The organism is Flavobacterium sp., from assembly GCF_035299005.1.
Taxonomy (GTDB): domain Bacteria; phylum Bacteroidota; class Bacteroidia; order Flavobacteriales; family Flavobacteriaceae; genus Flavobacterium.
Genome location: NZ_DATGXL010000004.1, coordinates 114148 through 229490 on the forward strand (window position 1 = coordinate 114148; position 115343 = coordinate 229490).

General features: G+C 31.4%; 122 protein-coding genes, 1 tRNA gene and 2 pseudogenes (1 of these 125 running past the window's edge). 93 read left to right on the forward strand and 32 right to left on the reverse strand.

Annotated elements, in window-relative coordinates; all coding sequences use genetic code 11:
* Both VK164_RS01855 and VK164_RS01860 read right to left on the reverse strand, forming a co-directional pair.
* Positions 1–135, reverse strand: the 5' end (the start) of a protein-coding gene (locus tag VK164_RS01855; protein WP_324207735.1) for a hypothetical protein. Its footprint begins 1389 nt before the window's first position; 135 of the gene's 1524 nt are visible here — the first part of the coding sequence; the start codon lies at positions 133–135; its stop codon lies beyond the left edge, outside the window.
* Between the two features lie 32 nt (positions 136–167).
* On the reverse strand, positions 168–644 hold the full coding sequence (locus VK164_RS01860) for a T9SS type A sorting domain-containing protein (protein WP_324207736.1): 477 nt from the start codon (positions 642–644) through the stop codon (positions 168–170).
* A gap of 653 nt (positions 645–1297) precedes the next feature.
* Here VK164_RS01860 and VK164_RS01865 point away from each other — a divergent pair.
* From VK164_RS01865 to VK164_RS01875, 3 genes are all read left to right on the forward strand, one after another.
* Positions 1298–4018 (forward strand): T9SS type A sorting domain-containing protein, encoded by a 2721-nt coding sequence (locus VK164_RS01865; RefSeq protein ID WP_324207737.1) that lies wholly within the window; start codon positions 1298–1300, stop codon positions 4016–4018.
* Positions 4019–4126: 108 nt separating this feature from the next.
* Positions 4127–4702: a Crp/Fnr family transcriptional regulator gene (locus VK164_RS01870; RefSeq protein WP_324207738.1), complete on the forward strand. Its 576-nt coding sequence runs from the start codon at positions 4127–4129 to the stop codon at positions 4700–4702.
* Between the two features lie 71 nt (positions 4703–4773).
* Entirely contained in the window at positions 4774–5496 is a 723-nt protein-coding gene (locus tag VK164_RS01875; protein WP_324207739.1) for a sterol desaturase family protein, read from the forward strand.
* 60 nt (positions 5497–5556) lie between these two features.
* Here the strand turns inward: VK164_RS01875 and VK164_RS01880 are convergent, their stop codons facing one another.
* The 16 genes from VK164_RS01880 to VK164_RS01955 form a co-directional block, all read right to left on the reverse strand.
* Positions 5557–6246, reverse strand: a complete 690-nt coding sequence (locus VK164_RS01880) for a Bax inhibitor-1 family protein (protein ID WP_324207740.1) — start codon at positions 6244–6246, stop codon at positions 5557–5559.
* Positions 6247–6610: 364 nt separating this feature from the next.
* Positions 6611–7063, reverse strand: coding sequence for an OmpA family protein (locus VK164_RS01885; RefSeq protein ID WP_324207741.1), 453 nt, complete (start codon positions 7061–7063; stop codon positions 6611–6613).
* 191 nt (positions 7064–7254) lie between these two features.
* Complete coding sequence (locus VK164_RS01890; protein WP_324207742.1) at positions 7255–7842, reverse strand: hypothetical protein; 588 nt, start codon at positions 7840–7842, stop codon at positions 7255–7257.
* Between the two features lie 181 nt (positions 7843–8023).
* A complete protein-coding gene (locus VK164_RS01895; RefSeq protein WP_324207743.1) occupies positions 8024–8605 on the reverse strand; it encodes a hypothetical protein in 582 nt (193 codons plus the stop codon).
* A 181-nt stretch (positions 8606–8786) separates the two neighbouring features.
* The gene (locus VK164_RS01900) at positions 8787–9263 is read right to left on the reverse strand and encodes a hypothetical protein (protein WP_324207744.1); all 477 of its coding nucleotides are present in this window, start codon (positions 9261–9263) and stop codon (positions 8787–8789) included.
* A 191-nt stretch (positions 9264–9454) separates the two neighbouring features.
* Positions 9455–9910, reverse strand: coding sequence for a hypothetical protein (locus VK164_RS01905; protein ID WP_324207745.1), 456 nt, complete (start codon positions 9908–9910; stop codon positions 9455–9457).
* A gap of 169 nt (positions 9911–10079) precedes the next feature.
* Positions 10080–10850, reverse strand: a complete 771-nt coding sequence (locus VK164_RS01910) for a hypothetical protein (protein WP_324207746.1) — start codon at positions 10848–10850, stop codon at positions 10080–10082.
* A gap of 178 nt (positions 10851–11028) precedes the next feature.
* Positions 11029–11388, reverse strand: coding sequence for a hypothetical protein (locus VK164_RS01915; protein ID WP_324207747.1), 360 nt, complete (start codon positions 11386–11388; stop codon positions 11029–11031).
* A 165-nt stretch (positions 11389–11553) separates the two neighbouring features.
* Positions 11554–12009: a DUF4265 domain-containing protein gene (locus VK164_RS01920; protein WP_324207748.1), complete on the reverse strand. Its 456-nt coding sequence runs from the start codon at positions 12007–12009 to the stop codon at positions 11554–11556.
* A 175-nt stretch (positions 12010–12184) separates the two neighbouring features.
* Entirely contained in the window at positions 12185–12676 is a 492-nt protein-coding gene (locus VK164_RS01925) for a hypothetical protein (RefSeq protein WP_324207749.1), read from the reverse strand.
* A 185-nt stretch (positions 12677–12861) separates the two neighbouring features.
* On the reverse strand, positions 12862–13413 hold the full coding sequence (locus VK164_RS01930) for a hypothetical protein (RefSeq protein ID WP_324207750.1): 552 nt from the start codon (positions 13411–13413) through the stop codon (positions 12862–12864).
* A gap of 155 nt (positions 13414–13568) precedes the next feature.
* Complete coding sequence (locus tag VK164_RS01935) at positions 13569–14093, reverse strand: hypothetical protein (RefSeq protein WP_324207751.1); 525 nt, start codon at positions 14091–14093, stop codon at positions 13569–13571.
* A 164-nt stretch (positions 14094–14257) separates the two neighbouring features.
* Complete coding sequence (locus VK164_RS01940; protein WP_324207752.1) at positions 14258–14638, reverse strand: hypothetical protein; 381 nt, start codon at positions 14636–14638, stop codon at positions 14258–14260.
* 144 nt (positions 14639–14782) lie between these two features.
* Positions 14783–15409 carry a tyrosine-type recombinase/integrase gene (locus VK164_RS01945; RefSeq protein WP_324207753.1) on the reverse strand — a complete coding sequence of 209 codons (627 nt, stop codon included), beginning with the start codon at positions 15407–15409 and terminating at the stop codon, positions 14783–14785.
* Positions 15381–15827: a site-specific integrase gene (locus VK164_RS01950; protein WP_324207754.1), complete on the reverse strand. Its 447-nt coding sequence runs from the start codon at positions 15825–15827 to the stop codon at positions 15381–15383. Before VK164_RS01950 ends, VK164_RS01945 begins: the two co-directional genes overlap by 29 nt.
* 1167 nt (positions 15828–16994) lie before the next feature.
* Positions 16995–18971 carry a dehydrogenase E1 component subunit alpha/beta gene (locus tag VK164_RS01955; RefSeq protein ID WP_324207755.1) on the reverse strand — a complete coding sequence of 659 codons (1977 nt, stop codon included), beginning with the start codon at positions 18969–18971 and terminating at the stop codon, positions 16995–16997.
* Between the two features lie 351 nt (positions 18972–19322).
* On the opposite strand from VK164_RS01955, the gene VK164_RS01960 reads away from it, so the two are divergent.
* The 18 genes from VK164_RS01960 to VK164_RS02045 all read left to right on the forward strand — a co-directional run bounded on the left by VK164_RS01960 (position 19323) and on the right by VK164_RS02045 (position 32869).
* Positions 19323–20276 (forward strand): isopenicillin N synthase family dioxygenase, encoded by a 954-nt coding sequence (locus VK164_RS01960; RefSeq protein WP_324207756.1) that lies wholly within the window; start codon positions 19323–19325, stop codon positions 20274–20276.
* A 232-nt stretch (positions 20277–20508) separates the two neighbouring features.
* Positions 20509–20904: a GxxExxY protein gene (locus tag VK164_RS01965; protein WP_324207757.1), complete on the forward strand. Its 396-nt coding sequence runs from the start codon at positions 20509–20511 to the stop codon at positions 20902–20904.
* 151 nt (positions 20905–21055) lie between these two features.
* Positions 21056–21385, forward strand: coding sequence for a translation initiation factor (locus VK164_RS01970; protein ID WP_324207758.1), 330 nt, complete (start codon positions 21056–21058; stop codon positions 21383–21385).
* A gap of 143 nt (positions 21386–21528) precedes the next feature.
* A complete protein-coding gene (locus tag VK164_RS01975; RefSeq protein WP_324207759.1) occupies positions 21529–22395 on the forward strand; it encodes a nucleoside phosphorylase in 867 nt (288 codons plus the stop codon).
* 146 nt (positions 22396–22541) lie between these two features.
* A complete protein-coding gene (locus VK164_RS01980; protein WP_324207760.1) occupies positions 22542–23078 on the forward strand; it encodes a GNAT family N-acetyltransferase in 537 nt (178 codons plus the stop codon).
* 29 nt (positions 23079–23107) lie between these two features.
* Positions 23108–24232, forward strand: a complete 1125-nt coding sequence (locus VK164_RS01985) for an SDR family oxidoreductase (RefSeq protein ID WP_324207761.1) — start codon at positions 23108–23110, stop codon at positions 24230–24232.
* Positions 24233–24284: 52 nt separating this feature from the next.
* On the forward strand, positions 24285–25133 hold the full coding sequence (locus tag VK164_RS01990; RefSeq protein ID WP_324207762.1) for a substrate-binding domain-containing protein: 849 nt from the start codon (positions 24285–24287) through the stop codon (positions 25131–25133).
* A gap of 19 nt (positions 25134–25152) precedes the next feature.
* Positions 25153–26085, forward strand: a complete 933-nt coding sequence (locus tag VK164_RS01995; RefSeq protein ID WP_324207763.1) for a transglutaminase — start codon at positions 25153–25155, stop codon at positions 26083–26085.
* A 40-nt stretch (positions 26086–26125) separates the two neighbouring features.
* On the forward strand, positions 26126–26707 hold the full coding sequence (locus VK164_RS02000; protein WP_324207764.1) for a hypothetical protein: 582 nt from the start codon (positions 26126–26128) through the stop codon (positions 26705–26707).
* A gap of 39 nt (positions 26708–26746) precedes the next feature.
* Positions 26747–27292: a hypothetical protein gene (locus VK164_RS02005; RefSeq protein WP_324207765.1), complete on the forward strand. Its 546-nt coding sequence runs from the start codon at positions 26747–26749 to the stop codon at positions 27290–27292.
* Between the two features lie 92 nt (positions 27293–27384).
* Positions 27385–28005: a hypothetical protein gene (locus tag VK164_RS02010; RefSeq protein WP_324207766.1), complete on the forward strand. Its 621-nt coding sequence runs from the start codon at positions 27385–27387 to the stop codon at positions 28003–28005.
* Positions 28006–28155: 150 nt separating this feature from the next.
* Positions 28156–28788, forward strand: coding sequence for a hypothetical protein (locus VK164_RS02015; RefSeq protein ID WP_324207767.1), 633 nt, complete (start codon positions 28156–28158; stop codon positions 28786–28788).
* Entirely contained in the window at positions 28789–29310 is a 522-nt protein-coding gene (locus VK164_RS02020; protein ID WP_324207768.1) for a hypothetical protein, read from the forward strand.
* Between the two features lie 182 nt (positions 29311–29492).
* A complete protein-coding gene (locus VK164_RS02025) occupies positions 29493–29807 on the forward strand; it encodes a hypothetical protein (RefSeq protein WP_324207769.1) in 315 nt (104 codons plus the stop codon).
* A gap of 223 nt (positions 29808–30030) precedes the next feature.
* A complete protein-coding gene (locus VK164_RS02030; RefSeq protein WP_324207770.1) occupies positions 30031–30426 on the forward strand; it encodes a tautomerase family protein in 396 nt (131 codons plus the stop codon).
* Between the two features lie 192 nt (positions 30427–30618).
* On the forward strand, positions 30619–31077 hold the full coding sequence (locus tag VK164_RS02035; protein ID WP_324207771.1) for an SRPBCC domain-containing protein: 459 nt from the start codon (positions 30619–30621) through the stop codon (positions 31075–31077).
* Positions 31078–31216: 139 nt separating this feature from the next.
* Positions 31217–32296: a serine hydrolase domain-containing protein gene (locus VK164_RS02040; RefSeq protein ID WP_324207772.1), complete on the forward strand. Its 1080-nt coding sequence runs from the start codon at positions 31217–31219 to the stop codon at positions 32294–32296.
* A gap of 150 nt (positions 32297–32446) precedes the next feature.
* Complete coding sequence (locus VK164_RS02045) at positions 32447–32869, forward strand: VOC family protein (RefSeq protein WP_324207773.1); 423 nt, start codon at positions 32447–32449, stop codon at positions 32867–32869.
* A gap of 30 nt (positions 32870–32899) precedes the next feature.
* On the opposite strand, the gene ung is transcribed toward VK164_RS02045, so the two are convergent.
* Positions 32900–33565: a uracil-DNA glycosylase gene (gene ung / locus VK164_RS02050; protein WP_324207774.1), complete on the reverse strand. Its 666-nt coding sequence runs from the start codon at positions 33563–33565 to the stop codon at positions 32900–32902.
* A gap of 83 nt (positions 33566–33648) precedes the next feature.
* Here ung and VK164_RS02055 point away from each other — a divergent pair, with 83 nt between their 5' ends.
* From VK164_RS02055 to VK164_RS02065, 3 genes are all read left to right on the forward strand, one after another.
* The gene (locus tag VK164_RS02055) at positions 33649–35817 is read left to right on the forward strand and encodes an endonuclease MutS2 (RefSeq protein ID WP_324207775.1); all 2169 of its coding nucleotides are present in this window, start codon (positions 33649–33651) and stop codon (positions 35815–35817) included.
* Positions 35818–35871: 54 nt separating this feature from the next.
* Entirely contained in the window at positions 35872–36288 is a 417-nt protein-coding gene (locus tag VK164_RS02060; protein WP_324207889.1) for a thiol-disulfide oxidoreductase DCC family protein, read from the forward strand.
* A gap of 74 nt (positions 36289–36362) precedes the next feature.
* Entirely contained in the window at positions 36363–36506 is a 144-nt protein-coding gene (locus VK164_RS02065) for a hypothetical protein (protein ID WP_324207776.1), read from the forward strand.
* Between the two features lie 36 nt (positions 36507–36542).
* Here the strand turns inward: VK164_RS02065 and VK164_RS02070 are convergent, their stop codons facing one another.
* From VK164_RS02070 to trxA, 3 genes are read right to left on the reverse strand one after another with little or no spacing between them, the layout of a single operon-like run.
* The gene (locus tag VK164_RS02070; protein ID WP_324207777.1) at positions 36543–36755 is read right to left on the reverse strand and encodes a DUF2892 domain-containing protein; all 213 of its coding nucleotides are present in this window, start codon (positions 36753–36755) and stop codon (positions 36543–36545) included.
* A gap of 18 nt (positions 36756–36773) precedes the next feature.
* Positions 36774–37151, reverse strand: coding sequence for a rhodanese-like domain-containing protein (locus VK164_RS02075; protein WP_324207778.1), 378 nt, complete (start codon positions 37149–37151; stop codon positions 36774–36776).
* A gap of 58 nt (positions 37152–37209) precedes the next feature.
* Positions 37210–37512: a thioredoxin gene (trxA, locus tag VK164_RS02080; RefSeq protein ID WP_324207779.1), complete on the reverse strand. Its 303-nt coding sequence runs from the start codon at positions 37510–37512 to the stop codon at positions 37210–37212.
* A 143-nt stretch (positions 37513–37655) separates the two neighbouring features.
* On the opposite strand from trxA, the gene hemN reads away from it, so the two are divergent.
* Positions 37656–39020 (forward strand): oxygen-independent coproporphyrinogen III oxidase, encoded by a 1365-nt coding sequence (gene hemN, locus VK164_RS02085; RefSeq protein ID WP_324207780.1) that lies wholly within the window; start codon positions 37656–37658, stop codon positions 39018–39020.
* 150 nt (positions 39021–39170) lie between these two features.
* On the opposite strand, the gene VK164_RS02090 is transcribed toward hemN, so the two are convergent.
* Positions 39171–40952, reverse strand: a complete 1782-nt coding sequence (locus tag VK164_RS02090; RefSeq protein WP_324207781.1) for a hypothetical protein — start codon at positions 40950–40952, stop codon at positions 39171–39173.
* Positions 40953–41138: 186 nt separating this feature from the next.
* Here VK164_RS02090 and VK164_RS02095 point away from each other — a divergent pair, with 186 nt between their 5' ends.
* From VK164_RS02095 to VK164_RS02115, 5 genes are all read left to right on the forward strand, one after another.
* The gene (locus VK164_RS02095) at positions 41139–42485 is read left to right on the forward strand and encodes a DEAD/DEAH box helicase (RefSeq protein WP_324207782.1); all 1347 of its coding nucleotides are present in this window, start codon (positions 41139–41141) and stop codon (positions 42483–42485) included.
* A gap of 63 nt (positions 42486–42548) precedes the next feature.
* Entirely contained in the window at positions 42549–44474 is a 1926-nt protein-coding gene (locus VK164_RS02100; RefSeq protein WP_324207783.1) for a BatA and WFA domain-containing protein, read from the forward strand.
* The gene (locus VK164_RS02105; protein ID WP_324207784.1) at positions 44471–45730 is read left to right on the forward strand and encodes a dihydroorotase; all 1260 of its coding nucleotides are present in this window, start codon (positions 44471–44473) and stop codon (positions 45728–45730) included. Before VK164_RS02100 ends, VK164_RS02105 begins: the two co-directional genes overlap by 4 nt.
* A gap of 14 nt (positions 45731–45744) precedes the next feature.
* Positions 45745–46068, forward strand: a complete 324-nt coding sequence (locus VK164_RS02110) for a hypothetical protein (RefSeq protein WP_324207785.1) — start codon at positions 45745–45747, stop codon at positions 46066–46068.
* A 3-nt stretch (positions 46069–46071) separates the two neighbouring features.
* Positions 46072–46710: an alpha/beta hydrolase gene (locus tag VK164_RS02115; RefSeq protein ID WP_324207786.1), complete on the forward strand. Its 639-nt coding sequence runs from the start codon at positions 46072–46074 to the stop codon at positions 46708–46710.
* Positions 46711–46781: 71 nt separating this feature from the next.
* Here VK164_RS02115 and VK164_RS02120 read toward each other — a convergent pair whose 3' ends face one another.
* Entirely contained in the window at positions 46782–47351 is a 570-nt protein-coding gene (locus VK164_RS02120) for a fasciclin domain-containing protein (RefSeq protein ID WP_324207787.1), read from the reverse strand.
* 147 nt (positions 47352–47498) lie between these two features.
* Here VK164_RS02120 and tpx point away from each other — a divergent pair, with 147 nt between their 5' ends.
* The 58 genes and pseudogenes from tpx (at position 47499) to VK164_RS02410 (ending at position 106191) form a co-directional block, all read left to right on the forward strand.
* Entirely contained in the window at positions 47499–47996 is a 498-nt protein-coding gene (gene tpx, locus VK164_RS02125; RefSeq protein WP_324207788.1) for a thiol peroxidase, read from the forward strand.
* 4 nt (positions 47997–48000) lie between these two features.
* Positions 48001–48375, forward strand: coding sequence for a diacylglycerol kinase family protein (locus VK164_RS02130; RefSeq protein WP_324207789.1), 375 nt, complete (start codon positions 48001–48003; stop codon positions 48373–48375).
* Between the two features lie 33 nt (positions 48376–48408).
* Complete coding sequence (locus tag VK164_RS02135) at positions 48409–50934, forward strand: DNA translocase FtsK (RefSeq protein WP_324207790.1); 2526 nt, start codon at positions 48409–48411, stop codon at positions 50932–50934.
* A 7-nt stretch (positions 50935–50941) separates the two neighbouring features.
* Positions 50942–51586 carry an outer membrane lipoprotein carrier protein LolA gene (locus tag VK164_RS02140; RefSeq protein ID WP_324207791.1) on the forward strand — a complete coding sequence of 215 codons (645 nt, stop codon included), beginning with the start codon at positions 50942–50944 and terminating at the stop codon, positions 51584–51586.
* A gap of 10 nt (positions 51587–51596) precedes the next feature.
* The gene (locus VK164_RS02145) at positions 51597–53048 is read left to right on the forward strand and encodes an LptF/LptG family permease (RefSeq protein WP_324207792.1); all 1452 of its coding nucleotides are present in this window, start codon (positions 51597–51599) and stop codon (positions 53046–53048) included.
* A gap of 7 nt (positions 53049–53055) precedes the next feature.
* Positions 53056–54189, forward strand: a complete 1134-nt coding sequence (gene ribB / locus VK164_RS02150) for a 3,4-dihydroxy-2-butanone-4-phosphate synthase (protein ID WP_324207793.1) — start codon at positions 53056–53058, stop codon at positions 54187–54189.
* Between the two features lie 146 nt (positions 54190–54335).
* Positions 54336–54420, forward strand: a tRNA-Ser gene (locus VK164_RS02155).
* A gap of 288 nt (positions 54421–54708) precedes the next feature.
* Positions 54709–55956 (forward strand): site-specific integrase, encoded by a 1248-nt coding sequence (locus tag VK164_RS02160; protein WP_264369086.1) that lies wholly within the window; start codon positions 54709–54711, stop codon positions 55954–55956.
* Positions 55957–56016: 60 nt separating this feature from the next.
* On the forward strand, positions 56017–56394 hold the full coding sequence (locus VK164_RS02165) for a hypothetical protein (protein ID WP_264369087.1): 378 nt from the start codon (positions 56017–56019) through the stop codon (positions 56392–56394).
* Positions 56395–56582: 188 nt separating this feature from the next.
* Positions 56583–57455 carry a DUF3347 domain-containing protein gene (locus VK164_RS02170; protein ID WP_264369088.1) on the forward strand — a complete coding sequence of 291 codons (873 nt, stop codon included), beginning with the start codon at positions 56583–56585 and terminating at the stop codon, positions 57453–57455.
* Between the two features lie 6 nt (positions 57456–57461).
* Entirely contained in the window at positions 57462–57926 is a 465-nt protein-coding gene (locus VK164_RS02175) for a TlpA family protein disulfide reductase (RefSeq protein WP_231836794.1), read from the forward strand.
* A gap of 2 nt (positions 57927–57928) precedes the next feature.
* Positions 57929–58426 (forward strand): heavy-metal-associated domain-containing protein, encoded by a 498-nt coding sequence (locus VK164_RS02180; protein ID WP_264369089.1) that lies wholly within the window; start codon positions 57929–57931, stop codon positions 58424–58426.
* Complete coding sequence (locus tag VK164_RS02185) at positions 58426–59241, forward strand: hypothetical protein (RefSeq protein WP_231836796.1); 816 nt, start codon at positions 58426–58428, stop codon at positions 59239–59241. The genes VK164_RS02180 and VK164_RS02185 overlap by 1 nt, the downstream gene beginning before the upstream one ends.
* Position 59242: 1 nt before the next feature.
* Positions 59243–59899: a class I SAM-dependent methyltransferase gene (locus VK164_RS02190; RefSeq protein ID WP_231836797.1), complete on the forward strand. Its 657-nt coding sequence runs from the start codon at positions 59243–59245 to the stop codon at positions 59897–59899.
* 35 nt (positions 59900–59934) lie between these two features.
* Positions 59935–60405 (forward strand): hypothetical protein, encoded by a 471-nt coding sequence (locus tag VK164_RS02195; protein WP_264369090.1) that lies wholly within the window; start codon positions 59935–59937, stop codon positions 60403–60405.
* A gap of 35 nt (positions 60406–60440) precedes the next feature.
* Positions 60441–61190 carry a DUF3347 domain-containing protein gene (locus VK164_RS02200; RefSeq protein WP_231836799.1) on the forward strand — a complete coding sequence of 250 codons (750 nt, stop codon included), beginning with the start codon at positions 60441–60443 and terminating at the stop codon, positions 61188–61190.
* 1 nt (position 61191) lies between these two features.
* Complete coding sequence (locus VK164_RS02205; RefSeq protein WP_026726774.1) at positions 61192–61665, forward strand: heme-binding domain-containing protein; 474 nt, start codon at positions 61192–61194, stop codon at positions 61663–61665.
* A 92-nt stretch (positions 61666–61757) separates the two neighbouring features.
* A pseudogene (locus VK164_RS02210) lies at positions 61758–64985 on the forward strand (efflux RND transporter permease subunit).
* The gene (locus VK164_RS02215; protein WP_026704796.1) at positions 64972–66225 is read left to right on the forward strand and encodes a TolC family protein; all 1254 of its coding nucleotides are present in this window, start codon (positions 64972–64974) and stop codon (positions 66223–66225) included. The pseudogene VK164_RS02210 and the gene VK164_RS02215 overlap by 14 nt, the downstream one beginning before the upstream one ends.
* 2 nt (positions 66226–66227) lie before the next feature.
* Entirely contained in the window at positions 66228–67475 is a 1248-nt protein-coding gene (locus VK164_RS02220) for an HlyD family efflux transporter periplasmic adaptor subunit (RefSeq protein WP_231836801.1), read from the forward strand.
* A gap of 2 nt (positions 67476–67477) precedes the next feature.
* The gene (locus VK164_RS02225; protein WP_324207794.1) at positions 67478–68725 is read left to right on the forward strand and encodes an efflux RND transporter periplasmic adaptor subunit; all 1248 of its coding nucleotides are present in this window, start codon (positions 67478–67480) and stop codon (positions 68723–68725) included.
* A gap of 14 nt (positions 68726–68739) precedes the next feature.
* The gene (locus tag VK164_RS02230) at positions 68740–69984 is read left to right on the forward strand and encodes a hypothetical protein (RefSeq protein WP_264369094.1); all 1245 of its coding nucleotides are present in this window, start codon (positions 68740–68742) and stop codon (positions 69982–69984) included.
* Positions 69985–69994: 10 nt separating this feature from the next.
* Positions 69995–70555 (forward strand): helix-turn-helix domain-containing protein, encoded by a 561-nt coding sequence (locus tag VK164_RS02235; RefSeq protein ID WP_026726771.1) that lies wholly within the window; start codon positions 69995–69997, stop codon positions 70553–70555.
* Between the two features lie 78 nt (positions 70556–70633).
* Positions 70634–73171, forward strand: coding sequence for a heavy metal translocating P-type ATPase (locus VK164_RS02240; RefSeq protein WP_264369095.1), 2538 nt, complete (start codon positions 70634–70636; stop codon positions 73169–73171).
* A gap of 18 nt (positions 73172–73189) precedes the next feature.
* Positions 73190–73528, forward strand: a pseudogene (locus VK164_RS02245) (MerC domain-containing protein); the annotation flags it as partial.
* Positions 73529–73579: 51 nt separating this feature from the next.
* A complete protein-coding gene (locus VK164_RS02250) occupies positions 73580–73798 on the forward strand; it encodes a GDCCVxC domain-containing (seleno)protein (RefSeq protein ID WP_026726769.1) in 219 nt (72 codons plus the stop codon).
* A gap of 17 nt (positions 73799–73815) precedes the next feature.
* Positions 73816–76062, forward strand: coding sequence for a multicopper oxidase domain-containing protein (locus tag VK164_RS02255; protein WP_324207795.1), 2247 nt, complete (start codon positions 73816–73818; stop codon positions 76060–76062).
* Positions 76063–76284: 222 nt separating this feature from the next.
* Positions 76285–77124: an RteC domain-containing protein gene (locus VK164_RS02260; protein ID WP_324207796.1), complete on the forward strand. Its 840-nt coding sequence runs from the start codon at positions 76285–76287 to the stop codon at positions 77122–77124.
* Between the two features lie 116 nt (positions 77125–77240).
* Positions 77241–77543 carry a helix-turn-helix domain-containing protein gene (locus tag VK164_RS02265; RefSeq protein ID WP_324207797.1) on the forward strand — a complete coding sequence of 101 codons (303 nt, stop codon included), beginning with the start codon at positions 77241–77243 and terminating at the stop codon, positions 77541–77543.
* A 281-nt stretch (positions 77544–77824) separates the two neighbouring features.
* Positions 77825–78745, forward strand: coding sequence for a transcriptional regulator (locus VK164_RS02270; RefSeq protein ID WP_324207798.1), 921 nt, complete (start codon positions 77825–77827; stop codon positions 78743–78745).
* Complete coding sequence (locus VK164_RS02275) at positions 78729–79388, forward strand: ATPase (RefSeq protein ID WP_324207799.1); 660 nt, start codon at positions 78729–78731, stop codon at positions 79386–79388. The genes VK164_RS02270 and VK164_RS02275 overlap by 17 nt, the downstream gene beginning before the upstream one ends.
* Before the next feature lie 202 nt (positions 79389–79590).
* Positions 79591–80256 carry a hypothetical protein gene (locus tag VK164_RS02280; RefSeq protein WP_264369101.1) on the forward strand — a complete coding sequence of 222 codons (666 nt, stop codon included), beginning with the start codon at positions 79591–79593 and terminating at the stop codon, positions 80254–80256.
* A gap of 339 nt (positions 80257–80595) precedes the next feature.
* Positions 80596–81789 (forward strand): di-heme oxidoredictase family protein, encoded by a 1194-nt coding sequence (locus tag VK164_RS02285; RefSeq protein WP_324207800.1) that lies wholly within the window; start codon positions 80596–80598, stop codon positions 81787–81789.
* 1 nt (position 81790) lies between these two features.
* Entirely contained in the window at positions 81791–82231 is a 441-nt protein-coding gene (locus VK164_RS02290; protein WP_231834648.1) for a ubiquinol-cytochrome c reductase iron-sulfur subunit, read from the forward strand.
* Positions 82232–82347: 116 nt separating this feature from the next.
* The gene (locus tag VK164_RS02295; RefSeq protein ID WP_262319449.1) at positions 82348–83457 is read left to right on the forward strand and encodes a hypothetical protein; all 1110 of its coding nucleotides are present in this window, start codon (positions 82348–82350) and stop codon (positions 83455–83457) included.
* Positions 83458–83556: 99 nt separating this feature from the next.
* The gene (locus VK164_RS02300; RefSeq protein ID WP_231841451.1) at positions 83557–83844 is read left to right on the forward strand and encodes a hypothetical protein; all 288 of its coding nucleotides are present in this window, start codon (positions 83557–83559) and stop codon (positions 83842–83844) included.
* Between the two features lie 95 nt (positions 83845–83939).
* A complete protein-coding gene (locus tag VK164_RS02305) occupies positions 83940–88289 on the forward strand; it encodes a CusA/CzcA family heavy metal efflux RND transporter (RefSeq protein WP_324207802.1) in 4350 nt (1449 codons plus the stop codon).
* Positions 88290–88300: 11 nt separating this feature from the next.
* Positions 88301–89590, forward strand: coding sequence for an efflux RND transporter periplasmic adaptor subunit (locus tag VK164_RS02310; RefSeq protein WP_264369105.1), 1290 nt, complete (start codon positions 88301–88303; stop codon positions 89588–89590).
* 30 nt (positions 89591–89620) lie between these two features.
* Positions 89621–89938 carry a heavy metal-binding domain-containing protein gene (locus tag VK164_RS02315; RefSeq protein ID WP_264369107.1) on the forward strand — a complete coding sequence of 106 codons (318 nt, stop codon included), beginning with the start codon at positions 89621–89623 and terminating at the stop codon, positions 89936–89938.
* Between the two features lie 57 nt (positions 89939–89995).
* Positions 89996–90355 (forward strand): heavy-metal-associated domain-containing protein, encoded by a 360-nt coding sequence (locus tag VK164_RS02320; RefSeq protein WP_264369108.1) that lies wholly within the window; start codon positions 89996–89998, stop codon positions 90353–90355.
* A 2-nt stretch (positions 90356–90357) separates the two neighbouring features.
* Positions 90358–90723, forward strand: a complete 366-nt coding sequence (locus VK164_RS02325; RefSeq protein ID WP_324207803.1) for a DUF3703 domain-containing protein — start codon at positions 90358–90360, stop codon at positions 90721–90723.
* 10 nt (positions 90724–90733) lie between these two features.
* Positions 90734–92725, forward strand: coding sequence for a heavy metal translocating P-type ATPase (locus VK164_RS02330; protein ID WP_324207804.1), 1992 nt, complete (start codon positions 90734–90736; stop codon positions 92723–92725).
* A gap of 253 nt (positions 92726–92978) precedes the next feature.
* A complete protein-coding gene (locus VK164_RS02335) occupies positions 92979–93428 on the forward strand; it encodes a translesion error-prone DNA polymerase V autoproteolytic subunit (protein WP_324207805.1) in 450 nt (149 codons plus the stop codon).
* 114 nt (positions 93429–93542) lie between these two features.
* A complete protein-coding gene (locus VK164_RS02340) occupies positions 93543–94802 on the forward strand; it encodes a Y-family DNA polymerase (RefSeq protein ID WP_324207806.1) in 1260 nt (419 codons plus the stop codon).
* An 80-nt stretch (positions 94803–94882) separates the two neighbouring features.
* Positions 94883–95704 (forward strand): helix-turn-helix domain-containing protein, encoded by an 822-nt coding sequence (locus tag VK164_RS02345; RefSeq protein ID WP_169522390.1) that lies wholly within the window; start codon positions 94883–94885, stop codon positions 95702–95704.
* 70 nt (positions 95705–95774) lie between these two features.
* Complete coding sequence (locus VK164_RS02350) at positions 95775–96185, forward strand: hypothetical protein (protein WP_169522391.1); 411 nt, start codon at positions 95775–95777, stop codon at positions 96183–96185.
* The gene (locus VK164_RS02355) at positions 96175–96531 is read left to right on the forward strand and encodes a hypothetical protein (RefSeq protein WP_103727096.1); all 357 of its coding nucleotides are present in this window, start codon (positions 96175–96177) and stop codon (positions 96529–96531) included. Before VK164_RS02350 ends, VK164_RS02355 begins: the two co-directional genes overlap by 11 nt.
* Positions 96532–96736: 205 nt before the next feature.
* A complete protein-coding gene (locus VK164_RS02360) occupies positions 96737–97081 on the forward strand; it encodes a hypothetical protein (RefSeq protein WP_324207807.1) in 345 nt (114 codons plus the stop codon).
* 118 nt (positions 97082–97199) lie between these two features.
* Positions 97200–97760: a hypothetical protein gene (locus VK164_RS02365; protein ID WP_324207808.1), complete on the forward strand. Its 561-nt coding sequence runs from the start codon at positions 97200–97202 to the stop codon at positions 97758–97760.
* Between the two features lie 95 nt (positions 97761–97855).
* Positions 97856–99031, forward strand: coding sequence for a hypothetical protein (locus tag VK164_RS02370; protein ID WP_324207809.1), 1176 nt, complete (start codon positions 97856–97858; stop codon positions 99029–99031).
* Positions 99031–100158: a WG repeat-containing protein gene (locus VK164_RS02375; RefSeq protein ID WP_324207810.1), complete on the forward strand. Its 1128-nt coding sequence runs from the start codon at positions 99031–99033 to the stop codon at positions 100156–100158. The genes VK164_RS02370 and VK164_RS02375 overlap by 1 nt, the downstream gene beginning before the upstream one ends.
* Positions 100159–100435: 277 nt before the next feature.
* A complete protein-coding gene (locus VK164_RS02380; protein WP_324207811.1) occupies positions 100436–101107 on the forward strand; it encodes a hypothetical protein in 672 nt (223 codons plus the stop codon).
* A gap of 42 nt (positions 101108–101149) precedes the next feature.
* The gene (locus VK164_RS02385; RefSeq protein ID WP_324207812.1) at positions 101150–101788 is read left to right on the forward strand and encodes a hypothetical protein; all 639 of its coding nucleotides are present in this window, start codon (positions 101150–101152) and stop codon (positions 101786–101788) included.
* 172 nt (positions 101789–101960) lie between these two features.
* On the forward strand, positions 101961–102839 hold the full coding sequence (locus tag VK164_RS02390; RefSeq protein ID WP_324207813.1) for a hypothetical protein: 879 nt from the start codon (positions 101961–101963) through the stop codon (positions 102837–102839).
* Positions 102840–102896: 57 nt separating this feature from the next.
* Positions 102897–103595, forward strand: coding sequence for a hypothetical protein (locus tag VK164_RS02395; RefSeq protein WP_324207814.1), 699 nt, complete (start codon positions 102897–102899; stop codon positions 103593–103595).
* Positions 103596–103849: 254 nt separating this feature from the next.
* A complete protein-coding gene (locus tag VK164_RS02400; RefSeq protein ID WP_324207815.1) occupies positions 103850–104353 on the forward strand; it encodes a hypothetical protein in 504 nt (167 codons plus the stop codon).
* Between the two features lie 139 nt (positions 104354–104492).
* Positions 104493–105656, forward strand: coding sequence for a leucine-rich repeat domain-containing protein (locus tag VK164_RS02405; protein ID WP_324207816.1), 1164 nt, complete (start codon positions 104493–104495; stop codon positions 105654–105656).
* A 313-nt stretch (positions 105657–105969) separates the two neighbouring features.
* Positions 105970–106191 carry a hypothetical protein gene (locus tag VK164_RS02410; protein ID WP_324207817.1) on the forward strand — a complete coding sequence of 74 codons (222 nt, stop codon included), beginning with the start codon at positions 105970–105972 and terminating at the stop codon, positions 106189–106191.
* Here the strand turns inward: VK164_RS02410 and VK164_RS02415 are convergent.
* A complete protein-coding gene (locus VK164_RS02415; RefSeq protein ID WP_324207818.1) occupies positions 106177–106344 on the reverse strand; it encodes a hypothetical protein in 168 nt (55 codons plus the stop codon). The two genes, VK164_RS02410 and VK164_RS02415, sit on opposite strands and share 15 nt — an antisense overlap.
* 27 nt (positions 106345–106371) lie before the next feature.
* Between VK164_RS02415 and VK164_RS02420 the strand changes: the two genes are divergently transcribed.
* Complete coding sequence (locus tag VK164_RS02420) at positions 106372–106785, forward strand: hypothetical protein (protein WP_324207819.1); 414 nt, start codon at positions 106372–106374, stop codon at positions 106783–106785.
* Positions 106785–107366, forward strand: a complete 582-nt coding sequence (locus tag VK164_RS02425) for a hypothetical protein (RefSeq protein WP_324207820.1) — start codon at positions 106785–106787, stop codon at positions 107364–107366. Before VK164_RS02420 ends, VK164_RS02425 begins: the two co-directional genes overlap by 1 nt.
* Before the next feature lie 581 nt (positions 107367–107947).
* Here VK164_RS02425 and VK164_RS02430 read toward each other — a convergent pair.
* Positions 107948–108088, reverse strand: coding sequence for a hypothetical protein (locus VK164_RS02430; RefSeq protein WP_324207821.1), 141 nt, complete (start codon positions 108086–108088; stop codon positions 107948–107950).
* The gene (locus VK164_RS02435; RefSeq protein ID WP_324207822.1) at positions 108072–108332 is read right to left on the reverse strand and encodes a hypothetical protein; all 261 of its coding nucleotides are present in this window, start codon (positions 108330–108332) and stop codon (positions 108072–108074) included. Before VK164_RS02435 ends, VK164_RS02430 begins: the two co-directional genes overlap by 17 nt.
* Positions 108333–108458: 126 nt before the next feature.
* Here VK164_RS02435 and VK164_RS02440 point away from each other — a divergent pair, with 126 nt between their 5' ends.
* Together VK164_RS02440 and VK164_RS02445 are read left to right on the forward strand one after the other, a co-directional pair.
* Entirely contained in the window at positions 108459–109514 is a 1056-nt protein-coding gene (locus VK164_RS02440; protein ID WP_324207823.1) for an endonuclease, read from the forward strand.
* 1056 nt (positions 109515–110570) lie between these two features.
* The gene (locus VK164_RS02445) at positions 110571–110993 is read left to right on the forward strand and encodes a DUF6943 family protein (RefSeq protein ID WP_324207824.1); all 423 of its coding nucleotides are present in this window, start codon (positions 110571–110573) and stop codon (positions 110991–110993) included.
* 173 nt (positions 110994–111166) lie between these two features.
* On the opposite strand, the gene VK164_RS02450 is transcribed toward VK164_RS02445, so the two are convergent.
* A complete protein-coding gene (locus VK164_RS02450; RefSeq protein ID WP_324207825.1) occupies positions 111167–111478 on the reverse strand; it encodes a helix-turn-helix domain-containing protein in 312 nt (103 codons plus the stop codon).
* Positions 111479–111640: 162 nt separating this feature from the next.
* Between VK164_RS02450 and VK164_RS02455 the strand changes: the two genes are divergently transcribed.
* The gene (locus VK164_RS02455; protein ID WP_324207890.1) at positions 111641–112567 is read left to right on the forward strand and encodes a ClpXP adapter SpxH family protein; all 927 of its coding nucleotides are present in this window, start codon (positions 111641–111643) and stop codon (positions 112565–112567) included.
* 191 nt (positions 112568–112758) lie between these two features.
* Here the strand turns inward: VK164_RS02455 and VK164_RS02460 are convergent, their stop codons facing one another.
* From VK164_RS02460 to VK164_RS02475, 4 genes are read right to left on the reverse strand one after another with little or no spacing between them, the layout of a single operon-like run.
* Complete coding sequence (locus tag VK164_RS02460; RefSeq protein ID WP_231841476.1) at positions 112759–112932, reverse strand: hypothetical protein; 174 nt, start codon at positions 112930–112932, stop codon at positions 112759–112761.
* Positions 112925–113209: a hypothetical protein gene (locus VK164_RS02465; protein ID WP_324207826.1), complete on the reverse strand. Its 285-nt coding sequence runs from the start codon at positions 113207–113209 to the stop codon at positions 112925–112927. Before VK164_RS02465 ends, VK164_RS02460 begins: the two co-directional genes overlap by 8 nt.
* A gap of 34 nt (positions 113210–113243) precedes the next feature.
* On the reverse strand, positions 113244–113636 hold the full coding sequence (locus tag VK164_RS02470) for a DUF5675 family protein (protein ID WP_324207827.1): 393 nt from the start codon (positions 113634–113636) through the stop codon (positions 113244–113246).
* Positions 113637–113668: 32 nt separating this feature from the next.
* The gene (locus VK164_RS02475; RefSeq protein ID WP_262317479.1) at positions 113669–114427 is read right to left on the reverse strand and encodes a hypothetical protein; all 759 of its coding nucleotides are present in this window, start codon (positions 114425–114427) and stop codon (positions 113669–113671) included.
* Between the last annotated feature and the right edge of the window lie 916 nt (positions 114428–115343).

The following is a 115343-nucleotide window of genomic DNA, read 5'->3' on the forward strand; positions in this document are numbered from 1 at the left end:
TCCTACAGGTTGGTTTGCTATTAAGTTGTTGCTAGCATTTCTAATTACTGCTTGATAGCTCATGTAATCTTGACTCTGAGCAAATGTTGCAACTGACATTAATAACAACATTGTTAAAATGTATAATTTTCTCATAAATAATGATTTTAAGGATATTTATTTTTAACCTATTGTTTAATAATTTTGAAGGATTTAACCTCGATGTTGTTGTCTAAAACTTTTAATAAATAAACTGCCATTGGATATTGCTCCATTTGAATAGAAGTTGTAGTGGCATTTACTTTTTTGCTTTCTAATAATCTACCATTAAAATCAAATAGTTGGTAATGAACGGCTTCAAAATTAGATTCCTTTACTTCTAAATAAAGTAAATTGGTTGTTGGATTTGGATAAGCAGATAGTTCAAGACTAATATTAAAATTGTCATTTCCTGACAAAGTTTGAATTTCATAAGGCTGTTGAACACCTTCTGCTAAAGAACCTGTTGTTCCGGTTGAAGTAGTATACACTACTTGTCCTATAGAATAGCTTACAGTTCCATTGCTACCCGAATTGTTTCCTCCAGAAGTAGCAATAGCTTCTTGAGCATAAATTGAGTAACAACTTAAAAAAGCGCCCATAAGAAGTAATTTTTTTTTCTTCATATCACTTGTTTTTGTTTGTTGTTTATGTATTTATAGTATTTAAAATTGAAAAATGAATAAAAAGAGAAAGTAAAAACTATAACAATCGGAATTTAAACACCTATTAATTTGTTATAAAACTATGCTTATTTGAAAAAAGGAAGAAGTGTAAATTAGCTAGAGGGAGTACATAAGTATAAGTGTAGTCTGTGAACGATAAGTGTATTTTTTTTAAATAATACTATCTTTTTTTTAATTTATGAACACTTTGAAGCTAAAATAAAAGAATGTAATTTTAGATGGTAGGGATCTATTTCTCAAAAAAAGAAAAACCCCAAACGGTATTATCCATCTGAGGCATCTATATATATAAGGGGGGATTATCATGATTATTCTAGTATTTCTACTAGACTTTAAATACGATTTGTTTTTAAAGCGTCACAAATATATAAAAAAAAGTTATTATTTAAAAAAAAGTGCTGTAAATTTAAAAAAAAATAAAAAAATAAAAAAACAACATAATTTTAATTCATTGAAAAATAGTGATTTATGTTTTTAGTCAATAATTGGTTTTCTTTAAAAAGGTATGCATTTAACATTATTTTTTCGAGTAATAGAATGTAATTCATTGAAAATTTGTAAATTGCATTAAATTAATAACAAAAAAACAACCTATGAAAAAAACACTACTCCTATTTATTTCATTTTTGTTTGCATCAAATATGGTCTCGGCTCAATGTTCTAGTCCTACCTTTCCAGGTGTAAATAATATAACGCAAGATTCTGCTGTCATTTTTTGGCAAGATTCTACAACAACTTCTGCTTGGAATATTGGAGTTTCATTAAATGGAGCTTCAGTAATGCAATACTATGCTACCTCTAATCCATTTGTGTTAACAGGACTTTCTTGTGGTAGTTATATTACTGTAGAAATTTCATCAATTTGTTCGCCAACTGAATCTAGTGCACCAGTTACAATAACTTTTATGACGGCTACATGTAATGAACCAGGACAACCTCAAAGTTTTTCTGCTTGTGTAGATGGTCCAAATCAAGCTTGTTTTAACTTGACGGATAATGATGCAAATTTAATGGGTACTTTAAATCCATCAGAACATGTTATTACTTATCATGCTTCAAATGATGATGCAAATAACAACGTAAATCCACTTTTGTCACCTTATTGTGTAGGTTTAGGTGTAAACCAACCAGTATATTGTAGAATCACAAATACAACAAACGGAAGTACATACATTTCTGTATTTTTCTTACATGTTACGGGTTATAGTTATAGCCAACCTGCTTTAACACCAATGGAACAATGTGACCAAGATAATAACGGTGTAATAACTTTTGATTTAACAACTGCACAAGCACAATTAAATACTACAAATACAATTAGTTATTATGCTTCTCAAGCTAATGCCGAGGCTGAAGTGAGCCCAATTGCTAATCCAGCAACTTATACATTACCAGTACAACCAACTACGGTTCCTATCTATATCAGAGAAAGTATTGTTAACGGTTGTGATAGTATCTATACAATGAATTTAAGAACTTTTGCAAATTGTAATTTAGCATCGGTTTGTGGTTTAGCAAATTCTTTATGTGGAGCCTTAGGTAATCCTTTCCCAAATACAATTAATTTACCTTCAACAGGAGGTATGGGATGTTTAGGCTCAACACCTAACCCAACTTGGTTTTATTTGCCAATAAGCACTTCAGGAAGTATCAATTTAATGATTCAGCAAAGTACAGATCCTAATTTTAGTTTTAATAATTTAGATGTTGATTATGCTATTTTTGGGCCTTTTACAGATCCTGTAACACCTTGTAATGGTCAGATTACTCCAAATACAATCGTTAGTTGTAGTTATTCTGCAAATTCAGTCGAATATCCTGTAATTTCTAATGCTGTAATGGGACAATACTATTTGATTATGGTAACCAATTACAGTAACCAAACGGGTTATATCAAAATTAATGATTTAGGAAATTCACAAGGAACTATCGATTGTACAGGAATACGCCTAAATACTTTTTTAGATGCTAATGCTAATGGTGTTCAAGATAATGGAGAAAATAACTTTCCTTTAGGACAATTCCACTATGAATTAAATAACGATGGTACTGTTCATAACGTGTCTTCACCTGCAGGAATTTATAATATTTATGAAACAAATCCTGCAAACTCATATGATTTTAATTATACTGTTGACCCAGCCTATGCAGCAATGTATGGTATAACAACTTCAAGCTACAGCAATATCAGTGTAGTAGTAGGAGCAGGGATGACTACTTATAATTTCCCAATTACAGTTACACAACCTTATAATGATATTGCAGTTACTGTTATACCAGTTTCTGCCCCAAGACCTGGATTTACCTATATTAATAAAGTAGTATATGCTAATTTAGGAAATCAAACAGTTGGAGCAGGAACAGTTACTTTTACAAAAGATGCAAACGTAACGATAACTTCAATTTCTCAAGCAGGAACCACAGCTACTCCAACAGGCTTTACGTATGATTTTACAAATTTAATGCCTTTTGAAACAAGAGAAATTACGGTTACAATGCAAGTACCTACAATCCCAACAGTGAATGCAGGTCAATATTTAACAAACTTAGCTTCAATCGTTCCATTAGTTGGAGATATTGTACCTGAGAATAATGATAGTTCAGTAGCACAAATGGTAATTAACGCCTATGACCCTAACGATAAAATGGAATCACACGGAGAAGAAATTCTGCATAGCTCATTCACATCAGAAGATTATTTATATTATACTATTCGTTTCGAAAATACGGGTAATGCTAGTGCTATAAACGTTAGAGTGAATGATGTATTAGATGCTAAATTAGATGAAACAACCATTAAAATGGTAGATGCAAGTCACGCTTATGTTTTAGATCGTGTTGGTGCTAATTTAACTTGGAATTTTGACGATATAATGTTACCAGTTTCTGTAGCAAATACCACAATTGGAAAAGGATATGTAATGTTTAAAGTAAAACCAAAAGCTGGATATGCAGTAGGAGATATTATTCCAAATACTGCTTCTATCTACTTTGATTTTAATCCAGCTATTGTAACCAATACTTTTAATACCAAATTTGTAGCAGCTTTAGGAACCAATACTTTTGATAGTAATCAGTTTGCTTTTTATCCAAATCCAGCAAATGATTATGTAACGGTTACATCAAATAATGCGATTCATACTATAAAATCTATTGTAATTTATGATTTATTAGGAAAAGTTGTAATGACTAAAGAAGTTACAAATACAAATGCTCAAACAGTAAACATAGCCGAATTGAATGCAGGTGTTTATATGATTGAAATTACTTCAAATAATAATACTAGAGTAATGAAAAAACTAATGGTAGAATAACCATAAGCTTACTAAATTTAAAAACCGACTTCTTTATGAAGTCGGTTTTTTTATACAACTAATTTACTATTCACTATTTTTCTGTAGTATTGTATTAAATAACCAATTATGAATTCTTTCGATATTTTAGTAGATACTTTAAAGAAGATTACAACATTAGAACCCGAGGAAGAACAACTCTTTCGCAAGGCATTCAAATCGTATGCGATTAAGAAAAACGACTATTTTCTCCAAGCTACAGAAGTCAATAACAAACTAGGTTTTTTATGTAAAGGATTAGTGCGCTACTTTGTATTTAAAAATGATGAAGAAGCTACACTAGAATTTACCAAAGAAGGGGAGTTTGTAGCCGATTATGGTAGCTTTATCTCTAAAGAGCCATCCATTCAAAATATTCAGGCATTAGAAGACTGCGATTTTTTAGTGATTGATTATGAAGAACTTCAAAAACTATATAAAGTTTCAAAAAATGCAAATTTACTCGGAAGAATCATTATTGAGCATCGTTTTATTATTATGGTAAACCAACTCTTAACGGTACACCGTTATACACCTGAAGACCGCTACCGTTATTTTTTGCAGCATTATAATGATTTAACACAGCGTATTCCTCAATATTTAATTGCTTCTTATGTAGGGGTAAAACCTCAATCATTGAGTCGTATTAGAAAACGTATTTATTAACTTAAGTGCATCAATTGTAGCGTAAGACAATAGTAATTTTGGTTTAGAAATTAATTTAAAACAGAATTACGATGACATTACTTATCATTTTTATTGTATTTGGAGCTTGTTTTATCATTGAACGATTAATACCTGGATGGAGGTTGCCTGAAGTTCCTACATGGACTATTAGAGTCTTAGCGGTTAACTTTATTCAATTAGGAGTTGTTACATTAGCCGGTTATACATGGGAAATTTGGCTTTCACATTGTTCTATATTTCATCTTTCTAATTATGTTAGTCCTTTTTTTGGTGGACTGATTGCTTATTTTATTGCAACATTTTTATTTTATTGGTGGCACCGATGGAGACATAAAATTGATTATTTGTGGACACACTTTCACCAAATCCATCATAGTCCGCAACGATTAGAAGTAATAACATCATTCTATAAACATCCTTTAGAAATGACGGTAAATTCAATCATCGGAAGTCTTTTAGTATTTAGTACATTGGGATTAGATGTGGAGGCAGGAGCGGTATATACTTTATTTACGGCTTTAGGAGAGTTTTTCTACCACACAAATGTAAAAACACCACAATGGGTTGGCTACATATTTCAACGTCCAGAAATGCACCGAATTCATCACGAATACAATAAGCATACTAATAATTATGGCGACATTGTGTGGTGGGATATGCTTTTTGGAACCTATGAAAATCCAAAGGAATTCAAATCGACTTGTGGCTTTGATGATGAAAAAGAACAACGATTGTTTGATATGTTGCAATTTAAAGATGTGCACAAGGAATAATTTAAAATAAAAACCCTGAAATAATCTATTTCAGGGTTATATATCTTTTATTTAAAACAACTATTTTCTGCTCATTAATATTCTTAAAATATACCAGAACAAAAGCATTATAGAAGCAAATAATTGTAAAGAAGCACCCACGTATTGGTCGGTACTAAATTGGTCTTTGATTTGACTAGTTTGATATAATATACTAGCAGATGCTAAAGCAACCATACCTACAGAAAACCATAAGCCTAAATTGAAACCAAAGATGGCACCCACAACAATAATCCCAAGAGCTACAAATCCTCCTATAGTGATTGCCGTTCTTAAAAAAGAAAAATCTGTTTTAGTCATGAAAACCACTGCGGTTAGCCCAGAAAACATAAATAATGTAATTAAAGCAGCTTGGATAATCATTTCACTACCAGAATATAAGACAGCAATAGTAATCATCGGTAAAAAGATAATAGCTTCTAGTAAAACATATAATCCTAAACCTAAATATTGTTTATTTCTATCAGGGTGAAAAACTAATTTATCAGTCATAGTTGAACCCAACCAAAATAAACCAATAATAAATAACCAAATATATTTTCCGCTCATCATATACATTGTCCATTCTACTGGCACTATTCGCAACAAAATTGCTTCAACAAGCATAAAACCTAAAATTGCATAAGCAACATGGCTATACGTTTTTTTAAAAAATGCAGCTCTTTCTACATCAGTTGCATAAGATACAATTACATTGTTTTCAGAATTCATAAAAAAGTAGTTTTAAAGTTTATCGAATGTAACATTTTTTAAATAATTTTTGAAATTTATTACTTATTATTTTTCTGTCATTTTAATCGGCTTAAAAACAATGCAATTTTTAGCAATAAAAAAGATTATCATAGTAATTGTGTTAGATTCTTGAGTATGCGCACAAATAGTTCATAAACGTATGTGGCTTGCAACAGTTGCTGCTACAAAAACTGACCAAAACAAATCTAGAAAATATCTGAGAAAGATAGAGTAGTAGTAACTAGCTTATTTCCACGAAGACAAAAATAGTATGCTCAAACCCGCAATAGCGCAAAATCGTTGTTAGCGGTTCTTTTTTTATTCGTTTAGTTGAAGACACATATTATGTTTTTTCAAATTTAATTATCACTCTTCTATTTGCATAGCGAATATCATTCAGTTTTTTTGATATAGCAATTTTTCTTGTTTCAGGTTTTGATTCCCCAAAGTAATTGATTGTTAATTGGTTCGAATTTAAACCTTTGCTTATTAGATAATTATAAACTTCCTGAACTCTCTTTTGCGAAAGTTGTATATTGTAATCAGAATTACCAACATCGTCAGTGTGACCTTCGAGATGAATAATTATATTTTCTAAACCTTCTGACTGTATTTTTTGAATGACATATGAATTTAAAAACTCAGTATTTTCTGTTGTCAAATTCCATTTATCAGTTTCGTAATATATGCTGTAAATTGGAGCAAAAGGTTCAGCTTTAGGCGATGTTTGCGACAAAGCTATATTAATAGAGAAAAGGATTATCGAAAGTTGTTCGAATATTTTACTTTTTACCATTTTTAATCGATTTTCTTTGTGCGAAAGTTTTGCTCATAAAATGACCGCTAACGTTATGACGATTACTCTCAGTGGCGTTGCTCCAACACAAGCCATTATAAATATAACAAAACTTCTCATTCAGCAGCGGATTTTCCGTAGGAAAATCCGGAAGTAGCCATTGAAGCAAACCGCTGTTAGCAACTGTGTTTTTATTTGAAAGTTAATGCGTGAAAAGGAATTTCCATTAAGTCAGAATGTGTATATCTATCATTACTCATAAATGTTATTATTACGTCGGCTAAGTTTTCTTTATGAAGACAAACAAATTGTCCATATTTATAACCTTTACCAAACTCACAGTTAAATTCAAAAAAAGCATTTCCACCATAATCAGCATTAAATTCTTTCTTAACTGCAAAGGTTGGGAAATCTCCAATGTCAACCATTTTTCCATTTGTCATGTTAAGTCCATTTGATTGCATAATTCCAATATACAATTTATTAGGATTTATCATTGTTACATTTGGGTCATTCTTTGATTTTTCATATTCAATTAACATTTGTTTCATTGGGAATATAGAGTATCGAACTTCCATAGTTCCTTCGGTATTTATTATAGCAAAAGAGTATTGTAAATCTCTATTTTTTTTAACATCTTTAATTTTATATCCAACTGGCATTTCAAATTGTAAACCAGATTCGGCAATTTGTTTTTGAAATTCTTCAACACTAATATTTTGGCCAAAAATGGTTAAAGTGAATAAGTTAAAGATAAAAAATAGATATGTCTTTTTCATTATTTAGGAATTAATTGTTTAGTTTTTTAATATAGTTGCTAATGTTCTGCGGTTTGCTCTCATTGGCGTTGCACCAACACCAAGCCATTACAAATATAACAAAACATTCCATTCAGCAGCGGATTTTCCGTAGGAAAATCCGGAAGTAGCCATTGAAGCAAACCGCTGTTGTGCGTTCGTTTTATTTTTTGACTTCACTTAAGATTTGTCTAATATCTTCTCTCAAGATTTCAATAATTATTTCTTTTGTAACTAATTTTTTATTGTCTTTATTATTATCTGTTTCTTGATACCAGTAACAGTCTTCTTTAATTATGATTAAATTATTTGGTATTTCTTTAATTTTTATATAATCTGATTGACCGTTTATATTTACAATTTTCTCGGAATAATCATTTCCAGTCATACTTTTATACATACTTTTTATTTTTCTATTATTTACATTTGGAATCATACCATGCGTAGATTCATATAAAAAACCAAATTTTGATTTTTCTGAATAACAAACAGAAACAACATGATTAATAGAATCTAACTTTAATATTCTAAAATCGCTTAGCCACTCAAAACCATTGTTTTTCATTTCTTCTTTTAAAATTTGAGAAACTTCAAGTTTATTAAGCCAAAAAGTAGTTAATTTAGTTCCCTTCAAATTTTCTCCATTAGAATAGTAATTATAATAATTTCCAGAATTAATATCATTTTGAGATAAACACAAAGTAGAAGAAATTACAAACAAAATAGTTAAAATAGTTTTTTTCATTTAATTTAGGTTTTAGTATAGTTCCACAAAAATGACGCACAACGTTCCGCGGCTTGGCGTAGTAGCGGCTGCGTGGAACGCTTATTTTCTTGCTAAGATAAGATTTTCCAGCGGAAAATCGAAAGTTGTTGTTTTATTGATTAGTAGCTATTGTGCCAAACCGCTTATACCAGCAGTTATACTATTTATCTTTTGTAAAAATTACAGTATTTTCAATTTTTCGATTGTCAAGAAATCCAATCTTAATTGTGTCAAGTTTTTTTCTTATTTCTGAATCTTTATAAGAAATACTTAAATTACTATCATGAATTCCACCATTTTCTGAATTAAAATTTATATAATCATTCCAATTGAAATCACAATCATATTCAAATTTTTCTCCCGTTTTTGAATTTTTTAATTTAAAAACAAATGTAAAGACATTTTTATTTATTGTTTTGTCCTTTGCCGAATTAAATTTAGTGGTTGTAAAAGCATCGTTTATAATATATTCTCTTTCGTTAATCATAACACTTTTTTTATTAGGCAAATAAATGTCATATAGTAAATTATCTTTTTTCGCATCTTTTATATTTTGAGGAAGAGATGTGTAATCTGGACCTACACAAGAAAAAAAGATTATGTTTATAATCAAATAAAGTAATGTCTTTGTCTTCATTTTTTGTCTTAAAATTGCGTTAGATTTTGAGTCTGCAAAATAATTGCTCGTAACGTTTTGAGGCTTGCTTTCAGTGGCGTTGCTCCAACACAAGGCATTACAAATATAACAAAACATTCCATTCAGCAGCGGATTTTCCGTAGGAAAATCCGGAAGTAGCCATTGAAGCAAACCGCTGTTAGCAGTAGCCTTTATTTATCGTATCCCAAATTTTTAAAATTCGGTATTTTTTCATGATTTCTGTTTTCCCAACTTTTGAATGTGAAGTTTTCAATTTTGTCAATTATTTCAGATTCTAATTTCAGATTTGTCTTTTCGCAGAAAGCTAAAATTGTTGCAAAACCTATTATTGTTGGATTTGTGTCTGTCGCAATTCTGCCTTCAACTTTTTTTATTTTAACTTTCCATTTTTGGTTACTTATAGAAAAAGCAAATTCCAATCCGCTTCTAACTGCTTTTTTCCAATCTTCGTAACCTTTGCTTTGTATATTCTCAATATTTCCTTGTCTTGTCCAACCTTCACCAGAATATTCTTCAATTATTTCATTTTCATTATCACTTTTATAGACTTCAATATTTATAACAGCAAAAAATGGCTTACCATTTTTAACTTTTAATAATTTATAATCTAATTTTTCGTCAATCATTTCGTCATTTTTGAAAAGGTTACTGCTAACGTTCTGCGGCTTGCTCTCAGTGGCGTTGAGCTAACACCAAGCCATTACAAATATAACAAAACATTCCATTCAGCAGCGGATTTTCCGTAGGAAAATCCGGAAGTAGCCATTGAAGCAAACCGCTGTTAGCCGTTCGGTTTTATTTTCTTAATTCATAATATTTTTCAAAACTTATTTCTTTCAAATTTTCTGAAAGACTGGTTTTAGTTTTTTCATTTGAAATAATTTCTAATTTTTCACCTTCTAATTTTCCAATAGTAGTTCTATAAATTATTTCTTTTAAAGGCTTTTCGACAAATTCAATTTCTACGATATTAGGAATATCTTTTTCTTTTTCATTTACAGTTTGTCCTTCAGTAATGTATGCATATCTTTTTTCACTTTCGCTTAGATAATATTCAATTTTTATAGATGCAAGTTTTTTATGATTTGGAATCTCTTTGAAAGGAATTTCAATCGAGTTATTGCTGTCAAAACTCATAGTTTTTTCAACGTCATCTATTTTCGCATCATAATCATAAATATATTCTATTTTGATATTTCTATTTTTAAGTTCAGATTTTTTATCAGTTCTAAATTTCAATAAGTATTTTTTTGTCAAATCTTTGTCAAATGTAAGTCTTGTATTATTTTCAGAAACTTCATATTGACTTAAAAAAGTATAAATATTATTTTCTTTTTTCCAATTTCCTTTGATTTCGAACCAAGTCCAACAACTTATATTAGGTCTACAGTAAAAACTAAAAGTTGAATCTGGCGAGATAGTTAAATCACAAAACGAGAGTTCGTTTGAATCCCAATTATAATTTTCGTTGTAATATGCTTTTGCATCATTTTCATAGACAACTGGTTCCTCTTGAGCGAAAAGAAAAGGTGTAAATAAGATTAAAATTAATATTTTTAAATTCATTTTTTGACATTTTTTTTGCGTTCTACCAAACTGACGGCTAACGTTCCGGCGCTTGGCGAGGTTGCGAACTTCGGAACTGATTATTTTCTGTTAAAGATAAAATTTCTTGCGAGAAATAAACGTGAATTTACTACAAAATTCGCAATCTTGCCAAACGCCTGTTAGCAGTAGTTTTTTTTCATTCTGTAGCAAAACCTAAAATATCAAACTTTTTTTTATTTGAATTGTATTTTAATCTCACGTTTAATTTTTGGATTCCATTATTCAATACTAAAATATTTTCGGCTTTTGAGTCGCCAAAAGGATAATTTAAGTCACCATTTTGAACTTTTAATTTTAATTCAAAGTTTTGCTTTTTTAATTCAGTTATTTTTTCCTTTAAGCTTTTTCCAATAAATACAATGTTTTCAGTTGAATCAGTTTTTGATAAATCTTTAGTAGTTAATTCTTTTCCAATATTCAAAATTTCATTTATTGTTCTTTCATTTCTACAAGAAACAAAAAACATAAGAATAATAAGGCTAAAATATTTTTTCACAATTTTTGGTAAAATTACTGCTAACGTTTCGCGGCTATCAGTCTGTAGCGAAGCCAACGAACTGCGTACTGTCTGCTAAGATAGAATATTTACGTGAAAAAAATGGTACAACTCAAGAAAAACCAGCTATAGCTGATAACCGCTGTTATGTGATGCTGCTATTTTTCAGTAATAATGGTTTTCAGCTAAATTTGGTTCAGCGTAACCAATCTTTTCTTGCGCTTCCAATTCCATTAATTTTTCTCGGATTGGGTTATAATCTAAATTTTTTGGAACTTCGATTACAAAGTAACCTTCGCTAAATTTTTCAGATTCACAACCCAATGAATTAAATACATTTCGTAAATCATTCGTCACTATATTTTTGTCCATAACGACTACTTGAATTGTTGAATTTCCGGAATGTTCTATAGTTTTTCTGTACGTCAACATTTTTTCGTCATCATCATATTCTGCAAACACAATATCATCACATGATACTGAAGCATAAAATGGAATGTTAGCCAATTTGTATAATCCTTTTTCAGCGTCAACAGTTTCAGCCCATAAAGTTTCAACTGTCCATTCTTCCATAACATTACTAAAAAATCTAAACAGTATTTTTACTTCTTGATTGTCCATTTTAGCAGGGTTTTTTTGCAGTATCACATAACGTTCCGGCGCTTGGTGAGGTTGCGAACTTCGGAACCGATTATTTTCTATCAAAGATAAAATTTCTTGCGAGAAATAAACGTGTATTTACTACAAAATTCGCAATCTTGCCAAACGCCTGTTGTGCGTTCGTTTTTTTTTTTTTTTACATTCTTGGTAAACCTTCTTTTATTAATTTTCTATTCAGATTAAAGCTTAAACAAAATCTATGTCCACTTAAATCATTAATTTGTTTATTTGTTATTCTAAAATTATAACCATAAGTTAAATTCACAAAACCACCCCAACTTAAGCCAATTTCGGGTAACAATCTAAATTCACTCTTTGTATTTTGAAAATAATTTACTGCCGAAAATCTCATTATTAAAATTGTTCCAGATGTTTCAAATCCAACTTTTGGGGCAATTATTAAGTCGCTATTATTCTTGAAATTACTTTCTACACCAATTCTAACTCCTGACATTCCAATAATCATTTTTTCATTAACAACTTTTCCGATTAACAAATTCGCACCTCCGAATAAATCCTTTTGAGAAATTAATTCAGGAGAAAATGCAAAATCATATTTTTTCTTTTTCTCTTGAGAGTAAACACTTGCTGAAAATATTATTATAAATGATAGAAATGTAATTTTCATAAAAAGATTCTTTTTCTATTTCGTTTGGCTAAAATGACGCACAACGTTCTGCGGCTTGCTATCAGTGGCGTTGCACAAACACCAAGCCATTACAAATATAACAAAACATTCCATTCGGCAGCGGATTTTCCGCAGGAAAATCCGGAAGTAGCCATTGAAGCAAACCGCTGTTGTACTGCGTTTTTCTAATCGTAAAAATCAGACCATTCAGCTGTCGGTTCATATTTAGTTTTAAAATTATTCTTTTCAGTCTTATTCAGGGAGTTGTAATATCTCGCAAAAATTGAAATTGCATCTTCACCTTTTCCCATTCTCCAAAACATATCATTTGGATTTATGTCGGGATATTTTTCCCAAGGTGCTTTTATAAATTTGGTATAATGTTCAATCCATTCGAATGGTAATGAACCCAAATCTGATTCCATAAGTTTTGAGCTTATTTTAATTGCAATATTCTTTTTTAATGATAAGGTTAAATTTCTATTGAAACGTTTGTTTATATCAGTTAAAATATCATTAAAATCAGATTCGCTTTCAGTTATAATAACATTTACAAGATTATCACTTTTTGACTTGTAATTAAAAATATTCACATAAAATATCGGTTCATTATTCTCATAAATTATCCATCCACCATAAGTAGAATCTGGAAGTATTACTTCTTGAATTTTGCCTTTTAAAGTCAGATATTTATTTCTTCGATATTTCATTTCTAAAATGCAGTACAACGTTCCCATGCTTGCCGTCTGTTGCTGCTGCAAGCACTGACCAAAACAAACCTACGAATTTTCTTTGAAAGATAGAATTGTAGCCACCAGATTATTTTCCACGAAGACGAAAATAGCAAGCGCAAACCCAGCAATAGCGGCAAACATGTGTTATGTGGCGTTTTTTATCTTTCTACTTTTTCCATTTTAATCGTGTCAGTCAGTTTTCTGAAACCCATTAAGTTGTCTTTGTCCACTTCCATTGTTAAAGAATCCGCTCTTAAAATCCATTTTCCGTTTTTGTTCTCGAAATGTCCGTCTAAGAAACTCCAAGAGGAACCATGATTTAAGCTATATGTCATACTAAATTCGTTTGTTTCCTTCCATCTTATCAATGAAAAAGTAGTGTCGGCTTTCTGAAATGTCCATTGTTCTAATCTTTTGTTTTGGTGTCTGTCAATTCCTTTTCCAAATAAGTAAAACATTATAACTGATGCTATCACAGAGTTTACAAGAAATATTCTTGAATACTCTTTCTTTTTCGCATAAAAAAGCACTCCAGCAATTATAAGATTAAGAACAAAAATAAATGGAACTAAAAGAATAATTCCTATTGAAACACTTGGGTCTGGGTCCATTTCATAAACCCATAGCCAAATAAGTCCTAAGTCAATAACAGCAAGCCCTAATATTTTATATATTGTTCTCATTTGTACTGTAGGTTTTTAAAATGCCACATAACGTTCCGCGGCTTGGCGCAGTAGCGGCTGCGTGAACGATTATTTTCTTGTTAATATAATATTTCCTTGCGGAAAATAGGCGAGTGGTTAAGATAATTTTAGCTATTGCGCCAAACCGCTGTTAGCAGTTGGCTTTATTTAGTTTTCATTTCATTTAAGGCATTATCAAACTCTTCTTTACGTTCAGCTTTTACATTTCCATAAATTATAGCGAATCCATTATATTTTTCTTCTCTTGCAAACTCATTTTCTTTTACGACTTTTTGTTTATGAAATTCACTGTTACCACACATAATAGACAAATAGCTTTTGTCAGGATAAATGTACGTTTGAATAAACCCTTTATCAATTTCAAGTCTGTCAGGCGTATCCCAATTTTTAGGAAGTACTAACTCAATTGTTTTACCATTACAATCTGTAATATAAGTTTTTTCAAGATTTATTTTTTTTTCCTGAGCTTTGCAATTAAATGAAAGGAATAAAATAAAGATTAAGAAATACGGAAACTTACTCATTTTAAATTTTTTATATGTATTATGGTTTTAAGCTTACTGCTAACTTGTTTATATGTCTGATAAAATCATACATAGCTACCCGATTTTGGGTGTATATGCCTGACAAATATCAGTTTTATCTTTACCAAAAATAATAAAAAAATCTTACAAATCATCAAATGGGCTTTTAATTTGTTGTATGCTTTTTGTACTTACGTGAGTATATATTTCGGTAGTTTTACTACTATTATGACCTAATAATTCTTGAATGTATCTTAAATCAGTACCACTTTCAAGTAAATGGGTAGCATAGCTATGACGTAACCAGTGTAGCGTTGCGGGTTTTTTTATTCCTGCTTTATTTAGAGCTTGTTTTAAAACGCTTTGTAAGCTTTTGTCAGAATAAGGAGTTCCAGCTTCTTGTCCTTCAAATAAATACATTTTGGGTTTATAAACTTTATAATATTCTCTTAAAAGGGCTAATATTTTAGGACTAAGGGGAACAATTCTATCCTTTTTCCCTTTTGAATTTTTTAATAAAACGATATTTCTTTTTGAATCAATATGATGCGGCTGTAAGGCTAATAATTCACCACATCTTAACCCACAAGAGTAAATTAAACTTAACATTGTTTTATGTTTTAAGTTGGTTGGAGAATGTATAATTAGTTTTACCTCTTCTTTACTCAAAACATTTGGCAACACTTTTTCTCTTTTTGGTCGATGTATTTTGTCAATATCAATTGCCGTGTCTTTTACTATTTTAAAAAAAAAGCTTGATGGAATTGACAATCTGATTTTGGTAAGATGATGAAAATTTATGCTTTAAAAGGTAATCATTGTTGTAGGCAATTACATCTTCGTTAGTAATGTCTTTTATTGCTTTGGTATTACAAAAAGTTAAAAACGATTTTAAAGCATCGCTATAAGTATTTATCGTATTGGGGCTATATCTTTTAGATAAAAGGTAGCGCTTAAAGGTTTCAATGCTTGCAATTCCTTCTGCATTAGGCACTAAAGTATGGGCTAAAGGCAATTTAAAATGCAAGCGGTTGGCTTCAGTATCAGGCAAATGCCAATACTTATTAGATGCGCTCCAGCGGGCATCTTCAAAAGTTTTAATGCGACCAATTAAAGTGGCATTTTTTTCAAAAAAAACAGCAATTCTAGAAACTCCTTTGTGTAGAATGGTTTTGGCTTTGTAATTCATAATTAATGGCTTATATAACACAAATATAGAAAATAATCTTTGTATCACTAGTTTCCTCAAAATAATTTGTCGCTCAACAAGCAGATAAAATAGATTTCACTTGGAAATTTATATAATTGCTTTACAGTATTACTTTTGCAGTACTGATAAATGGTATTTTTTGTTTCATATAAAAACAAATATCAGTAGTAATAGGTCAGGCTCCAGTGAATCATAAAAACAAAATATAAGCCTTCATTTGCATTTCCTTTTACCTTTCTTCCTACGTTGTTCGTATAAACATCCATTTTTCCAAATCTCATCCGAACAAAACCCGAACAAAACCCCCATAAAATAAGACCAAACCTATCACGAACCATTAAATTAGGTTAAAACCAGTCAAAACCAGTCAAAACCAGTCAAAAGATTTCTTTTACATACTCTTTAAGTATGCCGAGTGTATGAGGAGTGTATGCGTTAAGTATGCTTAGTGTATGCTAGAAGTATGGATACAGTATAGATACAGTATAGATAGTGTATGCAAAAGGTATGCTAAAACAATTTATAATTTACACAACCATCACTTCAAGAAAACAATAACACCGCACAAAACTACCGTCATTTCGAGTGATTTTTAAAAAGAAAAAATACCAATTTTTACTTTTTAAAAATTGTATCGAGAACTCTAGAACCGATATAACTCAACCGTCACTTCGAGTGATTTTTAAAAAAGAAAAAATACCAATTTTTACTTTTTAAAAATTGTATCGAAAACTCTAGAAACGAAATCACTCAACCGTCACTTCGAGTGATTTTAAAAAGGAAAAACACTAATTTTCGCTTTCAAAATTTTATAAGAACTCTAGAAACGAAATCACTCAACCGTCACTTCGAGTGTTTTTAAAAAGGAAAAACACTAATTTTCGCTTTCAAAATTTTATAAGAACAATAGCAACGAAATCACTCAACCGTCACTTCGAGTGATTTTTAAAAAGAAAAAAATACCAATTTTTACGTTTTAAAAATTGTATCGAGAACTCTAGAACCGATATAACTCAACCGTCACTTCGAGTGATTTTATATTTCAAAAAAGCTACTTTTCAAAATATAAAATTGTATCGAGAACTCTAGAAACAAAACAAAAAAAGACACCCGAAGATGTCTTTTAAAAAAAATTATATGGTGAAATTAATATGCCAACAACGCTTTCAATTCCGCTTCAAATCTACCCTTCGGTAAATATTGATCTTCTAACGACTTCATAAACGGAATTGCCGATTCTAAACTTCCAACACGCTTAACTGGCGCATCTAAATGTTCAAAGCAGTTTTCCATAATCATAGATGAAATATCACTGCCAACACCACCAAACAAGGTGTCTTCTTGTAAAATAATCACTTTATTCGTTTTCTTAACAGAAGCATAAATTGCCTCCCAATCCATTGGTTGTAGCGTTCTTAAATCCAATAAATCAGCTTTAATGTCTGGATTTTTTGCTAATGTATCTAATGCCCAATGCACACCTGCTCCAAATGAAATTATTGTTACATCAGTTCCCTCTTTAAGCAAGGAAGCTTTTCCGAATGGTAAGGTATAATAATCTTTTGGTACATCTTGATACACACTGCGGTACAATTGCTTGTGTTCGAAGAATAATACAGGATTCGGGTCGTTAATAGCAGTATTCAATAATCCTTTGGCGTCATAAGGAAACGCAGGATATACTACTTTTAGTCCAGGTGTTTTGGTAAACCAAGCTTCGTTTGTTTGCGAATGGAATGGTCCCGCTTGTGTACCACCACCACAAGGCATACGCACCACCACATCCGATTTTTCTTGCCAACGGTAGTGTTGTTTAGCCAATAAGTTTACAATAGGGTTGAAGCCTGTAGAAACAAAATCCGCAAATTGCATTTCTACTACCGCTTTGTGTCCATTTATCGACAAGCCGTTAGCAGCTGAAACTACAGCACTTTCACAGATAGGTGTATTTCTTACTCTTTCTTTTCCAAATTGCGCTACAAACCCATCCGTAATTTTGAAAGCACCACCATATTCAGCAATGTCTTGTCCCATAATAACCAAATTCTCATGGCGTTCCATCGACTGACGTAAACCATTTGAAATCGCATCAATTACACGGATATTTTCAACTTCAGAAGATGGGTTGAATGCTTCAAAATCATATGGTTTGTATACATCACCTAATTCCTCTTCTAAGGTAGCTACAATTTCTGGTTCTTCTTGTACTTTCGCCCAGTCGGTATCAATTTCATTCTTGATAGCTGCACGAATGGCTTCATCTTCATCATCATTTAATACCGCTGTAGCTTTTAGATAATTTCTATAATTTTCTACAGGATCTTTTATCGCCCATACATCCATCAATTCTTGCGGTACATATTTTGTACCACTTGCTTCCTCATGACCGCGCATTCTAAAAGTTTTAAATTCTAATAAAACAGGACGAGGATTAGCAACCATAGAAGCTTTTAATTCTGAAATTAAATGATATACTTCTAGCAAATTATTACCATCTACAATATGACTTTCCATGCCATAGCCCACACCTCGGTCGGCAAGGTTTTCACAACGATATTGTTCATTAGTAGGAGTAGATAAGCCATAGCCATTATTTTCAATTACAAACAAAACAGGTAATTCCCATACCGATGCAATGTTCAATGCTTCGTGAAAATCGCCTTCAGAAGTAGCGCCTTCACCAGTAAAAACAGCGGTAACTTTTCCGTTTTGTTTTAGTTTATTGGCTAATGCGATTCCGTCTGCAATCCCTAACTGAGGCCCTAAATGCGAAATCATTCCAACAATCTTATATTCTTGTGTCCCGAAATGGAAACTTCTATCACGACCTTTGGTGAACCCATTTTTCTTTCCTTGCCATTGCGAAAATAAGCGGTGCAACGGAATATCACGAGTAGTAAAAACACCTAAATTACGGTGCATAGGTAAGATGTATTCATCTTTGTCTAAAGCAGCAGTGATACCAACAGAAATAGCTTCTTGTCCGATACCAGAAAACCATTTTGACACTTTTCCTTGACGAATTAAAATGAGCATTTTCTCCTCAATCAATCGCGGTTTAAGGATTTTTTTGTATAAATCTAATAACTGTGGATTCGATAATTCTTTTCTTTCAAAGTTCATGATAGTGGAACAATTAAATTTTGCTCAAAAGTAATAAAAATAACATTTTGAAACCGAATTGTTATAAAAAAGTTGCAACAATTTCAAGAACAATTTCAAAGGCAATTTAAAGTTTAAACTTAATGAGCACAAAGAATTAATTTTAAGTTTTGTAAACCCCCTTCAAGCTATATTTCCACTTTTCCCTTCTCCCTTTTCCCTTTCCACTTTTCCCTTCTCACAACTCACAACTCACAACTCACAACTCACACTTCACAACTCACTTTCCCCTTTCACAATATAAAATAATTAATTACCTTTGTATTTACTTGGGTTAAAGCCCATTTGATTTATTAACAATAAAGTTTAAGTATGCAACAAATTCCTAGTGTTGACTTACGTGATTTCCTGTCGGATGATCCGGCACGTAAACAAAAATTTGTAAATGAAATCGGAAAAGCCTACGAAGAAATCGGCTTCGTAGCATTAAAAGGTCATTTCTTAGATGACAAATTGGTAGAAAGCTTGTATGGTGAAGTTAGAAACTTTTTTAGTCTACCTTTAGAAAACAAAGCTAAGTATGAAATTCCTGGCATTGGCGGTCAACGTGGTTATGTTTCTTTTGGTAAAGAACATGCAAAAGGACGTTCGGCTGGTGATTTAAAAGAGTTTTGGCATTTTGGACAATACGTTAGCGAAGGTTCAAAGTACGCAGGGGAGTACCCAGACAATGTTGAGGTTACAGAGTTACCTAAATTCAATGAAGTAGGTAAAGAAGCGTACCAAATGTTAGAAAAAACAGGGGTTTATGTACTAAGAGCTTTAGCACTTTACATCGGTTTAGACGAATTCTATTTTGATAAATTCATCAAAGATGGAAACAGTATTTTACGTCCAATCCACTACCCACCTATTACTGACGAACCTAAAGACGGAGCCGTTCGTGCAGCAGCTCATGGCGACATCAACTTAATTACGCTATTAATGGGCGCACAAGGAAAAGGATTACAAGTACAAAATCACAACGGCGATTGGATTGATGCTATGGCACAACCAGACGAGTTGATGATTAACGTAGGTGATATGTTATCAAGACACACAAACAACAAGTTGAAATCAACAATTCACCAAGTGGTTAATCCACCAAGAGAATTGTGGGGGTCATCTCGTTATTCAATTCCATTTTTCATGCATCCCGTAAGCGACATGAGTTTAAATTGCTTACCAGAATGTATCGATGAAAACAATCCAAAATTATACGAAGACATCACCGCTGGTGAATTCTTACATGAACGTTTGGTGGAATTAGGATTGATAAAGAAATAATAAATTTTATTATAGATAGAAAAGGCATTGAGTTTTCTTGATGTCTTTTTTGTTTTTTAAATACAATAACAATATTACCTTTGGAACACAGATTGAAGAAATCTTAAAATTTTAAAAATTTCTATAATTTAATTCATAAAGAAAAAAGATTATAAAGATTATTCCAATTTCTTAAATCTGTGTTCCTGTATTTTTTAGCAATTTGATAATTTAAACGCCATACAAAGTAATTATGAAAAATTTTCCACATCAAGAACTAACCAAATCTATAATTGGAATTTATTATAATGTTTACAATGAATTAGGTTTTGGGTTTTTAGAAAAAGTATATCATAAATCTTTACTCATTGAACTGAAAAGAAATGGATATAAAATTGATTCTGAGAAAAAATTGAATGTTTATTATAAAAATGAGATTGTCGGAGAATATATCCCAGACATAATTATAAATGATTCTGTAATTGTAGAATTAAAATGTGTTGAGTATTTAACCGATATTCATGAAAATCAATTATTAAATTATTTAAAAGCAACCGATTGTGAAGTTGGGTTAATTTTAAATTTTGGGAAAGACCCACAATTCATTAGAAAAATTTTCACAAACGATTTAAAGAAGAAAAAAAGATAATTAAATTTGAATATTGATTATAAAGATTTTATTGATTTTTAAAATTTCTCAAATCTGTGTTCCAAAAAAATAAAATAATTAATTAAAATTACAACATTCAGATTATAGAGATTTTTAAAATTTTTCTAATCTGTGTTCCAAAAAAATAAAAATGGATTTAAGCGAACAATTAAAAAAACTATTTCCAGATCATCAGCCTTTAGAAGAAGAAAAAGAAGAAACACTTCCTCACGAATTATTCCTTCAAAAAGAACCGATGATTTGCAAATATGAAAAACGCAAAGGGAAACCCACTACGATTATTTCAGGTTATGAAGGTGAGGATGAGGATTTTAAAATACTTGCCAAAGAAATCAAAAGCAAATTAGCGGTTGGAGGCACTTTTAAAGACGGCGAAATCATCATTCAAGGCGATTATCGCGACAGAATCATGAAACTATTACAAGACAAAGGATTCAAAACAAAACGAGTAGGTGGTTAAAGCCCCCTAACCCCAAAAGGGGGAATAAAAATTTAAAAAATTAAGAGTAATAACAATACTCACATTTATTCATTTAACAAATGTGAAAATTAAACCCTATTGACCCCTAATAGGATTTCCCCTTCGGGGGTTAGGGGGCTAAAATGATAGCAGCATCAGAATTAATATTAAATCCCGACGGAAGTGTATACCACATCAATCTAAAACCGGGACAGGTAGCCAACGATATTATCTTCGTGGGCGACCAAAATCGTGTAGAAAAAATTACAAAACATTTTGATTCGATTGAGTTTAGTACGCAAAAGCGCGAGTTCAAAACCCAAACTGGAACATACAAAGGCAAACGAATTACGGTAATGTCTTCAGGTATCGGACCTGATAACATCGATATTGTCATGAACGAGCTTGACGCCTTAGTAAACGTTGATTTAGAAACCAGAACAGTTAAAAAAGAACTAACTTCTTTAAACATCATTCGTATTGGAACATCAGGTTCTTTGCAAGCAGATATTCCATGCGATAGCATTGTAATGAGTCAGTACGGATTAGGATTGGACAATATGTTGCGTTCTTATTTAATAGATGCGATTTCTGAAACAGACATGGAAGAAGCGTTTATTGCACAAACCAATTGGGACATGCGCAAAGGGCGTCCGTATGTAATCGCGGGAAGTAAAATACTTGAAAAACGTTTAGAAAGCGATAAAATCTTCAAAGGTTTCACAGGAACTGCTGGCGGATTTTATGGTCCACAAGGACGTGTTGTACGTTTAGGAATTCAAGATCCTGCGTTAAATAACAAAATGGATAGTTTCAATTTCAATGGAATTAGAATGACTAATTTAGAAATGGAAACAGGTGCTATTTATGGATTAGGAAAACTATTAGGACACCAATGTTTATCATTAAATGCTATTATTGCCAACCGCGCAACCGGAACTTTCAGCGAAGATCCATACAAAGCCGTTGATGCATTGATTGAATATGCGTTAGATAAATTAGCTGAGTAAATAAGTAGTCAAAAATTATTTAGAATTTTTAAAATTTCTCTAATCTGTGTTCCAAACTATTTTAAATAAATTAATTAAAATTTAGAATATAGATTATAATGATTTCTAAAATTTCTCTAATCTGTGTTCCAAAAAAATAAATAAAAATGAATTTAATAATCGAAAGCGAACGCCTTATCTATCGCCCATTTGAATTATCAGATGCAGAAGCCTTATTTAATATGGATAAGAATCCTAATGTACACAAATACCTTTGGCAAAAACCAACGCTACACATTGAGGAATCTATTGAAATCATAGAATATTTGCAAAAACAATATAGAGAAAATGGTATTGGTAGATTTGCTACCATATTAAAAGAAACAGGTGAGTTCATCGGTTGGACGGGAATTAAATTTATTAACGATCATGTAGAAAACGGCAATACCAATTTTTATGATTATGGCTATCGCCTAAATGAAAATTTTTGGAATCAAGGTTTTGCTACAGAAGCTACAAAGGCATGGTTAGCTTATGGTTTTAACCAAATGAATATCAAATTAATGAATGCTTATACCCATGCAGAAAATGGTGCTTCTAATCACATTCTAAGTAAATCAGGTTTTCAATTCGTAGAAGATTATCCGGATAAAGATGGTGTAACTTGGAAATGGTGGCAATTAGAAAATAATTCCGTAAAATAGCATTACTTTTGTGCTAAATTAAAAATCGAATGAAAATAATCCTTACAGGTGCAACAGGTGTGCTAGGTTCTCATATTATGTATGATATTCTAGAAAATTTTATGACCCATAACATTGAAGGAAAATTATTTCTAATTACTAGAAACAAAGGAAAAGTTAGTGCAAAAGAACGTATTAACGAACTATTATCGAGTAATTACACCCCTAAGTTTTTGTTGGATAAAGGAGTTGATAAGCTTAATGAATATCTAGAAATTATCGATACCGATTTGGCTACCCTGCAAGATACCTTTTCAGAAAAAATAAAAGGAGCCTATTTTATTCATTCAGCAGGTTATGTAAATTTGTCTACCGATGCAGATCAAAAAGAAAAAATATTCAATGAAAATGCTGCCATCACTAAGGCAATTTTTAAAACATTTTCACCATTTATTAAAAAGTTCATTTACATCAGCACTGCTTTTTCATCGGGTGCTCGAAAAGGTTTAATTGGTAACGATTTTCATAATTTAGATTTTGAATTAGAGCATCGAAACGCCTATGAAAATGCTAAATTTCATTCGGAAGAATTTGTTATTCAGCAATGTGCGGAATTAAATTTACCCTATCAAATTCTCCGTCCAAGCGTTATTGGTGGGAAAATGCTAGGTAATGAAAACCGCTATTTTATTCCAAAATACATGGTGTTTTATTTGATGGCAAAGTTTTTCCATTTTACGGCACAACGCAAAGATCAACAAGAAAATGTGCGTTTTGCCATTAGCGAAGAAACAGGGTTAAATATTATTCCTGTAGATTATGTAGCAAAAGTGATTGTTTCCACCTTTCAACGAGAAGACATTAAACAATTAAATATTGTGCATAATGAAAGCTTTAACTTGGTAAAAGGTTTACAGTTAATCATGAAAGAAGTAGGGTATTCTAATTTTAGTATCATTCAAAATACACTGGATTTTGATTATAAAAACACCATTGAAAAATTGTATTATGAAAGTATAGGCAAGCATTTGAAACCTTATTTGACTTCCGCTGCTAATGAATATGATACCACTTTATTAAATTCTATTTTAGAAATACCAAAACTAGATGCAGAATCGTTTACCAATATGATTCGTTATGCTAGATTGCATAATTTTAAAGATATTAATGTGTAATTTTTAAAAATAAATTTGAAGATTCACGAATGCTAAGAAACAATAAAAACGCATGAGTAAAACAATCAAAATAGCTGGAGTTCCAGAACATTTTAATTTGCCATGGCACATGTGTATCGAAGATGGCGAATTTGAAGCTGTGGGAATCGATTTACAATGGACTGATGTACCAGAAGGCACTGGGAAGATGTGTCAAATGCTGCGTGATGGAGAAACCGATATTGCTGTAATTTTAACGGAGGGTATTGTAAAAGACATCACGGCTGGAAATCCTTGTAAAATTGTACAGGTGTATGTGCAAAGTCCATTAATTTGGGGCATTCACGTTGCTGCAAATTCAAGGTATAAAATGCTATCTGATTTAGAGCACACCAAAGCAGCCATTTCTAGAATGGGTTCAGGTTCGCATTTGATGAGCATTGTAAACGCACAAAATCAAAATTGGAACACTGAAAAATTACAATTTGAAATCGTAAATACGATCGATGGTGCTGTAGAAAGTTTGACTTCAGGCAAAGCCGATTATTTTATGTGGGAACGCTTTATGACCCAGCCACTAGTAGATAATGGTGTTTTTAGAAGAGTGGGAGAGTGCCCTACACCTTGGCCTTGTTTTGTAATTGCGGTTCGTGATGAGGTATTGGAAAAGGAGCCTAAAGTTATTCAGCAAATCCTGAACATTATCAATACAACAACCGAAGAGTTTAAGCTCATTCCTAGTATTGACCGCACTTTAGCAGCAAAATATAATCAAGAAGTCAGTGCTATTCAAGAGTGGTTAAAACTAACCCGTTGGTCACAAAAACAATTAACAGCTCCAGTTTTAGATACCATTTTGGAACAACTTTTGAAACTAAAAATTATCGATAAAAAACTGTCTAAAGAACAATTACTCAAATAATATTTATTGTTTGCCCTAAATGATACCAAAATTTCCATTCACGCTGCAACAAATCAAAGAAAAGCTTTCTTTGCCAAAGCCGTGGGATACTGTTATCATTTTTATGCTTAACATACTTATTGCAATTCCAGTTTTTTTAATTGCTCATCAAAATTTTATTGACCTCAATTGGGCCTTTCATTTAGACCGTATTTTTTTATTTGTCATCATTATTGTTTTGATTCAGTTGCTTTTACGATTGGTAAAAACAATTATTATCTTGATTGCATTTCTCTATTTGATTTCTCTTTTTATAGGAACCATCTTTGGAAACTATGGTTTTAATCGGGTTTTTGAAGACTACCGCTACATGATTTATTCGATGCAGGACAACCCGAATCCTCAAGATATTATTATTTCTAAATTATTACCTTTTCCTAATAAATCTAAAATTATTGATGCTGTTGATTTTACAAATCCTACGGTACGAAATTTTGCACTTAGTGCTACAACCAAGCATTTTGATCATTTAAAACAAGTGGGCGAAAAGCGAATAATGATTCAATGTTTTGCTGTTTTTAAAGAAATCAATAGCCATTGGAATTATGTAAACGATCCCAAAGGAAGAGAATATATAGCTTCAGCTTCTGAAAGTTTACAACATTTTTCAGGCGATTGTGACGACCATGCTATTCTAATGGCAGCTTGTATCAAAGCTGTTGGCGGTACACCCCGTATCATTCACACCGGCGGACATTTGTATCCAGAAATGTTGATTGGTGACAAAAACGATTTAGAATGGGCTATATATTTGATAAAAGAGCAACTTTTTACAAAAGAAAGCAAAGGACAACAAATACATTATCATATTGATGAACGTGGGCAAATATGGATTAACTTAGATTATACAGCGGTATATCCAGGCGGGCGATTCATGAGTGAAGAAATTTTAGGTGCTTTAACTTTCAATTGATAAATTTTCTATATTTACTAAAATTATCAATCCCTATTATATGAAAAAAATAAGTCTATTATTTTGTTTCTTTTTATCTGTTGGTGCTTTTGCTCAAACTTCTTCAGATTCTATTGTATCTCCTATTGTTGCCAAAAAAAATGAAATTAAAATTGATGTATTGAATTTAATTTCAAACGGAAGAGTAGGTATTTCTTATGAACGTTTTTTAAAGCATGATTTTTCGGTAGGAGTAACAGGTGTTTTTTTAAACAAAGCCAGTAAAGAAGACGATTTTCCAACGGATGACACGCGTACTTTAATTGACTATCAAGTGATTCCTTATGTGCGTTATGCCTTGTCTAAAAGTGCAGCCAATTTGTATTATGTTGAGGCTTTTTCATCGATTAATGGCGGACAATATAAAGAGTTAACCACATTAAACAATGGTGCCGCTGATTATGTAGTCACCACGGTTAAAGACTACAATGATGTTGCTATTGGTGCTTCCATAGGGTATAAATTTTATATCAAAGAAAGCTTTGTTATTGACTTAACATTAGGAATGGGTAAAAACCTATTCCATGCCGATAGTCCAGAAACCATCTCACGTATTGGAATTAATGTAGGTTACCGATTTTAAGAATCGTTTACAATCGTACTAACAACTAAACTTTAAATCATGAAAAAATATATTCAATTTTTTGCAATAGCTATTCTTTTTGCATTGTTTACGGGGTGTACCGAAAGCGATGATGAGTTTTTTGCATCCAAAGTAGTTACCGCAAACGGATTAATTGCTGTAAATTTGAGCGGAAATGCAGTTGCAGTTTCCGCTGATGTTCCAAGACTATTACCACAAACAGGAGGCAATCTTTTTGATTTGTACCTGACTACAACATCCAATCAATTCTTTTTTAATTATACATTAGAAAAGAAAAATGCTAATAATGTATGGGAACTTGTGGCACCATCAGGGTACAATGTTGTTACTAGCAACGGCACCAACCAATTTGGAGATTATATTGCTGCCATTTGCCAATTAGACGCTCTAGAAACAACTTACGAATACGACACCACCATTACACCAACAGCAGCAGGTGATTATCGCTTAACGGTTGATAACGAAATGGTTTCCTTGAATGCTAAAGATGCCGTAACCGTAACAATTAAAACAACAGCAGTAGGTGACACCACCAATAACGTGTTAGAATTTACAGTGAATTAACTACATCAAATAATTAATAAAAGTGTAAGTATTTGATGGTGTTTGCTGGTTAACGGCAAGCTTACCCAAATTGCGAAAAAACAAAGACATAAATGGATATAGAAAAACTTAAACATACTTTATTTAACGTTAATCATATCTGTACTCATATTGCTTATTCAAGAAATGCAGTTAAACAAATAAACTTTAACGAACATACACAAGTTTATACAGATGTCCATAGATTATTAGACATTTATATTTGTTCGTTATTAGATGAACTTATAGTTTTTGAAAAGTTTGTCGCAGAAGAAGATAATTATTATCTATCTGATACTCTTTATGTCTTATTACCTTTAATTGACTACATAAAGAAGTTTGATTCGTTAAGAGTTAAAAGAAATAAACTTTTGGCTCATCATAACAGAGACAGAAAAAAAGTGTTTGCGCCATGGTGGAAAGAATTGAACGGGAAAAGGTTTGCAACAACTAACGAAGAAGAAAGCATGATATTCAGTACGGTAAAATGTATTCATCAAGTATTTGAGAAACGTTTCAAAAAAGAATTGGATGAAGTTTGGGAAGAATATAATAAAGAAATTGATGAATATGAAAAATATATTATGGAAACCCAAAATATTGAATCTTACGAAGATATTGCACCGACAATTACTGAAGTTCAAAAAAGAATGAAAGAAAGAGAATTTTCATTTACAATAATGAGTAAAAAATAAAAGCCCGCCGTTAACAGCGGTTTGGCACAATAGCTACTTTTATCTTAAATAACAACGTTCGATTTTCCGCCGGAAAATCTATCTTAGCAAGAAAAATACGTTCACGCAGCCGCTACTGTGCTAAGCCGCGAAACGTTATGCACAATTATTATGAAAAAATTACTAATAAACATATTGTTTATCTGCATAACAATCTCTTGTTCAACAAGTAACAAAGCAAATAACGATAAAATTTCTCGAGTAATAATAGAGGAAAATGAAACTGAAAAAAATTTAAACTTAACTTTTCAATTAATTGCTGCTATTGGTAGTTTAGCTACTTTTGGTTCGTTCATTTATTTGTTTAGAAGAGATAAAGACAAACAGTTGCAGATTGATAAGTTGGCTAATGTTGTAACTAATCTCAAAGATTTAAAAGAAATTGAAAATCAAAAATTAAATTTATCTGTAAGACCAGACATTAAAGTTGAAGGATGTGGATATAATGGCACAGATGGAGAACTACATATTGACATAATTAATATTGGTGAAAAAGCTAAACTAATTGAATTTGAATTAAAGAGTGAAGATTTAATATTACATAGTAAACATTTACCATTCGTAATGGAGAAAAATACAACAAGAAAAATTTTTGCACGAACGAAAGGTGAAAAACATATCAAAGATTGTGAATACGAAATCTTAATTCATTACACTGATAAAATTGAGAATAAGCATATTTCAATAATAAAAGGAATTGCTGAAAAAGGGAAACTTGTTGAAACAAAATATAATTGTAATTAAATGAAGAAAGAAAATTTATCAGAATATAAAATTGCTGTCTTTAGTGCATTTATAAGTATTTTATTCACTGCAATTTATGATTGGTTAAAACAAAAGCCTTTATTAACAACATTATTAGATATAATAAAATGGCTTTGGAAAAACATTTTTGAATTCGAAATAAAAATATGGTTACTATTAATAATCATAATTGTTTATAAAATTTCTAAAATCATAATCAAATCATTCAATAAGCCTAAAAATATAACTACTACATCTAAATCATTTATAAATTATTCAGAAGAAACAATTGATGGAATAAAGTGGAAATGGAAATGGGAAAAAAATCCATTAACAGGTAAAATTAATATTCAAGATTTAAAACCAATCTGTAATAAATGCGGTACATCAATGGACTTAAATGAAAATGGATATAAAGTTTATGCAGATTGCCCAAGATGTGACAATGAAATTTCTAACTTTAAAGATACCCAAAAAATAGAAGCAATAATTATTGATAATGTTCAAAGAGATTTATTTTAACAATTATAACTGTGCATAACAGCGGTTTGCTTCAATGGATACTTCCGGATTTCCCTTCGAAAAATCCGCTATTGAATAGAATGTTTTACTATATTTGGTCTAGGTGCAACGTTACTGAAATCAAGTTGCAAACGTTGGCGCCAATTCTAAAAAAAGTTTACGCTATATTAAATGTTTTCGAGATGAATTTATTTGCAGTTTCTTGTTTGATAATAATTTTGCCACTTTTTTCACAAATTGTTCTAGGCTCAATATTAGCATTAAGAAGAGTTAAACGAAATTTTGATTTACTTAGTATTTTAAACATTGTTTTTCAAGTTATTACCATAATAATAGCCATAAAAATTATAGAAAATGAAAGTCAAAACGCAGGAGTTCGGTGCGGGATGCCACAGGCAGCTATGTTGTTTTTAGGATTAATTTCAGTAATAGCTTTGATAGTGGTAATAGTGATTCAAATTTTAATACGGAAATATAGAAAGCGAAAAGTATTTTAATAATACACTATTGATAGCACATGTTTGTCACTATTGTTGGGCTTTCGCTTGCCATTTTTGCTTCGGTGGACATTTGGCTTGTTTTCAACAATTTAGTTCGAAAGAATTTCTGTATATTTGTTTGGGCAGTGTTTACAGCAGTAACTGAGGTGAAGTTGCGTACCTTGCCATTGTAAAATACAAACAGAACTGACAAAAAAATTAATATAATAAAAGTAAGACCATGCCAAGTGTATTGATTGAGGTTAGAAAAAAATATAGTATTGAAGAAGAAATTGGAATAATGGATGCTGTTCATCTTGCATTACAAACAGCGTTTAAGATTCTTCCAACTGACAAGAATGTGCGTTTAATCGTTCATGAGCCACATCGTTTTGCCATTCCACCAAATAAGACCAACCCAGAATACTATACCCATATTAGTATTGATGGATTTATAGGGCGTTCATTAGACGCAAAAAGAAATCTATATAAATGTATAGTACAAAATTTAGAGACTTTTAATATCCCAAAAGACCACGTCAAAATTTTATTAAGAGAAATTGTTCCTGAAAACTGGGGAATACGCGGAGGACAAGCTGCTTGTGATGTTGAATTAGGTTTTAAAATTGATGTATGAGATTTTTTGTATTTATAAAATAAAACAACGAACCGCTAACATTGGTTTGGCAATATGGCGGGTTTAGTGTAAAATTCAACGGTACTTCTTCCATTATATTTTGTGTAAAATTGTACATTTGTGCTTCGATTTTCGCTACTTTTCAAAGCTGCATACGTTGAACTAAAGACACAACCTAAACTAATAGATATTATGAGTTCAAATTCTGATAGTGAGATTTTCAGTTCACGAATTTTAAATTTTCCAGTAGAAATTGTTTATGAAGCTTTTGCAAATCCTACACATTTGAAAAATTGGTGGGGACCAAATGGTTTCTCAAATACAATTCATGAATTTGATCTTAGACCTGGCGGAAAATGGGTCTTAACAATGCATGGTCCTGAAATAGGGAATTATGAAAACTCTTCTGTATTTACAACTGTTTTACCTTTTAAATTGGTTGCTTGGAAAAGAAACTCTAAGCCATTATTTGACATGGAAATTGCGTTTGAGAAACTTGAAGAAAGCAAAACGCAGATTTCATTTCGTATGATTTTCGAAACAATTGAGGAATGCTGGAAAATTAAAAATTTTGCTGGTCCAAAAAATGAAGAGAATTTCGACAGATTAGAAAAAGAAATTATGAACATTAATAATTCCAGCTACAAATAGCGGTTAGATTCAATAGCTACTTACGGATTTTCAGTAGGAAAATCCGTTGCTGAATATTTTGTTTCGTTATATTTGTAATAACGTAGGTTATATTCTACTACAATTGAGCTCATTAAAGTTAGCTGTAATACCCTATAAAATGAAAAAATCAACAATACTATTATTTCTAAGTTTTTCTGCTTTATGTTTTGGACAGAGCACAAGTCAGTTTGTGGATTCAATACGAATAGTTTATAATATACCAGAATTAAGTTATGCTGTCATAAACAGTAAAGCAATATTAGAAATTGAGGCATTAGGGAAGCATTCAATAGAGCTCTCTGACGCTGCAACAATTAATGATAGATTTCACATTGGATCAAATACAAAAGCAATGACTGCTTTTATTGTTGCTAAATATGTTGAAAAGGGTAAATTGAAATGGACCACCAAATTCTTTGATATATTTCCTGAATGGAAAGAAGAATCAAATGTAGAATATCATCAAATTACGTTACAGGATTTACTTTCTCATCGAGCAAGAATTCAACCTTTTCAAGGGGAAAACGACCCAAGTATTCCTGAATTTAAAGGAACAAAACAAGAAAAAAGAAATTCCTTTGGAAAGTTTGTGCTTACTTTAAATCCTGTTGATGTTGACACTACTCACAAATTCATTTACTCTAACGCAGGTTATACATTGGCAACAATGATGTTAGAGAGAGTTACAAAAAAGAGTTGGGAACAGTTGGTGGAAAAAGTATTCCATAAAGATTTAAAATTAGATGTAGGATTTTCTTGGCCTGAAAATCAAAAAAGCAAGGATACTTGGGGACATTTATTTGAAAATGATAAATTAATCCCTGTTGCTTCAACTGTTGACTATAATTTAGATTTTACTGAGCCTGCTGGAGATTTAAATATTAAGTTGAAAGATTACATAAAATTTATTCAATTTAATTTAGACGGATTGGAGGGAAATAACAATTATCTAACAGCAAAAACATATCAATTTATTCATAAGGGAATTGAAAATTATTCTTTAGGTTGGTATAATATTTATGAAAATGGCAAAGAGCTTTCAACTCATTCAGGTACTGTAGAGACATATTATTCACTCGTTCATATAGACAGAATACAAGGGAAAGCATATATAATTTTTACCAATTCTTTTAATCAAGATACTCAACAAGGTGTAAGATTAGTAATGAGAAAGCTTAAAGAGAATTATGGCAGTTAACATAGGTTTTCGCTATTTCTTTGAAGTCTATTTTGTATTTTTGGTTTTGGATGTTTAATTGAATTTTTTGGATAAAACTATTAGATTCTAAACAGCAGTACCTATCAAAATACTATTAAGAATAAAAACAACAACTTAAAAAATTAAACTATGGCACAAATCAATCCACATATCAACTTTAACGGCAATGCTGAAGAAGCGTTTAATTTTTATAAAGCAGTATTTGGCGGTGAGTTTGCAAGAATTATTTGCTTTAAAGATTTTGCAACACCTGAGTTTCCTATTTCTGAGAATGAAGCCAATAAAATCATGCACATTGCGCTACCAATTGGAGATAACTTTTTAATGGGTAATGACGTTCCCGAATTCATGGGAAAAACCAATGAAAACGAAAACAGAAGCAAAATTTCAATAACCGCAGCAAGCAAAGAAGAAGCAAAGCAATTGTTTGATAACCTTTCAACTGGAGGAACAATTGAAATTCCTCTTACTGAGAATTCAGACGAATCCTGTTTTGGGATGTTTAGAGATAAATTTGGAATTGAATGGATGGTGAATTTTGATAAAAATTAGAAAAACAATTGTGTTGCATTTGTTTTTCTATTACCATTCAATTTCTTTTTTCCCTTTTTCGTTCAAATAAACATTGGTTAATTTAAAATGATTGTTACCAAACCAAAAACCACGATTAGCACTCAAAGGAGAGGGATGGCCGCTTTCTAAAACCAAATGTTTATTACGATTGATTAACTTTCCTTTTTTTTGAGCAAAACTACCCCAAAGTAAAAACACCACATTTTCAGATTGCTCATCGATGAGTTGAATTACTGCATCAGTAAACAGATTCCATTTTAGATGTTTGTGGCTATTAGCGGCGTCTTTTCTAACGGTAAGCCCAGCGTTTAAAAGTAAGACGCCTTGTTTTGCCCAGCGTTCTAAATTACCCGAATTTGGAAAAAAAATACTTTCGTACTCCGTATTAATCTCTGTGAAAATATTTTTTAATGAAGGAGGAATCGCAATGCCATCATTTACCGAAAAACATAAACCATTTGCTTCACCCGTTCCATGATATGGGTCTTGTCCAATGATTACTACTTTGGTTTCCTCAAAATCAAATTGTTCAAAAGCATTAAAAATGAGTTCCATTGGAGGAAAACAAGTGGTAGTTTCATATTCATGCGCTACCTGTTGCATCAATTCCAAAAAATAAGGCTTTTGAAATTCGGTTGCTAATAACTGTTGCCAAGACGCTTTTTTGATAAACATTCTATAAATTTTACCAAAAATATAAATTTCTATTGCAATATGCCTGCATTACTTTGTAACTTTGACCTACAAGAAAAAGAAAAATGATTTCGATTACAGAAAAAACGCTACAAGATTTAGAATTTAATACCATTTTGCAAACTATTGCCAGTAAATGTAATACCGATATTGGTGAGGAAAAAGCAATGGCAATAACTCCTTTTAAAAACAAAGAAGCTTTGTTGACGAATTTAAAGCAAACTTCTGAATATGTTGCTTCGTTTTCGAATAATAATGCTATTCCCAATCATGGCTTTGAAAACATCAATTATGAGTTAAAATTCTTAGCGATTGAAGATAGTTTTTTGGAAGTAACTAGTTTTAAAAAAATAGCGAATCTGACGGAAACCGCAATTACGTTAATTCAATTTTTAAAGAAATTTGAAGATTATTATCCCAATTTATATCAAAAAGCAAGCACAATTGATATCGTAAAATTAATTGTACAACGCATAGATGAAGTAGTAGATAAGTTTGGTATTATTAAAGATAATGCATCACCCGATTTAATTGAAATTAGACGAAGTATTAATTTAGTGCGAGGGAAAATCAACCAAAGTTTTGGGATGGCTTTGAGCCAATACAATTCCTTAGGTTATTTAGATGATATTAAAGAAACAGTGGTTGAAAACCGAAGAGTTTTGGCTGTCTTAGCAATGTATCGTCGAAAAGTAAAAGGCTCTATTTTAGGTACTTCAAAAACAGGAAGCATTGCCTATATTGAGCCCGAAGCAGCACAACGCTATTCCCGTGAATTAAATAATTTAGAATTTGAAGAACGTGAAGAAATCATGCGCATTTTGAAACGTTTAACGAATGAAATTCGTCCGTTTACAGAAACAATTGCCGCTTATCAAGATTTTTTGAGTGATATTGATGTTATAGCAGCTAAAGCAAAATATGCACATAAAATCAACGGTATTTTACCCAATATTATTGAAGAAAAGCGTTTGTTTTTTAGAGAGGCTTATCATCCTATATTATATTTGAATAACAAAGCCAAGAAAGCCGTTACATATCCACAAACTATAGAATTGCACAACGAAAGTCGCATTATTGTAATTTCGGGACCCAATGCAGGTGGAAAAACTATTTCCTTAAAAACGGTTGGGTTGTTGCAATTGATGTTGCAAAGTGGAATGTTGATTCCCGTACACGAACGCAGTGAAACTTTCTTGTTTGATAGAATATTAACCGATATAGGCGACAATCAATCGATAGAAAATCATTTGAGTACGTATAGTTATCGCTTGAAAAATATGAACTACTTTTTAAAGAAATGTAATGCCAAAACCTTATTTTTAATTGATGAATTTGGAACAGGTTCTGACCCCGAATTAGGTGGTGCTTTGGCAGAAACTTTTTTAGAAGAATTTTATGCTCGAGAAGCTTTTGGAATTATTACGACACATTACAGTAATTTAAAAATTTTAGCTAACGAATTACCCTTTGCATCTAATGCAAATATGATGTTTGATGAGAAATCATTAGAACCAATGTATAAATTGATATTGGGGCAAGCGGGAAGTTCATTTACATTTGAAGTAGCGCAAAAAAATGGGATTCCATTTGGTTTAATTAATCGGGCTAAGAAGAAAATTGAAGGGGGAAAAGTTCGCTTTGATAAAACCATTGCTACTCTTCAAAAAGAGCGTTCTAAACTAGAAAAAACTTCTTTAAACCTTAAAGAAGAAGAAACTAAAGCAAGGGAAGAAAGCAAGAAAATGGAAACCATTAACGCAAAAATTCAAGATAAACTGGAGCGTTATCAAGAATTGTATGATGCCAATCAGCGTTTGATTTACATTGGACAAAAAATAGACGATATTTCGGAAAGTTATTTCAATAATAAAGATAAAAAGACATTAATAGGTGAGTTTTTAAAAATGGTTGAAATTGAAAATTCGAAACGTAAAAAATTATCTGCTAAGGAAAAGAAAGTTAAAGAAGTTATCCAAAAGAAAGTTGAGGAAGAAGTTAAAGTAATAGTGGAAGAAATCCGTGTCGTTAAAAAAGAAAAGAAAATTAAAGCCAAAATTGAAGAAGAAAATAAGCCTAAAGTAATTCTTAAAGTAGGAGATAGGGTGCGTATGAAAGACGGAAAAGCCATTGGAACAATAGATGCAATTGAAAAAACAAAAGCAACAGTGAATTATGGTATTTTTACTTCAAAAGTGAGTTTAGATCAATTAGAATATGTGCAACCGGTCTAGAGTTGTTGTAAAATGATACTGTTTCAGCTTTTAAATTGAACTAGAACTATGGAAATACAAGATTTACCAAAAGATAAAAAAATAATCCTATTTGATGGAGTTTGTAATTTGTGTGATGCTTCCATACAATACGTTATTAAGCACGATATTGCAGATGTATTTCGATTTGTAGCACTACAATCTGAATTGGGACAAAAAGTATTAAAACATATTGGTATTAATTCTATCCATATTGATAGTATTGTTTTATATGAACCAGGAATTGCCTATTATTATAAATCAACAGCCGCTTTACACATTGCAAAAGGATTGAAAGGGATATTTACATTAGCAACAGTTTTCCAAATTTTACCAACGGGTTTCCGCGATTTAATTTATGAATATGTGGCTAAAAATAGATACAAGTGGTATGGGAAAAAAGAATCTTGTTTGGTGCCTACACCGGCATTAAAAAGCAAATTTTTGGAGTAATTTTAATATGATAATTATCATAAAAATCTGTTTAGATAAGTAATACATTTGTTAAAACTCTAACTTAAGTAACTATGGCAAACTTAATTCACCCACTTTATTCACATGAAAACGGTACATTTATAATGATTGTTGTATTTGCACTTGTTCTATTAGGCTTAGTAGGAGCTGTTATGATGATGATGAAAAGTGATAAAAAGAAAAAAGATGATCAGTAATTTACTGGTCATCTTTTTTTTATAATGTAAGTGAATCTATTTTTTAGGTTTAACTTTACACGTATTAATTCCTAAAATAGTGTACAGTGGACAAAACTGTACAAAGGAAGTTATTACCATAATAGCACCAACTCCTAAGGCCATCCATTTTAAGTTCCCATCTAATTTTCCAGAAAGTCCTAGAATAATTGCAATAACACCTACGATAACTCGTAAAAATCTATCGCCATTTCCAACGTTTTTTTTCATAATATTGTGGTTTATTGTTTATTTTTCAATGGGTTTGTCTTCATTGGACCAATTTGAGAATCCACCATCTAAATCAGTTATATTTTTGAAGCCTAATTCTTTTAGCTTTTCAGCTGCTTTTGCACTTCTACCGCCCATTTTGCAATAAACCATTACAGGTTGTTCTTTATCTAAAGAAGCAACTTTTGTTTCAAAATCATCACCAGTAACATCAATATTCACAGCTTTTGGAAGATGACCTTCTGCAAATTCTTCAGGTGTTCTAACATCTATTAATTGGACATTAGGAGCACTCATTTTTTTCTCGAAGCTTGTAGCATCAGAAAGCACAACGCCTTCCACAGATTTTTTAATACATGATGAAAAAGCTATTACTAATATTAAAAAGCTAAACATTTTTATTTTCATAAGATTCTATTAAATGGATTAAAAAGTTTTATAAATATACAAAATATTATTTCAAATGGGATTCTATAATTTTAATTAAATCACTAGTACTTAGTACACCCGATTGTCTCCAGAGCATTTTTCCACTTTTAAAAAGCATCAGCGTAGGAACACCTCTCACCATAAAATGGGCCGCTAAATCTTGGTGTTGGTCTACATTTATTTTTATTATTTTTATATCGTCTTTTAATGTTGTTTTTACTTCTTGTAGAATGGGAGACATCATTTTGCATGGTCCACACCAATCAGCATAGAAGTCAACCAAAACCAAGTGATTTGCATTTATTATTTCGTTAAATTTTGCATTCATTTCGTGTAAATTTTAGTATTCAAATGTACAATTTTGTACTGCCTTGTTCTGTAATATTTGTTACATAAGAGCGATATGATAATTATCATTTTTTGTTTTTGAGGCTTGCCCTATCTTCGTATTCTGAAAAAAATGTACCTACTATGCAACTTTCTTTAGTCCAAAAATACAATGTACCTGGTCCACGTTATACCAGTTACCCTACAGTTCCTTATTGGGAAGAGGATTTATTTCATGTTGAAGATTGGAAAGCTACATTGGTAAGGTCGTTTAAAGAATCCAATGCTACAGAAGGGATTAGTTTGTATATTCATTTGCCTTTTTGTGAGAGTTTATGTACTTTTTGTGGCTGCAATAAACGCATCACAAAGCGTCATGAAGTTGAGCATCCATATATATTGGCCGTTTTGAAAGAGTGGCGAATGTATTGTGATTTGTTTCCTAGAAAGCCAATTATTAAAGAAATTCATTTGGGTGGAGGAACACCAACTTTTTTTTCACCTGAAAATTTAGAATTGCTAATCAACGGAATTTTTCAATATGCAGAAAAAGCTAAAGTGCATGAATTTAGTTTTGAAGGACATCCAAATAATACAACTCGTCAACATTTACAAAAACTATATGATTTAGGCTTTAGAAGAGTAAGTTTTGGTGTACAAGATTATGCAGAAAAAGTACAGCAAGCAATTCATCGTATCCAGCCTTTTCATAATGTTGCTAAAGTGAGTTTTTGGGCAAAAGAAATTGGTTATACATCAATAGGTCATGATTTAATTTTTGGTTTGCCATTTCAAACTTTAAGCAATGTAAAAGATACGATTGATAAAACAAAATCATTACTTCCAGATAGATTAGCTTTTTATAGTTATGCTCATGTGCCATGGATTAAAGGTAATGGACAACGCGGATTTAATGATGAAGATTTGCCTAAAGACGATGAAAAACGTCAACTGTATGAAGAAGGTAAAAAAATGCTTGCAACTAATGGTTATCATGAAATTGGAATGGATCATTTTGCATTAGAAAACGATACCATGTTTACTTCTTTTAAAGAAGGAAAATTGCATCGAAATTTCATGGGATATACAGCTTCTAAAACTCAATTGATGATAGGTTTAGGTGTTTCTTCAATCAGTGATAGTTGGTATAGTTTTGCACAAAATGAAAAAACAATTGAAGATTATTACTCTCGACTAGAAGCCAATCAATTACCTGTTTTTAGAGGGCATCTACTTACTTCAGAAGATTTAGTAATCAGAAAGCATATTTTAAATTTAATGTGCCAGTTTACAACTTCTTGGAACGAAGCATCAATGCAATTTCCAGAATTAGAAACAATTCATAGTAGCTTAGAAGAAATGGAAGCGGATGGTTTGTTGAAATTCTTAGATCATGGAATTATTGTAACTGAAAAAGGAAAACCTTTTGTTCGAAATATATGCATGGCATTTGATTTACGTTTAATTAGAAAAGCACCCGAAACAAAGCTATTCTCAATGACAATTTAACTTCAAATTTGAAACATAATTTGAAACACATCAGTCATGTAAGGAAAAACAAGCGAATCGTTAAGTTAAATAAACTTCATAAAAGATTTTAAAGATTACTTCGATTTTTGCAATCTGTGTTCCAAAAAACTGAAACCTGAAATCAAAAAACTACTCATATCGAATATAAGCAGGTTTGCCTAACTGAAAATCGTTAATGATTAAATCAGTGTTTTCAAAAGAATTTGTTTTTAATAAATTATCGCCTTCAAACGGAATAGAAGGATAATAAGACAACGAAATTTGAAAACTATTAAACACTAAATAGTCATTGTTAATTTGAATTCCAATACTAAATTTTGAATAGATTTTGCTGTTAAAAAGTTCGTCTTTATTTGCTAAAGACCCCATCGAAATGTTTAAATATGGGCTAAAACGAAAACCATTCCAACTTCCAGGCATGTATGTTTGCGTTTGCAATGAAACCAACCATTTTTGAGTTCCCGTCAATCTATTATTAAAACCTTCAATGCCATAATAATTGTTCAGTGTAAGTTGGTCTTTAAACGATGTGTCTCTATTATTTCCCCAAATATATGTTGGTTTAATAAACTGGCGCAGTTTCCATTTTCCTAGATGCAACAACGGACTAAAGTAGTTAAATCCTAATTTAAAAGCAGTTTGCTCAGTAACATCATCTTTATAAAAACTTCCCCATTCTACAAAACCACTTAAATAACCAAAGTTGAATTTTTTTCCTTTTGAAAGTGTAATTCCCGAATACCATCTTGAGCGATTGGCTTTATTTTGGTATCCTATAATTAAAGCAATATTTTCTCCATATGGAATATCTTCTGTGATGTCATAATTAAAAATATATTTATCTTGATAAAATCTTTGTTTGGAAATACCAACATAACCAATAATGTTTTTTTCGGTAGCAAAAAAATTAGTACTGTCATAAATACTATTTGGTTGTAGTAAAAAAGCTTTTCTATTGTAAGAAATTGCGGTAATTAAATTGGTTGTTTTTTTATCAAAAGTACTTTCACCATTAATTTTAAAAGCCCTTCCATACCAATATTCTTGAAATTCATACTGAGTTGCCACAGCCACTAAGGTGTCTGCTACTGGAAAAAGTTCTGTAAAGGTTCTGTTTTCAAAATAAAAGCCACCCGCATTTTTAGCAATTACAGAATAAAAAGGCCTGTTTAAAGAGATACTTCGTTTGCTATCGTTGTTGTATTCGTTAGTATATTCTAAATCTAATTTTATAAAACTATTCTTGATATTGTTTACACTATATTGAGCAGAAATTGCTTGTTCTTTAGGCGAGAATTTATTTTCTAATTCACCAGAAATTTGATGACCAAAACCAAGAATATTTCGTTCGGTTATTTTTACACTGCTTTGGCTTCCAGATAAACTTCCGTTTGGTATTAAACTCCACGAATCTAATACCCTAACTTTTATATCAATTGAATCAGATGTAGTTGAAATTAAGACAGGTGTTACCGAAACTTCTCTTATATAACGCTGACTTCTTATTAAACGTTCGGTTTCTTTTAATAGTAAAGAATCACAAAGATCATTTTTTCGAAATAAAATCAAATTCCGAATTGTAAACTCTTTTGTTTTTAAATGAATTGAATTCCCAAACTTTTCAAATTCATTTTTAGGAACTCGTTTTTCATTTTTTATTGAATAACCAAATGGGTCTAGTGTTTCTATAGTAATATTTCTAATTACTTTACCAGACGCTTTTTTAGAAATGATTAATTGTTTTTTGTTGCTTTTCTCAGGAATTAAATTCTCGGCTTTGAGCGCAGAAGGGCGAAAAAGTAATTTATAGATGAACTTATTGAACTTACTTTTTTTAGATAAATCATGAATGTCTTTGTAAATTTTTGCGCTATCATTCTCTTGTTCATTTACTTGAGCATTGGCGCTCATAATAAAAAAACAAAAACAGAGTATAAAGTATAGCAGCTTTTTCTTATTCATAAAGTAATAAACTCTTTTCAATTCAAATTAGTATAAAAGAGTTTGTAAAGTAACTAAAAATGGATTAAACTATGTTACATTGCTCCAAAAATACATTACAAAAACTTTATGTACCTTTGCACCAAATTTAATATCATGAAAACGTTCCAAGAATTTGATTTACCAAAATCACTACAAAAAGCATTAGACGAATTAGGTTTTGTTCACGCTACACCTATTCAAGAAAAATCGCATGCTGTAATTCTTTCTGGAAGAGACATGATGGGAATTGCGCAAACAGGAACAGGAAAAACATTTGCTTATTTATTACCAATTTTAAAGCAATGGAGATTTCAAAATAACGAATCACCAAGAGTAGTTATTTTAGTTCCAACTCGTGAATTAGTAGTGCAAGTTGCTGAAGAAGTTGAAAAATTAACTAAATACATGAGTGTGCGAACGCTAGGTATTTATGGAGGTGTAAACATCAATACACAAAGAAAAGCATTAGCGCAAGGTGTAGATGTTTTAGTAGGAACACCTGGACGTGTAATGGATTTAGGATTAGATGGTGTTTTACGATTTGATGAATTACAAAAACTAGTTATTGATGAATTTGACGAAATCTTAAACTTAGGTTTCCGTGCCCAATTGACTTCTATTTTATCGATGATGCGAGGAAAAAAGCAGAACATCTTATTTTCGGCAACCATGACAGAAGAAGTAGATGCGATGTTGGACGAATATTTCGAATTTCCTGAAGAAGTTTCTTTGGCACAAAGTGGTACTCCATTAGAACAAATTGAACAAATAGTATATCAAGTTCCAAATTTTTTGACCAAATTAAATTTATTAAAACACCTTGTTCGAGAAACAGAAGGAATGGATCGTGTTTTGATTTTTGTAAACAATAAACGTATTGTTGAATTGGTTTCGGAAACTTTAGAAAGCGAATTTCCAGAGCAATTTGGTGTAATTCACTCTAATAAATCACAAAATTACCGTTTAAATACCATGGCAGCTTTTCAGGCTGGTGAATTACGAGGTTTGGTTACGACAGATATTATGGCACGTGGATTAGATATTTCAGACATTACACATGTAATCAACTTACAATTTACTGATGAGCCAGAAAAATACATGCACCGAATCGGTAGAACTGGTCGTGCAGATAAAACAGGTGTCGCTATAAGTTTGGTTTCTCCAAGTGAAGTAGAAAGTAAAATTGAGGTGGAATTATTAATGGATACCGAAATTAAAGAATTTCCACTTCCTGAAGATTTAAAAATTGAAGAACGTTATTTAGACTTCGAAAAGGAAAAGAAAAAAATGAAATTCTTGTTGAAGACTCCTAAAAAAGAAGGAGGTCAAGCATTTCATGAAAAGAAAGACAAAAATAAAAAAGTAAATCTTGGTGGTCCAGGAAAACGTACTCCAAGAAAAACAGAATCTAGAAATAGAGGAGTAGAAAGAAAACGAGCGGAGAAGAGAAAGAAGAGATAATTATTAATTATCAATTATTAATTATCAATTCTATTTCGTACTTTTGACAAATTCTAATTATAAATGCAGTTCAAACATCCAGAAATTCTTTACTTCCTTTTTCTGTTGGTTATACCAATTTTGGTGCATTTATTTCAATTACGTCGTTTTAAAAAAGAGTATTTTACTAACGTCAAACTGCTTAAAGAACTACAAATTCAAACCAGAAAAAGTTCTAAAATAAAGAAATGGCTTTTGCTAGCCACACGTTTATTGTTGTTAGCTTGTTTGATTTTAGCTTTTGCTCAACCTTTTTTTAAAGCAAAAGACACCACTAATAAAGGCAACGAACTTATCATTTTATTAGATAATTCATTTTCCATGCAGGCCAAAGGTACTAAAGGGGAGTTGCTAAAACGAAGTATCCAAGAATTATTAGAAGAATTACCAGAAAACCAACAATTTTCGTTGTTGACTAATTCTGAAGTTTTTTGGGACACAGATATCAAATCAATTCAAAAGGAGTTGCAAAATTTAGAGTATTCTGCTATGCCTTTTCAGTCGGATTATTTGATTAATCAAGTAGAAACTAAAAAGAAAAACACCAAAAAAGATTACGTCATCATTACTGATGCTATTCAGTCTGAAAGTAAAAAAGCATTGGATTTAGCTGAAAACAATGTGGTATATTTCATTCAGCCCGAAGCTGAAAATAAAAACAATATCAGTATTGAAAAAGTCCTGATTTCTCAAGTATTGGACCAATTTTATGAATTAAAAATTTCGTTAAATGCTTTTGGTGATACAGATTTAGAAGTGCCACTTTCTGTTTTCAGCAATAACAAGGCGGTTGCAAAAACTATTGCGAAGTTTGAAAATCAGAAAACAGAAATTTCAATCACAATTCCCAAAACCGACTTTCATGGAACTATTCGCATTGAAGATAATAGCTTAAGTTATGATAATGAATTTTATCTAAGCATTTCAAAGCCAGAAAAAGCAAATGTACTTGCAGTAGGAACTTTAGAAAAGAACAATTTCTTGAGCCGTATTTTTACAGCAGATGAATTCAATTTTCAAAGTACTGAATTAGCTACTTTAGATTACAATCAAATTGAAAATCAAGATGCTGTTGTTTTAAATGAATTGGAAGATTTGCCAATTGCTTTAGGAACAACCTTGAAATCATTTTATGAAAAAGGCGGTAATATTATCTTGATTCCGAATGCGAAAAACACAACAAGTCTATTGAATACTTTTACAAAAAATTTCGGTGGATTAAATTATTCACAAATCTCAATCGCTGAAAAACAAATTACGAAAATCAACTTTAGTCATCCATTATATCAAACGGTTTTTGAGAAAAAAGTAACTAATTTTCAATACCCGAATGTAAAAGAAAGTTTTGCTTTATCAGGAATTACGAACATTTTACAATACGAAGACAACTCGGTTTTTGTAGGTTCAACTACCAATCGATTGGGAACTTTTTACGCTTTTTCTGCTCCGATAAACAAGCAAAATAGTAACTTCCAAAATGCTCCTTTGATTGTTCCAACATTTTATAACATGGGACAAAATCAAGGTAAAACAGGTATTAATGCTTATACTATTGGCGAAAATGAAAATCTTATTTTAGAAACTATTTTAGCAAAAGACGAAGTAATTTCTGTTAAAAACGAAGAGTATAGTTTCATTCCAATGCAACAAATTTTGAACGCAAAATGTAAATTATCATTTGGAGATTATCCTGAAAAAGCAGGAAATTTTGGAGTAATTAAAGGCAATGAATCGTTAAAAAAAATCAGTTTTAACTATCCAAGAACTGAAAGTGATTTAACACAAATTTCAACTTCAAGTTTTGAAGATTTTACTAAAGTAAACAACATATCAACCGTTCTAAATGACATTACTTCTGAACGAACTAGTAATGAAATTTGGAAATGGTTTATCATCGCAACACTACTATTTTTAATAACAGAACTACTAATCCAAAAATTTGTAAAATGACGCTAGTTATTCTAAAACAAGCCAAAATAATCGATGCATCGAGTCCGTTTCATAACCAAACTATGGACATTAAAATTGAGAATGGCACGATAACTCAAATAGAAAAAGAAATTCAAGCAACTTCTGGTTTTGAAGTGGTGAATGTTCCTGATTTACATGTTTCTCAAGGTTGGATGGACAGCTCGGTTTCACTTGGAGAACCAGGTTATGAAGATCGTGAAAGCATAGAAAATGGTTTAAAAGTTGCTGCAAAAAGTGGATTTACTGCTGTGGCACTACAACCAAATTCGAACCCAATAATTGATAATCAAGCGCAAGTACGATTTGTATTAGATAGAGCAAAAAATCAGGCGACTGCATTACATCCAATCGGAGCTTTAACCAAAGGAAGTGAAGGAACCGATTTAGCGGAATTATTCGATATGAAAAACGCTGGAGCTATTGCATTCGGTGATTATAAGAAAGCTTTACAAAATGCAAATCTTCAGAAAATTGCTTTACAATATGTACAGGATTTCGACGGCATGTTGATTGCTTTTTGTCAGGACAATACTTTAAAAGGTATCGGAATTGCAAATGAAGGAGTTGTGAGTACAAAATTAGGGATGAAAGGAATTCCAGCTTTAGCCGAAGAATTGCAAGTGGCCCGTAATTTATTTTTGTTAGAATATACTGGTGGAAAATTACATATTCCAACGATTTCCACACAAGGAAGCATCAAATTAATAAAAGAAGCAAAAGCTAAAGGATTACAAGTTACTTGTAGTGTAGCCGTTCACAATTTAGTCTTAAATGATGAAGAGTTGATGGGATTTGATACCCGATACAAAGTATTGCCTCCACTACGTGAAGAAGCTACGAGAAAAGCTTTAGTCGAAGCTGTTTTAGATGGAACTATTGATTGTATTACTTCCGATCATAATCCTTTGGATATTGAACATAAGAAATTAGAATTCGATTTAGCCAAAGATGGAACTATAGGATTAGAAAGTGCTTTTGGAGCTTTGATGACCATTTTACCACTTGAAGTAATAGTTGATAAATTAGTGTCTAATAAACTGGTTTTTAATGTTTTTAACCCTTCTGTTTTAGTAGGGAGCAAAGCTGATATTTCACTTTTTACAACAGAAAAAGAATGGATATTTGCTAAAGAAAACATCCTATCAAAATCTAAAAATTCGACTTTCTTAGGAAAAAAAATGAAAGGAAAAGTGATAGGTGTTTACAATAATGGACAATTGATAATTAATGATTGATTAATTTTAGCAAAATGAACAAAATTGAACAAGGAAAACAAACTGCAATTGTAAGCTATTTAACCATTATTGGTTCTGTAATAGCTATATTTATGAATCAAGAAGAAAATCGTAGTGAATTTGCTAGTTTTCATATTCGACAAGCTTTAGGGATTTTTTTAACTTTCTTTTTGTTAGGTTATCCAATCGGTTATTTTGATAATTGGATGGTTTCGGCTTCTTTTTGGGTTTTTATTTTTATTTTGTGGATTTATGGATTTATAAATTGTTTGAATGGTCAAATGAAAATAGTTCCTTTTTTAGGAGAATTTTATCAAAAAATATTTAAAAGTTTCTAAAAAATGAATTTATATTATCTTGTACAAGAGCCAAAAATTAAGTTAGATAAAAATCCACTTTTACTTTTATTGCATGGTTATGGTAGTAACGAAGAAGACTTGTTTTCTTTTGCATCTGAATTGCCAAATGAATATTATGTAATTTCTGTTCGAGCTCCTTATGATTTGCAGCCCTATGGACACGCATGGTATGCTATTCATTTTGATGCTGATGAGAATAAGTTTTCAGACAATGAGCAAGCAATAGAATCGGTTCATTTAATTGCTGATTTTATTGATGAAATTGTAAATAAGTATCCAATTGACACAACAAATGTGAATTTAATTGGATTTAGTCAAGGTGCTATTTTGAGTTATGCAATAGCATTGACTTTTCCAAAAAAAATAGCAAAAGTAGTTGCTTTAAGTGGTTATTTTAATCAGGAAATTATGCCAGAAGTTATCGATACAAATGGTATTTCTCATTTAAAATTTTTTGTATCTCATGGTTCAGTTGATCAAGTAATTCCTGTAGAATGGGCAAGAAAGGCAAAGCCAGCTTTGGAAAATTTAGGGCTAGAAGTGGAATATCATGAATACCCAGTAGGCCATGGTGTAGCACCTCAAAACTTTTTTGATTTTAAGAATTGGTTGCAAAAATAAATTAAAAAACTCCGAACACAATTTCGGAGTTTTTTTGAACCAACTTTAAACTAAACAATCTATTATGAGCATTAAGATTTTGGAGTTACAACTGCATCAATCACATGAATAACTCCATTTTTTTGATTTACATCTGAAATAGTTACTTTTGCATTATTACCATTTTCATCTGTAATATAAAGGGTGTTTTCTTTAATCCAAGCAGTTAATGTGTAACCACTTATTGTTTTAAAAGAATATTTTCCATTTCCTTTTTTAATTGCTTCTTTAATATCATCAGCATTCCATTTTCCAGCAACAACATGATATTTTAAAATAGTTTGTAGCATTACTTTATTTTCTGGTTTCAATAATGTTTCAACTGTTCCTTTAGGTAATTTTTCAAATGCAGCATTTGTTGGGGCAAAAACGGTGAATGGTCCTTCAGATATTAACACATCAACTAAACCAGCTGCTTTTACAGCGGCAACTAAAGTGGTATGGTCTTTAGACTTTACAGCATTTTCAATAATATTTTTACTTGGGTACATTGGAGCTCCGCCTACTTCCACAGTCTTTTCTTTTGATTGCGCTAAAGTTGTTGTACTGAAAAATAACCCGAAGGCTACGAGTCCTGTTGCTAAAATTTTGTAGGTTTTCATTTTTTATATTTTTAAAAGTTATAATTGCATTTACGCAGAAAACAAATTATTGGATTTTATAAAATGAAAAATAATTTAATCTTAAGACTTTATTTCTTCTTATTGAATTATATTTTTTAATTTTGTACTCATAAAAAAAATATAGGTATGGCAACAGTAACATTAGGCGGTAATCCAATTCACACTTCAGGAGAATTGCCAAAAGTAGGTTCAAAAGGGATAGATTTTAATTTAGTTAAAACAGATTTAGGAACTGCAACTTTAGCTGATTTTGTTGGATCAAGAGTCGTTTTAAATATTTTTCCAAGCGTAGATACTGGAACATGTGCGGCATCAGTACGCAAATTTAATGAGAAGGCGAGTACATTGGATAATACTAAAGTTTTGTGTATTTCAAGAGACTTACCATTTGCTCAAAAACGTTTTTGTGGTGCTGAAGGGTTGGAAAATGTAATCAATCTTTCTGATTTTAAAGACGGAAGTTTTGGAAAAAAATATGGTTTAGAAATTATTGATGGTCCTTTAGCGGGTTTACATTCACGTGTAGTAATAGTTTTAGATGAAAATGGAACTATTCTTCACACAGAACAAGTGAATGAAATTGCTGACGAGCCTAATTATGAAGCTGCATTAGCAGTATTATAGAAATATGAAATTTGAAAAAGACGAAACGCTTTTTACGGGTCGGTTAAAAAGTATGGTATTTGCCCTTAAAGGTGCATTTAAATTAATTACTACAGAGCATAGTGTAATGGTGCAATCATCATTAGCTATTTTAATGACAGTTGCTGGATTTTATTTTGGAATTAACCGAATGGAGTGGATGATGCAAATCCTTGTTTTTGGTTTAGTTTTAGGTATTGAAGGGTTAAATACAGCTGTTGAAAAAATAGCCGATTTTATTCATCCTGATTACCATGAACGTATTGGTTTTATTAAAGATATTGCTGCTGGAGCAGTATTTTTTGCTGCCTTGACAGCTATTACAATAGGATGTATTATTTATTTTCCATATTTGTTTTAATTTAGCTACTTTTGTAAAAATTGTTCCGTTTAAATGGCCAAACAAAATTCAAAAGACACTGCTCAAACAGCAACAGAAACAGTCAATAAAAAGTTTTCATTAAATATGAGCCGCCAACAAAAGTTTATTGTTGGTGTTTTGCTTATTTTCTTTTCTTTAGCGTTACTATTATCTTTCATTTCCTATTTTGTTACTGGAAATGCGGATCAGAGTGAAGTTGCCCAATTGGCAAACAGAAGTGCTAAAACTGATAATTGGTTAGGAAAAATAGGTGCTTTTTTAGCTGATTTTTTCTTGTATAAAGGTTTTGGAGTTACGTCATTTATTTTTGTTAGGATTATTTTCTTAGTTGGAGCCTATTTGGTGTTAGATATGGCGCTTGCTAAATTGAAAAAAAGTTTTTTTTGGGATTGCTTTTTAATCATTATTGGGTCTGTTTTATTAGGTTTCTTTTGGAATGTAATCCCGCAATTAGGAGGTACTATAGGCTACGAAATGAATTTATTCATTCAAGATTATATAGGTAAAACAGGAACTTTATTAGTCTTACTTTTTGGAATTTTAATTTTCTTGGTGTTTAAAATTAAAATTTCACCTGATACTTTTACTTCTGTTTTTGAAAAGTCTAATGATTCTTTTAAAGAAGATATGGTGGCAGAAGTTTCATCTGAAGCTACATTATCGGATAATGTGCCAGCAGAAGAACATCTAGAAGCAGAAAATGATTTACCAATTGTTGCTATTTCTTCAAAAGAAGATGATTTTGTTCTTACTGAAGATGAGGAAGAAATGGGAAATTTTGAACTAAAAACTTATCCAAGTTCGTTTGAAATAGATAAAGAAGCTTTAAAACCAACTATTTCAAATGCTTCTGAGTTAAGTTTAGAGCCCAAAATAAAAACAGAAACTCCAGAAACAACAAATTTTTCTATTGTAGATAAAAGTATTCCTCAAGAAACATTTGTTAATGAAGACGCTTTTGTAATTGAAAAAGTGGAAGAAGAAGTTTTGGTGGAAGAAAATTTAGCGGCAAGATTAGTACAAGATTTTGGTGAGTTTGACCCAACGTTAGAATTGTCACACTATCAATTTCCTCCAATTGATTTATTGAAAGAATATTCTTCGGGCGGAATTACCATTAATCAAGCCGAATTAGAAGAAAATAAAAATAAAATTGTTGATACCTTAAAGAATTATAGTATTGGTATTTCGCAAATAAAAGCTACTGTTGGTCCAACGGTTACATTATATGAAATTGTTCCTGAAGCAGGAATTCGTATTTCAAAAATTAAGAACTTAGAAGATGATATTGCTTTGTCGTTAGCGGCATTAGGTATCCGTATTATTGCACCAATTCCAGGGAAAGGGACTATTGGTATTGAAGTACCTAATAATAATCCGACAATGGTTTCAATGAAAAGTGTAATTTCTTCACCGAAATTTCAGACTGCAGAAATGGAATTACCTATCGCATTAGGAAAGACAATTTCTAATGAAACATTTGTTGTGGATTTAGCAAAAATGCCTCACTTGTTGATGGCTGGTGCAACAGGACAAGGAAAATCGGTAGGATTGAATGCTGTTTTAACCTCATTACTATACAAAAAGCACCCGGCAGAAGTTAAGTTTGTTTTGGTTGATCCAAAGAAAGTTGAATTGACACTGTTTAATAAAATTGAGCGTCATTATCTAGCTAAATTACCAGATGGTGGTGATGCTATTATTACTGACAATACAAAAGTAATTAATACTTTAAATTCGTTGTGTATTGAAATGGATAATCGTTATTCTTTGTTAAAAGATGCAATGGTTAGAAATATCAAAGAGTACAATGAAAAATTTAAACATAGAAAATTAAACCCACAAAATGGACATCGTTTTTTACCCTATATAGTCTTAGTGGTTGATGAGTTTGCGGATTTAATTATGACGGCAGGAAAAGAAGTAGAAACACCTATTGCTCGTTTAGCACAATTAGCTCGGGCTATAGGTATTCATTTAATTATTGCTACGCAGCGCCCATCAGTAAATGTAATTACTGGAATGATTAAGGCAAACTTCCCTGCACGTATCGCCTTTAGAGTAACTTCAAAAATTGATTCTAGAACTATTTTAGATTCAGGAGGAGCTGACCAGCTAATTGGACGAGGCGATTTGTTATATACACAAGGAAATGAAATTGTTAGAGTACAGTGTGCATTTGTAGACACCCCTGAAGTAGATAAGATATGTGATTTCATAGGTTCGCAAAAAGCATACCCAGAAGCTTATTTACTTCCTGAGTATGTAGGTGAGGAAAGTGGCATAAAACTTGATATAGATATTTCTGAAAGAGATTCTTTGTTTAGAGAGGCTGCAGAAGTTATTGTTACAGCACAACAAGGAAGTGCTTCTTTGATACAAAGAAAATTAAAATTAGGTTACAATAGAGCAGGAAGATTGATTGATCAATTAGAGGCGGCAGGTATTGTTGGACCTTTTGAAGGAAGTAAAGCTCGTTCCGTTTTAATTCCAGATTTAGTAGCATTGGAACATTTTTTAAATAATGAACAAAATTAATATCAAAATGAAACGTATTTTAAGTGTCGTATTCTTACTTTTTATAGGATTATCACTGCATGCCCAAGATGCTAAAAAAGCAAAAGAGCTTTTAGATCAAGTGTCAGCAAAAGTGAAATCGTATGAAAATATTGTAATTGACTTTAAATATTCTTTGAGTAACCCAAAAGAAAAAATTAATCAAGAGAGTAATGGTAATGTGGCATTAAAAGGCAATTTGTATAACTTGAACTTTATGGGCGTTACTAAGATTTTTGATGGTAAAAAAATATACACGATTGTACCTGAAGATGAAGAGATAACGGTAGAAAATTATAACGAATCAGATGACAAATCGATAACACCCAATAAAATGTTGACTTTTTTTAATTCGGGATATAAATATGCTTGGGATATACTTCAAAATGTAAAAGGAAGAAAAATTCAGTATGTAAAGTTAACACCAAATAGTACTAAAGATACACGTAAAGAAATTCTTATAGGTATCGATACACAAACAAAGCATATCTACACAGTGATTGAAGTGGGAAAAAACGGTACAAAAACAACATTAACTGTTAATTCTTTTAAAACAAATCAGCCATTATCGAAAAATCATTTTACCTTTACCAAATCAAAATATCCTAATTATTACATCAATAAATTAGACTAAAAAAGTTCGGGTGAAAATTTTAGATAAATACATTATTAAATCCTTCATGATTACATTTACTACGGTATTTGTAATCTTGTTTTTTATATTCGTTTTGCAAGGAATTTGGCTATTCATCGCCGAATTAGCGGGTAAAGATTTAGATTTTTTTACAATCGTAAAGTTTCTTTCATTTTATGCTCCCACCATTGTTCCACTAGTTTTGCCATTGTCTATTTTATTGGCAGGTATTATGACTTTTGGAAGTTTTGCTGAGAATTATGAGTTTGCGGCGATGAAATCTTCGGGTATTTCTTTACAGAGAGCTATGAAAATGCTTACGATTACTATTGGAATACTAGCTTTTGTGTCATTCTTTTTTGCTAATAATGTAATACCTGAAGCGCAATATAAATTTATAAATCTTAGAAAAACAATTGTACAGCAAAAACCAGCTATGGCTATTGCTGAAGGACAATTTAATACTATTGGAACTTCAAATATTAAAGTAGATAAAAAATCTGGAGACAATGGTGAGTTTTTAGAAGGTGTTACAATGCATGTTAAAAATAATAACATGGGTTTAGGTGCTAACACAATTATAAAGGCAAAAAAAGGGTTACTAACTAGTGAAGATGATTCTAATTATTTGCAATTAGAATTGTATGATGGTTATTATTATGAAGATATTCATCCAAAAAAATATGAAGAACGAAATAAATTACCTTTCGCTAAAAGTAGTTTCAAAAAATATGTAATTAATATTGATTTAACCAAGTTGAATCAAGCAGAGATGGATAATGGAGAAATTACATCTGAAAAAATGTTAACTGTTCCTGAATTAAAATATACAATCGATTCACTTCAAAAAAGCTATAATAAAGATGTTATTTCTTTTGCAGACAATATCGTACAACGAAATGACAATGTTTTTAATAAAAAAATGCCTAATTCAGATGTGCAATCTACTGTAAAGGAAAATGAAGTAAAAGATTTGCTATCTCTTTTTTCAAAAATAGAAAAAAGACAAATTCTTGAAATGGCTAAAAACAATGTTTCAAGCACAGAATTTAGCATTCATAATAATAAAACCGATTTAGAATATAAATCAAAAAACATAAACACCCATTGGTTAGCAATTCATGACAAATTTGTTATTGCATATTCTTGTCTTTTAATGTTTTTTATCGGAGCGCCACTAGGAGCTATTATTAGAAAAGGTGGATTGGGATTACCTATTGTATTTGCTATGCTAATCTTTATCTCTTTTCATTTTATCAATACATTTGGAAGAAAGTTGGCTCAAGAAGATTCAATTCCACCATTCTTAGGTGCTTGGATGGCTTCTATTTTAATGACACCCTTTGCGGTGTTGCTAACCTATAGAGCTACAAATGATATTGGAATAATGGTAAACTTTGATTGGATTACAGAGCCAATTATGAAGTTATTTTCAAAATTAACACAAACAAACAACAACTAACTACCCCATGTCACAAACTATACAACTAAATACTATTGAAGAAGCTATTGAAGATATCCGACAAGGAAAGATCATTATAGTAGTGGACGATGAAGATAGAGAAAATGAAGGTGATTTTTTAGCCGCTGCTGAAAAAGTAACCCCTGAGATGATTAATTTCATGGCAACGCACGGAAGAGGGCTTATATGTGCTCCTTTGACAGAATCGCGTTGTAAGGAATTAGATTTACATGCCATGGTTCGCAATAATACTGATCATATGGAAACTGCCTTTACAGTTTCGGTTGATTTAAAAGGAAACGGTGTGAGTACAGGTATATCTGCTTCAGACAGAGCCAAAACAATTCAAGCGCTTATAGATCCAGACACCAAACCTTATGATTTGGCTAGGCCAGGACATATTTTTCCATTAATTGCAAAACAAGGTGGTGTTTTAAGAAGAACAGGGCATACAGAAGCTGCCATTGATTTTGCACGATTAGCAGGTTTTAAATCAGCAGGAGTAATTGTTGAAATTATGAACGAGGATGGAACTATGGCACGCTTACCTCAATTATTTGAAGTGGCAAAGAAGTTTGATTTAAAATTGGTTTCAATTGAAGATTTGGTGGCATATAGAATGCAACATGATAGTTTAATTCAAAAGAAAGAAGATTTTGATATCCAAACACGTTTTGGAACATTTCGTTTGAGAGCTTATTTACAAACGACCAATAAGCAAGTTCATATTGCATTAACTAAAGGCACGTGGAGTAGTGGAGAATCTATTTTAACACGTATTAATTCGACGCAAGTAAATAATGATATTTTAGGTACTTTGACAAATAATCTTGATAAAAAGTTGGATGATATGTTTCGCAAGATAAATGAAGCTGATAAAGGAGCTATCATTTTTATTAATCAAGAAGTACAATCTATTGAGTTATTAGACCGATTGACTGAATTAAAAGTAATTCAAGAATCGGGCGAGCTAAAAGCACCTCAAATAAAAATGGATGCCAAAGATTTTGGTATTGGAGCTCAAATTTTGCATGATATTGATATTTCAAAAATCAAATTACTTTCTAATAGTACAGAGCAAACAAAGCGTGTTGGAATGATTGGATATGGTTTAGAAATTACTGAATATGTAAATTATTAATTTTTTTTAATTCTATAATTATTTCGTAATGAAAGAGTTAAAAAAAAAGTGAATTTTTTTATATTTTTTATTCTTAAAAGGTTTGCAAAAATAAAAAAACGTTCTATATTTGCACTCGCAATACGGAAATGATTGCACGACTTATTGGAGAAATGGCAGAGTGGTCGAATGCGGCAGTCTTGAAAACTGTTGACTGTAACAGGTCCGGGGGTTCGAATCCCTCTTTCTCCGCGGAATAGCTTATCAAAAGTTATCAAAACCTCGAAAATCTTAGGAATTTCGAGGTTTTTTGTTTTTACTACCTTTCAAAATATTCATTCTTTTTCAAAAATCAAGAGACCCCATCGAGACCCTAATAAAAACCTGATTTTTGGGTCTCGCTAAATTGAAATTTTAGTTGCAGCGATTTTCAACCAATCCACTATTGGTAAACTGTTCAATAACCTTTTCAATTTTCAAACATCTTGATTTGTGGCAAACTTTAAAGTAAATTAATTAATAACTTAAAGGTTACCAAAAATGAATTCAAAAGTCACATTGCATTTCTATGCAAAATCAACCAAAGCCAATGGTAATGGATTATTACCAATTTATGTGCGATTAACAATCGAAGGAAAACGATTTGAGTACAGTACTAAAAAATTTATTGAGCCATCGAAATGGTCAACTGAATTAAGCAAAATGAAGGGTAATTCAGAAGAAGCTCGTTCAATAAATAACTTACTTGATTTTACACGAAATCGAATAAACGAAATCCAATTCGAATTATTAAAAGATGGCGTATCATTAAACATCGATGAATTTAAAAATCGTTTACTCGGTATAAAAGAACGCGAACGTCTACTAATTCCAATTTTCACAGAACACAATCGAAAAATTAAAGAGTTGGTGGGAAGCGAGTACGCTCCAGGAACACTTGAACGTTACGAAACATCTTTAAAACATACAAAAGACTTTCTTGAATGGAAATACAAAGTTTCTGATATTAATATTGAGAAAATAGATCATGCTTTTATTACAGAGTATGAATTTTATCTTCGTACAGAAAGAAAGTGTGCTAACAATACAGCTGTAAAGTATATTAAAAACTTCCATAAGATTATAAACATTTGCTTGGCCAATGGATGGTTAACGAAGGACCCATTCGCAAATTATAAAGCAAAAGTCAAAGAAGTAGTTCGTGAATTCCTTACAGAACAAGAAATTCAAAGTTTGATGGAAAAAGAATTCGTTTCAGAACGTTTGGAGTTAGTTCGTGACATATTTGTTTTCAGCTGCTTTACTGGATTAGCATATATAGACGTGAAACAACTAACACCGGATAATATTGTTTTAGGAATTGATGGAGATAAATGGATAAACAAAAACCGCCAGAAAACGGATACTAATTCCAAAATTCCTTTATTACCAACCGCCCAATATATCATGGATAAATATTCTGATTATCCTGTTAATAAAAATAAGGGCACAATACTTCCAATATTGTCAAACCAAAAAATGAATTCTTACCTTAAGGAAATTGCAACGGTTTGCGGTATCAACAAAGAACTAACATTCCATATTGCCCGACACACCTTTGCAACGACAGTAACACTTAGTAACGGAGTTCCTATTGAAACCGTAAGTAAAATGTTAGGGCACACAAATCTGAAAACAACGCAACATTATGCTAAGATTTTAGACAAGAAAATTAGTGAGGATATGAAAATACTTAAAGATAAATTTTCAATCAATGTAAATCGACGTAGTTGCCAAAACTCTTTTTAACAATATTTTATACAAACAACAATTCATTTTTTATACATTTGTGATGTTTTAAAATTAAAAATGAAAAAATATCACATAATATTAATAGTTTTACTAGGCATGTTTTTAATGCCTAGTACGGCTATGGCTTGTGGTAACTCTAATTCAAAACATTCTTGTGAAAAAGAAGTTTCATCTACTAAAAAGGAAAAAAAGAGTTGTTGTGATAATGATAATTCAAAAGATAAAGACCATAAAGGTTGTGAAGGCAACTGTGGTCATTCAAAATGTGGATGTTCTTCAACTTGTCCTTCTGCTTCAGTAAGTTTTTTATCCGATACTATTTTTAAAAATTATACGTTTAGCTATTCTTCAATAGAGAAAGTTAAGTTTTCATACACGGCACCATCAATCTCAGATGGTTTTCATTCTATTTGGCTAATACCTAAAATAGGCTAAATTCTTTTTTTGACAGCCATTAGTGTGTCAAATTTATAGCATTTTGCTATCAGATTAATCATCAGTTTACTTTTCGTTTTTATAATTATTATTAATTATTTCAAACCGATAGACTTCTAAACTGTAATTCATTATTTTTTTATCAACTTGTCAAAGGAATTCACTTTGATTACTAATACATTATTAAAATGAAAAATTCATTTAAAAATATAATGCTAGCAACTTTTATATTGCTTAGTATTGCTGTCAATGCACAAATAAAAAATGCTAAAACCGAAACCGTTAAGATTTATGGTAATTGCGGAATGTGCGAAACCAAAATCGAAAATGCAGGAAATATCAAAAAAGTAGCTAAAGTAGATTGGGATCAAGATTCGAAGATGGCCACTTTAACTTATGATACTACTAAAACTAATCCAGACGAAATACTAAAAAGAATAGCATTAGCAGGATATGATAGTGATAAGTTTCTTGCACCAGATGATGTCTATGACAATCTTCATGGATGTTGTCAATATGACAGAGTTGCTAAAGTTCCAGTTAAAGAAGAAATCAAAGTGGAAGAAACTACTGAAATCCATAATAATCATGTAAACCACAATGAAACTTCAAAGATGGTACTTCAAGAAGTTAACCAACTTAAAGTTGTTTTTGATAACTATTTTGTGGTAAAAGATGCTATGATTTCTTCTGATGGTAACACAACTTCAATTGCTTCAAAGGAATTACTAACTGCAATAAACAATGTTAAAATGGACAAATTGGATATGGATGTTCATATGGTTTGGATGAAAGTTGTAAATCAAATTAAAAAAGATACTGAACTGATTTCAAAATCAAAAGATATTAATAAACAACGAAATCACTTTACAACATTATCAAAAGACATTTATTCATTATTAAAAGTTGCAAAGTATGAGGTTCCAGTTTATTTCCAACATTGCCCTATGTACAATGATGGTAAAGGTGCAAATTGGTTAAGTAAAGAAAATGCAGTAAAGAATCCTTACTACGGCTCAATGATGTTAACTTGTGGAAAAACGGTAGAAACTATTAAATAATCTAAAATGAGAAGAATAATTTTTGCATTTTTTTTAATTACTAATATAGCCACTGCACAGATTGATGTTGGAGATACAATACCATCAATAGCATTAAAAAGTACTAGTAATACAGAGGTAAATATTACATCTTTTAAAGGGAAATATGTATTAATTGATTTTTGGGCATCATGGTGTGGTCCTTGCAGATTAGGCAATAAAAAGTTAGTAAAACTACATAATGAAGTTAGTTCAGATAAAATAGAAATAATAGGAATATCAATCGATACAGATACTAATAAATGGCTAAAAGCTGTTGAAAAAGATAAAATTAAATTTACCCAATTGATAGACTCAAAAGGTTTTGATGCTGAAACAGCAATACAATTTGGTGTAGAGGAATTACCATCGAAATTTTTATTCAATGAAGAAGGTGTTCTAATTGCAAAAAATCCAACAGAAGAAGAAATATTGAAATTAATAAAAGAGTAAAAATGAAAAAAATAAATATAGGTTATGTTTTGGTTGCATCAATGGTTTTGATGTTTTCAATGAAAAGTAATGCCCAAATTTCAAAAGCTGAAATTAGAGCAACCGGACTAACATGTTCAATGTGTTCGAATGCTATAAACAAGCAACTTAAAAGCTTACCCGAAGTGGTTAATGTAGAAACCGATTTAAATACAAACACGTTCACTATAACCCTTAAAGAAGGTAATGAATTAAGCCCAAAAGTATTTAAGGAGAAAGTAGAAAAAGCAGGTTTTTTTATCGGTTCATTAGTTGTAACAGCAAAACCTGAAACCATAGCTAAAAATTCTTACATTTTGGTTAATGACAGACCAAATAACGTGACCGAAATACAATTTCAAGTAGTTGACAAGGGCTATGTTACTGAAAAGGAATATAAAAAATTATCCAAATCATATAAGAATGTCGAAACGTATGCTTCAAATAATGAAGATGATTTCCACATTAAAATTCTAAATTAATGAGAAAGATTATTTTATTTTTTGTTACAATAAGTTGTCAAAATGTTTTTAGCCAGGAATTATTTGTAATTACAGATCCTGCAAGTAATGTTCCAGCAAATTCACTTGGAGTTAATGTAATGCAGTCACTTTTTAAAGAGGAAATGAAATCAGGTTATAATTATCATTTTATGCCCGAAGTATCATATGGATTAAATAAAAATATAATGTTTCGTGCTTCTGCTTTTGTGAGTAATAGAAATAGCCAATTAGTTACTGAAGGTGGTAGTTTTTATACGAAATATCGTTTTTATTCTACAGATGATTTAAATAGTCATTTCCGATTAGCAGCTTATGGTAGATATAGTTTCAATAATGCAGATATTCACCAAGAACAGATTGAAATTTTAGGACACAATTCAGGTTTTGAAACAGGATTAATAGCTACAAAATTGATTAAAAAAGTTGCAATAAGTTCTTCAATAAGTTTTGAGAAAGCTTTAGATAACAAACCAAGTTATCCATTTCCGGATAATATTGGTGATAATGCAACTAATTATACACTTTCTTTTGGTAAATTGATGTACCCCAAAAAGTACACAAATTACAAACAAACAAACATTAATTTAATGGTTGAATTTGTTGGACAAACTATTAATGAAAATGGTAAATCTTATTTGGATGTGATGCCTGCTGTGCAATTTATTTTTAATAGCCAAGCACGTTTGGACTTTGCATATCGTCAAGAATTGGTAAGTTCAATGGTACGCTCAGCTCCAAATGGATTTTATTTCAATCTGTACTATACTTTTTTCGATTTAAAAAAACAAAAATAAAATGAGTACAACAAAATTTATTCCAGCATTGGGTTATGATTTTTTAAGTGATTACTACGATTTAGCAATCAAAATAACTATGCCTGAGAAAAAATTCAGAAACAGGTTAGTAGATTTTGTTAACCCTAAAGAGGATGAAAAAATATTAGAATTTGGGTTTGGAACAGCTCAAAACATTATTATTCTCAAACAACGATTTCCTGATAGTGATGTTCAAGGTGTTGATATTGACCCTAAAATTAAATCAATAGCTGAGTATAAATTAAATAAGGCAGGAATTCACGCACCGCTTTTTTTGTATGATGGAAATAAGTTGCCATTTGAAGATAAATCATTTGATAAGGTTTATAGTTCTCTTGTTTTTCATCAGTTAGATAGTGTCACAAAATTAAAATGCTTACTGGAAATTAATAGGATACTAAAACCAGAGGGTGAGCTAATTATTGGAGATTGGGGTAAAGCAAAAACAAAATGGATGCGGTTCTCATTTTACTTAGTTCAATTACTTGACGGTTTCAAAACCACCAATGATAATGTAAATGGTTTAATGATAAAATACATTTCAGATGCAAGATTTAAAAATGTAGAGGAAATAGACCATATCAATACATCAATTGGTACTTATTCTTATTATTTAGCCAATAAAATTAATTATTAATCAGTTTCTTAAAATTAACTCTAAAAAAATGAATAATGAATGAAATTGTAAAAAGAAATAACCAAATAATTATTGCAATATTAATTGCAATAATGCCAATAATGAATTTATTCGCACAAAACGGAAACAATTCTAATGGTCCTCATAATGGAACCATCAAAAAAGTAAAAAGTTATCATATCGAAACTTTAATTAAGGATAGCAAAGTATATTTTTTCATACTTGATGAAAAATTGAAACCATTAAGCAATACTGAAATAACAGGAACAGCTTCATTAATATTTGCTGATGGAAAATCAAAGAAAGTTGAATTAACAAGTATAGATGCAGAAGCTTTTATTGTGAACGAAATAAATGCAAATATGTATACCGATATTCAAGTAACTTTTAAGATAAGAGGAAAATCTATCTCAACAATATTTTCAAAAGATAGAAAACTAGAACGTATTCCTAAAGAAATAACGAAACATTATCACGAACAAAGCACAGAACATAGTTACAAATAAAAATTATTTAATAATAACTTCAAAATTTTAAAAAAATGAAAAAAGTAGTAATTTTAATAGCATTAGTTACAACATTAATCTCTTGTAACAAAACTACAAAGTCAGAGGGGGTTGAAAGTACATCAACTGAAAATAACATGAGTGATACTCAAAAAGATCAACTTTTCGCCTGTCCAATGCATCCTGAAGTTACGGGTAAAAAAGGGGAAGATTGTTCAAAATGTGGTATGGAATTAACAGAGCCAGTTGTACAAAAAGAACCATCTCATGACCATAGCAATGGTACACATGATCATAATGATAATTCAACAGTCGAACCAAAAGTGGTAGAAACTACACAAACTTCTTCCACTCCGTTTTCTACTAATGGGATTATTGATGATTATTTAAAAATCAAGAACGCTCTAACTAAAGATGATGCTAATGGTGCAGCTAAAGCAGGTAAAACTTTGTATAAAACGTTTAATTCCATTAATACTGCCAGTTTAAACGCGAGTCAGAAAAAGGAATACTTAGACATTGCAGATGATGCCAAAGAACACGCAGAGCATATTGGCGACAATGCAGGTAAAATTGACCATCAAAGAGAACATTTTGCCATACTAAGTAAGGACATCAATGATTTAATAAAACTTTTGGGTTCAAATAAAAAATTATATCAGGACCATTGTCCAATGTATGACGACGGTAAAGGCGCTATTTGGATCAGCGAATCCAAAGAAATCAAAAATCCATATTATGGCTCTAAGATGCTTACTTGTGGTAGTTTGAAAAAAACGTTATAAAATGAAAAGAAGATTAAAGAAAGTAGGTATAGTACTTTTTTTGGTATTGATAGCAATACAATTCTATCAGCCTGCCCTGAATCAAAATCCAGGGCAGGATTATACAAATGATTTTCTGGTCACGACCGATGCACCAACAAATATTTCAAAACTAATAAAGACATCTTGTTACGATTGCCATAGTAATAACACCCAGTATCTCTGGTATGATTACATTCAACCGGCCAGAATGTTTGTAGAAACACATATTACTGATGGGAAAAAAGAGTTAAATTTTAATGAGTTTGGCAGTTATTCAAATCGAAAGCAGCAAAGTGAGTTAGAAGCAATAAGCAAACAAATTAAATCGGGTGATATGCCTTTAAGTTCCTACACGCTATTACATCATGATGCAATACTTAATGAGGCGCAAAAACAGGAAATAATTACCTGGATTAATTCAATAAATGAAAACAACAGTTTGTCGGAAAATTAAGTGCTCTCCTATATTTTGAATATGTGATATATATCATAATGTAAAAGGACTCAATTGATTAATTTTATTTAAAAGGAAGAAAAAAGACAAAAATGGTAGAAAAACTAATTACATTCTCACTTAGAAACAGAGCAATTGTGCTACTGGTTTCGGCTTGTTTATTTGTGTGGGGAATCTATAGCGTGAAACAAAATCCTATAGATGCTATCCCTGATTTATCAGAAAATCAGGTTATTGTATTTACCGAGTGGATGGGTAGAAGCCCACAGGTAATCGAAGCGCAAGTAACTTATCCTTTGGTTTCTAATCTTCAAGGGATACCAAAAGTTAAAAATATACGGGGAGCCTCCATGTTTGGGATGAGCTTTGTCTATATCATTTTTGAAGACAATGTAGATACCTACTGGGCAAGAACCCGTGTGTTGGAACGATTAAATTATGCCCAACGTTTACTTCCACAAAATGTTGTTCCAACCTTAGGTCCTGATGGTACAGGAGTAGGCCACATTTTTTGGTATCATTTAGAAGCCAATGGAATGGACTTGGGAGAGCAAAGAGCCTTACAGGACTGGTATGTGAAATTTGCACTGCAAACAGTTCCCGGTGTAGCCGAAGTAGCTTCTTTTGGAGGTTTTGAAAAACAATACCAGCTAGTGTTAGATCCACTAAAAATGCAGTATTATAATGTCAGTATGATGGAAGTAATGAATGCTGTTAAGGCTAATAACAATGATGTAGGCGGCCGAAAGTTTGAAATGAGTAATATGTCTTATATCATTAGAGGTTTAGGCTACATAAAGAACAGTAAAGATGTCGAGGATATTTCGATTAAAAATTACAATTCTATCCCTGTGAAGGTAAAAGACATAGGTTCAGTACAAATGGGTGGAGATTTACGCCTTGGAATTTTTGACCAAAACGGAACTGGGGAAGTCGTAGGCGGTATAGTGGTAATGCGTTACGGCGAAAATGCTGATAAAGTCATCAAAGCGGTTAAAGCAAAGATGAAAGAAGTTGAAAAAGGATTGCCCGAAGGAGTGAAATTTAAAACTTCCTATGACAGAAGCGAGTTAATCGAAAAAGCTATTGAATCTGTCAAGGGAACACTTATAGAAGAAATGATAGCAGTTTCACTCGTTATCTTAATTTTTCTGTTCCATTGGAGAAGCGCCCTTATAATCTTAATTCAACTTCCTATATCCGTAGCAATTGGCTTCATATTGCTTGAAGCATTTGGTATTTCATCTAATATTATGTCATTAACCGGTATTGCACTCGCTATTGGAGTTGTTGTGGATGATGGAATTGTAATGGTTGAAAACGCCTACAGGACAATCTCAGAGAAACAAGAAGAAATGATTGATAACAAGTAAATTGGTATGATGATAGAAAAAATTAAAAATTTATTTAAAAAGGAACACGACCCTTTATCCTCTGATGAAAAACTTCAACTAATTGAAAAATCATCAAAGTTAGTAGGACCGGGTGTTTTTTACTCAACACTGATCGTAATTGCGTCTTTTCTACCGGTTTTTTTACTCACAGGTATGGAAGGAAAATTATTTAGTCCCTTGGCTTGGACAAAATCATTCATTCTAATCGTTGATGCTTTTTTAGCCATTACACTCACACCGGTGCTTATAAGCTTTTTATTAAAAGGTAAACTTCGTCCTGAGAATAAAAACCCAATCAATAAAAAACTGGAAAGTGTATACACTCCTATTTTGGTTTTTTGTTTGAAATGGAGGAAAACGGTTTTAGGAATTAATGTAGTAGCTTTACTAATCGGTTTAGTCATGTTTACTCGTTTAGGTTCCGAGTTTATGCCACCATTGGATGAAGGTTCAGTACTTTTCATGCCGGTTACCTTGCCCGATGTTTCAAACTCGGAAGTAAAAAGAATATTGCAGGTTCAAGACAAATTGATAAAATCAATTCCCGAAGTAGACCATGTATTGGGAAAAGCTGGTAGAGCCAATACTGCTACAGATAATAGCCCTATTAGCATGATTGAAACCATCATTTTATTAAAACCTCAAAGTGAATGGAGAGAAGGAAAAACAAAGAATGATATTATAACCGAAATAAATAATAAACTCCAAATTCCGGGAGTAACCAACGGCTTTACACAGCCTATCATTAATAGAATAAACATGCTATCTACTGGTATTCGAACAGATGTTGGAATTAAAGTTTATGGAGAAAGTTTAGATACCATTAATGCACTATCTCAAAAAATCAAAAAAGCACTCGAAGGTACTTCGGGTGTAAAAGATTTGTATGCGGAGCCAATAACTGGTGGAAGGTACATTGACATTGAGCCAAAGAGGGAGCTTTTGGGCAGATACGGCCTTTCAATTGACGATATTAATGCAGTTGTTGAAGCAGCTATCGGAGGAATGAAACTGACAACTACAATTGAAGGACGACAACGCTTCTCTGTAAATGCAAGATATGCACAAGAATATAGAAACAGTATTGATGCACTGAAAAAATTGCAAGTCCAAACGATGCAATATGGCCCAATTCCTTTAGAAACCATTGCAGAGGTAAAAATAAGCGATGGGCCGCCTATGATAAATAGCGAAAATGCCATGCTTCGGGGAAGTGTGCTGTTTAATGTACGTGATCGAGATTTAGGTAGTACTGTGAAAGAAGCTCAGAAAAAATTAAATTCAATGATGTCTAAAATGCCAAAAGGATATTACATTGAATGGAGTGGCCAGTGGGAAAATCAGTTGAGAGCCAATAAAACGCTAAGCATGATACTACCAATTGTGGTGATAATTATCTTCCTTATTTTATATTTTACTTACCACTCCATGAAAGAATCCCTCATTACAATGATAACAGTGCCTTTTGCTTTAATCGGTGGTGTTTTTATGGTCTATTTCTACGGAATAAATTTATCTGTTGCGGTTGCGGTTGGTTTTATTGCCCTCTTCGGAATGGCCATTGAAACAGCTATGTTAATGACGATCTATTTAAATGAATCGATGAACAAAATGGTTGAGAAATACGGAAATAGCAAAGAGGTTATCACCGAAGAAATATTGAGACAATATATTATTGATGGATCAGCCAAAAGGTTGCGACCAAAACTAATGACGGTTTCTGTTTCTTTATTTGGTCTTATTCCGATACTTTGGGCAACAGGTACAGGTGCCGATGTAATGTTACCTATCACAGTTCCTCTTATTGGTGGGACAATTACTTCTACAATTTATGTATTATTAGTAACTCCTATTGTTTTTGAAATGGTGAAACTTCACGAATTAAAAACTAAAGGCAAAATAGAACTTATAGATGTTAAAGAATAAATATTATATCGTTATAAGCTTTTTGATTTTAAGCTTTACAATTGCTAATGCACAGATTGTTTCACTGGATAATATCTTGAGCACAATCAAAACCGATAATCCGCAGCTAAAAATGTATGATGCCGATATCCAAAGTATGGATGCTGCTGCAAAAGGGGCTAAAAGCTGGATGGCACCTCAAGTAGAAACCGGTTTTTTTATGACGCCCTACAATACCAAAATGTGGAAAGCAGATGATATGAGTCCTGGCATGGGCAGTTATATGATTGGAGTCTCACAAATGATTCCCAATTCAAAAAAACAAAATGCCGAATACAAGTATATGAACGCAATGTCATCTGTTGAAAAAGAAAACAAAAATTACACTTTAAATCAGCTTTATGCTATAGCCAAGACAAATTATTATCAATGGCTTGTACTAAACAAAAAAGTCAAAGTGGCCAATGATAACTTACTACTCTTAAAATACATGATAAAAAGCATGGAAATAAGATACCAGTACAATATGGATAAACTCCCCACTTATTATAAAGCAAAATCTCAATATAATGAGTTAGAAAGTATGATTATAATGCTTCAGAATGATATTTCACAAAAAAGAATTATGCTCAACACTCTAATGTCAAGAGATAAAAATATGGTGTTTGAAATTGAAGAAGCATTCGAACTAAAGGAATACAATTCACAACTATTGGACACCTCATCAATTTCCAAAAACAGAAGTGATATAAATGCCATCAAAAGAACCATGGAAGTAAACCAACTGAAAATTGATGCAGAAAAATCAAAATTTCTACCCGAATTTGGAGTTAAATATGACCACATGTTTGCTTTTGGACAACAGCCACAGCAATTCTCACTAATGGGCATGATGACTATCCCCATGCCTTGGTCAACAAAAATGAACAAAGCCAATATCAGTAGCTTTCAAATTAAAAATGAAAGTCTCAATTGGCAAAAACAAATGATTTTAAATGAAACAGTTGGAATGATTTCGGGCATGAATACAGAGCTTTCTAACCTCAATAAACAATACAATATCTCCGAAAAAAGCATCATCCCTTCATTGCGCAAAAATTATGATACCGCCGTTTTGGCTTGGCAAAATAACACTGGTGATTTGTTCATTGTCTTAGACGCATGGGAAGCTTTGAACATGGCCCAAATGGACGCTCTCGACAAATTGCAGTCCATACTAAACACTCAGGTCGAAATCGAAAAACAACTCGAAATTAAGTAACTATGAATAAGTATATAAAATATGGTTTGATTCTAGGTATAATAGCAATAATCGGTTCTGCTATTTATTTCTATGTCATAAAACCTGAAGTACATGACGCAAGCTCTCATCAAAACGTTGTCTATACCTGTTCAATGCATCCGCAAATTATTAGAGATAAACCTGGAAACTGCCCTATTTGCGGAATGACTTTAGTAAAAAAAGTAATTGACAATCATGCTATTGAAGATTATAATATTGAAAATGTCATCAAGCCAACAGATAACTTTGTAGTGGGTAAATTTCAAACTATAACAGCAATAGATTCAACTTTAAGTGGTGAAATCAATCTTCCTGGCACTGTCGCTTATGACCCAAATTCAGCGGTAAATATTGCAGCAAGAATAAGTGGCCGAATTGAAAAAATATATGTGAATTTTAAATACCAACGAATTAATAAAGGACAAAAATTATTTGATTTATATAGCCCTGAACTTTTAACTGAGCAAGAAAACTTTATTTATTTACTTTCAAATGATATTGATAACAGCTCAATTATTGAGGCATCAAAACAAAAGTTGTTGCTTTACGGTATGACTCAAAATCAAATAAGTGCTTTAGCTAATTCAAAAAAAGCCAATCCTAAAATAGCCATTTACAGTCCTTCTAATGGAATTGTCATAGGGTCAGAAACAATGGTTACTCCATCAAATTCTGCAATGCAAAGTATGAATAACAGTACTGAAAAACTTGAGTTAAAAGAAGGAAACTATGTCAAAAAAGGAGAAGTTGTGTTTAAATTAGTAAATACTGATAAAGTTTGGGGAGTATTCAACATTACTCAGGAAAGCAGCAGTTTTATTGAAGTCAATCAAGCCATTAAAATAACTTCTGAACTCAATGCTGAAGAATCAATAGAAGCGAAAATAAATTTTATTGAAACACAATTTAATGCTACCGACAAAACCAATAGAATTAGGGTTTATTTAAACAACAATACACTCAAATTGCCGATAGGTTTGAGATTGCAAGGTATTATAAAAACACGGTCAATTAGCGGTCTTTGGATACAAAAAAACGCATTGGTAAGTACAGGTAATAAAAAAATTGTTTTTGTTAAATCTCACAATGGTTTTAAAGCAACACCGGTAAAAACAGGGTTTGAACTGAACGGTTATATTCAAATCATTAAAGGTATTTCTGTTAGTGATACTATTGCAAAAAATGCACAATATTTAATCGATAGCGAAAGCTTTATTAAAACGGAGTAAGTATGAAAAATTTAAATCAAATAGGCATCTTTTTATTGCTTTCCCTAATATTTACAGCTTGTAATTCTTCTAAAAAAGAAGACCATTCTCAGCATGAGAATAAAAAAGAAGACCACTCTCAACATGATAAAAATAAAGAAACTACTTTTTATACATGTTCTATGGATCCTCAAGTAAAAGAAGATAAACCCGGCAAGTGTCCTATTTGCCACATGGAGTTAACACCCATAAAACAGGATGATAGTGAGGTTAACCAAATAAGTTTAAGTAAACAACAAATTCAACTTGGTAATATCACAACTCAAGTTATAGGACAAACACAAAACAATTTAGAACAAAACTACACAGGTGTTTTAACATTCAATCAAGAAAAATCTAAAACCTTTTCTTCAAAAGCAATGGGTAGAATTGAAAAATTATATTTCAAATCCACTGGTGATTACCTATCCAAAAACCAGCCTGTCTTTCAATTATACAGTGAGGATATTGCAATAGCAAAACAAGACTATTATACAGCATTTAAACAACTGGAAATGCCCGGTAATTTTGGAAAAAACGCAAAAAATATAATGAATGCCGCCAAACAAAAACTCTTATTCTATGGTTTGTCCAATACTCAAATTGAGAATATTAAAAGTAATAAAGATGTTTCCCCATATACCACATTTTATAGCACTGTCAGCGGCACAGTTTCAGAAATAAGTACTGCTGAAGGAAGCTATATCATGGAAGGCGAACCAATCATCAAAGTAACTGATTTGAATAAACTCTGGCTTGAAACACAAGTTAATATCAACTACTTCAAAAGCCTCAAAATAGGCCAAATTGCTACAATAACATTTGTCGATTTCCCTGATAAATCAATAAGCGCTAAAATCTCATTTATCAATCCTGAAATAAACCCGGAAACCCGTTTACTTTTGATTCGATTTGAAATACCAAATCAAAATCTAATTTTAAAACCGGGAATGCAGGCCATTGCAAAATTGATGATTTCCGGCGGTAAAGGAATATACATTCCCACCGATGCAGTAATTAGAGAAGAAAACGCATCCTTCATCTGGGTAGAAAAAAAACCGGGTGTTTATGAAAATCTAATGGTAGAAACAGGAATTGAAACTAATGGACTGATAGAAATCAAAACAAAAATTGCCAATGGTCAAAAAGTAGTGATAACGGGTGCCTATGCCATCAATAGCGAATATAAATTCCGCAAAGGCAGTAACCCGATGGAAGGAATGAAAATGTAATTTAAATAGTAAGAATGAACAATTTTAATCAAATAATACAGCAATACAAAAACGATACAGAGAGTGTTTATAATACTTGGTTTGTTGACAATGACCAACGGTTAAAGGCATTCAGAACTATCCGCCGCGGAATTATTCAGGTTGTTGAAGATATCAAAAACAAATCATTCCCAAACGATTTTAAAAATAGCAGCTTAGAATTTGTACTGAATTGCATTGCCGAGCAAAAACAGGTATTTGTTGGGGTTTCACATCCTTTTTATTGGAAACCAAAACTCCGAATTCCTGATATCTATGAAAATCAAACCAATAAAATTGCTTTTGGCCAATTCTTAGAAAATTGTATTAACGCAAAAAATGAAGAACAGGTACTTAAAGAAATTGTTAAACTGGACGAATTACGCATCAAAGGATTGGGGCCGGCCGTTGCCAGTATTTTGTATTTTTTGCACCCAACGTGGTTTCCTCCTTTCAACACGGCAATTGTAAATGGTTTTAATTTTTTATTCAAGGATAAAAAAAAATTGGGGAGCTGGAGTGAATACTTAAAAATTAGAGAGACACTACTGGAAACAAATTCAAAATTCAAATCGGAACTATCCAATGATTTAGGTGCAATCGCAGGATTGTGTTTTGAAATTGGGACTCAAAAAATGCTAATAGGAAATGATGATTATCTGAGTGAAGAAGAGCGTCATAAATTGGAAAAAAACATAGTAAAACGCCAAAAAGAAATTATCGAAGAAAAAAAAGAAGATAATCTGCATAGTGAAATGCAATACCATCTATTGAAAATTGGGGCATCATTAGGATTCGATGTTACACCGGCAAGTAATGATAAAAGCAAAGCTTTCAACGGACAAAATTTTTCTTTTATCTCTATAAATAAATTCCCTGAATTACCTTGTGACAAAGACACTCAGAACACCATCAAACTCATAGATGTTTTATGGTTTGAAAAAGGAACTGACAACATTATCGGAGCATTTGAAGTAGAAAAAAGCACTAGTATTTACTCTGGGATTTTGCGTCTTTCAGATCTTTATTTCAGTATTTCTGATGGTGATGAAGTATTTTATATCATAATCCCTGACAGTCGCGAAAAAGATGTCATTCAGCAACTCAATAGACCTGTTATAAAAAATTCAAAAATGAATATTAAATACATTCTCTTTTCAGAACTAAGAACCAATTGTGATGCAATTTGCAAATTCGGTACAGACCATTCGATCATGGATAAAATAGCAAAAACAATTTAATAACTCAATGATGAAGCTACACATTAAAAATATGGTATGCAGCCGCTGCAAGATAGTAGTAAAATCTGTATTTGAAAATATGGGCATCAATCCTGTTTCAGTTGATTTAGGTGAAGTTGAATTGAAAAATGACATTCAGGAAATCCAAAAAAACGAATTATTAAAAAAGCTTCATGCTGTAGGCTTTGATTTGATTGATGATAGGAAAAGCAAAACTATCGATAAGATTAAAACATTGATTATTGATTTGGTTCAAAATAAAAACAATCATTTAAAAACAAATCTATCCGAGTTTCTATTCCAAGAGCTACACCAAGACTATAATACCTTGAGCAACCTCTTTTCCGAAGTAGAAAACACAACAATTGAAAAATACTTCATTAATCTGAAAATTGAGAAAGTAAAAGAGTTGATCATCTATGATGAATTATCCCTAAGCCAAATAGCTTACTCTTTAAACTATAGTAGCGTTTCACATTTAAGTAATCAATTCAAAAAAGTAACCGGCTTTTCACCAACACACTTTAAGAATATAAAAACCATTAAACGAAAGCAAATCGAAGACTTATAAATCTTGCAAATCAAACCCAAAATTTTGCAAATACAAAAAGCAGTTATGATAGAAATTTGTATTAAAATAATATAAAAAATGATACATACTTACAGCATTACCGGAATGACTTGCGATGGTTGTCGCTCTAAAGTCGAGAAAGCATTGAATACTATTGATGGTATTGAAGCAAAAGTTTCATTAAGCCCACCAGTGGCCATAATTACTATGGACAAACACATTCCAACATCAAAGTTGCAGGAAGCACTGACGACTGTTGGAAAATACACCATAGAAATGAGCAATGATAAAACTACAGAAGATACTACAACTAATGAATCCGCTGCAAAGTCATGTTGTTCTACTCATGAGCATAATTATAAAAAAGAGGCTGTTATACCAACCAACGCCGCTGGTAAATATTATTGCCCAATGCATTGCGAAGGCGAAAAAGTCTATGACAAAGCGGGCGATTGTCCTGTGTGTGGAATGGATCTAGTCAAAGCACCTGAACTAACCGTAAACAAGACACTATATACTTGTCCAATGCATCCCGAAGTAATTAGTGAAACTCCGGGTTCCTGTCCTATATGCGGTATGGATTTAGTACCAATGGAACCAAGCGAAAGCGAAGACCAAAAAACGTATAAAGATTTGGTAAAAAAAATGAAAATTGCAGTGTTGTTCACGGTTCCCATTTTCGCCATTGCCATGATTGAAATGGCACACAACAATCCTCTATTGCAATTAATGACTGCTTCAAAATGGAATTGGGTACAATTACTATTATCGCTTCCTGTTGTTTTTTATGCCTGTTGGATATTCTTTGTTCGCGCCTGGAAATCAATTATTACTTGGAATCTGAATATGTTCACACTCATCGGAATTGGAACGGGAGTGGCATTTTTATTTAGTTTAGTCGGAATGTTTTTTCCGGATATTTTTCCAAGTGAATTCAAAACAGAACACGGAACTGTATTATTATACTTTGAAGCAACAACAGTTATTCTGACTTTAGTTTTGTTAGGACAATTACTCGAAGCAAGGGCACACAGCCAAACCAGCGGAGCTATCAAAGAATTATTAAAACTTGCGCCAACTGAAGCTACTTTGGTTATTGATGGCGGTGATAAAGTAATATCAATCCACGACATCAAAAAAGGCGATTTATTGAGAGTAAAACCCGGAGATAAAATTCCTGTTGACGGTAAAATAACCGATGGGGAAAGCAGTATAGATGAAGCCATGATTACTGGTGAGCCAATACCGGTTGATAAAAAGAAAGGCGATAACGTAATTTCCGGAACAATAAACGGAAACAAATCATTTGTGATGATAGCCGAAAAAGTAGGTTCCGAAACCTTGCTATCTCAAATCGTGCAAATGGTAAATGATGCCAGTCGTTCACGAGCTCCAATTCAGAAATTAGCAGATAGTATCTCCAAGTACTTTGTGCCAATTGTGGTCATTATATCGGCAATAACCTTTTTTGTTTGGGCAAAATTTGGTCCCGAACCAGCATTGGTGTATGGCTTTATAAATGCTATTGCTGTATTAATTATAGCCTGTCCTTGTGCTCTGGGTCTGGCAACTCCCATGTCAGTAATGGTTGGTGTTGGCAAAGGAGCACAATCAGGCGTTTTGATAAAGAATGCTGAGGCTTTAGAGAACATGAATAAGGTTAATGTTTTAATTACCGATAAAACAGGAACCATCACCGAAGGAAAACCATCTGTCGAAAAAATTTATGCATCCAATAACAACGATAGTGACTTATTGCAAAGCATTGCTTCCTTAAACCAATATAGTGAACATCCATTGGCACAAGCTGTGGTAATTTATGCCAAAACAAAATCCATTTCTTTAATCGAAGTAAAAGATTTTGAAGCCGTTGCCGGAAAGGGTGTTATAGGAACAGTGATTAATAAAAAAGTGGCATTAGGCAATAAAAAACTAATGGAGCAAGTCAAGGCAACAGTTTCTGACGATTTAGAAAACAAAATAATTACCGAACAAAAATTAGGTAAAACGGTTTCATACATAGCCATTGATGGAGTTGCTGTTGGTTTTGTATCAATTACAGATGCTATTAAAACTTCTAGCAGAGACGCAATAAAAGAATTAATGCAACAGGGTGTCGAGGTAATCATGATGACTGGTGACAATGTTAATACAGCCAAAGCAGTTGCTGATGAATTGGGATTAACAACTTATAAAGCAGGATGTTTACCCGAAGACAAACTCAAAGAAATTAAAAAAATACAAGCCGAAGGCAAAATTGTGGCCATGGCAGGCGATGGTATAAACGACGCACCGGCATTAGCCCAAGCTAATATTGGAATTGCAATGGGAACTGGAACAGATGTCGCTATAGAAAGTGCCAAAATAACTTTAGTCAAAGGAGATTTACAAGGCATTGTAAAAGCTAAGAATTTAAGCCATGCTGTTATGAGAAATATTAAGCAAAATCTATTTTTTGCCTTTTTCTATAATGTATTGGGAGTACCAATCGCAGCTGGAGTTTTATATCCTGTTTTCGGTATTTTACTATCTCCTATGATTGCAGCTTTAGCAATGTCTTTCAGCTCTGTATCCGTAATTGTAAATGCATTAAGATTAAGAAGTTTAAAACTCTAATAAAAAATAATAAAAAGAATGAAAATAGCAAATAATATAGATAAATTCGGAACAATTGGTATGTTCTTCACAGCAATATTTTCACCTTGTTGCTTTCCACTTTTTGCATTTGCAGCATCTGCTTTAGGTTTAGGTAGTTTTGAACTTTTTGGCGGATGGACGATGTGGATTTTTCAAGGTATGGTTCTAGTTTCTGTTATTGGTTTTTTTCTTTCCTATCATAGGCATAAAAGTCTATATCCTTTATTAATAGCAATTCCAAGTACATTGGTCATTTTTTACAGCTATTATTTTTGCAATAATGATTATCAAGTATATTTTTTATATGCTGGTATGTTTGGGCTTCTTATTGCTACAATAGTTAATTATTACAGAAATAAACTTCATAATGGTTGCGACACATGTACCATCTACAATGGTAAATTAGTAGAACTAAAATCAAAAATTACATGTCCAAATTGCGGTCATAAAAAAGAGGAAATAATGCCTACAAATGCCTGCGAGTTTTTTTATGAATGTGAAAATTGTAAAAAAAGATTACGTCCATTAGAAGGGGATTGTTGTGTATACTGTAGTTACGGAAGTGTAAAATGCCCGCCAATTCAAGTTGGAACTGGTTGTTGTTAAAATATAAAATATTACTTATGAAAATTAAATTATCAATTCTTATAGCATTTACTACATTAAGTATAACTGCTCAAAAAATAGTACGATACGATTTATACGTTCGCGATACAATTGTCAACTATTCTGGAACTGAAAAAAGAGCTATTGCGGTGAACGGTCAAATTCCAATGCCAACCTTAACTTTTACAGAAGGTGATATTGCCGAAATTTATGTACACAACGAATTAAAAGAAAGCACATCGTTACATTGGCACGGACTATTTTTACCTAATAAAGAAGATGGTGTACCAAATTTAACGCAAATGCCTATCAAACCCGGAACAATTCATAAATACACTTTCCCAATCATACAAAACGGAACGCATTGGTATCATTCACACTCAGGATTACAAGAACAAATCGGAATGTATGGTATGTTCATTATGAATAAAAAAGAAAACGATCCTACTTTTAGAAAAGGTATCGATGATTTACCAACTGTTCCTTTAATTTTAAGCGAATGGACCGATTTAAAACCCGAAAACATTCATCGAATGTTACACAACGCAACCGATTGGTTTGCCATCAAAAAAGGCACAACACAAAGTTATGCGGAAGCTATTAGGCAAGGTCATTTCAAAACAAAAATTGCCAACGAATGGAAACGAATGAACGCAATGGATGTAAGCGATGTATATTATGACAAGTTTCTAATTAATGGTAAAAATGAAAACCAATTATCGCAATTTAAAGGTGGTGATAAAGTTCGATTGCGAATAGCAAATGGCGGTGCTTCATCTTATTTTTGGTTGACTTATGCTGGTGGAAAAATTACTGTAGTTGCCAGTGATGGTAACGATGTTGAACCAGTTGAAGTTGATCGATTATTGATTGCAGTATCAGAAACCTATGATGTTATTGTTACAATTCCTGCCGATAATACTTCCTACGAATTTTTAGCAACTCCAGAAGATAGAACTAAATCAACTTCATTATACATTGGCAATGGCATCAAACAATTAATTGCTCCTTTACCTAAATTAAAATATTTTGAAGGTATGAAAATGATGAATGGCATGATGAAAATGAACGGCGACTTGGACGATATGGGAATGAGTATGTCCTTAAACCAAATGGATATGAATGTAGTAATGTATCCAGAAATAACTGGTGCTACAAATGCAAAAAACAAAGAAAATGAGAGTAGTATGGAAATGAAAAATGACCATTCCAACCATAATCAAAATCAATACAATGCCAATAAGCTATCTAGTATTACAACACTCAACTATGCAATGCTAAAAGCAACTGATAAAACGACATTACCCAAAGATGCACCAGTAAAAGAACTTCGTTTTGAGCTTACAGGAAATATGAACCGATACGTTTGGAGTTTAGACAATAAAGTAGTTTCTGAAACCGATAAAATACTTATAAAAAAAGGAGAAAATATTAGAATTACGCTCTACAACGGTTCCATGATGCGCCATCCCATGCATTTACACGGACATGATTTTAGAATCATTAACGGACAAGGGGATTATGCACCTTTAAAAAACGTAATGGATTTAATGCCAATGGAAACCAATGTAATAGAATTTAATGCTAATGTTGAGGGCGATTGGTTTTTTCATTGTCACATCTTGTATCACATGATGGCAGGTATGGGTAGAATTTTTACGTATGAAAATCAAGAATCAAACCCATTAATTCCTAATCCAAAATTAGCCCAACGCAAATTGTACGCAGATGACAGAGCTTTTCATATCATGGCTGAAAACGATTTTGCTACTAATGGAAACGATGGTATGGCAATGATTCAAAATACACGATGGAGTTTAGGTGCAGAATGGCGTTTAGGATACAATGACATGCACGGTTATGAAGCAGAATTTCATTTAGGAAGATATATTGGAAAAATGCAATGGTTAATGCCCTTTATCGGTTTTGATTGGCGTTACCGAGATATGGAAGGTGAGATAGAAAAAAACATTTTCGGACAAAAAAACACCAAAGACCATAGAGCTGTTTTAAGTGCTGGATTTGCCTATACCTTACCCATGTTAGTTCAGTTTCAAGCAGAGGTGTTTCAAGATGGAAATCTAAGATTACAATTAATGCGAGAAGATATCCCTGTTTCCAAACGATTACGAATGGGCTTCATGGTCAATACTGATACCGAATACATGCTAGAAGCACGATACATTCTAAAACGAAATCTAAGCCTAAGAACACATTATGATAGTGATATGGGATTCGGAGTTGGGGTGAATTTAAATTATTGATTTTAAATTAGTATATGAAATCCAACACTACGCTAAGATTTTAGACAAGAAGATTAGTGAGGATATGCAAATATTGAAAGCAAAATTCAAAGCTAATATGCAAACGCAAAGTAAATCAGTTAATTACTAAAATATTATAGATATTGTAATATTTTTAAGATTTTATTTACATTTAATTTAATAGATTTTAGTTTATTTTGACAAACTAAAATCTATTTTTTTATGATAACAACTATAAAAAACAACTCTTTGGTAGATTTTGAACACGAACTTTCTCTAATCCTTAACTCAAATTCTAATGAAGTAGAAAAAGCAAAAAAGATTATTATTTTCATTGAAGACATTTTAAAACAATTAACCGACTGGCTTAAACATCACGTCTTCGAAACCATTCAAGAAGAAATCAAATTCTTCAAGGAAATCAAACCCAATATTGTTGCTAAACTTATTTTCTATAAAGAAATACTTTTACTTGTTGCAACACTTCCCTTGGATAAGAACAAGAGAGTAAAACATTATGAAAAAAAGGTAGATGCAATAAATCAGTTTCATAGAAAAAACAGAGAATTCATCAAATACATTAAAAGCCAATCTACTCATTTTGATGAATTGTATTTTTCCAGGAAACAGTACAAAGACATATTTTTAAATGATTGCTCCGTGATTATTCATGATGCTAAAATATGTACTTCGCATGATTTTTTATTAGCGGAAGTAATTGCTTATGAATTGCTCGTATTACACATCGAAAACCGCATTGATAATCTCAATCAATCATGTGCAATTACCAACAATCAATTCAAATCTAATCTACACTGGACAGCCAAAAAAGTAGATTTAATCGAACTTATTTACGCCTTACATGAAGCTAAAGTTTTCGATAACGGTCAAGCCGACATCAAAGAAATCACCCACGTTTTTGAAAAAGCGTTTCAAATCGATTTAGGTGACAACATCACCAGAAGCTTCATCGATATCAAAAACCGCAAAACAGATCAAACCCGATTTTTAAATCAGTTGCAAGCTGCACTAGAAACCAAAATCGAAAACGATTTAAACTAAAAACAACTAATTCCACTCAAAAAGCATAAAAATCGTTCCCAAGTTGGTACCAACTTGGGAACTTTTCTTTTTCAAATGCAATTGTTTTGTACCAAATAACTTCAAAACATAGCATTATGAACTTCAATCACAAAGCCCTGTTCCCTGAAACAGACAACATCGAACTATTACAACACCAAATTGTAACGAAACGAGATTTACTCAACTTTGGAAATCTACTTCTGAGTGAAATCAAAAACACAAACAACACCGACACTTCACCTAAAGCTTGGCTCAAATCAACCGAAGTACGCAACATCTTAAAAATCTCCCCAGGAACTCTACAAAACCTCCGCATCAACGGAACGCTAAAATACAAACGCATCGGTGGCATCATCTACTACAACTACGAAGACATTGTAAAAATGCTAGAAAAGTAATATGGAAGGAAACACAAACACCTGTAACGGCACCTGTGAAGTTTGCACCTGTAAATCGAAAATTGATTTTGTCATGTCGAGCGCAGTCGATACACCTACGAAGTAGGCTAATCCTTGAACAAAGTTCAAGAATCTATACAACCTATGCAAAGTAAAACACCTAAAAACAAAACCTATGTTTCTATGTGGTAAATCCTAAACTACAAAGTAGTCCAAACCTTTTAAGCGCAGCTTAAAACCACAACCTGAAACTTGAAACCTTAAACTTTTAAACCTAAACCATGAACTACATCAAACACCTAACCGGCTTCTTCGAAAAAGTAAGCGCCGATTACGACCTCAACCCAACCCACATAAGCCTCTACATGGCCATATTCCAATTATGGAATCAAAACCGCTTTCAAAATCCAATCAGCATTTCGCGAGACGAACTTATGCGTATTAGCAAAATTGCATCTACAGCAACCTATCACAAATGCATGAAGGATTTAACGGATAGAGAATACGTGATTTACAAACCATCATTCAACCCGTTCAAAGGGTCAATTTTGGAAGTCTGCAACTTGGATTTTTACACCAAACCAGTTCCGAAAAAAGAACTAAAAAAGCGTGCAACCAAGTCAAAAAATGACCAAGTCATTGAACAGGTTAATGAACAGGTTACTAAACAAGCTCTAAACAAGCATCAAACAAGCTCTAAACATGTACCTTATATAAACAATATAAACAATACAAACAGTATAAACATAGCTAAGCAAGAAAATTTAAAAAATGAAAAAAAATTAATTTTTACAAATTCAATTTTTGATGAGGTTCAAGAATCGGATTTAAAAGTTGAAAAAGAAAAAGAAAAAAAGTTGCGCGAAAAAAAGAAAAAGATTGAGGAAGCTGCTTTGTCAAGTCGAGCGCAGTCGAGACCTCCAAAACCCACTTTGGAAGAAGCTCAAATCTACTTCCTTGAAAAAAAATTTCCCGAAGTTGAAGCACAACGCTTTTTCAATTACTTCGAAAGCAACGGCTGGCTAGTTGGTGGCAGAACCAAAATGAAAGACTGGAAAGCAGCGGCAAGAAATTGGATGCTTAACACAAAGAAGTTTGGAAACAAACCGAATAATTCTGTTAGAACAGAAACCAAAACAATAAATCTTAATCCAAACCACCTTCACGTAACAAATCAAAAAAATTATGGAGAAGCACTTTAGTACCATCAAAGACACTTTCGTTATTCAAAACGGAATCAAAGTCTACAACTTCAATTGGTGCTTAAACTACATCGAGTACCAGGGAAAACTCATCTACGGTCGTTATTTCAAGATTGAAACCATTGACCACCAAACCATTCTCAAATTGGTAATTTATGCCATTCGAGACGAAAAAAAGGCTCAGGAATTAAATTTAGACCTCAACAAAGGTATTTTATTATCGGGACCAATTGGATGCGGGAAAACGTCAATTATGGCGTTAATTCGACCATTTTTTTACCACAAACACGACTACAAAATCAAAACTTGCAGAGAAATATCATTCGAGTTCGCAAAAAACGGCTTCGAATCACTCCAGAATTACATCCAAAAAGAACACACACAATCGCGTTTAACCGGCTACTGTTTCGACGATTTAGGAGCCGAACAAAACATAAAACACTACGGCAACGACCTCAACGTTATGGCAGAAATTATCATTTCACGCTACGAAGACTTTGTGCAAAATAAATCCATCACCCATATCACCACAAACCTCTCCGCAAGCGAAATCGAAGCACTCTACGGCAACCGCCTCCGCTCAAGGATGAGGTCAATGTTCAACCTAATCACCTTCAGCAATGAATCCAGGGATAAAAGATAATTTTCAATATTTCTAAAGAATTGAATTGTCATACTGAGCTTGTCGAAGTATCTCCTACGAAGTAGGCTTACTTTTAAGCGCAGCTTAAAACCACCCAGACAACCGACAACCAACAACCGAAAACAAAAAAATCCGTCAAACCCGCGCTTGAAAATCCGCTTCATCCGCGTGCCAACCAAGTGCAACGTAAAATCCGATAAAAATGAACAAACAATTAAACCCTCGCCAAATAAAAACCATCCAAAACTTCTGGACATGGTTCCAACAAAACGAACAAGCAATTTACCATGCCTACAAACTGGGAATTAATTCCGATGAGGTAATAGAAAACCTACATCGAAACCTCAACTATGTTTCAAAAAGAATCGTCATTTACATTTATATGCAAAACAATCAGCCTAACAAATTTTGTGTATTATTTTCTGCTCACGGTTACCGTAAACTATTCCCTAAAATAATTGCATTAGGTGAAAAAACACCAAGATTAGAATACTTCACAGCTCACACATTTCTAAAGCCATTATGTGCCGAAAACAAAAACCAATTTTCAGACAAATTGATAGAGATGATTAAATCAATTTTAATAAAGTTAGAAGACTACAATACAGCTAGTAAAAAAATCATACTAACACTTTATATGCCTGAAAACATTTCAAATGAAGACAAGTTATATTCAAAAAAATATGTAAAATTATTATTGCGATTTACTTTGGGTGAAATAATCTTCAAAAAGCACATCAAAGAAGTTTATTTCAAACCTATACCAAGAAACACAAACGGCTTACTCTCACTATCAGAACTTCCTGAATTCATTGACTATCTTGCTAAAATCAACTACAGCAGAAAACTAAAAATTTTCTTCGAATGAGGAAAACCGTACGGTTTTATATAAATCCGTACGGTTTTACGTATGCTTAAAACTTTTTTAAAATTTACTTTTGTTTTAAATACATATTATCTATAGTGTGAACTATACAAGGATTGTTAATTACACCTTTATAGCTATCTACATATTCATTATCTCACTACTTATGTTCTTTTATGTTTTATGATTTAATATCTTTTTTTGTAACGAAATAAACACCAATAATTAGATTTTTTGTCATATTCCATTAGTTATAAATCTTTTTCATACTATATTTTTTTTATTTAATTTGTGTTTACCTAATTAATATTTTAGTTTTGCCTAAAAATAATTATTAGAATAATGAAAACAATTTTTAAGCAAATAACAACTCTCTCGTTTTTATCGATTATGCTTATCTCGTGTGAAACAAGCTATGTAGATATTCCAGCTGACGATGAAGTTTTAGATGGAACAATTGATGGTTTATCAAATGAAGAATTAGCAAGGTTTTTAAAAGGTGATGTAGCTTTTACGGAAGTCTTTACACGACAAACGGGTTTAGGGTCAACATTTGTTGCAACAAGTTGTATTAGTTGTCATGCAGGTGATGGAAAAGGACACCCTTTTACTACACTAATTCGTTTTGGTCAAGCTGATGAATTTGGAAATACCTTTTTACATTTAGGAGGTCCACAACTACAAAATAGAGCTTTACCAGGATATACTCCTGAACAAATTCCTTTTGGAGCTACATTTTCAAAATTTACACCACCTGCAAACACAGGTTTAGGCTTTTTACAATACCTTACAGATGCTGATATTTTAGCAATGGCAGACCCAAACGATTCAGATGGTGATGGTATTTCGGGTGTACCCAATTGGATAACTATCCCAAGCTATATTAACCCTGAAAATGCAGTAACTCAAAACGGAAAATATATTGGACGATTTGGTAAAAAAGCGGCAGCTTTTAATTTATTGCATCAAACAGTAAATGCTTATAATCAAGATATGGGAATAACATCAACTTTTAATCCTATCGATGTTTACACTAATGAAGAAATTGACCCAGAAGTAGCAAATGTAACGGTTAATGATTTAGTGTTTTATCTTAAAACATTAAAAGCACCTATTCAAAGAAATCAAAATGACACAGAAGTAATTCAGGGTAGAAATGTATTTGAACAAATTAATTGTACAGGCTGTCATAAATCAAATTTAACAACTGGATATTCACCAATAACTGGATTATCATTCAAATCATTTTCACCTTATACAGATATGCTTTTGCATGATATGGGAAGTGGTTTAGATGATGGTTACACAGAAGGTATTGCAAAAACTTATGAATGGAGAACGCCACCTTTGTGGGGATTAGGACTTTCTGCGAATTCACAGGGAGGTCAATATTTTTTAATGCACGATGGAAGAGCTCGTAGTATTGAACAAGCCATTTCTATGCATGGTGGTGAAGCAACTAGTAGTAGAACCGCATTTAATAGTCTTTCTCAAGCAGATAAAAATGCAGTACTAAAATTTTTAAAATCCTTATAAAATGAATAGAAAAGATTTTCTTAAAACATGCGGTTTTGGTTGTTTAGCAACTATTGCAGGTATTTCTTTATTAGAAAGCTGTTCCTCAGCACAAGTCTTGTCAAAAGAAATAAAAGGTTCAGATCTTTTAGTTCCAATTACTGATTTTGAAATTAATTCAAATGGAAAAATAGAATATAAAAAATACATTATCGCTCAGAATGAAATATTACAATTTCCTATTTGTATTTATCGATTCAATGAAACAGAGTATATGGCATTGTTAATGGAATGTACACATCAAGGAGCAGAACTTCAAGTTTTTGGAGATAAACTTCAATGTGCAGCTCATGGTAGTGAATTTAGCAATAAAGGAATAGTTGAAAGCGGTCCTGCAAGCACAGATTTAAGAAAATTTCCAGTACGAATAGAAAATAATATTTTAAAAGTTTCATTAAAATGAGAATCTCAATTTCCTATATAATTTTATGTTTTTTTTTAATAAGTAATACAATCAATGCACAAATAGATCCTAGCCTATTAAAAAGAGTATCAAAAGATACAACCAAAGTATTAAATATGGATGCTATATATAATCGTCCAACTTTAAATATTAATAAAACACCAATTGCTATTGGAGGTTATGTAGAAACCAATTGGCAACATCTTACTACCGATGGTGTTTCAGAAGGACATCAGTTTCAAGCTAGAAGATTATCTATATTTATGTCTTCATCAATAGGTAAACGAGTAAAGTTTTTAAGTGAGTTAGAATTTGAAGAAGGTGGCAATGAAATTGCAATCGAATTCGCTTCTGTTGATGTTGAGTTTCATCCTTTGGCAAATTTTAGAGCAGGAATTATTGTTAATCCAATCGGGGCATTTAATCAAAATCACGATGGCCCAAAATGGGAATTTACAGACAGACCAATTCCAGCAACTCAGATGTTACCAGGCACTTTTAGTAATGTTGGGGCAGGTTTATACGGTAAAAAATACCATAAAAATTGGATGTATGGATATGAGGCTTATTTTTCAGGAAGTTTTGATAATTCAATAATAGAAAACACTCAAAATAAAACCTATTTACCAGCAGCTAAAGATAATCCAGATAGATTCGAAGAAATTAATAGCGGAATACCATTATTTACAGGAAAAATAGCCGTAAGAAATAGTAAAATTGGCGAAATTGGTTTGTCTTATATGGGAGGTGTTTACAATAAGTTTCAAGAAGATGGCATTATTATAGATGAAAAGCGAAGTGTAAATATTTTTGCAATCGATTTCAATACGACACTTCCAAATACAAAAACTTTTATTACTACTGAATTTGCTTGGATAAATGTTGATGTGCCTAGTACATATTCACAACAGTTTGGAAGTAAACAACAAGGTGGTTTTATAGATATCGTTCAGCCAATTTTAAATCGTACAATGTTAGGTTGGGAAAAGGCAACATTAAATGTGGCTTGTAGATTAGAATATGTAGATTGGAATGTGGGTAAATTTAACGAAACAGGTGGTAATATAGGTGAAGATTTATGGAGTGTGGTTTCTGCTATAAGTTTTAGACCAAATAGTCAAACAGTTATTCGTTTAAATTATAGATTACTAAAACAACGAGATATACTTTCGAATCCACCATCTATAACAGATGGATTCAATTTTGGGATATCAACTTATTTTTAAAATAATAGCTCAATTTGTAATTATTTTTATTTTTTGTAAAAATATACTACTTTTACAACGATGAAAATCTTAAACATCATATTATCAATATATATAATTATGCTTACTGCCTATCCTTGTGCAGATGAGCATAATGATGTTACTACTATTTCATCGCATTCACAAGCTCACTCACAACACAATCATTCGCACGATGAAGAAACAGATTTATGTTCTCCCTTTTGTGTTTGCAATTGTTGTGGTCAACAAACATTAACTTTTTTTGAAGTTCAATCTTTTCAATTCTTAGTTCGATTTCAAGAAATAAAAACTTCTATTTCTTTTTATAAGTCAACTTCGTTTTCAAATTTCTACGGAAGCATTTGGCAACCACCACAGTTAGTGTAATGAAGCCCGATTAATTTCGGGTTAATAAGTTGTGTCTTTTAAGCAACTAAAAAAAATAACAGTTCTCTGTTTATTAATTCATTACACAAAATAAAATGTTAGATAAAATCATTCATTTTAGTATCAATAATAAATTTATTATTGGTCTTTTTACTCTCGTATTAGTCATTGTAGGCAGTTATTCGTTATATAATTTGCCAATAGATGCTTTACCAGACATTACAAATAATCAAGTACAGATAATTACAAGTTCACCTACTTTAGCAACTCAAGAAGTAGAGCAGTTTATAACATATCCAATAGAGCAATCAGTTAAATCAATTCCTAATGTTGTGGAGCTTCGTTCCATAAGTCGTTTTGGTTTAAGTGTTGTAACAGTAGTATTTAAAGAAGAAGTAGATATTTATTGGGCAAGAGCACAAATTACAGAACGAATAAAAGAAGCCGAAAATACCATACCAAAAGGAGTTGGTACACCTGAAATGGCTCCAGTTAGTACAGGATTGGGTGAAATATACCAATATGTTGTATTTCCAAAAAAAGGGTATGAAGAAAAATACAATGCATCGGATTTAAGAACTATTCAAGATTGGATTATAAAACCCCAATTGATTGGTACAAAAGGAGTTGCTGAAGTGAATACCCTTGGTGGAAATCTTAAACAATATGAAATTGCTGTTCAGCCAGATAAGCTGAAAAGTATGAATACTACAATTACCGAAATTTTCGATGCGTTAGAAAATAACAATGAAAATACTGGTGGTGCATATATAGACAAAAAACCTTATGCTTATTTCATTCGTGGTGTGGGTATGGTTAATGGTATTGAAGATATTAATAAAATTGTTGTAAAAAATCAAAATGGTATACCTATTCTTATTAGTGATGTTGCAAAGGTACAAATAGGTAGTAGTATCAGATATGGAGCTGTCACAAAAGATGGAAAAGGCGAAGAAGTATCAGGAATGGTAATGATGCTTAAAGGCGAAAATAGTGGCGAAGTTGTTAAAACTGTCAAAGAGAAAATGGAACAAATCAAAAAATCACTTCCTGAAGGAGTAGAAATTGAGGCGTTTATGGACAGAACAGTTTTAGTAGATAAAGCTATTAGTACAGTTCAAACCAATCTTATTGAAGGAGCATTAATTGTAATTTTTATTTTAGTATTACTTCTTGGTAATTGGAGAGCTGGTTTAGTTGTTGCTTCAGTTATTCCTTTGGCTTTATTATTTGCCATTTCAATGATGAAACTTTTCGGAGTGAGTGGAAATTTAATGAGTTTAGGGGCAATCGACTTTGGTTTAATCGTTGATGGTGCTGTCATCATTGTTGAAGCTATTATACATCGACTCCAAGTCAGTAAAAAAGGTAAACTCACCACTCAAGAAATGAATGATGAAGTGTACAAAGCATCTGCGAAGATTAGAAGTAGTGCCGCTTTCGGTGAGATAATAATTTTGATCGTATATCTGCCAATTTTAGCATTAGTAGGAATCGAAGGAAAAATGTTTGGACCAATGGCTCAAACAGTATCATTTGCCATATTAGGAGCATTTATATTGTCATTAACTTATGTTCCGATGATGTCTGCTTTGGCATTAAAAAAAGAAACAGGACATAAAAAGAATTTTAGTGATAAAATAATAGATGCCATTTACAATTTCTATACACCACTTTTAGAAAAAGCATTGCAAGTTAAAGCTGCAATTATTGGTGTTGCTATTACATTATTTATAGGTTCATTAATTTTATTTAATACATTAGGTGGCGAGTTCATTCCTACACTTGATGAAGGTGATATTGCAACGCATTTGATTATAGCTTCGGGTAGTTCTTTATCACAAGAAGTTGATGCAACAACTAAAGCAGAACAAATTTTAAGAGACAAATTTCCTGAAATTAAAATGATAGTTACCAAAATTGGTTCGGCTGAAATTCCTACTGACCCAATGCCTATTGAAGCAGGAGATATGATTATTCTCTTAAAGGATAAAAGCGAATGGACATCAGCAGAAACCAAAGAAGAATTAATGGAAAAAATGGAACACGCTTTGTCTGATATTCCAGGTGCATTTACAGAGTTTTCTCAACCTATTCAAATGCGTTTTAATGAGTTGATGACAGGTGTAAGAAGTGATGTTGCAGTCAAAATTTTTGGTGACGATATAGAAATGTTAGTTAGCAAAGGTGAAGAAGTTGTGCAGTTAATTAATGGTATTGAAGGTGTTTCAGATGTTAAAGCTGAACGTGTTGCAGGTTTGCCACAAATAACAATTCGATACAATAAAGACAAATTAGCACTTTATGGATTAAAAATTGGTGACTTAAACAAAGTAGTCAGAATGGGATTTGCAGGAGAAACAGCAGGTGTTGTTTATGAAGGCGAAAAACGTTTTGATTTAGTGGTTAGATTAGATAATGATAGCAGAAAAGATATTGAAAACCTAAAAGCTTTGTTTGTAACCTTACCATCGGGTAATCAAATTCCATTAGAACAAATTGCAGATGTAAAATATGAAGATGGTCCAATGCAAATTTCTCGTGAAAATGGTAAACGTAGAATTGTTGTTGGTTTCAATGTTCGTGGCGCTGATGTAAAAACAGTTGTAGAAAATATTCAAGCTAAATTAGATCAAAAACTAAAGCTTCCAGAAGGCTATTACACAACTTATGGTGGGCAATTTGAAAATCTTATTGAAGCAAACAAACGACTTTCTGTTGCTGTGCCAGTAGCATTAGGTTTAATTTTAGTATTGCTTTATTTTACTTTCAAATCAATCAAACAATCATTATTAATATTTACTGCTATTCCATTGTCTGCAATTGGTGGTATTGTCGCTTTATGGCTACGAGATATGCCATTTAGTATTTCAGCAGGTGTAGGATTTATTGCTCTTTTTGGAGTAGCTGTATTAAATGGAATTGTTTTAATTGGATATTTTAATGAACTTAAAAAACAAGGTATGGATAATGTATATGACAGAATAAAAGAAGGTACTAAAGTAAGATTAAGACCTGTTATATTAACTGCTGCCGTTGCTTCACTTGGATTCTTACCAATGGCAATTAGTAGTAGCGCAGGTGCTGAAGTTCAAAAACCATTAGCAACTGTTGTTATAGGTGGATTAATAACAGCTACTTTACTTACGTTAATTGTTCTTCCGATTTTGTATTTGTATTTTGAGAAAGGCATAAAAATTAAAAGAAAAACTATGAATAATTCGACTTTAGTAATTACATTTTTATTTGGGGTATTCGGAGCAAATGCACAAGAAACTCAAAAGCTTGATTTAAAACAAGCACTTGAAATGGGTTTAAAAAATAATCAAAGTATCCAAGCTTCAGAATTAGAAGTAAAAATGCAAACACAGTTGCAAAAAACAGCATTTGAGCTTCCTAAAACGGAATTGTCAGGAACATTTGGACAAATAAACTCACAAGCTCAAGATAAAAATTTTGGTATTAGTCAAAGTTTTAATCCATTTCAAATAAGTGCTAAAAGAAGTTTACTTAAAGAGTATAGTAATGCAAGTGCAACTAAATTAGGAGTTGCAAAACAAGAAATAACTTATTCTATTAGACAATCTTGGAATACATTGTTGTTTTATGAAAAACAAAATGCAGTTTTAGAAAAGCAAAATGCTGTGATGCAAAAATTTGTAAAGTCAGCCAATCTGAAATTTCAAACAGGTGAAACAAATGCTTTAGAAAAAACAATTGCATTGGCGAAACAACAAGAATTAGAGCAAAAAATAAAGCAAAATAAAACACAAATCGCCATTGAAAAATCAAAACTAAAAGCAATTTTAGATTTAAAAACAGAATTTATCGCAACGGACACTTCATTTGTGCCGTATCCCGCTATGGCGAAAGTTGATAGTTCAATGGTAAAACAAAACCCAATTGTTCAATTAGCAGATCAACAAGTTAAAATTGCAAAAGCCAATCATAAAGTAGAAAAATCAGCATTGTCTCCAGATTTTTCAATAGGTTATTTTTTGCAATCTATAACAGGTATTCAAGATGTAAGCGGAACACCAACATATTATAATAGCACACCTCAATTTCAAGGTGTTGTAGTTGGTTTGTCTGTTCCAATATTTGCAGGAAGTAGTATCGCTAGAGCAAAATCTGCAAAAACAAATATTGAACGAGAACAGAAAAATGCCGATTATATAAATCAGCAATTTAAAAGCCATTTAGAACAACAATCTGAGCAATTAGTCACGTATGCTTCTTTAATAGATTATTATAAAAATACAGCGATGCCAAACGCTAATTTAATAATTAAAAACGCTACAAAAGGGTATCAAAATGGTGATATTTCTTATGTAGAATATGTTCAAAGTTTAGAAACAGCAAGTCAAATTCAATTAAATTATAGCGAAGCGATTTATAATTACAATCAAACTATAATTACAATTCAATACAGTATCAATCAATAATAAAAAGTAAAATGAAAAAATCGAATATAATATATGCATCAATAGTAGGAGCAATAATCCTTGCTATTATTTTATATTTTTCTTTGCGTCATACTGAAGGCGATGGACACGTACATACAGATGGTGAAGCTCATACAGAAGAAAGCCATTCTGAAGAAAAAGAACCAACAACAATTAAAGAAGTTGAATTAAATGAAGCTCAGTTTAAAGCATCAAGTATAACATTAGGTACTTTTTCAGATAAAAATTTAAGCGAAGTAATTAAGGCTAACGGCTATACGAAGTTACCACCACAAAATCAAGCGGATGTATCTGTTTTTACTACAGGAATTGTAAAAACAATAAATGTAATCGAGGGACAAAGAGTAAGTAAAGGGCAAACTATTGCTACAATTGAAAGTCCTGAATTTACTAAAATTCAAGAAGCTTATCTAACTTCAAAAAGTAATTTAGAGTTTCTAAAATTAGAATTTGAAAGACAAAAAACATTAAGTGATGAAGAAGTAAATTCTAAAAAAGTTTTTCAAAAAACTAAATCAGATTATGAAATTGAAAGAGCAAGGTTTAATTCATTACAAAAGCAATTGAATACTTTACACATTAGTGGTAATGGAAACACTACGGCAACTGTTCCAGTTGTTGCTCCAATTTCAGGAAATATTACAGAAATTTATATTAAAATTGGTAGTAATGTAGAAGCAGGTAAACCCTTAATGAATATAGTCGATAATTCTAAATTACACGTAGATTTATTAGTGTACGAAAAAGATTTATTCAAAGTAAAACAAGGTCAAAATGTTCGTTTTATCCTAACTAATCAAGGTAATACAGAAATTAATGGAAAAATATTTAGTGTTGGTAAATCATTCGAAAACGAAACAAAATCGGTAGCCGTACACGCTGATATTTCAAACTTTCAACAAAAATTAATACCAGGAATGTATGTAAATGCACTTATCGATGCAGGAGCAAATACAGTTAAAGCTTTACCATCGGAAGCAATTATAAAAGCAGATGGTAGAGAATTTGTTTTTGTTTTAGAAGAAGGTCATAAAGAAGAAGTAGCTCACGATGAAAAAGACGGACATAATCACGAAGATGGAGACAAGCACGAAGAAGTAGAAGGAAAAACATTCCACTTCCAACGTATTGAAGTAAAAACAGGAACTTCACAATTAGGATATACACAAGTTACCTTACTTCAAAAAATTGAACCAAACGCAAAAATTGTCTTAAAAGGAGCATACTACATTCAAAGTCATTTACTGAAAAGTGAAGGCGGTGGCGGTCACGCACATTAATAATTAATTTAACTCTAATAAACATAAAAAATGAAGAAATCAATTTTAATAATAGCTTTTGCTATTGCAACATTTAGTACAGTTTCTTGTAACAAAAAAGAAAATACAGAAGCTACAACTGGACACGAAGGACATAATCACAAAGAAGGAGAAGCTCAAAAATTAGCTTACGAATGTCCAATGGATTGTGAAAAAGGTAAAACGTACGATAAAAAAGGAAACTGTCCTGTTTGCAAAATGGAATTAATTGAAGCCAAAGCTGATAATCACGAAGGTCACGACCATTCAAAAGAAAATCACGAAGGACACGATCATTCAAAAGAGAGCCACGAAGGACATAATCATTAGTCTAATAAGTTAATTATGAAATCGATGATTCACGAAAACCAAAAAACAATAAAAATTATGAGTAAAAATCCAATATTAAAAACATTTGTGTTAGCTGTATCATTATTTTTCTTTTCAAATTTTGTATCGGCACAAAAAACTACTCAAAAAGTAGTAATAAAAACATTTTTACATTGCGACCATTGTAAAGAATGTGAAACCTGTGGACAAAAATTCAAAACTGAAATGCTTAAAATTAAAGGTGTTAAGATGTACGAATTAGATGATAAAGCAATGACTTTTACCATTTATTACAATTCAAAGAAAACTACTTTACAAGCCATTAAAGATGGTATTTCTAAGTTAGGTTATGATGCAGATGATGTAAAAGCTAATCCAGAAGCTTATGAAAGTTTAGATGGTTGTTGTAAAGCATAAATATGAACTTTACTATTAAAATGCCAAATAAACTAATTCCTTTTTATCAAAAAGAGTTAGAAATATTTAAGGATAATTTACAGCAAGATAATTTGCAAAATGCTTGGTGTCATTTAGAACGAGCACATATTATAGCACAAAAATATCCTTGTGAACACACATCTGTTCATTGGAAAATGTTACAATTTGGCATTAAGATAAAAAGTTCAAAAGAAGTTATTGGTCAAATACCAAGATTATTGGTCGGTGGTGTAAAATCATTTGTTGGTCATATTCCATTAGGTAATACAGGTGGTGCAAATGTGACACCTTTAAAAGTGATGGAAATACCTGAAGATATTAAAGAAATTTTAAATATGAATTCATAACAATTATATTATGGAACATCAACACATTTATGACAAAAATGGAAAACAAATTTGTTGCTCATTAGAAGAAAAGATAAATCAAAAAACTGTCCATCATTCTGACGATGATGGACACGACCACGACCATTCGAGTAAGGAAAAATCAACTTTTCAAATGTTTTTACCTGCAATAATAAGTTTTGTTTTATTGATTGTAGCCATTTGTTTTGATAATTATTTTACTCAATCTTGGTTTACTGGTTGGATACGAATAGCTTGGTATATTGTAGCTTATATTCCTGTTGGAATTCCTGTTGTCAAAGAAGCTTTAGAAAGCATTCGAAAAGGTGATGTGTTTTCAGAATTTTTATTAATGTCAATTGCAACAATTGGAGCATTTGCAATTGCTGAATTTCCAGAAGGAGTTGCTGTTATGTTGTTTTATGCTATTGGTGAAATATTTCAAACATTGGCTGTACAAAGAGCCAAAGCAAATATCAAATCTTTACTTGACCAACGACCAGACGAAGTTACAATTTTAGAAAACAATGTGGCTAAAACTATAAAAGCATCATTAGCAAAAATTGGAGATATTATCCAACTCAAAGCTGGAGAAAAACTAGGTTTAGATGGCGAATTACTTTCTGACACTGCTTCGTTCAATACAGCAGCACTTACAGGAGAAAGCAAACCCGATACCAAAACAAAAGGCGAAACTGTTTTAGCAGGAATGATAAACCTTAATTCTGTTTGTCAAGTTAAAGTTACAACTGCTTATACCGATAGTAAACTGTCAAAAATACTTGAAATGGTGCAAGATGCAACAGCAAAAAAAGCACCAACAGAATTATTCATACGCAAATTTGCCAAGATTTACACACCAATTGTAGTACTTTTAGCTATCTTAATTTGTGTTGTTCCAATGCTTTTTGTAGCTGATTATCAATTTAGAGATTGGTTGTATCGTGCATTAGTTTTCTTGGTAATTTCGTGTCCTTGTGCGTTAGTTATTAGTATTCCATTGGGTTATTTTGGCGGAATTGGAGCTGCTTCTAAAAATGGAATTCTGTTCAAAGGAAGTAATTTTCTTGACGTAATGGCTACTGTTCAAAATGCTGTAATGGATAAAACAGGAACAATGACTGAAGGTGTTTTCAAAGTACAAGAAGTTGTTTTTAATTCCGATTTTAATAAAGATGAAATACTGCAAATGGTTAATGTTTTAGAAAGTCAAAGTACACATCCAGTTGCAACTGCCATTCATCAATTTGTTGGAAATATTGACAGTGCAATTCAACTTAAAGATGTAGAAGAAATTTCAGGACACGGATTAAAAGCCAACATCAACGGAAAAGAATTGTTAGTGGGTAATTTCAAACTAATGGATAAATTTTCTATAGCTTATGATATTGACCCAACAAGTATCGTTTACACATTGATTGCTGTAGCTTACGATAAAAAATTTGTTGGCTATCTAACTATTGCTGATAGTATAAAAGAAGATGCACAAATTACAATCGATAAATTAAAAGCTTTAGGTATAAAAACCACAATGTTAAGTGGTGATAAAAATACTGTAGTTCAATTTGTAGCTCAAAAACTTGGAATTACAAACGCTTTCGGTGATTTACTTCCTGAAGACAAGGTAAACAAAGTAAAAGAAATCATTGCTAAAAACGAAACCGTAGCTTTTGTTGGTGATGGTGTGAATGATGCACCAGTAGTTGCTTTAAGTAATGTTGGTATTGCAATGGGTGGTTTGGGTAGCGATGCCACAATTGAAACTGCCGATGTAGTTATTCAAGATGATAAACCAAGTAAAATTCCAATTGCAATAAACATCGGTAAACAAACCAAGAAAATTGTTTGGCAAAATATAATTTTGGCTTTTAGTGTTAAGGCAATTGTTTTAGTTCTCGGCGCAGGTGGTTTAGCTACTATGTGGGAAGCCGTTTTTGCAGATGTCGGTGTGGCGTTATTAGCTATTTTAAATGCGGTTAGAATACAAAGGATGAAGTTTTAAAGTTAATTATATAGTTATAAAAAGATGTTTACTAATTTAAGTAAGCATCTTTTTTTTGTATATATTCATTACCTCATTCATATGCACAAAAATCGCTCCTATGCCTGTACCGAAAACAATCGGTATCCAAGTATTCCTAGCATCAATGCTGCCGTTTGCTTCATAGCTTGTCCTGAGCTTTGTCGAAGGGTTAATAACTATTTTTACAACATTATTATTTTCTATTACAATACTTACTTAATTTTGTAGAACTATGAAATTAAAAAATTTACATACTACCAAAGTGTTTGACTTTTACGCACCAGATTACTCAACAGAATTGGAACTACCTTATGTTGATGTAGGTATTAGTGCCGGTTTCCCTTCTCCTGCAGATGATTTTATCGAGCTAACTATCGACTTAAATAGAGAATTAATAAAACATAAAGACAGTACTTTTTTCGCTAAAGTAAAAGGGAATTCCATGAAAAACGCAGGTATTTTCGATGGCGATTTATTAATAATTGATAAAAGCTTAGAACCGCAAGATGGTAAAATAGCGATTTGTCAAATAGATGGAGATTTTACAGTAAAAAGAATCAAAAAAGAAAATGGAGTAGTTTGGTTAATAGCTGAAAATGAAGACTACAAACCCATAAAAGTTACAGAAGAAAACGAACTAATGATTTGGGGAATAGTAATCCATAGCATTAAAACATTTTAACCGTAGTTTGTCATACTGAGCTTGCCAAAGTATCTCCTACAAAGTAGGCTTTACTTTTGAACAAAGTTCAAATAATACTGAACACTAATAACTGAACACTGAACACTATATAAAATGTTTGCCTTAGTAGATTGCAATAACTTTTACGCCTCTTGTCAAAGAGTGTTTGAACCACATTTAATTGGAAAACCAGTAGTAATACTTTCCAATAATGATGGTTGTGTTATTGCGCGTTCTAACGAAGCTAAAGCATTAGGCATTCCAATGGGAGCTCCTGCATTCGAATTCAAAAAACTATTCGAAGACAACAATGTATTTGTGTATTCTTCAAACTATGCCTTATATGGTGATATGAGCAGTAGAGTGATGAACATACTTTCAACCTACACACCAGAAATAGAAGTCTATAGTATTGATGAAGCTTTTCTAAAATTCGAAGGATTTGAATTCTTTAACCTGGAAGAATATGGTATTAAGATTCAAAAGACCGTAACTAAAAATACAGGTATTCCAATCAGTGTAGGATTTGCACCAACAAAAGCACTAGCGAAAGTAGCCAATAAAATAGCAAAGAAGTTCCCAGAAAGAACAAAAAGTGTCTATGTGATAGATACGGAAGAAAAGAGGATAAAAGCTCTTAAATGGACTAAAATTGAAGATGTTTGGAGTATAGGTAGAAAGCATGCTAAACGTTTACAGGCAGTTAATGTTTTCAATGCTTATCAATTCACACAGTTACACGATGATTGGGTAAGAAAAGAAATGGCAGTAGTAGGGTTGAGGTTAAAACACGAATTAGAAGGAAAACCAACATTAGATTTAGAAACTCCAAAAAGTAAAAAAATGATTGCTACCACAAGATCATTTGAAAAACCGATTATTAAAATTGAAGATATTTCGGAACGCGTAGCAACGTTCACAACTTCATGTGCCGAAAAACTAAGAAGACAAAACAGTCATTGTAACATGATAATGGTTTTTCTTCACACCAACTATTTCAGAAAAGACCAACCACAATACTCAAGAAACATAGTAATCAACACCGATTTCCCAACAAACTCCACAATCGAGTTAAACAAGTATGCACAAATAGGGCTAAAAGCAATATTCAAAGAAGGCTACAACTACAAAAAAGCAGGCGTAATAGTAATGGGATTAACACCAAACGACCAAACCCAATTATCACTATTCAACACCTCAAATCCAAAGCACCAACCCCTAATGTCAGTGGTAGACAAACTAAACAAAGCCTACGGCAAAAACAAAATCAAATTCGCCAATCAATCCCTCGGCAGACAATGGAAAATGAAACAAGAAAAATTATCAAAATCCTACACAACTAGAATTGACGAAATTATTACTATCAAGATTTAAATAAGTTGTATATATTTGATGATATTTACTAGTTACCTGCAAGCGTGCCGAACGACACCGACAAACCTCAACAGACGGAAATGATTTATCAAAAACACATACCGAAATTTCCTCTTGACAATTATATTGACAGTATAATTTATATTGAAGGAAATAACAAAGGAACAGGACTTCCTAAAACCGCTATGAGTTTAATTTTTAATCTTGAAGACAGCTTTAAACTTTTTACTGACAAAGAATTTACAAAATATATTGACTACAAAAAACATTGGGTTGCAGGACTTCAAACCAAACCAACAAATGTAGAAAGCTATGGAACAAGCAAAATGTTGGTGGTTCAGTTTAAAACATTGGGAGCATTTATTTTTCTTAACGACCCATTACACTATTATACTGACAATTATATTTCGCTTGACAACATTTTCAACAAGGAAGCAAACGAAACTTGGGAACAATTACAAGAGGCCCAATCTTTGAACGAAAAATTCTTATTCGTTGAGAATTTTCTCTATCGCAAATTATTGACAAACAAACTACCCAACAAAAAACTTATTTCAACCATAGAAATATTATTGGACAACCGAACGAACTTATCTATAAATGAAATTTGTAAACAGTTTAATATCTCACGAAAACACTTGAATAACCTGTCAAAAGAATATGCAGGTGTTTCGCCAAAAATGCTATCGTCTTTGAATAGATTACAGACAACATTAAAAACTATTAGTTCTTCAAAATCAGATAAACTTACAAATGTTGCTTACGAGTTAGAGTATTTTGACCAAGCACATTTTAACAACGATTTCAAAAGGTTTACCAATATAAAACCCACCGAATATGTAAAATTGGTAGAGCAAAATCCAACGATGAAAATTGTCCCACATTTTATCCCTTTTCGATGATGGTTACATTTTTACAATTTCCGCCACAAAAGTTGGACTACTTTTGCAGTTCATTTAATAAAATAAAAATATGAAACGAAATATTCTTTCAGTAGTTGTAGGTTTGGCAACAGCCATAATAACTTTCTTAATTGCCGAAACCATTAATGGCAATCTGCACCCAGCACCAACAACTTTGGACTACAAAAACACTATTGCAGTAAGAGCATTTTACGAAAATCAGCCAATTTCACTTTGGTTATTGGTTTTAGCAGGTTGGGTAATTGGTTCATTACTTTGTGGGTTTTTAATAAAACTTATTAGCAAGTCAGATAACAAGAAACTTCCCATTATTGCAGGTTGTATTTTGACACTTTCAGCAGTAGCCAACTTTTTCTCTTTGCCTCACCCAACTTGGTTTATTGTAGTTGGTTTACTTGTTTTTATTCCCTCAACATTATTAGGACATAAACTTTACAAACTCAAATCAAATGGACAATAGCAAAACATTTGAAAAACTGAAATCAATTTTAAGCCAATATGAATTGCAATTATCCATATTGCACGATAAGGCAGACAATTATTACCTAAACACACCAACAACTGAAAGCAACAAAAAAGCAGAATTTTTTGGAGCAGTTCAGATAAAGAAATCGTATGTAGCTTTTCATTTAATGCCGATTTATTATTACCCTGAATTGTTTGACGACATAAGCCAAGAACTCAAAAACAGAATGCAAGGTAAATCTTGTTTTAACTTCAAAGACATAGATGACAAGCTTTTTGAAGAACTAACAGAATTGACAAAAAGTGCATTTGAAAGATACAAAGAATTAAAAAAAATTTAGTTACTTTTATAGCGACATACAGACCGAAGAAAACGCCAGCAGGTAACAGGGGTTTTGCAAAAGCTGGGCTTCTGTGCTAAATTGAACATTTGTACTTTCTATTAGCTTTTGTGCTAAATTTGAACATTAGTACTTCTAATCCCAGCCTTCGCAAAGCCCCAAAACGTTAGCTGCAATACTAAAAAAACGTAATGATAGGAATAATATGAAAAATATATTCAGCTTTTTGATTTTCTCATTATTTTTTGTTTCCTGTGATACCAAAGTAGAAACCGAAAGACCAGTAAGAGGAATTCATATACCGAAAGGAGCATTTTGGATCGGAGACAAAGAAAGTGGAAACTATTTTGAAATTGAAGAAATAAATATCCATAAAAATACTGCTAAGATTTCCATTTATTCTGGCAGAAATGGAGTAAGATTGATTTCTAAAAAATTTATTTTAGTTTGCTCAAAAAACAATCAAGTATTTATTCAGAATTTGGAAAGTGAAATTGAATCCTATAACGGTTCAAAAATTTACCTAAAAAGTGGTTGCTGGTTACAATAAAAAATCACCACTAATAGCGGTTTTACAAGAAATTATATCTTGTCCGAAAATATACGAATTACGATGTTCACAATCTCGCCAAACGGCAAAACGTTAATTATCAACTAAAAAAAACGTAATGATAGGAATAAATGGAGAATTATTAGGACTTATTTACATTGCATTAATTGTGTTAACATTATGTTGTTTCTTTTGGCTTGCAGTTTCTATAAGAAAAAAATATACTATTGGTAAGGTTTTATCAATATCAATTATTCTTTTTCTTTCATATCCATTATTAGAATATAATTATAAAGCATATACTTTAAAAAAAAATGTAGAAAATGATTTAAAAACTCTACAATTTCAACTAAATGATAACTTTGAAATTTCATTGAGTTCTGGAAGTGATGATTTTTTGGGAAAAAGTCAAACAACACAAATAGAAATTTCCAACGAAGACAAATTAAAATTAATTAACCAAATCGTAAAATCAAAAAACTATAAAGAGCTAAAAAATGAAAATGAAATTCGCCTAGAGCATGAAAAAACTTATCTCCCAAAGTATTTTTTAAACTCTAAATATCCTGAATATTATTCGCGAAAATTGCAGAGTAATATTGAAAATAAACATATTGAAATGGAACTAAAAATTTATATAATGGGAAATTTGATAGAGTTGGACAAATGGGAGAAATAGAGTAAAATTAAATTCTTAAAACTTAAATTTCTTTTATATCTATATTTTTAATTAGCAAAAGTTTATTAGATTTACAACTTAACATTTCTATTCTAATGAAAAAAATTCTCTCATGTTTTTTGTTTTTCTGTGTTAGTTTATTTTATTCTCAAAACAAAGGGTATAGTATAAATGTAGATCATCTTTATTTAGCCGATGAAAGCAAATCAAATAATAATGACGATAAGAAAATAAAAATAAAATTTACTAGCTTAGACAATGGTAATTATTTTGTTTTTAATCGTTTACTACAAGGAAATAAAACAGGTAAGGTATTAGCTTACTTTAAAACCTTTAATACTGTTGTTATTCGTTCGCAAAACAAATTATCCTATTTAACATTCAAAGAAGCTTTTCCTAAAGGGGGATTTTACAAAACTACTATTTCAAAAACAATGTTTGGTCAACAAGCTACTTTATATGCTTTTGATAATGATGCATTAGATATTAAACTTTGGGTCGCACCAGGAGTTAGAACAGGAGCAGGTTTTGAAGGCTACTTAAATGATATGGGATTACTTCAAAATTTACCAAAAAACAATACTATTATAGCAGTTTCAATATTGGGTATCGAATTGGATTTAGCTAATTTTAAAGAGGATACTTACAGCAATGTTAAAAGCAATTTAAGTGATGTTTTAGTTAGCTTTAAAGAACCAAAAGATTCGGTATCATCTTGTGTAGAAGAAAAGAAACAAAGAGAAAAACCATTTGTAGCAAATGGGGAAAAAATTGATTTATTATTTAATTATAAAATTTCTTCAAAGATTTCAATGAAAGACAGTAAAGGTGAAATGATTTTTGAAACAAACACTTTGATTTATTCGAATAAAGACAACTCTGTTTCTTTACAAATTTTTGATGAACCTAATCCTAATGGAATTTCATTTATCTATACCAATAAAAAGTTGGGTCAAAAAATAGAAGGAACTCATAATAACGACAAATTATTTATGGAAAAAGGAAAGCTAATTGATTTTCAAAATTGTTATATTTTAAAAGAAAAGATAAATGCTAAGAAATCAAATAGTACTCAATTAATTTCGGGTGATGAGCATGAATTTAAATTGTATTTAATAGAAAAAAATGATGTGGATTTTCCTGATTTTACAAATCAAATACTTTCAAACGGATTTATTTCAAAACGAATTACTTTAACTAAAGAACTTGAAATGCAAGAGTATATAAGCGAAATTGAAATAGGAACATATAAATTTAATCTTGAAAAATAATGAAAAATAGAATTCTTTTTATTTTTTTGCTAATAACTGCTTTTGGTTACACTCAAAATAGCAGATTAATTCCTTTTGTTTCAAATTCTAAATGGGGTTTTAGCGATCGCACTGGAAATTTAATTATAAAGCCTGTTTACGACAGTGTTGGATTTTTTAATACGAGTTCTGTGGGAGCAAAATATTTAACGTATGCCTATGTATATCAAAATAAAAAAATGGGTGTAATTGATACCCAAAATAAAATGATTTTACCCACAACGTATAAATATGTGAAAAATGTATATGAAACTTTACACTTTATTGCTACCAATATTGATGGAAAATCGGGATTGGTTTCGTTGGAAAATCAGGTATTAATTCCATTTGAATATGATCAATTAGATGAAGTACTTAATTTTTCATTTATTCTAAAGAAAAATAAAAAAATAGGTTTGGCTGATGTAAATGGTAAAATTGTTATCCCAGTTATTTATGACCAAATTGTTTTTGTTGATGAAGATAAGAGTACAAATAAATGTCGTTGGCGAGTAAGTAATGATAAAGTAACACAATATTTATTTACTGATATTTATGAAAATCCAAATGACGAAGTTTTTCAGACAGTTGGTAATATTGAAACGACTGAAAATAAATTTGCTAGTTATATAATGGATGAAAATTCGAAAGATTTTGAAGAGAAAATCCCTATACGATATCAAAGTAATTTATACCTTTTGCGAAAGAAAAACTTATATGGCTTTTGCGATGTTAAGGAAAAAATAGGATTCAAACCCAAATTTAAAAAACTCGATTATTATTTCAATACATATGATTATATAAAAAGAACAAAACATTATTTACTTATAGAGGAAAATGATAAAAAAGGATTAATTGATGGTTCTGGTAATGTTTTACTTGAAGCTGTTTATGAAACTATTAACAAAAATTACCATCATCTTGAAATCACTCGTAATTCTGAAACAGGAGTATTTTTTCTATCTACAAATAAAGTTGTATTCTCAGATTTTAATATAATTAAAACAGCAATTGAATTAGAGAATGATTTTGTAATTGTATTGGTACAAAATACTAATAACAATAGCTATCATTATATTGGGGAAAATGGCGTGATATTTAAAAATTAAATGGTGAATCTTAGTATCTCTCCGCCCAAGATTTAATAATCCGCTAGTGCGCGTCCTTTCTCGTTAATAAATGATTTTACACAATCAAATAGCAACAATTCACCGCTTCCGTGCAAAACCTTTTGCTTGGTTCTAAATCAGATATAATATTTTTAAAAACCTCTCAAATTTGATTTTTAAGGTTTTTAGTTGTTCTTTTTTGATATATATTTTTGAATTAAAATTCAAAAAAAAAGAATTTCAACGATAGTGGAGGATAATATTAGTTTACATTTTTATGAGAAAACTTCAAAAAACAACTTTAATTTTTTCTATGATCTTTTTCATTGGTTGCAAAAATGAAATAAACCAAGAAAAGTTAACAGAAAAGAAAAATGAAATTTCAAAATATAAACAAAAACAATTTAAAGATTATATCAAATCAAATAACCCACAAAGGATAAATTTAAACACTGATAATATTCCTGAATACATATTTTCTGAAATGGGTTTTTATATTTTTTTTGATGGGAAAACTAAAAAGGAAATAGAATACATTAACCCAAGTGGTCCAAAATTAGCCGGCAGCGGAAAATTAAAATTTATTGATATTAATTGTTATGATAATCAAAAAGAATTTATTGTAGAATCTGCAGGTGGCGGTACAATCGGAAATTATCATTACATGAACATAATGCGATATAATTCTAAAACCCAAAAGATAAGTTCAATATTTGATTATGAGATATCTTCTTTTAATTGGATAGAAGACGAAGAAAAATTAGATATCGTAAACTATATTGATGTCCTTTATAGTAAGGATAATGAATGCTCTGATACAATAAAAATATACAAAGGTAAATTTACTAATAAACCAGAAAGTTATAGTTTAAGGATAAAACCTCAAAAACTTATTGAAAAATATTTTTTCAATAGAAATACTGGATTTTTTGAGAAAGATATCAACTAATATAGTTATTATTTAATTTATAAATTAAACAAAACGCAACACATGAAACCATTTTTTAAAACAGTAATGTCTCTATTATGCTTAGCGTCTTTGATTGGTTGCAAAGGAAATATAGAAAACTTTAATACAATTATGGATGAAGAGGAAGTTGATTCAATTATAACCATGAATGAATTTCCTGATAGAGAAGTTATATTAACTTCGCATTTAAATTCAGATGCTTTAATATTATATATTCCTTTTGAAATTGTAATTAAAAAACAAAAAAATGAAGAGATTTTTGGAATTACACCAATTATATATGCAAATGCGCAAGGAGGAATTCCAAAACAATATCCCATAAATGAAATAGGAAAATTTCAACCTTTAGCAGTTGATTTTTTTGAACAAAATCCAAATCAAAACAAGATTATTCAATATAGGTTTATCAAAATGTATCCTAAAAGAGATACAATTGCAAAATCATTTATTAAAGAATTAGAATTTATAAAAGCAAATTGTAAAGAAAGTAATAAGTATTTTAATGATACAATACGATATAAGAATATCAAAGAATTTGTTTCAAAGCACGAAAAATTTTATAATCATTTTTTTGAGTATGAAGATCTTAAAGTAGATTTATTTATAAAAAAAGATACTGTCCTTAAAGAATATAAAAAAATCTACACTTTTAAATATTAACTTCTTAATTTCTAAAGAATCGTTTCTCAGGAACTAAAAATAATATTAAATTTTTGCTAATATCACTCAAAATAGAAATTATATTTTTAGTATATTGGTTGTTAATATGAAGAGAAAAATTAATCAAAAATGAGTAAAATATATTGATTAACTCTAAAGCAGAATAGATAAAATGAAAATATTTTTACTTGTAATTATTTTATTAATTTTCAATATGTCGTGTGTTAAAAAAACGACTGAAGAAAACTATAATAAACAACCAGATGCTTTTAGAGAACAAACTAATGATAATTTAGAAAATCAGGAACCTGAGTGGGTAAAAATCGAAATTCCAAATGGTGATTTGACTTCTGAGCAAATTGTAGAGTATATAGCAACATTAAAAGGATGGATTTATCAGCCAGATAAGACAAATATCGATGTTGATGATTTAGCTGCAAATTTATCAGATAGAATTGTAGCTTCAATTAATTCTCAAAAATCATACAGTTTGAGTAAAATATTAAAATTAGATACCAAATTGGATAATGAAAAAATTAAAGTATTTAGTTTAGGACATTATAGCGGTGGAACTCGAGGTTTTATAAATTATCCTATAATAGTTTGGGAAGGTGACTTTAAAAAACAATGTGCATTTAACTTATCAAACGATATAAAATGCAAATTTGAAGAAATACATAAATTAGCAAATAATTTGTTTTTATTAATTGGTTATGAAAGCGGAAGTGGCGCAGGTTATCAGAGCATTGCATATGTAATAGAAATAAAAAATGATAAGCTAAATAATAAGTATTATGGCTTTGTAAGAAGACCTTATATAAATTTTAGAAACGGAAAATATAATTTTAATAATGTGACAAAAATATTAGATTATAAGGAAGGTGCTACAGATAATTTAGATAACATTTTTTATTATCCTGATAGATATGGCGAATATGTAACAGATTCCATAACCGCAAAAAAAATGAAGTTGATGATTGAAAATGATTATTATGAAAAGCGTGAATTTAGACTTAAGTTTAATGGTAAATCTTTTGTTGGTTTTAATTAAAATAGCCTATACATTTATAGAATTTGAGTTTGTAATTTAAAACATTTGATTTAACTAATGATAAAAAAAATAATCATATCAATTATTTTAGCTGGATTTCTTTATGCCTGTGAGTCGTCAAAGAATAAAAAAAATCTTGTAAAAAATTATACTTGTTTTTGTGAGAATGATAGTTTAATAAATCATTCAACTGTTTCTTGTGATACAACAATGTTAAGTAATAAATCTAAACTTTATTGGCAATTCAACTGTGATAGAATTTGGTTAACTCTTGAAAACATTAATAAACAAAAAACAATAATTGATTCTCTATCAATAGATTTTTACCCATTGACATACAGAATTGGTTATCATTTGATTAAGGAGTTTGACAAAACTATTTTATTTCGAAATAATTGTCCAGCGACTAGTGGTAATTGTAATTTCACCCTTATTGACAAATTCAATGGGGAAAAAGTAAAAGAATTTGATCATCTAATTTGTATTGAAACAGACGATAACATTTATAAACTAGACTTTATTGTTTATTTATCTGAAACTAAAGAACAATTAATTATTTACTACGTTAATAGCGGTAAAATTCTTAAAATACCATTTAATGAAAACCTTACATTTACTGTTTCCACTAAAGAACAATTTGAAGAAATGTCTTTAAAGAACAATATTTTAGAGTTAACATATTGGTCTTATGATAATTCCAAAAAGAAAATCAGCATAAACTTGAACGATGAAAAATACAGTTATTTACAACCATAAGTATTGTAAACCAAAGCTCCTTACAAAATTCCTTACCTTAGTTCTAAATTAAATATAATAATTTTTATAAAAACCCTGCAAATTTAATTTGTGGGGTTTTTTATTTCCTAGGAAGGCTTTTTAACCATGTATACATAAATATTACGCTACTTAAAAAAGAGATAAAATTATTTCAGTAACTTTGTTTTGAAGTAGCTTGTGGGCAAGGAATGCAATTCCGCGCTATCAGGGTTATTTAAAATATAATAAAAGATATGAATAAACTTTTAATTGTTATAACGATATTATTTATAAACTATACTTATAGTCAAGCAGATACTTTAGTGTTAAGACATTTTATTAATAATAAAGAATTTAAAACAAACAATGCGAAAATTAGCATTATTACTCACAATGATACTTTAGACATTGTTCATTTAAATGGAAAATTTATTCCTCCTAGAATTAACACATCATTTGTTTTTATTATAAAAACTGAAAATCAAAAGTCTTATTCAATATCACTAGGTAAATTTGATTTAGAAAGTTATGATGAGATATATTTTGGTACAATAACAGAAATAGAAAAATTTAAAAAGAATATTTTTGAGCATTTTAATTATTTTATGAACAAAGAAAATTATCTTGAGATTGAAGAAATACCAAAAAACGGCTCTACTGTTGAGTATATAATGTTATATCGTCTAAAGAAAATAGGAACCATTAATAATAGAATGACAATTAAAAATGTTATTATTAAAAATGATAAAAAAGATTAGGTCATTAAATATAAACTTATTTTGAGAAGAAATATAAAACACCTCAAACTTACTTTTGGGGTTTTGGTTTTACTATTTTGGTTTATTTGTTGATATCAAAAACAGCCAGTATAAATAATCGAAGCAAAAATTATTAATAATGAGAAAAATTATATACCTGTTATTTAGTTTATTAATTTGTTCAGCCAACATTTTAAAAGCACAAAATTTAAATAAAAACTCAAAAGAACAATTAGATTTTGAAAAAAAAGAAAGTTTAGTTTTTAATGATAAAAATTTGACAGAATTTCCAAAAGAAATTTTAAACTATAAAAACCTTAAAGAATTAAAATTTATTGATTGTCCAATAAATAATATTCCTGATTGGATTGAAAAACTGGATTCTTTAAAAACAATTACTATAAAAAATGGCGCTCTTTATGAAGTAAACCCTAAATTATGTAAACTGACCTCTTTGGAAGAGTTGATTTTACATAAAAATAATTTATCCACTTTACCAAGTACTTTTTCAAATCTAAAAGATCTAAAAACGATTGTATTAAGTGAAAATCAATTTGAGACACTACCTGATTGTTTATTTGAATTAGAAAATTTAACTTTTTTAAACGTAGATAAAAATTATTTAGTAGAATTTCCTGAAAAATTAGGCAAACTAACAAAGCTAACTACATTAAGAGCAACAAATAACAATTTGATTAAACTAAATAATTCTATTCAAAATTTAAAGGAATTGGATTTATTATTTCTTCAAGATAATCAAATTATAGAATTACCTGAGTCAATCGGTGAACTAATTAGTCTTAGAGGTTTGGAATTGTCAGGCAATAAATTAAAAACGTTACCACAATCATTTAGTAATTTAAAAAATTTAGAATGGTTGTCTATGTATGAAAACAAATTATTTTCTGAATTCCCTGAAAATATTGGGGGTTTAGAAAAATTAACTAATCTACAACTATCTAAATCTAAAATTAAGACATTACCAGAAAGCTTTGCTAATTTACAAAAACTCAATTTACTTGACTTAGGCAGAAACGAGCTTTTAGGATTTCCTATACAAATTACTTCTTTAAAAAATCTTTCTACTTTAGAATTATATGGAAATAATATTTTATCTATTCCCGATGAAATCTCACTTCTAACTAATTTGAGAAAATTAAATCTGTCATATAATTCAATTACAACATTAAATGAAAAAATATTGCTTTTAGAAAATCTTAGAGAGTTAAAAATATTTGGTAATAAAATAAATTCAATTCCAAATAGCTTAAAAACAAAAAGTACATTAAAAATAATAAATTAAATCAACAAGTTCCATCACAAACCACTCTAGTCAACTAACTAAATATAATAATTTTAACCAAAACCCTGCAAATTTGATTTGTGGGGTTTTTATTTACTATATTGGTATATTTGTTAGAATTAAAATTTAGACGAAAGGAATTTCACCGCTAGTGTACCGCTAGTGCGCGAATCCTTTCGCGTTCTTATATATTTTCTCACCATCAATTTGCCAATCAATCCCTCGGCAGACAATGGAAAATGTAACAAGAGAAACTTTCAAAATCCTACACAATAAGAATTGATGAAATCATTACAATCAAAATTTAAAAAAGTTGTATATATTTGATGATATTTACAAGTTGTATGTCATTATGGAAGAAGAAACGCAGAAAAGAGATATGAATTGGGATTATTATGCAATAAAATACATTCTAGGACAAAGAACAGACGAAAAATCTAAACAAGTTTTACTTAACATGGAAAACATGACAAACGAAGAGTTTAACCAAATATGGTGGGACGCAAAAGTAGATTTGTTTTTAGATAGATTTTAATTTTTCTTCTAATTCTTTTTGTAAATCTTGAAGCTCTTGTTTTTCGGGAACTATGTGAGTAGGTGTTGTATCTGAATTAAGTTGTTTTTTAACTAATCTTTTTATAATTTCAGATTGTAATTTAATAATTTCTAATAATTTTGAATTTTCCATAGTAAATAATTTTAAAATGTAAATATAATGAGTAAAACAATAGAAATTAGAAAAGTTCACATTAGAAATATAATTTTATCATTTTTATTAGGGTTTGGAATACTTTTTGGCTTAGAGCATTTTGGAAAATTTAGCTATATAGCAGATAGTCCACCTCAAAATAGTTATGAAAAACCTTCGTTTGTCCAATATGTACCTGCATCAACAAAAATTTTAAGTATATATTATAAGTCTTATTTTGGAAGTACAGTAGAAACAGGAGGAAACGGTTTTAATATATCAGATATGAATTATTCAGATAGTGATTTTAAAAAATATTCTGTAAAAAGTTATTATTACACACAGGCGACTTTAGTGGATTTTAAATATGGTGTTTACATTTCTTTAGGTTTATTTCTAATTACATTATTTTTTACTAACTTTAAAATTAAACTAACATAATGAAACACGTAATTACTATATTATTCAGTATTTTACTTATTTCTTGTTTTTCAGAGCCAAAAAAGGAGATTAAAGACAATAATTCAGCTTATGATGAGAGTTATAGCCCTATTAGTGATACACCTTTAACAAATATTAACTCTGAAGATAAAGAACAAGTAAAAAATATACGTTTTGCATATATAATTATAAAGTTAGAAATTCCTGAAATTTATAATGGTGAAACTTATAAATTTTCATCAAAAGTTGAATACACTAAAGAAGAAAGAACAGAATATTTTTGTAACCTATCTTTCAAAGACTCATTAATTGTTTCCAAAGTTATAGAAATTATAGATTATGATTCGGAAACTGAACAAAACATTATGTTAAAATACAAAAATGAAGTTAAAGCAAAACTTTTTGAAAAAGACAAATGGCTTTTAGGGGTAAAATTAAAGGAATGTAAGAACCTCGAAGATTTTGAGAATATTAATAATAGTAACCCATATTCAAAAATTTTAAATACTCAGATTTTTGTCTTTAATTCTTATTCTGAAGCTAATGAAAATAAGAAGAAAATGTACAATAAAGTACAGTAAAAATTTATTAGTAACTATTAAATAATATTTTGTAGTTTAATAAATTTGTTTAATTTTGCATTGTCGAAAACGGCGTAATTGAAAAAGAAAGCCGAAAAGTGTTGGCGCACAAATCGACTTTCAAAGGTGTATTACTCGCTTTCGCTTAAATACTCAATGGCTTTCCACAATCCACGTGAAACGATATTAGCCATCACTTTCTGTACGAACCCTTCCGTCCTTGACGGTTTTACAGGTTCTTGAGTTGAGTTACTCATATTTTTATATCATAGGCGGTGTAAAAAGTTTAAAAATTAGACAATAAAAATCCCAACTACATCTAAAAGGTGAAACGAATTGGACGTAGTTGGGCTAATTATTTTGCAAAAGTAAAGAAAATTTACGACATTTACAAATAAAACGTGAAAAAATAACGCCATACAACAATCGTTTGCTTCAATGGCTACGCTTGGGAATTGTAAAAAACGGCAGAGAAAAAACAAACAGAAGGAAAAATTTAAACATCAGTGCTAATCCAACGCCACTGAAAGCAAGCGATAGAACGTTTGCTTTTTGAATTAAATTTAGTAGCAAAAGCTTTTCTACTTATATAATAACTCTATGGTAATCTCTTCTTTTATAAAACCTTTTTCAGTAATAATGGTTGTACAATAAGGAGCTTTTGAAGTTACAAGATTAGAATAAGCAGCAAGCAATTCTTCTTTTTTACTCTCTAAAGTCAATCCCCAAATCTTTATTGTAAGGAATAATTCGAAAGAATACTCCATCTAACAATAAAGCATCTTGATTATTGGCTGTATTATCAGGAGCAAAACCAAAATAGGTAATATCAGTTTTAGGATCGTTTAGAACATCTAATACATCTTGTTTTACAGTCAAAAACAAAACTTCATCAATGATATCTTTTGGAACAATAAAGTCTTTCGCTTCTACAGTTAATGAATATTCAATTTCATCATTATTCATAGTATAATTTATAAAAAAATAAAAGTGGTTTAAGTATTTAGAGTTAATTCAAAACTTAACAAATTGATTGAGTATTTATTTTTTTGCACTAAATTTGAATAAATCAATGAAATACAAAGAAAAACTATGCTTAATAAATTACTCTTTCTATTAGTCCCAACATTTTTTTATGCCCAAATCCCAGCATATTACGCTTCAATTGATTTCTCTCAAACAGGTGATAATCTAAAAAACCAATTAACTACTTTAATTACTAACACACATACAACAAATTTACCTTATACAGCTACAGGCGTTACAGACACTTGGGATGCTTTATATCAAACCGATTTAAACCCAAATAATACAAACAATGTTCTTTTAATTTATGGTTGGAATGATACCGATGCAGATATTACAAACGATTATTCCAGAGCTAAAACAGCATCTTGTCATACTTCTTCTTGTAGTGGTTTATGGGTAAGAGAACATGTTTATCCTCGTTCCCTTGGTACTCCAAATCTTGGTTTCGAGTTTGCAGGTGCAGATGCGCATCACTTACGTTCTATTGATAATGATAGAAACAATTCAAGAAGCAATAGAAAATTTGAAGAGGGTAGTGGGATTAATATGTCATACATTACACTTGCAGGGAATTGGTATCCAGGTAATGAATGGAAAGGGGATATCGCAAGAATGATTATGTACATGTATGTTCGTTATCCATCACAATGTTTACCAAACAATGTAGGTGTTGGTAGCTCTTCTTATTCAAATTATGGTGATATGCCTAACGTGTTTTTAGATTGGAATGCACAAGATCCAGTTTCACAATATGAAATGAATAGAAACAATATTCTTAACACTTTACAAGGAAATAGAAATCCTTTCATAGACAACCCATATCTAGCAACTATCATTTGGAATGGACCACAAGCAACAGACACTTGGGGTGTATTATCATCAGATGAATATTCATTATCAAATAATCTTATTTATCCAACAATCACAAACGATTATATCTACATCAATAATATTGAAAATAAAACATATAATTACTCGATTTACAACACTTTAGGACAATTAATCACTACCAATACTACAACAAATTCAATAGATTTATCAGGTAATTCAAAAGGCATCTACTTTATTACACTAAAGTCAGAGAATAAAACCAAATCATATAAAGTAATTTTGAACTAGAAGCGAAAGGCTCGGGCATTCTTGGTTTCCATTTTCCCGCTATCCGTTAAACACGGTATCACTTCTATCGGGGCTAGATAGTAAGCAAATGGCTTTCTTGTTTTCTTTGTTTTAAATAGGAACGCTTCGCTAAGTTATTTGCACCCACCCAGTCCTAGTTTATCCTGAGCTCTGCCGAAGGGCTCCCCACCGCACAAGTGGTATTTTGTGTGTTTTTAGCACTTGTTTTCCCAACAGTAAGTCAATAAAAAAAGGCTCCCTGTTTTCCCAACCCCTCGCGCACAGTCCGCCTTTTTTTATCCACTTACACCCAATCCAAAAAACAAACGCTAAAAACACACAAAAACAACTCCCAAGCTATATTTACATAATAAGTGTTATAATGCCTTCCATCTCCCAATGCTACGCCAACGGCAGTTATAACAGTTATTATGTAAAATATCCGCTCCCAGCCGCACCCACCCGAAAAAAAATAGGAACGCTACCGCTAACGTAATTTTCATTGTTTTTTGAAGATGCTTCCCATTTTCAGTTCACGCACTCCACTGAACACTAAAAACTGAATACTGAACACTTTCAAAGCATCCTCAAAAATCAAACTATCACAAGAGTGTATTTTTATTTGCAACCACAACCGATACACCACGTAAGCAAATAAAAAAACACCCTTGTTTACCAGTCCCGATTGAACACCCCTAAAACCCCAGTTCATAAGAACATCTGGGGTAAACATTTTTACAAAAAAAAGGATAAAAAAGAAGCCAAAGGTTTGTTCCGGGTATTCAAAAAAGCAAGTTCAAGCCTTCGGTTCCGGATAAAATCTCCACCCATACATTTTCATTACCACAACATCCTCTTAGCATTTCCACAGACGCATATGGGTAGTATTTTACCCGTAAAACTTGCTTTTTTGAAACCCTCCACAAGGCAAGACGGCTTTCTTTTTTTTCCTTTTTTCTTTTGCAAAAATGTGTGTGGGGCATCTCGGTTTCCAATCACATTTCGGGCAATCACGAAGGAAAGACGAAGGAAGTTAACCTGTTAAATCCTTGTATTATGGACACAATTTTTATTAAAACCCACCAACCTGGGGCGCACTATGCCAAACCGCACTTTTTCGTATTATCAAAAGGACTAAATAGCGGAAAACCAAGCAATGAACCTTTTACAAACAGCTTTGTACTTGTATTTCAAACCGAAGCTCAAAAAGAGGACATCTTTTGGATAGCCATGAGCCTATGGAAATCCAAATTCTGGATGCCTTTTCTTCGCGGTTCGGTTATTCCGTTCTTATCCCTCTATGAATTCAAAAAAGAGTTCAATCCAAAAGCCACCCGATTAATGCGTGAACACGAACTGCATCATAAAAACATCCAAGCGCTCAAGCTGCTGCAAGAACAAGAAGCACACCACGCAAAAAACATCCACTTAATCAACGAACTCAAAAACGCTATTATGATGAGGTATAGAAATAAATAAGAGTAAGCCTGGACTAATTTGTCTAGGCTTTTTTACTAAAAGGGAATATTTGTTTGAAATAATGTATTTATATTTGATAAAATCTAAACAATTGCGCAAATACAACCAAAATTGGGTAGATTGGCGCAACTTTATTGCGCATATAAACAAGTTAGCGGCAAGTATAACCGACACTACCCAAGACTTTCTAACTGCTTAAAGACAGGAATTAACGACTTCCCTTTTTCGGTAAGATTATATTCTATATGCAAAGGCTTTTGCTGAATGACAACTTTTTCTAACAGCCCGACTTCTTCTAACTCTCTTAAAGCGACAGACAAAGTTTGTTTGTTAGAACCTTCAATTTGACGCAACAAACTACTAAAACGCAAAGGTGCTTCAACAGCCAAACGAAAAATTTCAGGTTTCCATTTGCCAGACAGCGACTTCAAAAGCCCTTGTGCAGGACAAGTTTCGTTATCAATAATTTCTTTTTTTGTAGTCATAATTTTCTGACTTATTGCGTAGTTGAATTTAAGTCCTCAACTTTGCACAAAGATAAACAAATGGTATAAGACACTTTACAAAAAATGAAATTAACTTATCTTATTTTAATCACAACATTCACAATCGGCAATACAAGTTGTCATTCTCAAAACAAAAAAAATATGCAAGAGCAAAACAATCCTTTAATGTGCGACCCAGAAAGTGGTATTTGCGAAATACCTACTAACAAAATAAGTTCAGCAGAAAGCAGTTTGATAAAATCAGACAAGAAACCAGTAAAAATAATCTATTACACCGACCCTATTTGCTCTTCTTGTTGGGGAATTGAGCCACAATTACGAAAACTCAAATTGGAATATGGAAACAATATTGAAGTTGAATACAGAATGGGTGGTTTGCTACCTAATTGGAGTTATAATAGTGGTGGCATTAGCAAACCTTCTGATGTTGCTCACCATTGGGACGAAGTAAGTGTTTATTATGATATGCCAATAGACGGAAATGTTTGGCTTGAAGACCCATTAAATTCCTCATATCCACCTTCAATTGCTTTTAAAGCAGCACAAATGCAAGACAATGAAAAAGCAATTTTGTTTCTTCGTGAAATACGAGAAATGGTATTTCTTCAAAAAAAGAATATCACAAAATGGGAACATTTAGAATTAGCAGGAAAAAAAGTTGGGCTTGACATTGTTAAGCTCAAAACGGATTATGAAGGAAAAGCAAAAGAACTTTTTGAAGAAGATTTAAAATTAGGCAGAGAATTAGGTGTAAGAGGTTTCCCAACAATGTTTTTTACAGACACAACAGGACAGAAAGAAATGGTTTATGGCTCAAAACCATACAGCACATTTGAGAGTACTTTGCTTAAATTGTTTCCTACTGCTACCAAAACAAGCTATGACAAGACTTGGAATGCTATATTTTCAAAATACAATTCATTGACAGCAAAAGAATTTTCTGAACTAACAGGAACACCACGAAACGAAAGTGAAAAATATTTGGACGACTTAACAGCGAAAGGACAATTAGAAAAACTGACAACAAAAAATGGAGCAATGTGGACTTTGAAGAATACCAGCCGCTAACAAGGTATTGGCAAAAGCAGGGCTGACGGAAGTATATCAACATTTGTACTTCTATCAGCTTTTGTGCAATATTTGAGCTGACGTTTTTCAAAGCCCTGCCTTCGCCAGTACCCAAACCGTATACTAAAAAAAGCCTGGTCATACGACTAGGCTTTCTCATACTCAGTAAAGGTTACCAATCAAAACTGAGCTTATTTCTTTTTTGAGGTGAGGCGTTTTAAAAACACCGTAACACCAAAACTCACTACTGCTCCAATAAAGGCTAAAACTATTGTTTTCAAGACATCTGCTGAGGTTAAATTAGGTATAACACTCAAAACAAATCCTCCAAAAGTTCCTGCCTTCAAAGTTAAAGAATTATCCATTCCGTCCAACGTCAGTTTCGGGTTTTGCCTCATCTTTTTTGTTGCCTCGGGTGTCATCCTGAGCTTGTCGATGGGTGTCATCAACCGTAATCTGGCTCACTGCCGATAAAACACCACCTACAACGGCTGCATAACCCGCAACGGTTACAACAACAGCAGGTAAAGCTACTGGAGCAGCTACAATGCTTCCACTTACTGCTAATAAGGCTAATCCAATGGTGCGCAACACCTTAAAAAATTTCGGAGTGGGTGCCTTAGCACGTTCTACTATATTCATAATCTTTCTTTTTATGTCATCCTGTAAAGGATCACTATTGTACAATCAATTCTACACTTTCTTTATTATCCAAAGCTCTATAAACCAAGTCTTTCAACTTGGTAAAAGCTTTTCTAGATAGTAAACCTAATCCAGGTCCAGAAAGTTTCGTAACAGGAGCAATACAGCCACGTAATTCCTTTTGCGCATTATTAGCAGGATGTATCAAAATATACGTTCTGTTCGGCACATCCACCAATTCCAAATGCCATTTGTATTTTGCACTATATCGCTTTCTAATAAAATATTTCCCTTCCGGAATACAGGAAATCCCACGTTCATTTCGTTTCCACGGCAATTCAATTGTATAACTAATCAATTTGCCCTCACATTCCAATTTTCCATTCGTTCCTTCAGGGAAATAAGTTCTTGTCAAAAACAGTATCATACTGACCACTTAAAACTGATCACCGACCACTATTAAACGCCTCCGTCAACCGCTACAATAGATAACGGGTTAAAAGCCCCATTTTTCAATGGATACATTTGCCCATTAATTTGTTGGTAGAACTCCACACCAAGAGCCAAAACAAGTGGGTGAGTAGAGTTAGCAGTCACCGCATTACTCAAGTTAATCACAGCCGTTGCTGTAGCATCCCAAGGTAAAATTGCAGTTTCAGAAGTAGCCACTTCATACGATTCTCCAGTAAAGTCAATTGCAGCTCCACCAGAAATCACTTTAAAGTGAGTAGTTCCACTAGGAGCAGCAATCATATTCGCAGGAACAAAAGAAGGAATTGCCACCGCCAAAGTTCCAGCTGCACGATCAATATTTGTCGTGAAAGGAGCAAACAAAGAAGTTCCTAATTTTCCACGAATATTAAATTCAAAACCAAGAACCAATTCAATTTCCCCATCAATTACATTACGTAATCCTCTCTCACTCACAGCATCCATCTGGATAACCTTAACCATTTGTTGCGTTAAACGACTCACCATTCTACCATCAGCAGAATTTAACAACAAGGGGCGTAAAGCCGTTCTTAAAAGCTTACCTGCTTTTCCAGCTCTACCAAATTCAGAACCGTTCTCACGCGTTCTTTGAAACGCAGGGTCACTAGCAATTCTACTTGCCTCAATACCACCTTTTTCACGAGCTAAATGCCCATCCTGCGTCTTATAAAAAGTAATATCCCCGATAGTACCTTTTAACTTAATTATGCCTTTCTGTCTAGCCATAACTTCAAAATTTTAGTTCAACATTCATTCACTTTCATAAATCATTCAAAACACGGTTGCAACACTTTCTGAAATAATTACAGGGCAAATTTCCCACACAATACCCATCAAAAAACAACACCCCATACCAAATGTCCTAAATCGACACATTTGTCCTTAAATGTCCTAAAATGATATTAAACAAGAACTTCAATTAACGTTAAATGAAAAGATTAATTAAGTACCTTTAACCTATCTCAAAGCCAACTCAAAAGCAAGGTTAAAGTATGAATCAAATATCAAAACGAGTTTGTATCTATCCAAAGGACATACAACGCATTACAGGTAAAAGCTATCGTCAAAGCACAAGAATATTAAATGAGATAAGAAAGTCGCTTAGAAAGCCTAAAAACAGCCTTGTAAGTATAGAAGAGTTTTGTTTTCATACTGGCTTAAATATCGAACATGTTTTACCATTGATTGATTAGCAGTATCAACTTATTTAATTTTTAAACTACTTAATTGAAATATTTTATTATATTTGTACTATAAGATTTGTCAGAAAAACGAATGCTTTTTTGAGGTTTAAAATCGAGACCCAAGATTTGGACAATTGAAAAAACTTTTAAAATATAGGCTTGACGAAAGAGATTCGAATCCCTCTTTCTCCGCGGAAAAAAAGCCCGAAACTTTAGTTTCGGGCTTTTTGTTTATAACTATAGATAAATGCAAATACAATGAAGTATATAGAATATTTTATATTCAATATTTGATGTGTTATGAAACAGGATAAAGATTAGAATCTGAGAATTAAACAAGAAGTGACCATGGAGGGAGTTCCTGTTTTTTTTAATTAGTTTTAGTTCAATATAATTAGTTATATTTGAATAATAAAGGGATTGTAAAATTTAATTTAATTGGTTTTAATTGATTTAAG

Bases quoted from the DNA above. Each gene is read 5' to 3' on its own strand.
- VK164_RS02030 (WP_324207770.1), top strand. From the start codon at position 30,031: ATGCCAAGTGTATTGATTGAGGTTAGAAAAAAATATAGTATTGAAGAA.
- VK164_RS02165 (WP_264369087.1), top strand. From the start codon at position 56,017: ATGAAAAAATATCACATAATATTAATAGTTTTACTAGGCATGTTTTTA.
- VK164_RS02230 (WP_264369094.1), top strand. From the start codon at position 68,740: ATGAACAATTTTAATCAAATAATACAGCAATACAAAAACGATACAGAG.
- VK164_RS01985 (WP_324207761.1), top strand. From the start codon at position 23,108: ATGAAAATAATCCTTACAGGTGCAACAGGTGTGCTAGGTTCTCATATT.
- VK164_RS01965 (WP_324207757.1), top strand. From the start codon at position 20,509: ATGAAAAATTTTCCACATCAAGAACTAACCAAATCTATAATTGGAATT.
- VK164_RS02100 (WP_324207783.1), top strand. From the start codon at position 42,549: ATGCAGTTCAAACATCCAGAAATTCTTTACTTCCTTTTTCTGTTGGTT.
- VK164_RS02325 (WP_324207803.1), top strand. From the start codon at position 90,358: ATGAACTTTACTATTAAAATGCCAAATAAACTAATTCCTTTTTATCAA.
- VK164_RS02295 (WP_262319449.1), top strand. From the start codon at position 82,348: ATGGATGCTATATATAATCGTCCAACTTTAAATATTAATAAAACACCA.
- VK164_RS02390 (WP_324207813.1), top strand. From the start codon at position 101,961: ATGAAAATATTTTTACTTGTAATTATTTTATTAATTTTCAATATGTCG.
- VK164_RS02265 (WP_324207797.1), top strand. From the start codon at position 77,241: ATGAACTTCAATCACAAAGCCCTGTTCCCTGAAACAGACAACATCGAA.
- VK164_RS01955 (WP_324207755.1), bottom strand. From the start codon at position 18,971: ATGAACTTTGAAAGAAAAGAATTATCGAATCCACAGTTATTAGATTTA.
- VK164_RS02070 (WP_324207777.1), bottom strand. From the start codon at position 36,755: ATGAAAAAAAACGTTGGAAATGGCGATAGATTTTTACGAGTTATCGTA.
- VK164_RS01970 (WP_324207758.1), top strand. From the start codon at position 21,056: ATGGATTTAAGCGAACAATTAAAAAAACTATTTCCAGATCATCAGCCT.
- VK164_RS02180 (WP_264369089.1), top strand. From the start codon at position 57,929: ATGAAAAAAATAAATATAGGTTATGTTTTGGTTGCATCAATGGTTTTG.
- VK164_RS02450 (WP_324207825.1), bottom strand. From the start codon at position 111,478: ATGACTACAAAAAAAGAAATTATTGATAACGAAACTTGTCCTGCACAA.
- VK164_RS02235 (WP_026726771.1), top strand. From the start codon at position 69,995: ATGAAGCTACACATTAAAAATATGGTATGCAGCCGCTGCAAGATAGTA.
- VK164_RS02065 (WP_324207776.1), top strand. From the start codon at position 36,363: ATGGCAAACTTAATTCACCCACTTTATTCACATGAAAACGGTACATTT.
- VK164_RS01875 (WP_324207739.1), top strand. From the start codon at position 4,774: ATGACATTACTTATCATTTTTATTGTATTTGGAGCTTGTTTTATCATT.
- VK164_RS02005 (WP_324207765.1), top strand. From the start codon at position 26,747: ATGAAAAAATATATTCAATTTTTTGCAATAGCTATTCTTTTTGCATTG.
- VK164_RS02240 (WP_264369095.1), top strand. From the start codon at position 70,634: ATGATACATACTTACAGCATTACCGGAATGACTTGCGATGGTTGTCGC.
- VK164_RS02305 (WP_324207802.1), top strand. From the start codon at position 83,940: ATGTTAGATAAAATCATTCATTTTAGTATCAATAATAAATTTATTATT.
- VK164_RS02375 (WP_324207810.1), top strand. From the start codon at position 99,031: ATGAAAAATAGAATTCTTTTTATTTTTTTGCTAATAACTGCTTTTGGT.
- VK164_RS02290 (WP_231834648.1), top strand. From the start codon at position 81,791: ATGAATAGAAAAGATTTTCTTAAAACATGCGGTTTTGGTTGTTTAGCA.
- VK164_RS01885 (WP_324207741.1), bottom strand. From the start codon at position 7,063: ATGGTAAAAAGTAAAATATTCGAACAACTTTCGATAATCCTTTTCTCT.
- VK164_RS02035 (WP_324207771.1), top strand. From the start codon at position 30,619: ATGAGTTCAAATTCTGATAGTGAGATTTTCAGTTCACGAATTTTAAAT.
- VK164_RS02455 (WP_324207890.1), top strand. From the start codon at position 111,641: ATGCAAGAGCAAAACAATCCTTTAATGTGCGACCCAGAAAGTGGTATT.
- VK164_RS02320 (WP_264369108.1), top strand. From the start codon at position 89,996: ATGAGTAAAAATCCAATATTAAAAACATTTGTGTTAGCTGTATCATTA.
- VK164_RS02275 (WP_324207799.1), top strand. From the start codon at position 78,729: ATGGAGAAGCACTTTAGTACCATCAAAGACACTTTCGTTATTCAAAAC.
- VK164_RS02015 (WP_324207767.1), top strand. From the start codon at position 28,156: ATGAAAAAATTACTAATAAACATATTGTTTATCTGCATAACAATCTCT.
- VK164_RS02370 (WP_324207809.1), top strand. From the start codon at position 97,856: ATGAAAAAAATTCTCTCATGTTTTTTGTTTTTCTGTGTTAGTTTATTT.
- VK164_RS02010 (WP_324207766.1), top strand. From the start codon at position 27,385: ATGGATATAGAAAAACTTAAACATACTTTATTTAACGTTAATCATATC.
- VK164_RS02110 (WP_324207785.1), top strand. From the start codon at position 45,745: ATGAACAAAATTGAACAAGGAAAACAAACTGCAATTGTAAGCTATTTA.
- ung (WP_324207774.1), bottom strand. From the start codon at position 33,565: ATGTTTATCAAAAAAGCGTCTTGGCAACAGTTATTAGCAACCGAATTT.
- VK164_RS02190 (WP_231836797.1), top strand. From the start codon at position 59,243: ATGAGTACAACAAAATTTATTCCAGCATTGGGTTATGATTTTTTAAGT.
- trxA (WP_324207779.1), bottom strand. From the start codon at position 37,512: ATGAATGCAAAATTTAACGAAATAATAAATGCAAATCACTTGGTTTTG.
- VK164_RS02300 (WP_231841451.1), top strand. From the start codon at position 83,557: ATGCTTACTGCCTATCCTTGTGCAGATGAGCATAATGATGTTACTACT.
- VK164_RS01960 (WP_324207756.1), top strand. From the start codon at position 19,323: ATGCAACAAATTCCTAGTGTTGACTTACGTGATTTCCTGTCGGATGAT.
- VK164_RS02360 (WP_324207807.1), top strand. From the start codon at position 96,737: ATGAAAAATATATTCAGCTTTTTGATTTTCTCATTATTTTTTGTTTCC.
- VK164_RS02425 (WP_324207820.1), top strand. From the start codon at position 106,785: ATGAAACACGTAATTACTATATTATTCAGTATTTTACTTATTTCTTGT.
- VK164_RS01895 (WP_324207743.1), bottom strand. From the start codon at position 8,605: ATGAAAAAAACTATTTTAACTATTTTGTTTGTAATTTCTTCTACTTTG.
- VK164_RS01925 (WP_324207749.1), bottom strand. From the start codon at position 12,676: ATGAAAATTACATTTCTATCATTTATAATAATATTTTCAGCAAGTGTT.
- VK164_RS02105 (WP_324207784.1), top strand. From the start codon at position 44,471: ATGACGCTAGTTATTCTAAAACAAGCCAAAATAATCGATGCATCGAGT.
- VK164_RS02350 (WP_169522391.1), top strand. From the start codon at position 95,775: ATGAAACGAAATATTCTTTCAGTAGTTGTAGGTTTGGCAACAGCCATA.
- VK164_RS02120 (WP_324207787.1), bottom strand. From the start codon at position 47,351: ATGAAAACCTACAAAATTTTAGCAACAGGACTCGTAGCCTTCGGGTTA.
- VK164_RS02335 (WP_324207805.1), top strand. From the start codon at position 92,979: ATGAAATTAAAAAATTTACATACTACCAAAGTGTTTGACTTTTACGCA.
- VK164_RS01900 (WP_324207744.1), bottom strand. From the start codon at position 9,263: ATGAAGACAAAGACATTACTTTATTTGATTATAAACATAATCTTTTTT.
- VK164_RS02040 (WP_324207772.1), top strand. From the start codon at position 31,217: ATGAAAAAATCAACAATACTATTATTTCTAAGTTTTTCTGCTTTATGT.
- VK164_RS01905 (WP_324207745.1), bottom strand. From the start codon at position 9,910: ATGATTGACGAAAAATTAGATTATAAATTATTAAAAGTTAAAAATGGT.
- VK164_RS02415 (WP_324207818.1), bottom strand. From the start codon at position 106,344: ATGGAAAATTCAAAATTATTAGAAATTATTAAATTACAATCTGAAATT.
- VK164_RS01870 (WP_324207738.1), top strand. From the start codon at position 4,127: ATGAATTCTTTCGATATTTTAGTAGATACTTTAAAGAAGATTACAACA.
- VK164_RS02405 (WP_324207816.1), top strand. From the start codon at position 104,493: ATGAGAAAAATTATATACCTGTTATTTAGTTTATTAATTTGTTCAGCC.
- VK164_RS02340 (WP_324207806.1), top strand. From the start codon at position 93,543: ATGTTTGCCTTAGTAGATTGCAATAACTTTTACGCCTCTTGTCAAAGA.
- VK164_RS02380 (WP_324207811.1), top strand. From the start codon at position 100,436: ATGAGAAAACTTCAAAAAACAACTTTAATTTTTTCTATGATCTTTTTC.
- VK164_RS01940 (WP_324207752.1), bottom strand. From the start codon at position 14,638: ATGAGTAAGTTTCCGTATTTCTTAATCTTTATTTTATTCCTTTCATTT.
- VK164_RS01865 (WP_324207737.1), top strand. From the start codon at position 1,298: ATGAAAAAAACACTACTCCTATTTATTTCATTTTTGTTTGCATCAAAT.
- VK164_RS01950 (WP_324207754.1), bottom strand. From the start codon at position 15,827: ATGAATTACAAAGCCAAAACCATTCTACACAAAGGAGTTTCTAGAATT.
- VK164_RS02000 (WP_324207764.1), top strand. From the start codon at position 26,126: ATGAAAAAAATAAGTCTATTATTTTGTTTCTTTTTATCTGTTGGTGCT.
- VK164_RS02020 (WP_324207768.1), top strand. From the start codon at position 28,789: ATGAAGAAAGAAAATTTATCAGAATATAAAATTGCTGTCTTTAGTGCA.
- VK164_RS02400 (WP_324207815.1), top strand. From the start codon at position 103,850: ATGAATAAACTTTTAATTGTTATAACGATATTATTTATAAACTATACT.
- VK164_RS02445 (WP_324207824.1), top strand. From the start codon at position 110,571: ATGGACACAATTTTTATTAAAACCCACCAACCTGGGGCGCACTATGCC.
- VK164_RS01920 (WP_324207748.1), bottom strand. From the start codon at position 12,009: ATGGACAATCAAGAAGTAAAAATACTGTTTAGATTTTTTAGTAATGTT.
- VK164_RS02365 (WP_324207808.1), top strand. From the start codon at position 97,200: ATGATAGGAATAAATGGAGAATTATTAGGACTTATTTACATTGCATTA.
- VK164_RS02200 (WP_231836799.1), top strand. From the start codon at position 60,441: ATGAAAAAAGTAGTAATTTTAATAGCATTAGTTACAACATTAATCTCT.
- hemN (WP_324207780.1), top strand. From the start codon at position 37,656: ATGCAACTTTCTTTAGTCCAAAAATACAATGTACCTGGTCCACGTTAT.
- VK164_RS02345 (WP_169522390.1), top strand. From the start codon at position 94,883: ATGATTTATCAAAAACACATACCGAAATTTCCTCTTGACAATTATATT.
- VK164_RS02470 (WP_324207827.1), bottom strand. From the start codon at position 113,636: ATGATACTGTTTTTGACAAGAACTTATTTCCCTGAAGGAACGAATGGA.
- VK164_RS02315 (WP_264369107.1), top strand. From the start codon at position 89,621: ATGAAGAAATCAATTTTAATAATAGCTTTTGCTATTGCAACATTTAGT.
- VK164_RS02280 (WP_264369101.1), top strand. From the start codon at position 79,591: ATGAACAAACAATTAAACCCTCGCCAAATAAAAACCATCCAAAACTTC.
- VK164_RS02440 (WP_324207823.1), top strand. From the start codon at position 108,459: ATGCTTAATAAATTACTCTTTCTATTAGTCCCAACATTTTTTTATGCC.
- VK164_RS02140 (WP_324207791.1), top strand. From the start codon at position 50,942: ATGAAACGTATTTTAAGTGTCGTATTCTTACTTTTTATAGGATTATCA.
- VK164_RS02255 (WP_324207795.1), top strand. From the start codon at position 73,816: ATGAAAATTAAATTATCAATTCTTATAGCATTTACTACATTAAGTATA.
- VK164_RS01935 (WP_324207751.1), bottom strand. From the start codon at position 14,093: ATGAGAACAATATATAAAATATTAGGGCTTGCTGTTATTGACTTAGGA.
- VK164_RS02355 (WP_103727096.1), top strand. From the start codon at position 96,175: ATGGACAATAGCAAAACATTTGAAAAACTGAAATCAATTTTAAGCCAA.
- VK164_RS02160 (WP_264369086.1), top strand. From the start codon at position 54,709: ATGAATTCAAAAGTCACATTGCATTTCTATGCAAAATCAACCAAAGCC.
- VK164_RS02395 (WP_324207814.1), top strand. From the start codon at position 102,897: ATGATAAAAAAAATAATCATATCAATTATTTTAGCTGGATTTCTTTAT.
- VK164_RS02225 (WP_324207794.1), top strand. From the start codon at position 67,478: ATGAAAAATTTAAATCAAATAGGCATCTTTTTATTGCTTTCCCTAATA.
- VK164_RS01930 (WP_324207750.1), bottom strand. From the start codon at position 13,413: ATGGGAACGTTGTACTGCATTTTAGAAATGAAATATCGAAGAAATAAA.
- VK164_RS02135 (WP_324207790.1), top strand. From the start codon at position 48,409: ATGGCCAAACAAAATTCAAAAGACACTGCTCAAACAGCAACAGAAACA.
- VK164_RS02090 (WP_324207781.1), bottom strand. From the start codon at position 40,952: ATGAGCGCCAATGCTCAAGTAAATGAACAAGAGAATGATAGCGCAAAA.
- VK164_RS02385 (WP_324207812.1), top strand. From the start codon at position 101,150: ATGAAACCATTTTTTAAAACAGTAATGTCTCTATTATGCTTAGCGTCT.
- VK164_RS02215 (WP_026704796.1), top strand. From the start codon at position 64,972: ATGTTAAAGAATAAATATTATATCGTTATAAGCTTTTTGATTTTAAGC.
- VK164_RS01880 (WP_324207740.1), bottom strand. From the start codon at position 6,246: ATGAATTCTGAAAACAATGTAATTGTATCTTATGCAACTGATGTAGAA.
- VK164_RS02435 (WP_324207822.1), bottom strand. From the start codon at position 108,332: ATGAATAATGATGAAATTGAATATTCATTAACTGTAGAAGCGAAAGAC.
- VK164_RS02130 (WP_324207789.1), top strand. From the start codon at position 48,001: ATGAAATTTGAAAAAGACGAAACGCTTTTTACGGGTCGGTTAAAAAGT.
- VK164_RS01860 (WP_324207736.1), bottom strand. From the start codon at position 644: ATGAAGAAAAAAAAATTACTTCTTATGGGCGCTTTTTTAAGTTGTTAC.
- VK164_RS02220 (WP_231836801.1), top strand. From the start codon at position 66,228: ATGAATAAGTATATAAAATATGGTTTGATTCTAGGTATAATAGCAATA.
- VK164_RS02270 (WP_324207798.1), top strand. From the start codon at position 77,825: ATGAACTACATCAAACACCTAACCGGCTTCTTCGAAAAAGTAAGCGCC.
- VK164_RS02055 (WP_324207775.1), top strand. From the start codon at position 33,649: ATGATTTCGATTACAGAAAAAACGCTACAAGATTTAGAATTTAATACC.
- VK164_RS02045 (WP_324207773.1), top strand. From the start codon at position 32,447: ATGGCACAAATCAATCCACATATCAACTTTAACGGCAATGCTGAAGAA.
- VK164_RS02025 (WP_324207769.1), top strand. From the start codon at position 29,493: ATGAATTTATTTGCAGTTTCTTGTTTGATAATAATTTTGCCACTTTTT.
- tpx (WP_324207788.1), top strand. From the start codon at position 47,499: ATGGCAACAGTAACATTAGGCGGTAATCCAATTCACACTTCAGGAGAA.
- VK164_RS02310 (WP_264369105.1), top strand. From the start codon at position 88,301: ATGAAAAAATCGAATATAATATATGCATCAATAGTAGGAGCAATAATC.
- VK164_RS02330 (WP_324207804.1), top strand. From the start codon at position 90,734: ATGGAACATCAACACATTTATGACAAAAATGGAAAACAAATTTGTTGC.
- VK164_RS01995 (WP_324207763.1), top strand. From the start codon at position 25,153: ATGATACCAAAATTTCCATTCACGCTGCAACAAATCAAAGAAAAGCTT.
- VK164_RS02420 (WP_324207819.1), top strand. From the start codon at position 106,372: ATGAGTAAAACAATAGAAATTAGAAAAGTTCACATTAGAAATATAATT.
- VK164_RS01910 (WP_324207746.1), bottom strand. From the start codon at position 10,850: ATGAATTTAAAAATATTAATTTTAATCTTATTTACACCTTTTCTTTTC.
- VK164_RS02185 (WP_231836796.1), top strand. From the start codon at position 58,426: ATGAGAAAGATTATTTTATTTTTTGTTACAATAAGTTGTCAAAATGTT.
- VK164_RS02095 (WP_324207782.1), top strand. From the start codon at position 41,139: ATGAAAACGTTCCAAGAATTTGATTTACCAAAATCACTACAAAAAGCA.
- VK164_RS02075 (WP_324207778.1), bottom strand. From the start codon at position 37,151: ATGTTTAGCTTTTTAATATTAGTAATAGCTTTTTCATCATGTATTAAA.
- VK164_RS01990 (WP_324207762.1), top strand. From the start codon at position 24,285: ATGAGTAAAACAATCAAAATAGCTGGAGTTCCAGAACATTTTAATTTG.
- VK164_RS01980 (WP_324207760.1), top strand. From the start codon at position 22,542: ATGAATTTAATAATCGAAAGCGAACGCCTTATCTATCGCCCATTTGAA.
- VK164_RS02460 (WP_231841476.1), bottom strand. From the start codon at position 112,932: ATGGATAATTCTTTAACTTTGAAGGCAGGAACTTTTGGAGGATTTGTT.
- VK164_RS02170 (WP_264369088.1), top strand. From the start codon at position 56,583: ATGAAAAATTCATTTAAAAATATAATGCTAGCAACTTTTATATTGCTT.
- VK164_RS02285 (WP_324207800.1), top strand. From the start codon at position 80,596: ATGAAAACAATTTTTAAGCAAATAACAACTCTCTCGTTTTTATCGATT.
- VK164_RS02175 (WP_231836794.1), top strand. From the start codon at position 57,462: ATGAGAAGAATAATTTTTGCATTTTTTTTAATTACTAATATAGCCACT.
- VK164_RS02205 (WP_026726774.1), top strand. From the start codon at position 61,192: ATGAAAAGAAGATTAAAGAAAGTAGGTATAGTACTTTTTTTGGTATTG.
- VK164_RS02115 (WP_324207786.1), top strand. From the start codon at position 46,072: ATGAATTTATATTATCTTGTACAAGAGCCAAAAATTAAGTTAGATAAA.
- VK164_RS02195 (WP_264369090.1), top strand. From the start codon at position 59,935: ATGAATGAAATTGTAAAAAGAAATAACCAAATAATTATTGCAATATTA.
- ribB (WP_324207793.1), top strand. From the start codon at position 53,056: ATGTCACAAACTATACAACTAAATACTATTGAAGAAGCTATTGAAGAT.
- VK164_RS01890 (WP_324207742.1), bottom strand. From the start codon at position 7,842: ATGAAAAAGACATATCTATTTTTTATCTTTAACTTATTCACTTTAACC.
- VK164_RS01975 (WP_324207759.1), top strand. From the start codon at position 21,529: ATGATAGCAGCATCAGAATTAATATTAAATCCCGACGGAAGTGTATAC.
- VK164_RS02260 (WP_324207796.1), top strand. From the start codon at position 76,285: ATGATAACAACTATAAAAAACAACTCTTTGGTAGATTTTGAACACGAA.
- VK164_RS02475 (WP_262317479.1), bottom strand. From the start codon at position 114,427: ATGGCTAGACAGAAAGGCATAATTAAGTTAAAAGGTACTATCGGGGAT.
- VK164_RS02465 (WP_324207826.1), bottom strand. From the start codon at position 113,209: ATGAATATAGTAGAACGTGCTAAGGCACCCACTCCGAAATTTTTTAAG.